This is a genomic window from Thermogemmatispora onikobensis, from assembly GCF_001748285.1.
Taxonomy (GTDB): Bacteria; Chloroflexota; Ktedonobacteria; order Ktedonobacterales; family Ktedonobacteraceae; genus Thermogemmatispora; species Thermogemmatispora onikobensis.
In genome coordinates, this window is the sequence record NZ_BDGT01000023.1 from 1 (window position 1) to 86,905 (window position 86,905).

At 60.9% G+C, this 86,905-nt stretch carries 56 protein-coding genes and 1 CRISPR repeat array; of the genes, 24 read left to right on the forward strand and 32 right to left on the reverse strand.

Going from position 1 to position 86,905, the window contains the following annotated elements; genetic code table 11:
* Positions 1 to 219: 219 nt before the first annotated feature.
* From BGC09_RS22875 to BGC09_RS11445, 3 genes are all read right to left on the reverse strand, one after another.
* The gene (locus BGC09_RS22875; protein ID WP_069804134.1) at positions 220 to 2,856 is read right to left on the reverse strand and encodes a baseplate J/gp47 family protein; all 2,637 of its coding nucleotides are present in this window, start codon (positions 2,854 to 2,856) and stop codon (positions 220 to 222) included.
* A 256-nt stretch (positions 2,857 to 3,112) separates the two neighbouring features.
* Complete coding sequence (locus BGC09_RS11440) at positions 3,113 to 3,718, reverse strand: hypothetical protein (RefSeq protein ID WP_069804135.1); 606 nt, start codon at positions 3,716 to 3,718, stop codon at positions 3,113 to 3,115.
* Positions 3,719 to 4,322: 604 nt separating this feature from the next.
* Positions 4,323 to 5,060, reverse strand: a complete 738-nt coding sequence (locus tag BGC09_RS11445; RefSeq protein ID WP_069804136.1) for a hypothetical protein — start codon at positions 5,058 to 5,060, stop codon at positions 4,323 to 4,325.
* A 145-nt stretch (positions 5,061 to 5,205) separates the two neighbouring features.
* Here BGC09_RS11445 and BGC09_RS11450 point away from each other — a divergent pair, with 145 nt between their 5' ends.
* From BGC09_RS11450 to BGC09_RS11475, 5 genes are all read left to right on the forward strand, one after another.
* Complete coding sequence (locus tag BGC09_RS11450; protein WP_069804137.1) at positions 5,206 to 5,439, forward strand: helix-turn-helix domain-containing protein; 234 nt, start codon at positions 5,206 to 5,208, stop codon at positions 5,437 to 5,439.
* A gap of 31 nt (positions 5,440 to 5,470) precedes the next feature.
* Complete coding sequence (locus BGC09_RS11455; RefSeq protein ID WP_141727751.1) at positions 5,471 to 5,719, forward strand: helix-turn-helix domain-containing protein; 249 nt, start codon at positions 5,471 to 5,473, stop codon at positions 5,717 to 5,719.
* Positions 5,720 to 6,184: 465 nt separating this feature from the next.
* Positions 6,185 to 6,475 carry a helix-turn-helix domain-containing protein gene (locus tag BGC09_RS11465; protein ID WP_052888983.1) on the forward strand — a complete coding sequence of 97 codons (291 nt, stop codon included), beginning with the start codon at positions 6,185 to 6,187 and terminating at the stop codon, positions 6,473 to 6,475.
* Between the two features lie 251 nt (positions 6,476 to 6,726).
* Complete coding sequence (locus tag BGC09_RS23515; protein ID WP_081838668.1) at positions 6,727 to 7,062, forward strand: helix-turn-helix domain-containing protein; 336 nt, start codon at positions 6,727 to 6,729, stop codon at positions 7,060 to 7,062.
* A 179-nt stretch (positions 7,063 to 7,241) separates the two neighbouring features.
* A complete protein-coding gene (locus BGC09_RS11475; protein ID WP_052888981.1) occupies positions 7,242 to 7,778 on the forward strand; it encodes a hypothetical protein in 537 nt (178 codons plus the stop codon).
* A 176-nt stretch (positions 7,779 to 7,954) separates the two neighbouring features.
* On the opposite strand, the gene BGC09_RS11480 is transcribed toward BGC09_RS11475, so the two are convergent.
* Entirely contained in the window at positions 7,955 to 10,618 is a 2,664-nt protein-coding gene (locus BGC09_RS11480; RefSeq protein ID WP_069804139.1) for a protein kinase domain-containing protein, read from the reverse strand.
* Positions 10,619 to 11,030: 412 nt separating this feature from the next.
* Positions 11,031 to 11,888: direct repeats of the CRISPR family, unit length 37 nt; unit sequence CTTTCAGTATCCTCTCCCGGATCGTCCCCTCTGCAAC.
* Between the two features lie 725 nt (positions 11,889 to 12,613).
* Here BGC09_RS11480 and BGC09_RS11485 point away from each other — a divergent pair.
* Both BGC09_RS11485 and BGC09_RS11490 read left to right on the forward strand, forming a co-directional pair.
* Entirely contained in the window at positions 12,614 to 12,925 is a 312-nt protein-coding gene (locus tag BGC09_RS11485; RefSeq protein ID WP_069804140.1) for a bifunctional DNA primase/polymerase, read from the forward strand.
* 466 nt (positions 12,926 to 13,391) lie between these two features.
* A complete protein-coding gene (locus tag BGC09_RS11490) occupies positions 13,392 to 15,332 on the forward strand; it encodes a MutS-related protein (protein ID WP_069804141.1) in 1,941 nt (646 codons plus the stop codon).
* A gap of 48 nt (positions 15,333 to 15,380) precedes the next feature.
* On the opposite strand, the gene BGC09_RS11495 is transcribed toward BGC09_RS11490, so the two are convergent.
* The 11 genes from BGC09_RS11495 to BGC09_RS22880 all read right to left on the reverse strand — a co-directional run bounded on the left by BGC09_RS11495 (position 15,381) and on the right by BGC09_RS22880 (position 33,301).
* Positions 15,381 to 17,834, reverse strand: coding sequence for a tetratricopeptide repeat protein (locus BGC09_RS11495; RefSeq protein WP_069804142.1), 2,454 nt, complete (start codon positions 17,832 to 17,834; stop codon positions 15,381 to 15,383).
* A 125-nt stretch (positions 17,835 to 17,959) separates the two neighbouring features.
* Positions 17,960 to 18,799: an endonuclease III domain-containing protein gene (locus BGC09_RS11500; RefSeq protein WP_069804143.1), complete on the reverse strand. Its 840-nt coding sequence runs from the start codon at positions 18,797 to 18,799 to the stop codon at positions 17,960 to 17,962.
* Between the two features lie 164 nt (positions 18,800 to 18,963).
* Positions 18,964 to 21,105, reverse strand: coding sequence for a UvrD-helicase domain-containing protein (locus BGC09_RS11505; RefSeq protein ID WP_069804144.1), 2,142 nt, complete (start codon positions 21,103 to 21,105; stop codon positions 18,964 to 18,966).
* A gap of 435 nt (positions 21,106 to 21,540) precedes the next feature.
* The gene (locus BGC09_RS11510; protein WP_052888974.1) at positions 21,541 to 22,941 is read right to left on the reverse strand and encodes a GH1 family beta-glucosidase; all 1,401 of its coding nucleotides are present in this window, start codon (positions 22,939 to 22,941) and stop codon (positions 21,541 to 21,543) included.
* A 172-nt stretch (positions 22,942 to 23,113) separates the two neighbouring features.
* A complete protein-coding gene (locus BGC09_RS11520; RefSeq protein ID WP_141727752.1) occupies positions 23,114 to 24,202 on the reverse strand; it encodes an ABC transporter permease in 1,089 nt (362 codons plus the stop codon).
* 143 nt (positions 24,203 to 24,345) lie between these two features.
* Positions 24,346 to 25,317: an ABC transporter permease gene (locus tag BGC09_RS11525; protein ID WP_069804145.1), complete on the reverse strand. Its 972-nt coding sequence runs from the start codon at positions 25,315 to 25,317 to the stop codon at positions 24,346 to 24,348.
* A gap of 487 nt (positions 25,318 to 25,804) precedes the next feature.
* Positions 25,805 to 27,514 carry an ABC transporter substrate-binding protein gene (locus tag BGC09_RS11530; protein WP_084658490.1) on the reverse strand — a complete coding sequence of 570 codons (1,710 nt, stop codon included), beginning with the start codon at positions 27,512 to 27,514 and terminating at the stop codon, positions 25,805 to 25,807.
* Positions 27,515 to 27,834: 320 nt separating this feature from the next.
* A complete protein-coding gene (locus BGC09_RS11535; protein WP_069804146.1) occupies positions 27,835 to 29,448 on the reverse strand; it encodes a glycoside hydrolase family 16 protein in 1,614 nt (537 codons plus the stop codon).
* Positions 29,449 to 29,478: 30 nt separating this feature from the next.
* Positions 29,479 to 29,664 (reverse strand): hypothetical protein, encoded by a 186-nt coding sequence (locus tag BGC09_RS11540; protein ID WP_069804147.1) that lies wholly within the window; start codon positions 29,662 to 29,664, stop codon positions 29,479 to 29,481.
* Between the two features lie 401 nt (positions 29,665 to 30,065).
* Positions 30,066 to 31,250, reverse strand: a complete 1,185-nt coding sequence (locus BGC09_RS11545; protein ID WP_052888968.1) for a LacI family DNA-binding transcriptional regulator — start codon at positions 31,248 to 31,250, stop codon at positions 30,066 to 30,068.
* Positions 31,251 to 31,564: 314 nt separating this feature from the next.
* Positions 31,565 to 33,301 (reverse strand): cellulose binding domain-containing protein, encoded by a 1,737-nt coding sequence (locus BGC09_RS22880; RefSeq protein WP_069804148.1) that lies wholly within the window; start codon positions 33,299 to 33,301, stop codon positions 31,565 to 31,567.
* A gap of 335 nt (positions 33,302 to 33,636) precedes the next feature.
* Between BGC09_RS22880 and BGC09_RS11555 the strand changes: the two genes are divergently transcribed.
* A complete protein-coding gene (locus BGC09_RS11555) occupies positions 33,637 to 35,970 on the forward strand; it encodes a xanthine dehydrogenase family protein molybdopterin-binding subunit (RefSeq protein ID WP_069804149.1) in 2,334 nt (777 codons plus the stop codon).
* Positions 35,971 to 36,101: 131 nt separating this feature from the next.
* Here BGC09_RS11555 and BGC09_RS22885 read toward each other — a convergent pair whose 3' ends face one another.
* From BGC09_RS22885 to BGC09_RS11590, 7 genes are all read right to left on the reverse strand, one after another.
* The gene (locus BGC09_RS22885; RefSeq protein ID WP_069804150.1) at positions 36,102 to 37,073 is read right to left on the reverse strand and encodes a DUF929 family protein; all 972 of its coding nucleotides are present in this window, start codon (positions 37,071 to 37,073) and stop codon (positions 36,102 to 36,104) included.
* A gap of 526 nt (positions 37,074 to 37,599) precedes the next feature.
* A complete protein-coding gene (locus BGC09_RS11565; protein WP_218104026.1) occupies positions 37,600 to 38,661 on the reverse strand; it encodes a tagatose 1,6-diphosphate aldolase in 1,062 nt (353 codons plus the stop codon).
* Positions 38,662 to 38,732: 71 nt separating this feature from the next.
* Positions 38,733 to 39,752: an inositol 2-dehydrogenase gene (gene iolG, locus BGC09_RS11570; protein ID WP_069804151.1), complete on the reverse strand. Its 1,020-nt coding sequence runs from the start codon at positions 39,750 to 39,752 to the stop codon at positions 38,733 to 38,735.
* Positions 39,753 to 39,872: 120 nt separating this feature from the next.
* Positions 39,873 to 40,823 carry a TIM barrel protein gene (locus tag BGC09_RS11575; RefSeq protein ID WP_218104027.1) on the reverse strand — a complete coding sequence of 317 codons (951 nt, stop codon included), beginning with the start codon at positions 40,821 to 40,823 and terminating at the stop codon, positions 39,873 to 39,875.
* Positions 40,824 to 41,049: 226 nt separating this feature from the next.
* Entirely contained in the window at positions 41,050 to 42,936 is a 1,887-nt protein-coding gene (iolD, locus tag BGC09_RS11580; protein ID WP_069804153.1) for a 3D-(3,5/4)-trihydroxycyclohexane-1,2-dione acylhydrolase (decyclizing), read from the reverse strand.
* A gap of 107 nt (positions 42,937 to 43,043) precedes the next feature.
* The gene (gene iolC / locus BGC09_RS11585; RefSeq protein ID WP_069804154.1) at positions 43,044 to 44,093 is read right to left on the reverse strand and encodes a 5-dehydro-2-deoxygluconokinase; all 1,050 of its coding nucleotides are present in this window, start codon (positions 44,091 to 44,093) and stop codon (positions 43,044 to 43,046) included.
* A 339-nt stretch (positions 44,094 to 44,432) separates the two neighbouring features.
* Positions 44,433 to 45,524, reverse strand: coding sequence for a LacI family DNA-binding transcriptional regulator (locus BGC09_RS11590; protein ID WP_069804155.1), 1,092 nt, complete (start codon positions 45,522 to 45,524; stop codon positions 44,433 to 44,435).
* 202 nt (positions 45,525 to 45,726) lie between these two features.
* Here BGC09_RS11590 and BGC09_RS11595 point away from each other — a divergent pair, with 202 nt between their 5' ends.
* The 4 genes from BGC09_RS11595 to BGC09_RS11610 all read left to right on the forward strand — a co-directional run bounded on the left by BGC09_RS11595 (position 45,727) and on the right by BGC09_RS11610 (position 57,683).
* The gene (locus BGC09_RS11595) at positions 45,727 to 46,587 is read left to right on the forward strand and encodes an SPL family radical SAM protein (RefSeq protein ID WP_069804156.1); all 861 of its coding nucleotides are present in this window, start codon (positions 45,727 to 45,729) and stop codon (positions 46,585 to 46,587) included.
* 243 nt (positions 46,588 to 46,830) lie between these two features.
* Complete coding sequence (locus BGC09_RS11600; protein ID WP_069804157.1) at positions 46,831 to 50,808, forward strand: serine/threonine protein kinase; 3,978 nt, start codon at positions 46,831 to 46,833, stop codon at positions 50,806 to 50,808.
* A gap of 21 nt (positions 50,809 to 50,829) precedes the next feature.
* Positions 50,830 to 52,542 (forward strand): methylation-associated defense system protein MAD7, encoded by a 1,713-nt coding sequence (mads7, locus tag BGC09_RS11605; RefSeq protein ID WP_069804158.1) that lies wholly within the window; start codon positions 50,830 to 50,832, stop codon positions 52,540 to 52,542.
* Between the two features lie 29 nt (positions 52,543 to 52,571).
* Positions 52,572 to 57,683, forward strand: a complete 5,112-nt coding sequence (locus tag BGC09_RS11610; protein WP_069804159.1) for an ATP-binding protein — start codon at positions 52,572 to 52,574, stop codon at positions 57,681 to 57,683.
* A gap of 183 nt (positions 57,684 to 57,866) precedes the next feature.
* On the opposite strand, the gene BGC09_RS11615 is transcribed toward BGC09_RS11610, so the two are convergent.
* The 3 genes from BGC09_RS11615 to BGC09_RS11625 form a co-directional block, all read right to left on the reverse strand.
* Positions 57,867 to 59,006 carry a pentapeptide repeat-containing protein gene (locus BGC09_RS11615; protein WP_069804160.1) on the reverse strand — a complete coding sequence of 380 codons (1,140 nt, stop codon included), beginning with the start codon at positions 59,004 to 59,006 and terminating at the stop codon, positions 57,867 to 57,869.
* A 5-nt stretch (positions 59,007 to 59,011) separates the two neighbouring features.
* Positions 59,012 to 59,647 (reverse strand): DUF4388 domain-containing protein, encoded by a 636-nt coding sequence (locus BGC09_RS11620; RefSeq protein WP_069804161.1) that lies wholly within the window; start codon positions 59,645 to 59,647, stop codon positions 59,012 to 59,014.
* Between the two features lie 254 nt (positions 59,648 to 59,901).
* The gene (locus BGC09_RS11625; protein WP_439959665.1) at positions 59,902 to 61,494 is read right to left on the reverse strand and encodes a sodium:solute symporter family protein; all 1,593 of its coding nucleotides are present in this window, start codon (positions 61,492 to 61,494) and stop codon (positions 59,902 to 59,904) included.
* A 397-nt stretch (positions 61,495 to 61,891) separates the two neighbouring features.
* Here BGC09_RS11625 and BGC09_RS11630 point away from each other — a divergent pair, with 397 nt between their 5' ends.
* Positions 61,892 to 62,122, forward strand: a complete 231-nt coding sequence (locus BGC09_RS11630; protein WP_218104029.1) for a DUF3311 domain-containing protein — start codon at positions 61,892 to 61,894, stop codon at positions 62,120 to 62,122.
* A 617-nt stretch (positions 62,123 to 62,739) separates the two neighbouring features.
* Positions 62,740 to 64,935 (forward strand): S9 family peptidase, encoded by a 2,196-nt coding sequence (locus BGC09_RS11640; RefSeq protein ID WP_069804164.1) that lies wholly within the window; start codon positions 62,740 to 62,742, stop codon positions 64,933 to 64,935.
* Between the two features lie 182 nt (positions 64,936 to 65,117).
* Here BGC09_RS11640 and BGC09_RS11645 read toward each other — a convergent pair whose 3' ends face one another.
* The gene (locus BGC09_RS11645; RefSeq protein WP_069804165.1) at positions 65,118 to 65,519 is read right to left on the reverse strand and encodes a hypothetical protein; all 402 of its coding nucleotides are present in this window, start codon (positions 65,517 to 65,519) and stop codon (positions 65,118 to 65,120) included.
* A 406-nt stretch (positions 65,520 to 65,925) separates the two neighbouring features.
* On the opposite strand from BGC09_RS11645, the gene BGC09_RS11650 reads away from it, so the two are divergent.
* Entirely contained in the window at positions 65,926 to 67,434 is a 1,509-nt protein-coding gene (locus tag BGC09_RS11650) for an APC family permease (RefSeq protein ID WP_069804166.1), read from the forward strand.
* Positions 67,435 to 67,576: 142 nt separating this feature from the next.
* Positions 67,577 to 69,142 carry an APC family permease gene (locus BGC09_RS11655; RefSeq protein WP_069804167.1) on the forward strand — a complete coding sequence of 522 codons (1,566 nt, stop codon included), beginning with the start codon at positions 67,577 to 67,579 and terminating at the stop codon, positions 69,140 to 69,142.
* Positions 69,143 to 69,288: 146 nt separating this feature from the next.
* On the opposite strand, the gene BGC09_RS11660 is transcribed toward BGC09_RS11655, so the two are convergent.
* The 3 genes from BGC09_RS11660 to BGC09_RS11670 form a co-directional block, all read right to left on the reverse strand.
* A complete protein-coding gene (locus BGC09_RS11660; protein ID WP_069804168.1) occupies positions 69,289 to 70,323 on the reverse strand; it encodes an NAD(P)-dependent alcohol dehydrogenase in 1,035 nt (344 codons plus the stop codon).
* Positions 70,320 to 71,129, reverse strand: a complete 810-nt coding sequence (locus BGC09_RS11665) for an iron-sulfur cluster assembly protein (protein ID WP_069804169.1) — start codon at positions 71,127 to 71,129, stop codon at positions 70,320 to 70,322. Before BGC09_RS11665 ends, BGC09_RS11660 begins: the two co-directional genes overlap by 4 nt.
* A 180-nt stretch (positions 71,130 to 71,309) precedes the next feature.
* Entirely contained in the window at positions 71,310 to 72,407 is a 1,098-nt protein-coding gene (locus BGC09_RS11670) for an amidohydrolase family protein (protein ID WP_069804170.1), read from the reverse strand.
* Between the two features lie 512 nt (positions 72,408 to 72,919).
* Between BGC09_RS11670 and BGC09_RS11675 the strand changes: the two genes are divergently transcribed.
* The 4 genes from BGC09_RS11675 to BGC09_RS11690 all read left to right on the forward strand — a co-directional run bounded on the left by BGC09_RS11675 (position 72,920) and on the right by BGC09_RS11690 (position 78,026).
* Positions 72,920 to 73,807 carry an IclR family transcriptional regulator gene (locus BGC09_RS11675; protein ID WP_069804171.1) on the forward strand — a complete coding sequence of 296 codons (888 nt, stop codon included), beginning with the start codon at positions 72,920 to 72,922 and terminating at the stop codon, positions 73,805 to 73,807.
* Positions 73,808 to 74,018: 211 nt separating this feature from the next.
* Positions 74,019 to 75,932: a pentapeptide repeat-containing protein gene (locus tag BGC09_RS11680; protein ID WP_069804172.1), complete on the forward strand. Its 1,914-nt coding sequence runs from the start codon at positions 74,019 to 74,021 to the stop codon at positions 75,930 to 75,932.
* Between the two features lie 267 nt (positions 75,933 to 76,199).
* Positions 76,200 to 76,967: a 3-oxoacyl-[acyl-carrier-protein] reductase gene (gene fabG, locus BGC09_RS11685; protein ID WP_069804173.1), complete on the forward strand. Its 768-nt coding sequence runs from the start codon at positions 76,200 to 76,202 to the stop codon at positions 76,965 to 76,967.
* Between the two features lie 198 nt (positions 76,968 to 77,165).
* On the forward strand, positions 77,166 to 78,026 hold the full coding sequence (locus BGC09_RS11690; RefSeq protein WP_069804174.1) for a class I SAM-dependent methyltransferase: 861 nt from the start codon (positions 77,166 to 77,168) through the stop codon (positions 78,024 to 78,026).
* 179 nt (positions 78,027 to 78,205) lie between these two features.
* On the opposite strand, the gene BGC09_RS11695 is transcribed toward BGC09_RS11690, so the two are convergent.
* Entirely contained in the window at positions 78,206 to 78,880 is a 675-nt protein-coding gene (locus BGC09_RS11695; protein WP_069804175.1) for a thiaminase II/PqqC family protein, read from the reverse strand.
* A 176-nt stretch (positions 78,881 to 79,056) separates the two neighbouring features.
* Between BGC09_RS11695 and BGC09_RS11700 the strand changes: the two genes are divergently transcribed.
* Positions 79,057 to 79,347 (forward strand): hypothetical protein, encoded by a 291-nt coding sequence (locus BGC09_RS11700; RefSeq protein WP_069804176.1) that lies wholly within the window; start codon positions 79,057 to 79,059, stop codon positions 79,345 to 79,347.
* A gap of 203 nt (positions 79,348 to 79,550) precedes the next feature.
* On the opposite strand, the gene xylB is transcribed toward BGC09_RS11700, so the two are convergent.
* On the reverse strand, positions 79,551 to 81,098 hold the full coding sequence (gene xylB / locus BGC09_RS11705) for a xylulokinase (protein ID WP_069804177.1): 1,548 nt from the start codon (positions 81,096 to 81,098) through the stop codon (positions 79,551 to 79,553).
* A gap of 187 nt (positions 81,099 to 81,285) precedes the next feature.
* Positions 81,286 to 82,350 (reverse strand): sugar phosphate isomerase/epimerase family protein, encoded by a 1,065-nt coding sequence (locus BGC09_RS11710; protein WP_218104030.1) that lies wholly within the window; start codon positions 82,348 to 82,350, stop codon positions 81,286 to 81,288.
* 569 nt (positions 82,351 to 82,919) lie between these two features.
* Here BGC09_RS11710 and BGC09_RS11720 point away from each other — a divergent pair.
* The 3 genes from BGC09_RS11720 to BGC09_RS23420 all read left to right on the forward strand — a co-directional run.
* Positions 82,920 to 84,245, forward strand: coding sequence for a branched-chain amino acid ABC transporter substrate-binding protein (locus BGC09_RS11720; protein ID WP_069804180.1), 1,326 nt, complete (start codon positions 82,920 to 82,922; stop codon positions 84,243 to 84,245).
* A gap of 369 nt (positions 84,246 to 84,614) precedes the next feature.
* Positions 84,615 to 85,568 carry a branched-chain amino acid ABC transporter permease gene (locus BGC09_RS11725; protein ID WP_069804181.1) on the forward strand — a complete coding sequence of 318 codons (954 nt, stop codon included), beginning with the start codon at positions 84,615 to 84,617 and terminating at the stop codon, positions 85,566 to 85,568.
* Between the two features lie 46 nt (positions 85,569 to 85,614).
* Positions 85,615 to 86,905 (forward strand): ABC transporter permease subunit (locus tag BGC09_RS23420; protein WP_439959664.1); only part of this gene is annotated, 1,291 nt, incomplete at its 3' end.

Sequence of the window (86,905 nt, forward strand, 5' to 3'; positions counted from 1 at the left end):
CGAGGACCGGTGGACCAGGCTCGTGGCGCTCCTCTGGCTTCCTCGGCTCCTTGCTTTGATCCATAGACGAAACCCTCCCCGGTTCGTCTCGCTGCCACGTTTCTTGCTCTCAGGCAATTGGATTGAGAATAGTATGCTTTTCTACTGCGAACTTTTCCTACGATGATGGCCCAGGGCTGACACTGCAGCGGGCTGCCCGAGTCGCCTGGGCCGATTCGATTAGCCTTTGCCAGAGGTTGGGGTGTTGCCGGGACTGGGCGCGGTCGGTGCCGCTGTGGGCGAACTGGTCGGCCCCGGCCCGATGCTGGCGCTGGGGGCCGGTGTCAGCCCGCTCACGCTGTTGATGCTGATGCTGATCTGGCTGGCATCGCTGGGCAGGCGATCGCTGCCGTGGGCGATGGCAATGTCGGCCTCTTTGATGCCGCTCTGCCGCTGGAGGAGCTGCAGGGCTTCACTCCTGGTCTTGCCGGCGATGAGGTGCGCCAGGCTCTCTTTGCGGGCGGCGTCGAACTGGTAGGCCCAGCGCCCTTCGGCGGTGACGGTGATGGAGATGCTGCCTTTGCCGGGTCCGCTGCTGATGGGTGTGGCGCCGCTGATGTTCGTCATGATCTGGCCGACGGGGGCGTAGCCGGCTCCCAGGCTCTTGCTGGCTTCCTGGCTGAGCAGGTTAGCGCCCAGGCGTAAGGCCGCTTGTTTGTCGAAGGCTTCGCCGCTGCAACTGGCCGAGACGGTGACGGTGGCGCTATTGGCGCGGTCGCCGGCCCGGTGATCGCTTTTGACGCTCGTGCTGCAGGTGGGCTGGCTGATGAGCTGCTCGCCCGCGCGAAGCTGGCGCTGAAATTGCTGCTGGGCCTGCTGGGCCAGGCTGGCTTTGAGCGGGTTGGCAACGCTGTCAATGTCGCTCTGCTGGACAAAGGTGTAGCTCTGTGGGTCCTGCCCGCCGGTGAAGGCGCTGCTGGTGGCATAGATGTCGGTAGCGCCGCAGCACGGTTGATTACTGATCACCCCAGCAGGCAGGTTGCCGACGCTTCCGGCTTGGACGATATGGGCCGGTACGGATTTGGAGACAGGCTGGGATGGACTGGGTTGAGGAGGAAGATCAGCGCGGGCGTCGGTGACGATTTTGAGCCCGTTCTGCAATGTAAATGTCGTCCCGCTGACGACGGTCTCCCAGGTACTGCCTGTATGGATGAATGTAATCGTTCCCCTGGCCTGCACGCCGGGCGTTTGACCGTGCCCCGTCGCTGGCACCGTCTTCGTCTGCGCCGCCGGGGCCGCCGTCAGGACGCGCGCCTGAATCTGGCGCTGGGCCGGGTCGGGTGTTCCCGTTACCCCGGTGATCAGGTACTGGTTCTTCAGGTCGACGCTGGCCGGTGTGATCGTCACCGTTGCCCCTGGCGTCCCAAAGGGCATCATGGCCGCCACCGGCCCCAGCAGCTTCGGATTCACCGCTGCCAGCGCTCCACAACCGATCAGTAGCAGTACTAACAGAATCGCCACCAGTGCCAGCCAGAGCACTCCCCGTCGCCGCTGCCTCCTCCGCTGTTGACGTGGCGGTGTCCACGGCGGTGGTACGGTCGACACTCCGCTGGCCGACATCGCTGCTGCTCCTCCGGCGGTGCCGCTGGCGGTTCCTCCTCCTCCTCCTCCTGCTCCGCTGCTGCTCCCTGCCAGGGCCATACCAGCGGCGGCCCCGGCCAGGGCCCCGGCGCCTGCTGCGGCGGCGGCTCCTCGCCCGGACTGCGGCGAGCTACCGCGCCGCGCCGCTTCTGCATCGGGTACATAGGCGTTGCTGGCTGTGGGCAGCTTGGCCGTAATGCGGCGCGAGTGGGGGAATTGGATAATGCCCGGTCCCGCGTTGGCGGCTGGAGTGCGTGGTGGTGCGGCGCTGGCCCTGGCCTCGTCTGGCCCCTGCTTCTGGCGGCCTTCTTCAGCAGCCACTGCCGCCGCTCCCGCGGCCAGACCCGCTGCTCCTGCCGCCGCCGGTGAGATCGGTGAGGAACTCTCTTCCTCAGACGGTGTCGCAGGCGCTGGCTCCTGTCTCGCTCCCGTGTCCGTCCCTGCAGGGGTAGCCGCTGCCGGTGCCGGCGAGAAGCGCGCTCTCTCAACCGGCGGCAGCTCTTCGTCTTCTTCCTCTTCCTGGAAGGGTCCTGCTCCTGCTCCCACTCTGTCAGGACCCTGCTCCTCCGCAGGTTCTTCCGTGGGTTCTGCCATTCCGCCTGCGGTTCCGGCCTTCCGCTCCTGCTCGCGCTGCAGGGCGCTCCAGCTCAGGCCCGCAGCGGCTCCGGCAGCTCCTGCCGCTGCCGCGCCACCCAGTGAGGTCCCACGAAAGGCCGGTCGTGACGGTTCAGGACGAACATCGCTCGCTTGCTGCTCGGCCCCCGTGGCTGCTCGCTCTCCCTCTCCCTCTCCCCCTCCCCCCCCTGCGCTCTCGCGCTCGCGGAGCCGCAGGAGGCGGCGCAGCCGCTGTGACCAGGCAGGCCCCTGACCTTCTTCCGCCTTGCCCTCTTCCCACATGTCTTGCAGTGAGCGCACGTAGTTGTCGAGAGATGAGTAGACCGGAAAGCGCCGCTGGCGCGCGTACTCCGCTGGCTCCGAACGCGGTGGGGCGATGAAGATGAGGCGCGCTTGCGGGTTGCGCCGCATCTTGAGTACCTCGAAATCAACGCGGCGCTGGAAGGCGCGATTCTGCTCCGGCAGGACAATGGCAATCTGCTTGCGTCCAAGCTTCTCCTGGGTCAGAATCGCTGTCAGTACATCTTTTCGCTCGTCCGTAGGCGCAACGTAGATAACGCCGATCTCTTCTGCACGCGGGTCGCCTGCACCGAGCAGCTCTGAGCCATCTGCCTGTCTCATCAGCCTTACCCTCGCATGTCCCAAGAAATGGCCTTTTCGCCTGAACCTGATACATTGTACACTACCTTCGCGGTGCGCGCAATCGCCGACGCCCCCATTTTGGGAAACAGACGTCCGCTTTCCGGTTTCCGGCGGTACGGGCCGGGACGGCACGCTCTGCTCCAGGTTCGCTTGTCTCTCTGTCAGGAGGAAGGAAAGGAGGGAGGGAGCTGGCTCTGCCTGTCTCCCTCTGTCTGTTGCCTGCCGCCTGCCCGTTCTACCCGCCCGCTCGTCTCTCTGTCCCCTGGCCTGGCCAGGTCCCCGGGTGGTCGAGGAGAGCCAGCAGCTCGCTGCGCCATAGCTCCCATTCTAAGAATCCCCCCGCGGCTAGCTCGCCTCCTCGCCCTTTGAGATCATCCTCCGTCGCTTTGCGGTTGAGGACCGCTCTGCCAATGGCGGTCTCGATCAGAATGTAGCGGTGCCTCTCCCATTCCCAGTCAGGGTCAATGATGCGCCCGGCCACGGGATGATGCTGCAGGATGATACGCTCACCCGAGACTCCCCGGGCGTCGCGCGCAATTTGCCGCAGGGCCAGGGCCGCCAGACCCGGCTTGCTCGCTCCCGCTCCTGCGCTCTCCTCCGGGCGGCGATACTTGAGCTGCCGCGGTCGGATGAGGAGGAGCAGGTGGTAGTTCCTCCCTACCTGGAGCTGCACCCCCGGCTTCCCTTGTGATCCGCCCATTCGGGAGGCGCTGCTGAAGACCGGCAGCAGGATGCTGTTGCGCAATAGAAAGGTGAGGTGATAGAAGGAGTCGTAGTCGCATTGCTTCTCGATGAGGAGTCCCTGGACAAAGGTGCCTGCCTGTCGCTCTCGTTCGCTCACTGTCGCTCTCTCCTGTCGTCTCGTCTGTTGGACAACACTCGACTCGCTCGTTGGCTGCTTTGTTTGGGTGGGTAATCTGGTCCCTGCTCTTCCAGGCTGGCTTCGGCGACGACAATTCGGCGACGGCGGCGGCACCAAGACAAGGGTCGTGCGCTTGCTCGGGGAACGTCCCCCTCCCCGCTTCTCACTCAGGTGCTGCGCTCGGGGTGAGAATGCTCCTGGCACGATGCTCGTTTAGAGGTATATATACCCCATCCGGGGCGCCTACGGCAATGGCTGGGTTCGGGATCTGGCAGGAGAGGTAGAAAATGAACTGGCGGACAGCAGCCGAGGAGCTGGTCCAGGTCAGCCCAGGCCACAGGAAGCAATCAAACAAGCAGGCAGCTCTCAGATTTCCTGGTTTTTGATTGGTTGCCCGCTTTTTGCCGCCTGTCCTTACCGTAGATCCTATGGCTATAAGAAGGTCTGCCGGGGCACGCTGACGGACAGCGCTCTCCCCCGGCAGACCGGCGCTCGAAAGAGACAGACAAAGGCAAGCGGACCACTCGGTAGTTAGAAGAGAGAGGTATCTGGCGTTGGTTCAGTCCCCCTAACCCGAATGCGCTCACTCGCGGGCGATGGTCCGCATGGTGAGATAGTCGCCTTCGACGATGCTGCCGTCGGAACGCACGTGGATGCGGCCACGATAGCGCCCATAGGGCACGCCAAAACCGCTCGGCAGCTTGCGCAGCGAGAGGAGACGGCAGCGGCGCCCAGCCTGCTCCATCTTGAGGTCGGCGATGATTTTGGCCTCCTCGTCGCTGATGGCATAGAAGAGATAGAGCAGGTCGGCCTCTTCTTCGCCGTGACGATAGGCCAGCAGCCAGAGGATCTTTTCGATGGGGCGCTCAGGCTCTTCTTCGTCCTCGTCTTCCTCAGCCTGGGCCTCAGCTTTGCCCTCGCCCTGAGAGCGCCAGGCGGAGACCGGCAGCGCCCCTTTGCCATTGACGCCTCCTACCAGCGTCCCCGCCGCGGGCACCTCGACCTCGACCTCGGCCTCGACCTCCACCTCCACCCGCGCCTGCGCCTCCCCACCCTCTTCACCCCCTACGCCAGGAACGACTGGCCGCGTCGCTCGTTCCTGGTCACGGACCTCGTCGATGACTTCGCAGACGATGGCCGCCGCTCGCTCCTGCCCAACCAGCCGGGCCAGCTTGCTCTGGTATTCTTCCATGTTGCGCAGGCGACGCTGAATATACTCGTGCTTGGCCCAGCCACACGCCAGACCGTATAAGGCCCAGCGCCCGGCCAGATATTCGGCCTCTAGCTGACGGCGCAGGCGCGCAATCTCACTTCCACTCATGCAAGTCTCCTCTCTCCTGTGTTTGTTTACCACCTCTAGAATGGTGGTGTATTAGAATCTACCATTACGGTCGCAGTTCTGTCAACCCTGGTACTCTGATACAATCGCCTTACCTACTACGGATCTGGTAAGGCAGGTCAAGCATATGATTCGTCTGCGCGTTAAGGAGGTCGCTCAGGCTAAGGGCGTAAGCATGTCGCGACTCTCCCGCATCTCAGACGTGAACTACAAGACGATCCAGCAGATCTGGCGCGATCCCTTCCGCGAGGTCTCGATCAAGACGATCGAGAAGCTGGCGAAGGCTCTCGAGGTCCCTTCCCATGAGCTGATCGAAGATGTACCCGATGAGGATCAGCCGCCGGCGCCGCCCCAGACGTAGCGCAAGGCTCCTTTGAAGGATAAGAAGCCAGTTGAATGGGTTGTTTATGTGGCCATTGGTGCGGCTCAAAGTGAAAGAGGTTGCCGAAGCCCGCAGCCTTAATATGTCTTCGCTGTCCCGGGCAGCCAATGTCAACTTTCGCACGATTAAAGGCATCTTTCGTAATCCTTACAAAGATGTGAATATCTCTACGCTCGCCAAAATCGCGCGGGCGCTGGGCGTTCCCACCCCCGAGCTGATCGAAGACGTGCCTGACGAGGCGGACCTCCCCAAGTCTTAGCCGGCCAGGTCAAAAGTCTGGGAAAATCACCCAGTCCGTGCTTCAATTTTCTCTTGTATCATCGTCTTTAAAGATAGGAGAGTTGGCTCTCCCAGAATGCGCCAGAGCCGTACAAGCATGCCCTCTGCGTTTGAGACCGGGAGGCCCGACGCAGGGCGCTGGCGCTCTGAGCGCCTCTTGCCGCTGTCAGCGCTGCCTTACACCGTTGACGGCAGTCTGGTTTGAGTGTTGTCCTTTGAAAGGAGCCAGTCGAGGTGCGCGGATGATCGAAGGGAGAAAGGTCCGCTTTTTGATTCTGAAAATCCTCTTTAAGCCTGCCGACGATATTCTTAAAATGGCACAGCTCGACGTGTCGATGGTACGCCCGAGCAAAAGGTGCATCCACGTTGGTCGCCCGCGTACGTGTCCTTATCGGCGCCATCCCGAAGCCAAGGCTCGCCCGCGTTGATCAGGAAGGAGCTGATCGTGTTCAGGCTGCGCATCAAGGAAATTGCCGAGGCGAAGGGCTTTACTCCTTCCGCCCTCTGCAAGGCCGCCAACCTCAACGATCGCACCGTGCGCCGGATCTTCCGCGATCCGTATGCACAGGTGAATTTGCGTACGCTCGTCAAGATCGCGATGGCACTGGGGGTGCAGGCCCATACCCTGATCGAGTTCCTGCCCGATGAGGAGACACCCCCCGGGACTCCTCCTAAGCGCGCCCGCCCCCCTCGCCGCTATCAGCCACGGAGCAGATTCTCTTTCCCATCGTCCTAACTGTTCCTCCCTTACTCCGGAGGGCCTGACCGCCTCTCACTCCCTCGTTTCCCTCCCCCGCGGAGGACGAGGCCGGCGGCAGGCCCTTTTTCTTCCTCCACTTGCCCCTCTTCGGCTCCCTACTGCGGCTTCTCCTCCTTTCCTTTGTACCTATATTTGCCGTTTCAAAGTCGCCATTTTGATGTCGCTTTCAGAATAGTACCATCCTAAGCACTCTACTGTCAAGTCCTCAAATAGGTTATTCTCATGCCATGAAAGTCCGGCTGCGGGTTAAAGAAGTAGCAAAAGCAAAGGGCTTCTCGATGACCAGGCTTCATATTAAGTCCGAGGTAGCCTACAACACCATCCGCCGTATATTTCACGATCCCTATGTCGAGGTTACGACCACTACACTGGCAAAGCTTGCTGAGGCGCTCAATGTTCGTGTCGAGGATTTGATAGAGACCGTAGACGAAGATGAATCAGCGCAACGGCAGGAAAGCAGGGCTTATGTGAAGCCACAGAGGAAAAGGCAGCAGGATCACCGATCATCACACTCAGTTACAAAACAGAGCGAGCAGACCGAAGGGGGATGCGCCGTACCCTAACGGACTTTTGGGTAGGGGCAGTAAAGGGGGTGCTGGTGGAGCGTGGTGAACAGTAGCCGGCGGTGAGGCCAGGTGGCGCGCCGTCCGGCTGGCTGGCTTTCTGATTCTGGTTCTGGCGATGGCGGATTGTCGATTGTGGATTGCAGATTGCAGTGTCAGAAAAAGGAGTGTGTGATTCGATGCGTGGAAGACGTTTCCCCCACACAGCGGCCCTGCTACTGATGGCTGGTGCTCTCTGCCTCTTCCTGCTGGTTGCCTGTGGTAGCAGCAAGCAAGTGGCGACCACGACAACGGCCTGCTCGCTGATTACGACAGACGAGGCGCGGCAGGTATTGGGGGCCGCGGTGCGTTCGCAGCCGCAGGAGGTGGTGAGCAAGCCCAAGAACGCCACGGTGAGCGAGTGCCTCTATACCTCGTCCTCGGACAGCCACGTGGCGCGGGCCTCGTTGGCCCTTTCGATTACCGCCGATGCGGCCAGCGCCCAGCAGCTCTACAATCAGGCCAAGAGCGCGGCCCTCGACCTGAGCCGGCAGACAGCGACGGTCAGCCTGGGCGACGCGGCTTTTCAGACGCAGCGCAGTTCGTCTTTCGGGCAGGAGACACTGCTGACGGTGCTCAAGGATAACACGGTGCTGGTGGTCGAGGCGCTCAGCCCGGGACATCGCCAGCTTGATCTTGAGCAGAGCCTGGCGCAGATCGCCTTGAACCGTCTCTAGAGGAGAGCGGTGCCGGGAGTGGGCCGGCGCTCGCGGAAGAGCATGCCTGAGAGCGGCGTCGGTATGCCTGCCATGAGGCAAGGCATGCCTGGCGCCGTTTGTCTGTTTGGTGGCACGGTGAGGCTGAGGCCGCCCAGGTTGAGCCGGGAGAGCGTACGGACAGACGAGGCGGCTGCTCAGGGGGTAGCTCTGATGGTGATGCGCGCGGGATCGCCGGGCAGGGTCTTCTGCCCGAGGGCCAGGCTGAGGGTGACGTCGGCGACGCCCGGCTGACGGCGCAGGAGGGCGCGAGCCTGCTCGGGATCATGACCGGCAATGAGCTGCTTGAAAGTGGCGAGCTGGGCGGCGCTGAACTGATAGCGCCAGGTGCCGCGCGCCTGGACGGTGAGGACGGCGCTCTGATCGCCGGAGCGGGCGGCGCTGATCTGTGTCTGGATGGGCTGCGTCGGATGGTAGCCGCTGCCGTAGCTGCGGGCGATGTCGGCGTTGAGCAGGGCGGTGACGAGGGTGATGACACTGTTGCGGTCGTAGACGAGGCCGCTGCAGGAGGCGGTGACGGTCACAGCGACGCTACTGGCACGCTCGCCGGCGCGGTGATCGCTATTGACCTGGCTGGTGCATTGGGGGTCACCGACGCTCTCCTCAGCGCTGCTCTTGAGGCTGGCGAAAGCGGTGCGGGCGCTGCCGACCAGGGCCGGCTTGAGGGCCGCCGCAGCGTTATCGATATCGCTCTGCTGGACAAAGGTGTAGCTCTGCGGATCTTGCCCCCCGGTGAAAGGCTGGAGATTCTTCACAGTGATAGTTTCATCAGAAGTGCAGCAGAACTGATTAATCGCAAGAGCCTTGATATTACCAGCAGAACCAGCATTGACTGCGTGTGCGCTAACACTTATCTGTCCGAAATTTGGAGGATTTCCAGCAGGTATCGAAATATCAGCATCGATAGAGACCTTTACTCCATTGGAAGCAGTAACAGTAGTACCCTTGGGGACGGACTGCGGAATAAATTTTCCATTATAGAACGTCAGCACACCCTGGGCGCGGGTACCGGGAGTTGAAGCCTGACCGGAGGCGGTCACCGTCCGCGACTGAGCCTGTGGGGGTGTTGAGAGCAGGCGGGCGGGGACGACCAGGCGGGCGGGATCGGCCTGGGCGCCGACGCGGGCGCTCAGCGTATAGGTGCGTTGCAGCGTATGGGTGGCCGGTACCAGCGTCACGGTGGCCGAGGGATGCAGCAGGCCCAGGCCGAGCGGCAGCAGCGTCAGCGACAGGACTGCCACCAGCAGCAGGGCCAGCGCTGTCAGGCCCAGGCGCGAGAAGGCCCGGGCCGCGAGCCACGGCAGCCAGGTAGCCGATCCCGCCGCAGCGCGAACGGGTGCGGAGGCTGCCGGCGCGGAGGCCGCCAGGGCCGCCGGAGCGCTCCCCGTGCCCGGTCCCGAGCGCGAGATCGAGGGACTGCGTGACGGACGGTTGCGCTGTGCAGGCGCAGCGGACGCCTGGCGCGCACGGCGCGGCAGGGCAATAATAGCGGGGCCGTCAGCCGGAGCGGACGCCGAGGCAAGCGCAGAACCGGTCTGCCGTTCAAATTGGTCGGGTCCTGGAGCCGGGGGAAGCAACATCGCCCCGTAGCCCGGGTCGGGAGGAGTCCAGCGCGGCTCGCCCTCCCACTCGTCCGAGCCGGGGCCAGTAGCAGCAGGGGCGGCCCAGGCCCAATCGGGAGTCAGTGAGCGCGTCGCCAGCTCTCCACTAGCAGCCGCCCACTGGTCTGAAGCAGGCTCGTCCTGCCTGGCAGCCGGCCACAGTGACGCCCGGCGAGTGCCCTCGCGCCAGACCGTCCCCGGCGCATCCTCAGCCGCATCCCACAGCGAGCCATTGCCGCCGGGATCATCCCCCAGGCCCGCGGCGGGATCATCCTCCTCCTCGCCGTCGGCGCCGGTCATCAGCGCGGTTGCTCCGAGATCGGGGCCAGGTCCGCCGAAGGGGCGGAAAGCATGCAAGGCCCGCACAAAGCTCAGCACATCGGGATAGCGCTCGGAGCGCTCCTTAGCCAGGCCGCGCAGAATCGCCGCCTCGATCGGAGCGGGCAGATGCGGATTATAGGCCCGCGGAGGGCGTGGCTCCTCCTGCGTATGGCGATACATCAGCACCAGAGCATCGTGATCCTCAAAGACGCGGTGGCCGGTCGTCAGCTCATAGGTCAGGCAGGCCAGGGCATACTGATCGCTCTGGCGGGAGACCTGGCCGCGGAACTGCTCGGGCGCCATATAGGCGGGGGTGCCGCTCACGCTGGCCTGTTCCAGGCTACGCGAGCCGAGCAAGAAAGCGATGCCGAAATCGGCCAGCAGGGCCTCGCCGTGATCCGTAAAGAGCACATTTTCCGGCTTCAGATCGCGATGGATCACGCCGCGCTCGTGGGCGTAGTGGAGGGCCGAGCCAACCTGAGCGACGATGGCCAGGGCCTCCTCCAGGGGCAGAGGGCGCCCGTTGGCGCGTTGCAAGCGAGCGCGCAGGGAGCCGCCGGCAGCGTAGAGCGTCACCAGATAGGGGAAGCCCTCGTCATCGATGCCGGCATCGATGAGCGGAAGAATATGGGGATGGCGCAGTTGCTCCAGCAAGCGGGCCTCATCGATAAAGAGGGAGCGCGCGCGTGGAGAATCGAGGGGTGTCAGCAAGCGCTTGAGGGCCACGGGGGGGCGCGACTGCAGAATCAGATGGCGAGCCAGATAGACGGTACTGAAGCCGCCGCGTCCGAGGCGGCGCAGCAAGCGATAATTGCCGATGCGGCTGCCTGTTCCCTCCTGTTGCCGCCCATCCTCGCCAGGCCCCTGATCGCGTGTCATAGACGAAAGCCCTCCCCGGCCTCGCATACGAGCACAGCCAGATAGATAGACAGAGATAGATAGAGAGGCAGCTGAGAGGCAGGCGGACAGAGGCGGCTGGCTGGCGCTGCCCGAGGCAGTTAGCCGGCGAACGAGAGGGGCAGAGCCTGGTTCACCATCGTCTCCTCTCCTGGTGGCTGCTGGCTGAGCTGCTCAGCTGTCGTTTCAGTTGCGCGAGCGTGTAGGATGGAGCAGCCTGGAGCCTGGGCTATTGGCCAGAGCAAGGCAGGGCAGCGTAGCGTCGTCTGGCCCAGTCCTGGTTATGGCCACGGGAGCGGCCAGGCGGTCAGGAGCGGACAACGATCCGCGTGTGTGCCAGTCAAATCAGTATTGCCTCTCACTTCTCACTATCTTGTAGTATACCACGTATCGCGTTTCAGTATCCTCCTTCGGATCGTCCCCCCTGCAACTTTAATGCCATCTGAGGAGCAGATTGCAATTTTGGACTTTCAGTATCCTCTCCCGGATCGTCCCCTCTGCAACCCGGAAGATCCGCCACGCCATGTGCGTGGGGTATTGGACCTTTCAGTATCCTCTCCCGGATCGTCCCCCCTGCAACCATACAGATAGTCTCTTCATACATGAAATAGATCAAGCTTTCAGTATCCTCTCCCGGATCGTCCCCTCTGCAACACGAAGATAATGAGTTTGTCGATTCGGAAGAAGAGTTAGCTTTCAGTATCCTCTCCCGGATCGTCCCCTCTGCAACCTACTTATTCTATTGAGGCATGGTACTACTCTAGCCTTTCAGTATCCTCTCCCGGATCGTCCCCTCTGCAACGACGACGGCTTTATTGTCTGGGAGAGAGGTCAGCTAGCTTTCAGTATCCTCTCCCGGATCGTCCCCTCTGCAACGCCGCGCTCACATACCAGTAATGCTCCATCCGTCCATAACTTTCAGTATCCTCTCCCGGATCGTCCCCTCTGCAACTGACCTGGCCCGGCGGGCTAGCCGTAGCCGTCCCAGCTTTCAGTATCCTCTCCCGGATCGTCCCCTCTGCAACGGATGAAGGCTTTGGTACAGGCAGCTTTGCTAGAACCTTTCAGTATCCTCTCCCGGATCGTCCCCTCTGCAACTTTGTGCATGGCATCCAGGAACTCCAGGAAGATGGGGGAAACTTTCAGTATCCTCTCCCGGATCGTCCCCTCTGCAACCCAAGAGAACAGAACCAAAACCAAAGCCAAAACCACAGGCTTTCAGTATCCTCTCCCGGATCGTCCCCTCTGCAACCGGGCGGCGGAAAGAGGTCAGGGATAGTGTTTCACCATCCACGAACGATTGAGGCCCCGTTTTTGGCGTCTGAGAGGCTCGTTTTTCTCTCCCTCCCCCTCTCAAAATATATCGTCCCACGACCTTTCTCGAAACTCGTCTTCTGCAAACCGCAAGGGGCGAGTTTCGAAGAGGCAGCATTGCATTTTCGAGTATACCACAGGCAGAAGTGCCACGTCCAGAGGTCAATGCGGTCAGAATCTGACCGCATTTCCCGGGAGCACTCGCCGGGTTTCGAAGCGGCCCCGCGCAAGGGCCACATGAGCCGAAGATTGCCTCAGTGCACCCTTCCCACAACCAGCGCACCCCAGGTCGTCGGCCAGCGAGCAGCGCTATCAGCAGCGGCTCTATATCGACAAACATATATTTGGAGCATCACGTACAATATAAGTAATCCTTCTGGTTACTGGAAGGCTGCACCCACCGGCCTCTCCGGCGGAGTGGGGGCTCCGCCGGAGAGGCCGGTGTGGGACGGGACGGGGAAGTCCGGGCGGGCGGTCAGCGGGGTAGCGAGCGCCACGCCAGCGGGCGGTCTCTCCTCCCGCAGGAAGAGAGCCTGAGCGAACCGAAAGGAAGGAGCAGAGAAGAGACAGAGTGACCCCCACGTGGGTCTTAATCTAATCATCGTCTCGTATGTTGGTTTGGCAGACTGGCTGATTGCCTCGCCCGAGCAAAGGAGCCAGCCCATGGTGACCTACCTGGAACGACACATCGTCATCGACAGGAGCCGCTTACTGGACTACGCCCTATCCTATGCGCGGCACGGCTGGCGCGTCGTGCCTCTCTACGAGCGCCTTCCCGACGGGCGCTGTACCTGCGAGCGTCCGGGCTGCAGTGCGCCGCACCCGCGGGTCCCCGCACTGGCCTGTGCCACCACCGATGAAGAAGAGATCCGCCGCTGGTGGCGCCTGGCTCCTCGTGCGGGCATTGGCGTCGTCATCATGGGCCGCGATGGCCGCGAGACCCTTCTTCCCATTCCCGGCACCAGCGGGCCATAGTCAGGCCCGCCCTGATCTGATACCCGGCCTTAAGCACAACGGGAGGGCCAGCAACCACAGCTCAGCAGGTTGGGCAGGGACGCCCGCCCCTTGCAGCGCGTTCCTGGCGAACGAACAACCTCCCGGCCTCCTCTCTTCGTTGCTGAGATCCCTGCCCTCGCTCAAGGGCGGGGATCTCTTTCTCTTTCTCTTTCTCTGCCAGCCGCTCCCTCCGGCCAGACCCTCCCCCCTGTTCTCCTCTTGCCAGACGCGCTATCATCTGATCAAACGGGAAGCGTGCCCAGGCAGACCGACATTCACGGCACGCCCTCCCAAGCGCCGCCCGCCTCCGCCCGAGTCCTCGCCAGCCGCCCGACCGTTCGCCCGTCCGCCCGCCGTCCCAGGGGTGCCGCGACCCGGTCCGGCCCGAGTCAGAGCGCGCGGCGGCCTGATCACAAGCCCTGGCACAGACAGAGGAGCATCGCCTATGCATCCCGAAAAAGCCGCCCGACTGCAGGCCCTCCAGCGACACGAGGAGCGCCTGCTGCGGCGCATCGCGCGCCTGGACACGCGCAGCAACCGCTACTCATGGCTGCGCGTCGCCATCTTCGCCGTCGGCCTGGCCAGCGGCCTGATCCTGGGCCTGGCCCTGCACTGGTGGGCGGGCCTGATCAGCTTCGCCCTGGCCATGCTCATCTTCGGCGGTCTCGCCGCCCAGCACCGGCGCATCGAGCGCCACCTGGCCCGCCTGCGCCTGCTCGTCTGGCTGACCCGCGACGAACGCGCGCGCCTGCTCGTCGACTGGCAGACCATCGCCCCCCTGCCCGGCGGGCGCGACCTCTCCGACAGCGACGCCACCCACCCCTTCGACCTCGACCTCGACATCAGCGGGCCGCGCTCCCTGCACCGCCTGCTCAACACGGCCACCACCCGCGAGGGGAGCCTGCTCCTCAAGAGCTGGCTGCTGGCCGAGAGCGTCGAGCCGGCCACCATCCAGCGGCGGCAGGCTCTGGTCGCCGAACTGAAGCCGCTGCGCCTCTTCCGCCACCGCCTGCAGATCGAAGCGCGCCTGGCCGGTGGACAGAGCAGCCTCCTGCGCGGCGCCCAACTGCTTGGGCGTCTGCGGCAAGAAGCGCCCCCGGCTCGCCTCAAGCAGAGCCTGGCCCTCATGGGCAGCCTCAACCTCCTGACCCTGCTTCTCCTGGCCGGGCAGCTCCTCCTGCACCTGCCCCCCTGGTGGCCCATCAGCGCCGCCCTCAGCCTGCTCCTCTTCCTCCTGCGGCGCGGCGACGCCGGCGACCTCTTCGACGAAGCCTTCGCCCTGCAGAGCACCTGCGCCCAGCTCAGCGCCACCTTCGCCTCCCTCGAACAGCGCCGCCATCCCCAGCAGCCCCACCTGCAGCAACTCTGCCAGCCCTTCACCGGCGCCGGCCAGCTCAGTCCCGCCCGCGCCCTGCGCCATCTCTCCCTGCTCCTCAGCCTGGCCTCCTTCGGGCAGAACCTGCTCCTCACCCTCCTGCTACACCTCTTCCTCCCCTGGGAATTCCTCATCGCCCTGCGCCTCAACGCCTGGAAAGCCCGCCTGGCCCAGCAGATGCCGCGCTGGCTGGAGACCTGGTTTGAGCTGGAAGCCCTCTGCTCACTGGCCACCTTCGCCGACCTCAACCCCGACTACCACCTTCCCGAGCTCCTCGTCGGTCCCCAGGCGCCGGCCCTCCTCTACGAAGGCCAGGGTCTGGGCCATCCCCTCCTGCCGCCCAGCAGAAAAATCCTCAACGACTTCGCCCTGCGCCAGCCGGGAGCCATTGCCATCATCAGCGGCTCCAACATGGCCGGCAAGAGCACCTTCCTGCGCACCGTCGGCCTCAACCTGGTCCTGGCCAACGCCGGCGCCCCGGTCAACGCCGTCCGCCTGCGCCTGACCCCCCTGCGCCTCTTCGCCAGCATGCGCATCAACGACGCCCTGACCGAAGACGCCTCCTACTTCTACGCCGAAGTACGACGCCTGCGCGCCCTGCTGGACGCCGTCGAACGCCCCGACAGCGCGCCGCTGCTCTTCCTCATCGACGAAATCTTCCGCGGCACCAACAACCGCGAGCGGCGCATTGGCAGCCGGGCCTACCTGCGCGCCCTCGCCACCACGAGCAAACCCTGCGCCGGCCTGCTGGCCACCCACGACCTCGACCTGACCCGCCTCGCCGAGGAACTCCCGGGGATCAGCAACTACCACTTCCGCGAGGAGATCAGCGACGGAGCAATGGTCTTCGACTACCGCCTGCGGCCCGGCCCCTGCCCAACCACCAACGCCCTCAAGATCATGCGCCTCTTCGGGCTGCCCGTGCCGGAGGTGCCGGAGACAGAGACCAGCGAGAACGACAGCCAGCAGGCTGCCGCCGGACCGCCCGCCGACAAGACAGAAGCCTCATGAGGGACAATCAGCCAAAGAGAGAGGGAACGAGCAGAAGAAGCAGAGCGTTCAGGAGGAGGCGGACGACGGACCAGCGGGCGCCTCCTCCTGGCCTGTCGAGAGCGCCTGCTCCTCCTCCCCTGCCGGGAGCGGCTGCGTAGGAGCCGTCGCCAGGCCCTCACTCGCCGAGGCAGGCACCTCCCCGGCAGGAGCCTCAGCCAGCACCACCGTTGGAGGAGCGCCGGCGAGCGGCTGCGAGGTCAGCAGAGCCGTCCGAGCCACCGCCGCCAGCTCCAGCGTCGCATCGAGAGACAAGGCCCGCTCCAGATCGGCCAGGGCCTCAGCTCGTCGCCCCAGGGCCGCCAGCACCTGACCGCGACAGGCCAAAGCCCAGGCATAGTCTGGGCGCAGGGTCAGGGCCCGCTCAAGGCACGTCAGCGCCTCCTCGTAGCGGCCCAACAAGCGACAGATCTCCCCGCGCTCGCCCCAGGCCCGCGCCTCATGCGGACTGAGCGCTAAGGCCCGCTCCAGATCGGCCAGGGCCTGCTCATAGTTGCCACACAGGCGGCAGGTCTCGGCACGATGCACCAGCGCCCAGACATAGCCCTCATCCAGCGCTAAAGCGCGCTCAAAATCCTGCAGCGCCTCCTCATAGCGCCCCAGGCGCGTATAGACCTGGCCGCGACTGGCCCACGAACGCGCATCGAAAGGATTAAGAGAGAGAACCCGCGCCAGATCCTCCAGGGCCTCGGGATAGCGGCGCAGGCGGCGCAAGATGCGCGACCGCTCCACAAAGGCCCACACATTCGACTCATCCAGCGCTATAGCCCGGCTGTGATCGGCCAGAGCCTCCGGATAGGCCTGGCGGTAACGCTGCACCCGTCCGCGAAAAAAGTAGGCTGCCGCGCGGGCCCGTGGAGACAGGCCCGGATACTGACAGAGCCGATCAAAGAGGCGCAGGCCCGTCGCCCAGTCGCCTTCATCCATCGCCCGCAGCCCGGCCTGCAGCAGCTCCAACAGCTCACGCTGCTCCTGCTCCAGACCGCGCCGCACCTCCTCCAAAGCCGCCATCTCTAGCAGGCGAGTAGCAAAGCGGCGCTCCTGATAGAGGGCCAGCGTAAAGTATTCGAGCAGCTCCCGCCAATACCTGCCGGCATCGGCGATCAACCCATGATAGAGCGCGTTCAGCGTTGCCTCCTGCCAGCGGGTCGCCTGCCAGTACTCCTGCCCCGGCACGTAGAGCGCATCCCGCTGCTGCAGGTAGAAGGTCGCCAGGCAGGCATGCAGCTCGCGATACTCGACGGGACTGCGCCGGCGCAGGTACTCCAGCATCATGCGCCGGACCACCGAATGATAGCGCCAGCCCTCACCGCGCTCACTGACAAAGGGCAAGGCAATCAACCAGCTAAAGACCCGCTCGACATGGGGAGCCTGCTCCCCCAGCGCACAGCGCAGCAGGCAGGCCAGCACATCGCGATTGAGCAGACGCGGCAGCGCCCCCAGCAGCGCCGTCTCGCGCAGCGCCGGATCGCTGACCCAGCGCAGAAAGCGCTCCACCATATCGCTGGCCGGCAGCACTGTATAGGTCGCCCCCGTCTCACGCGGGGCTGCCAGCCAGCTCATCAGCACCGGCAGCCGGCCCGAGACCTCGATAATCTCCTGGCGTCGCAACGGATCGCGCACATGATAGAGATCGAGAAAGGCCTCGGCCTCCTCCTCCGTGAAGACATCCAGGCGAATCAGCCGCGTCACGCCCCGCAAGACGCCCCACTCGTTTTCCAGCGGATCACGACCGGCCACCACCAGGCGGATACGCCCCGAGGGGCGATACTCAGGCAGGCGCAGCAACCACCAGAAGAGGGCCGGGCGCGTCGCCTCGAAATTATCGAGGCAGAGCAGCACCGGCCAGCGCTCAGCCACCCGATTGAGATCGGCGAAAAAGAGCTGGCTCAGAACCTCCTCCGGCTCACGCAGCAGCTCGATCTCCTCGCGATTGCCCAGCTTGCGCAGCAGATAGCGCCCCCACTCACTGGCCAGCTCCTCAACCTCCTCCAGCGAGAGATAGGAGAAAGCCGGCCCAACCACCGGCAGCAACTCGCCGGCCACAAAGGCCAGGCGCAAGAGCGTTCGCACCGACAGGCCCCCCTGACCGCGCGGCGCCTGGGGATCAGACTCAATTTCATGCAGACGCTGGTAGTAGAGGCGATGACGATCCTCAAAGGCTTTGAGGCGCAGCCCACGCTGATCGAACTGGGCCGCCAGATGGCCCAAAACGGCCAGGACATCGCGCTGGCGCTCGTCACACTCAGCCACCAGAAAGCCCAGCTCGCGGGCCAGGGCCTGAAAGCGGCGCAGCAGCGTCGTCTTCCCAACACCAGCCTGGCCAGTCAGATAAAAGATCAGCGTACGCGGCGGCTCGCGGCGAAGCTCCTCCAGAAAGAGCGCCAGCTCCTGCTCGCGCCCCACAAAGCGCTCACCCTCACTCTGGTGAATAATCTGGCTCCAGTCCTGGCCTGACGCCATCAGTATAGTCCTCCCCTGGAATCAGCCATCAGTACATCAGTACAGGGCGGCGCTGAGCACCCTGGCCTCACCGCTCTCCCGAACAGAACAGCCAGGCCGGGCGCGCCGGCAGCCAGCAGCGCCCCCTAGTGCTCCTCTATCGACGAAGGAGCGGCAGCGGCCTGCCCTGCCGACAGCGCCGCCGCCTCCTCCTCAGCCACCAGGCCACCGGCATAGCGGCACTCGCTCAGCAGCGGGCAGGCGGGACAGCGCGGGCGCTGCGCCAGGCAGACGCGCCGTCCGTGACGGATCAGATTAACATGCAGCGCATAAACCCAGGCCGGCGGCGTCATCTGAGCCAGCAGCACATGCGCCTGCTCGGCGCTCACCTTCGGCCCCAGCAGACCCAGGCGGCGCGCCACCCGGTGCACATGCGTATCGACCGGCATCACCGGCCAGCCCAGCGCAAAGAGCAGCACACAGGCCGCCGTCTTCGGGCCCACGCCCGGCAGCTCCTGTAAATACTCCCAGGCTTCCAAAGGCTGGCGGCGGCGCAGCTCGGCGCACAAGAAAGCCTCCAGCGACTCACCGCCAGCCGTCGCCGGAGCGCACTCAGCCTGAGCCTCACGCCGACGCGCCAGCTCAGCCAGCACCTCCTGAATGCGGCGCGCCTTCAGATTGGCCAGACCGCCACAGCGAATCACCGCCGCCAGCCGCTCCGTCGGAGTCGCCAGCAGCTCCTCCCAAGCTGGAAAAGCGGCTCGCAACTGCCCATAAGCCCGCTCCGAATTCATATCCGAGGTATGCTGCGACAGGATCGTCCCAATCAGCTCCCCCAACGGCTCACCGGAAGGCCGCCAGACAGGCTCACCATAGACCTCCAGCAGCCGCTGATACACCCGCGCCAGGTGCACCGGAGGAAGCCCTCCGCCATCGGCAGACTGCGATTCTGGACCAGCCGCATCAGGCTGCACAGGCTGCATCATCGTCAGAGAAACCCACCCTTCAGGAGACTGCTGACAGCCCTTCGTCCACAGAGAGACGAGACCGTCTTTCGCTGTATTGTAGTACACAGCTCGCCATACAGCAACCGCCGTCCCGGGCCGACTCGCCGTCTCCTCACGGGGCCAGGGCCAGCCCCCACTCAGGCTCAGGCCACATTCCAATAGGCGGCATCGAAGCCTTCCAGCAACGGCGACGTAGCCGCCTGCGGGACCACCACCAGCAGGGCGCGCATGGCCCGCGTCATCCCCACGAAGAGCGTCCGCCGATCGATGGCCTGCAGCTCGCTCTGCTCCTCGGCGTTCAAGGCCGACAGCGCGCTGCGCGGCCAGCCTTCCTCAGTAAAGCCAGCCAGGGCCACCACCGGAAACTCCAGGCCCTTGGCCGACTGCAGCGTCAGCACCTTCACCCCCGCCGCCTGCAGATCCAGCTCATGGCCGCGCATAAAGCTGGCCGGCAGTCCCTGAGCCTGCAGCGCTGCCGCCAGCCGCTGGCCAGCCCGCCTCGTCGGCGTCAGCACCGCGCAGGCCCCAATTCCCAGCCGCAGCTCATGGGCCGCCGCCGGCAGAAAGCGGCGCAAGAGATCGACCTCCTCAGCCTGCGAAGCCACGCGCCGCAAAGCCGGCATCGGCCCACTATGCTCATAGCGCCGCTCGCCCGACTCCCCATCCAGCTCGCCAGCCACCTGAGCCTGCAAATACGTCCGCGCCGCCTCGCCGATCTCGCGCGTCGAGCGATAATTGACCGTCAACACCGCGGTCCGCCCGCGAAAGCGCAGCAACTCATGGACCTCCGTCCAGGCAAAACCGCTGCCATAGATCGACTGATTGGCATCCGCTGTAATGAAGAGCAGCCGCGGATCGCGACAGAGCAAGACCAGCAGGCGCAGCGCCGCCGGATCAAGATCCTGAGCCTCATCGATCAGCACCGCATCATAGCAAGGCGCCAGCCGTCCAGCCGCAGCCCAGGCCGCCGCGCGGGCCCGCACCTGCTGCCAGGTCTCCTTACCCCGCAGACGGACCAGGGCCACAAAGCGCTCATAGAGCGCCCACACCGCCCGGCGCTGCAGTGGCGAAAGGGCCACCCGCCGGCCCGGACGCGGCGCCCGCAAATACGCCTCCAGCGAAGGGATCTGACGCGCCAGAATGACCTGAGTCAGCTCGCGCCTCAGATACTCCGCCCCAAGCTGGCCCAGCACCTGACGCTGCGCCCGCTGCTGAGCCGGCGACCCTGTGAAGCGCACCGTCTCCAGGGCCTGTGCAAAGAGCTGCTGCTCCTCCTGCGGCGTCAGCGGCCTGGGCGGCTCCCCCAGATCGCTGAGCAACTGAAAGATCAAACGATCCGCCGTCTGCACCTCCACAAAGCGCAGATCCACCCCCGGCAACTGACGCAGCAACTGCTCACACGAGCGCACCAGCGCATTGGTATAGGTCGTAAAGAGCAGGCGCGCCTCCCGCCGCCCCTGGCGGCGCAGCTCCTCCTGCAAAGCCCGCACCCGATAGAGCGCAATCGTACTCTTCCCCGTTCCCGGACCACCCTTGAGCAGCGTCGGGCCGCCCGAGCGCAGGCCCCGCAGCACAAAGGTCTCCTGCTCCGGCGAGAGATGCAACAGAAAGCCAACCAGCTCCCCCTCGCGATAGCGCAGCAGATCCTCAACATCGCTCAGGAGATAGTCCGGCTGCTGGAGCACCGAGACCAGGGGCCGCTCAAACATATGCTGATCGATCAGCAGCAAATACTCATCGGGCACGCCCGGACAATCCAGCAACTCCTCCTCGGTCGCCAAAGGCAAAAGGCGGGCATGGAACTCCGGCGGCACCCGCAGGCGCGTCAGCAGCTCGGCAGTGATCGGCTCGGGCAGCGGGCGCCTGGGCGCAGGCTGAGGCGCCAGCCAGCGCTCCCAGTAGGCCGGAGCCGGGGCAGACGGCGCCGCCTGCCGGTTCTCCTCAGCGGCGCCTTCGACGGCAGCCACCAGCGCGAGGTCCAGCTCCTCAGCCGGGACAGCGGCATCCAGCTCGCCGTCGTAGGTTGCCTGATCGCGCCGGCGCAGGGCCAGCACATAGATATACGGACGTTTCAGCGCATAGAAAATGCGATAGACCCCGCAGCGCAAGCGATAGACCGGTATCCCCATATGGCGAACCTGACAGCGCGTGTAGCCATCGGGATAAGGGTCCTTCAACAGGAGATTGAGCTTCTCGATAACCAGGCGGATCTCTTTAGGAGAGAGAGCTTGCAGCGCACGGAGAAATTCAGGTTTTTGCAAGAGACACCAATCACCAGCGGCCATCAGCGTACCCTCCAAACAAACGTACCCCGCGGGGCGGCAGACCTGGCAATCAACTGCTTTATATCAAAGTATATTACCACTATTTTCACTAGAAATAAAACGCGCCCAAGCCACAGATTTAGCAGATCGCACCACGGCGACCAATCCCTCAAGAAGAGGCGCCTTCGGCCAGGCCACCACCGAGGGGAGAGAGAGCAGGTCAGCCGGGCAGGAGAGACCAGCCGGCACCAGAGTCAGAAGAAGGGGGTATCAGAGGGAGGCTCAGCCCTGGCCCTCGTCGTGAGAGTCAGGGCTGAGCCTTTGGGGAGGGAAAGCAAGCACAGGGACAGAATGAACAATCTGGCCTGTCCCCGCGGTTTCAGGCGCCGCCTGCGCCGTCGACAGGGCAGGAAGGAGCGGCAGCGGGTTGTCAAGCTCCGTCGGACCCACCCAGGCTTAGCAGCAGCGGGCGCGTGTGCGGAAAGCCTGCAGCAGGGCCGCATACCAGTGGCCACTCTCCTTGATCACCCGTCGCTGCGAGGCATAATCAACATAGACGATGCCAAAGCGCTTACGGTAGCCCTCGGCCCACTCGAAATTATCGAGCAGGGACCAGACAAAATAGCCACAGAGCGGCGCCCCCTGCTCCAGCGCCTCAGCACAGGCACTGATATACGACGCCAGATAGGCCACGCGGCGCGGATCGTGGACCGTCTCGCCTCCATCCCACTCATCGGGGAACGCCGCCCCATTCTCCGTCACATAGAGCCGCTGCACCGGATACTCGCGACTCACATCGAGGAGCAGATCGCGGAGGCCCTGGGGAAAGATCTCCCAGGCCATATCGGTATAACAGGCATTAGGGACTGGCGAGACCGTTCGGCACTGATCGGCCAGTGGCGGCTCCGGTGACCCGCGCACCACCATCCGCGAATAGTTATTGACCCCCAGGAAATCCAGAGGGGCCGCCACCAGTTCCAGATCGCCCTCCTCGATCGGCGGCGGATTGAGGCCCAAAGCGGCAAAGAGGCCCTCGGGATAGCACCCGTGATAGAGCGGGTCAAGGAACCAGCGATTTGAGAACGCATGGGCCAGAGCCATATCGCGCAGCGTTTCCGGGCGCTCATCGGCCCCATAGACCTTCACCAGCACCTGGGCCGTTCCGATCTGGGCCTGCGCTGGCAAGACTGCCCGCAGGCGAGGGACAGCCAGCCCATGAGCCAGCAAGAGATGATGGGCCGCATCGACCGCCGCCTGCCGATCGCACAGGCCCGGGGCGTGCACGCCGATACCGTAGCCCAGATAGGCGCTACACCACGGCTCATTGAGCGTCATCCAATGCAAGACGCGATCGCCGAGCCGACGGGCCACCACCTCCGCATAGTCGGCAAAAGCATAGGCTGTCGAGCGCGCACGCCAGCCGCCCTCACGCTCCAGGGCTGACGGCAGATCCCAATGATACAGCGTCACAAACGGCTGAATGCCCGCATCCAGCAGCGCATCCACCAGGCGATCATAGAAATCCAGACCTGCCGGATTGACCGGGCCACGCCCCTCGGGCAGCACTCGCGGCCAGGCGATAGAAAAACGGTAGGCATTCAAGCCCAGGCGCGCCATCAGAGCCACATCCTCGCGATAGCGACGGTAATGATCTGCAGCCGGCGCCCCGCTCTGGCCATCGGCGACCCGGCCCGGCGTCGCCGAAAAATCATCCCAGATCGAAGGGCCGCGGCCATCCTCAGCGACCGCCCCCTCCACCTGATACGAAGAAGTCGCGGCTCCCCAGAAGAAGCCAGTGGGAAAGCGTGCAGCCAGGTCCTCAACCGCCTGGAACGAGACAGTGGGGATACTCGTCATGCGTTCTCCTGTTCTCTATCCTCTCGGGAATGATGGTCTCTCACTCAAGCAAGAGAGAGCAAGCGGCCAGTCGGCGGAGCCGGGAGAGAGGCCCTGGCCTCTGCCTCTGCCAGGCGGCGAGAGCGAGCCCGCAACGACACAGGCCAGGGCCCAGGCAGTGCGCCCGCCACCGCTAGCCGAGACTACGTGAGGCACCGACAGGAGCCGTCTCGGAGCCAGGGCCTCCCCCGAGGGAGCGGGCCAGCATCTGGCGCAGCAGGCGCTTGCTCGGTCGGGCCTCGCTGCGCAGGCGAGGATTGGCCACCTCATCGATGCCGAAATTGATCAAAGCCAGCCCGGCCCCCAGCAGGGCAATACAGAGGCCCGGGGCAGCGAACCACCACCAGGCCCCCAGCAGCAAAGCATCGTTATTCTGGGCCCAGTAGAACATCGTGCCCCAGTCGACCACCGTCACATCGCCCAGACCCAGGAACTCCAGGCCGGCGGCAGCCAGAATCACATAGATCGCCGTGCCCACAAAACCCGCGGCCACAATGGCGATCTCATTCGGGAAAATCTCAAAGAAGATGATGCGCCAGGTTGACTCACCGCCAGAGCGGGCCGCCTCCACAAAATCGCGCCGGCGCAGCGACAGCGTCTGCGCGCGCAGCACCCGCGCCTGATAGGCCCAGCTTGTCAGGGTGATCACCACCGCCACCGTCAACGGCCCCTTAAAGGGCACGTAAGCGGCCAGCAGCACCGCCAGCGGGAAGCTCGGCAGCACCAGGAAGACATTGATCAGCAGCGAAAGCACCTCATCGACGATCCCCCCCAGGTAGCCGGCGCACAGGCCCACCAGGACCGAAATAGCCGTCACCACCAGGCCCGTGGCCATGCCCCAAAGGATCGAGACCCGCGTGCCCACCACCAACTGACTAAAGATATCCTGACCAGTCTGCGTCGTCCCCAGCCAGTGACTGGACGATGGCGGCACCAGCACATCGTTCGACAAAGCGCTCGGGTCCCTATGGATAAAAAACGGCCCAAAGATCGCCACCAGGAAGAAGAACCCCACAATGCATATCCCCACCATCGCCTTGCGATTGAGCGTAAAGATGCGCCATAGACTCATCCAGGGCCGCTCAGACACCGGAGTCGGAGCCAGTGCCGGGCCAGGCAGAGCAGCCGGTCCCAACCCCGCCGTCGTACCCGCCCCTGCCCCCTGCTGAGGCTGGCTCAGGGGCGCGACCACTGGCTCTGGCGATTGCGGTAGCATAGCCATGATCGATCTCTCCTTCTCTCTCTCCGTCTGCGACTCTCGCAGCACTGCTGCGCTCGCTGCGGACCACGTGGTTGCAGCCAACCGACCGCACCGTCGCCGTCCCCTTGCTGCGCTCACCACTCATCCGCCCCGAACCAGCCAGGCTAGCGCACGCGCGGATCAAGCACCAGATAGGCCAGGTCGGCCAGGAAATTGGCGCCCAGGACCGCCAGGGCAATCAGCAGGAAAATGCCCTGCAACAAGGGATAATCGGAATTCTGCGCAGCCTGCAACAAGGCGAAGCCCACGCCGGGATACGAAAAGACCACTTCTGTCAAGAGCGAGCCAGCCACCACAAAGCCCAGCGAAAGGGCGAAGCCGGTCACATTCGGCAGAATCGCATTGCGGGCCGCATAGGAGAACATCACCCGCCCCTCCTTGAGGCCCTTGGCCTCGGCCAGCAAGACATAGTCCTCGGTCAGGGTCGTAATCATGGCGTTGCGCATCCCGAGCATCCAGCCGGAGATCGAGGCCAGGACGATGGTAAAACCGGGCAGCAGAGCATGATTGAGCGCGCTCAGCAAGAAATCCGGTGTCAGCGCCACCGTCAAGGACGTATCGTAGCCGCCGTTCACCGGGAACCACCTCAAAGTATAGGCCAAGAGATAGAGCGCAATCAGCGCCAGCCAGAAGTAGGGAATGGCCGAGAAGAACGTCAAGAAAGGCGGCAGGACATTATCAAGGAACGAACCTCGTCGCCAGGCGATAAAGACGCCGAGCAGCGACCCCAAGACAAAGCTGATCAGCACAGACGTCCCGACCAGGGCCAGGGTCCAGGGCAGCTCTTGAGCCAGGACCGTAGCCACGGGCGTCGGGAAGTAGGTAAAAGAAGTACCGAGATCGCCGTGGAGCAGATTCCCCAGGTACTGAATATACTGCACCCAGAGCGGATCGTGCGAAATGCCAAACTGCAGTTCCAGAGCATGGATGGCCTGGGGCGTCATGCGCCCCTGGAAACGGGCCATCAGCGCCCCTGCTGGATCGCCCGGGATCAAGCGCGGGATAATAAAATTCAAGGTAATCGAGGCCCACAAGGCCACCAGGTAGAAGCCAAGGCGGCGCAGTACATGCCTCATTCTGGGTCCCCTTTCCTCCCAGCCGAGAGAGGCGGCGCAGCGCACAGCGAGCGACGGTGACCTGAGTGCTCACCAGCTGCTCTGCTGGGCGTGTCGGTGCGCACTGCCAATGCCTGCCGGGTGTTGGCCAAAGTCGCTCCTTTATTATCAGGAAAGCAAACCCGTTTGCCTGTCCGTTGCCATTTCGTTACCATCTCAATTCATGGCCAGTGCCAGTGGCCAGTGCCAGTGGCCAGTGCCAGTGGCCAGTGCCAGCGAACGAGCGAAAGCGAAAAGGAGCGCTATCGGAATAGGTGCCGAGCCGAAGGCTGATGGTCGGTGCCGTGCCTGGCTGCCGCCTGCTGACGAAGCCAGAGCGGCGAGCGGCGGATTGGTCCAGGCGCTCCTCGGGAATGGGAAGCGGAGCGCCGGGCGGAGCGGGCCGTTGCGGAGGGAGGTGAGAGAGCCGCACCCGATCGGCCCGCTCACCTCACCTACGCACGGGGTTTCAGGCAACGGGCTTCAAATTCAAGGCCACCACTTCGGCATCGGGGAAGTCGAAGGGAGCCGGGGAAGCATAGGCATTATTCGCATCCGGCCAGCCGGTGAAATTGCGGCTGCTGTACTCGTACCAGGTTGCCCCATAGACCAGCGGAATGCTCGGCAGCTGCTCCACCATGATCTGCTGCAGACCATAGAGCGCCTGCTGCTGCAGCGTCTGATCAGTGGTTGTCGCGTACTGAGCCAGCAGCTTATCGGTCGTCGAGTCGATCCAGCGCTCCCAGTTGGAAGCCGCCGGCTTCCCGAGGGGAGCACTGTTCGTGCTATTGAGCAGCGAATTATACAAGTAGAAGGGCGTCGGTCCTGGATTCGTCCAGGAGATCGCCATATCGTAGCTGCCCATCTGCAGAGCGCTGAAGTAGGCGTTGAAGGAAATCGAATTCACCTTCGCATCGATGCCGATGGTCTTCAGATTGTTCGCGATGATCTGGACCGCCGTCACCCAGTCAGTCCAGCCGGTCACCACATTGATCTGGAACGACAACTTCTTGCCGCTGCTATCGGCATAGATGCCATCCGACCCCTTATGGAAGCCAACGCTCTCCAGGAGCCGCTGTGACTGATTGGGGTCCTTGGCGAAGGAGACATTGGCGTACTTCGGATTCAGGTAGCTCTGGTTCTCGGGGAGCACCAGGCCAGTCGGGCTGGCCACCGGCTCGTAGCCGCTCTCGGCCACCTTGTAGATCTGCTCGCGATCGATGGCCGCGCTGATGGCCTGACGGACCGCCAGCTGATTGAACGGAGCCTTGGCCGTATTCAAATACAGCATCACAATATTGCGGTTGGGGAACCAGTAATGATTATGCGCAGGGTCCTTCGCCACATAGGTCTGCTGGATATTGGGCGTATAGAGGCCCGTCCAATCGACATCACCGCGGCTGAGCAGCAGCTCGGCGCTGGTATTCGAATCGAAGGCGGGATAGCGGATCTCATCGACAGCCGGCTTACCGGGCTGCCAGTAGTTGGGGTTCTTCTTGAGCGTAATCAGCTGCGGCGAGAAGGACTTCAACATGAAGGGGCCGGTACCGACGGGATTAGCGTCGACGAACTTGGTTGGGTCGCCGGCGCTGGCATACTCATGCTTCGAGACGATCCAGGTCTGACCAGCCAGATACCAGAGGAGCGGCGTATAGGGGGCCTTCAAAGTAACGGTCACCGTCTGGTCATCGGGAGCCTGGACGCTCTGGAGATACTGCCAGAGGCCATTGCCGTCGGCTGTCGGATACTGCTTGAGCATCTGCAGCGTAAAGACCACATCCGCCGACGTGAAAGGCTGGCCATCCGACCACTTTACACCAGGGCGCAGGTGGAAGGTCAGGGTCTTGGCATCGTTGGAGAAATCGTAGCTCTGCGCCAGCCAGGGCGTGATCTGGCTATTCATGCGATTAAAGAAGAGCAGCGTCTCGTAGATCATGCCCTGCGAACCGTAGTTCGCGTTGGCCGAGTAGGGGCTAAAGCCGTTGGTGAAGTCACCTTTCGGGCTGGGCACGACCGTCAGCACGTGCGTCTTACTGGATGAGCTGCTAGTGCTTCCCTGCCCACAGGCAGCCAAGAGGAGCAACATGCTCAGCGCCAGCAGCGAGAGCACAGCGCGCCCCAGGCCAGCCACAGAGCCAGGTCGTGGAGAAGAACGAGTGAGGCCGGTCTTATCGCACATAAGCGCACCTCCTTGGAAAGCGAATCGGACGTCGATTGAGCGAACAAAGCATCGTCTCATCACGGTCAGCATTGGACCAGCCAGCCCTCCTGATCGGACTTCCAGGCCGAGTTCCTCCTGAGCTCAGCGGACCGCATCCGGCATCAGCCCCGAAATCAGCCGGATCTGACACCACCGCCATCCCCACTCGGCGCTGCCCCTCTGTCTGGCCGTCTGGCTCTCTGCAGCGGCAGCCCTGATGATAGCAGCGCCGAGCAAGGGAGAGGTGAGGAATCAACTCACCGCAAGCAAAGACGAAGGTCACGAAAGCGGGACAGCTTTCACGGATGAGTCCAGGTATAGGTGGACGTATCGTACTGCAACCCGTTCCTCTGGTAGGTAAACGAGTACGTGATCGTCTGCCCCGAACTCATCCCACCAGCCGTGTACTGCCACTGGCCGGCGCTGCTGTTGTAGCTCATCTGCACGTTCTGCTGGGCCTGGCCGGGGACCGTATAGTGCACGATCACATAGCCCGCCGTCCAGCCGCTCGGTTGAAACCAGAACTGCGCCTGAGTAGCACTCACGCTGTTCACTCCCTGGCTGAAGCCGCTGCCGCCCGAGGGCGTCGGTGTCGGCGTAGGGGTGGCAGCCGAAGAGCCTACCGTATAGGTATAGGTGGATGTATCGTACTGCAGCCCGCTCTTCTGGTACGTGAAGGAATAAGTGATAGTCTGTCCCGAGCTGACCCCACTGACTGTATACTGCCACTGGCCGGCGCTGCTGTTATAGCTCATCTGCACGTTCTGCTGAGCCTGACCGGGAATCGTGTAGTGCAGGATCACATAGCCCGCCGTCCAGCCACTCGGCTGAAACCAGAACTGCACCTGATTGCTACTGATGGCTTTGACTCCCTGTGTGAAGCCGCTGCCGCTGCCGCCGCTGGCCGTTGGTGTTGGGCTAGGGGTAGGAGTCGCAGTCGGCGTCACTGCCGAGCCATTGGCAGTATAGACGCGCACATAATCGACCAGCATAGGCACGCCGGGCTGAGTAGAAGAGGTCGGGCCGCCGCCGAAGGCAGCGGGGAAGCCACCGCCGATGGCCAGATCGAAGATGATGTAGAAAGCATGATCCACAGCATTGGCCCAGGTCGTGGCATCCACCTGATTGGCACTGACCGTAAAGTAGTTATTGCCATCCAGGTACCAGCGGATCTGCTCAGGCGAGACGCTGCGATCGATGATGACCGTATAGGTATGGAAGCCTGTCTGGCAGCCGGAGCAGGGCTTCTGACCGCTGCCGATACCATTTGGCTCATTGCAGGGGCCGCCGGGATAGGTGCCACAGTGCATCGTCCCGAAGACCGAGCTGAGGCCGTTGATATCCTCCATAATGTCGACCTCGCCATCGTTGGGCCAGTTATGGTCGGAGCGGTAAGGTGTACCGAGCATCCAGAAAGCCGGCCAGTAGCCCAGGGCAGCATTGCCGGAGACATTGGGCTGCTGCAGGGAGGCCGTCACCTCCAGCTCGCCGCCGGGAGGAGCAGCAAAGCTATCGTTAACCGTCTCAATGCGGCCCGAGGTCCAGTTGCCATTGGCATCGCGCAGGGGCGTGATGGCCAGGTGGCCATTGCCATCCAGGGAGACATTGGCCGTGCTATTAGTCGTCGTCTCGATCTCCCCAGTGCCATAGCCGGTGCCGATATCGTAGATCCACTGCGACGTATTCAGCGGAGAGCCTGCCGAGCCGCTAAACTCATCGCCCCAGACCTGAGTCCAGGTAGCAGCATGGGCCTGGGGGACTGTGCGGGCCACGAGGAACAGCCCGGTCGAAAGGCAGACCACCAGGGCACAGACGGCGAAGAGGAGCCACCTGAAGGGCAACCGACGGAAAGCGGAGCCGGAACGAGCAGGCTCATCAACATCCCTGTGAACTCTACGCTGAGATATCCGCATCCAATACTCCTTTCTTCTGCGGAAAAGTCATCAGCTGCACTGCAGCTGAGCTGGCAGCACGCCGTCGGCCAGAGAGAAGAGCCAGCGTCGCCGCGCCTGGCGCTCTGGCGGGCAAGCAGCGAGCGGACGCAGCCAACAGCAGTGCTGCAGTGCCGGCAGCAGCAACTGCGCCGGCAAGAGTGGCCAGCAGCCACAGCGCACTGGCCAGCCATCCACCTCCTTCCACCCCATCCTTCCAGGCGGTACACTGGATGGCCAGACCAGCAGCGTGGTTGAGCCAGATAGCTGGTCTCCCTGTTTGTCCGTCTGTCTGTCTGCCAGCCAGCCAGTCTGTCTGGCTGCCGTCTGGCGGTCAGCAGAGGGCAGGACCCGGCGAGCCGAGCCGGGGCAGGCAAGACAGAGTCCCAGGCCCTGTATGCCTGAGCCGCTGCCAGGCGGCCCGGCTCACCAGCCAGCTTAGAAAGCAGGACAACAGTACGACAAGACATACTGTTCTCCGGCAGAGAGACGCATCCATGCGACTCAGACAAGACATCCTCTGGCAGAGCAAGCAAGCGTTATCTGGATGAAGGGCTCGCCTCGTGCGGTCCAACGCAACGCGGAAGGGCGAGCCGGTGTCAGGCAGGTACACTTGACGCTCGTACCACCAGGCTGGTATCGAGTTGTATATGAATGGCCCCGTCCAGGCGATAGGGAGCAGAGGCTTCGAGTACAGCTCCCGCGCGCGCACCCAGCTGATGGTCGGAGCCAGCGGCGGCAGTGGCCAGAGGCCCACCTGCCGGGGTCATCCCTGCCCCAGCCTGGCTATGCTTCCCGTCCTGGCTGGCCCGCGTGCGCGGGAGCACATGATCGGGATCGACCATCATCAAGAGCAGCTCGATGGCCTTCGCCCCCATCTGAGAGAACGGCTGGCGCACCGTTGTCAGCGGCGGGCGGACATGGGACGAGACCAGGTTATCATCGAAGCCGACCAGAGCGACATCCTGGGGGATCTGGATGCCCTGCTCCTCGGCTACTTCTAGAAAGCCGTAGGCCATCTGATCATTGGCCACAAAGATCGCCTCGGGCCAGCGCGTTCGCTCGCGGGCGAACAACTCGCGGGCACAGCGGCGGCCACTGGCGGGATCAAACTCGCCCTGCAGCAGCAGCTCGGGGTCAGGCGCGAGCCCGGCCTCATGCAGCGCCTGACAATAGCCCTCATAGCGCTCCTGGGCGCAGTAGTAGCGCTTCGGCCCCATCACATGGGCAATGCGCCGATAGCCCAGGTCGAGCAGGTGGCGAGTTGCCTGATAGCCCCCAGTGCGATTATCCACCCCCACCCACGGGCAAGGGAAATGCTCTGGCGGCTCCTGGTCATTGATCATGACCATCGGCAGCCCGCGCTCAAAATGCCTGAGCAAATGGGGGGTCAGATCGCAGGGCAGGATGGCCAGCAGGCCCGAGACCATACGCAGAGAGAGAATGCGATCGACGACGTCCGTGTGGGTAGGATTCTCAAAATTGATGCTGTAGAGGACCATCTCATAGGAGGTACGCTCGATATACTCCGCCACCCCACGCAGTATCTCCGGAATCGCTGGCCAGGTCAGCGGCGGGGTCAATACCCCAACCAGGCGCGTCTTGCCGCCGGCCAATCCTCGGGCCGTCACATTCGGCACAAAGTTGTATTCGCGCACCACCCGCATCACGCGCTCGCGCAGCTCCTGGCTGATGGCAGGATAATTATTCAGGACGCGCGAGACGCTCGACTTCGAGACCCCGGCCAGGCGGGCGATATCCTGGATGGTGAGCTTCTCATCCATTGTCCGTCTCTCCAACGTCTAAGGCTTTGGTTGTGCACCTGGTTCCTGCGCGGGTGGTGCCAGCTTCTGGAACCGGTTTCTGGCGAAACTATAACATTGAAACCGGTTTCCGTCAAGACTTCCGGGACTTTTTTTTCGCAACATTTTCGAGATTCGAAAGAGGAGGGAAAGAGGAGGATGAGGCCAGGGAAGCAGGCTCACTCTGAGCGGAGGCCGAAAGGGCCTGCTCCCTACATCCGCAGGCAGGTTGAGGGAGGGAGATGGGCCAGACTCCTGCCTGGTGACCGGTGGTGGCAGGGCTGGCCCAGAGGGTATTACTGGGTGCTGCAGGTTACTCCGTTCAGTGTGAAGCTCGTCGGGGGTGAGTTTGTGCCGTTCCAGGTACCGTTAAAGCCGGGGGCACTCCCCAGCGTCGCTCCCGCCGGGATGGTGGCGTTATAGGACAAATTGGTAATGGTGACGGTGCTGCCTTGCTGACTGAAGCTGCCATTCCAGCCCTGGGTGACCGTCTGCCCGTTCGGGAAGGTGAACTTGAGCGTCCAGCCATTGATGGCCGTACTGCCCGTATTAGTGATGGAGATGCTGGCCCCAAAGCCACCAGGCCACTGGGCGGTAATGGCGTAGTGCACCCGGCAGCTCAGCCCGCTGGAAGGTGTCGGTGTTAGGGTCGGCGTCGGCGTGACAGCCGGAGTTGGTGACGGGGTCGGCGTCGGTGTCACTGTCGGCCTGGGAGTCGGCGTCGGGCTGGCCGCAGCGGTTGCTGTAGCGGTCGGCGTGACACCCGGCGTCGGCGTCGTGCCCGTGCCTGGGCTACCACCGGACTTCTGTTGCTGGTGCTGCGAGTGCTGCAGGAAGATGGCCAGCTCGGGGGCTCCGTGCGTTACACCGTAGATGCTGTCAGGATTACGCGCAACGTACATCCAGAAGTTGTCTCCGTCGGCATCGTCCTGCTCCAGTGTGTTGTAAAACATGGTCCACCAGCCTGTCCGGTTGCCAACATCCGAGCGGCTGTTGAACTCTCCAAGGATAAACGGCTTGCCGACGACGTTGTGGGAATCGCTGACCCACTTGTTGATGACCTGCTGGGCCTGGCTCATGCTCAGGTTCGCCCAGCTCTCGGTCGGGTAGAAGTGGGCGGAAGTGAAATCAATATATGGAGATTGATGGATGTAGACAAAAGGATTGCCGGAGTTGCCGCCGTAGCCGTAAGCTGTTCCCTGGCCTTCGAGGCCCGTCCCCAGCATATGGTTCGGGTCGATGCTCTTGATGAAAGCGCCCATCGTGTCGACCCAGGCCCGCAGGGTGGTGCCGGTTGTGCTCTCATCAGGGGTGGCGTTCTCGTAGCGTGGCTCGTTCATCAGCTCCCAGGCGAAGATGGTCGGCTCATCTTTGTAGGCAATGCCTGAGTAGTGATTGACGTGGTTGAGGGCGTATGAAACGTAGTTCTTGTACTGGGTGAAGCAGCCTGGACACTGCTGCTGATTGAAGAAGCGCCAGCGGTTGGACTGGCCAGTGGGCAGTCCTTCCCATTGCAGGCGGGTATCGATCCCACCGTACGCCTCCCAGTAATTTTCAAAGACCGGGATGAGGCGGATGTTGTGCGCCTTGGCCGATTGAATGATGTAATCAAATTCATCGAACTCAGCGACGTTGTAGACGCCCTTCGAAGGCTCGAAGCCGTGCCAGGTCTCGTGGTCAAACATCCAGGTACGCACAACCGTAATGCCATCGCTCTGGGCGTTGCTAAAGTAGGCATCGATGGCAGCCTTGTCCATGTATTTGTTCTCGATATCATCCTGGGTGCTGCTGCTGCTGCCATCGCCAAAGGTAAAGATATCGTAGCTATTGGCTCCGGCGTAGTAGAACAGCTGGCCGTTGAGGCAGAAGTGAATGCCACAGCGGGTGACAAAGCCGGAGGCTGCTTGCGCGGCATGGCGCGGGCTACCGATGAGCAGAAGACTGCTGATGGCGGCGATCAGAGTGATGGTCGCGCAACCAAGCAGCGAGGAGAGGTAGCGGTAGGCTGGCATCTTGCTGCTGTTGCTGAACATACTGCGTCCTTTCTGGGCGGGGAGGTCCCCCTTGGCATTCCTTGCTAAGGGAGAGCATAGGGCTGCTTGCGCCGTAAGGCCAGAGCAGGTAGCGGACATCTGGCAGTCACTGTTTTGACAGCCAGGGCGGGACGACCGGCCATGCTGGCCATCCTGCCCGGCCTCGCTGCCCTGGCAGCGTTGGAGGTGGGGACTTGACGGGAGCAGTGCCGCTGGCATTCAATGAAAAGCGGTGCCGCTCTGCCTGGTCTATCGACGGGCGAGCTGGCGCCCGGCTGTAGTGAGAGAAGCCTGGTTCTCCTCTTTCTGCAGGAGGCGAAAGGAGGTCTGTATCGATGTTGCATGAAGCACAGAGGCAGGCGTCATCTGTCTTGATTGGCACGGCGCTCCCTCGCCAGGACGGCGAGGCTAAAGTCAGCGGGCGTGCTCGCTATGCGGGCGATCGTTGGCCGGAGGGGCTGTTGCATGCTCGTCTGGTTACCAGTCCCTACGCCCATGCCTTCATCCGGCGTATCGACTCCGCGGCGGCTCTGGCTTTGCCGGGGGTGGTTGCCGTCTTCACTGCGGCCAATCTGGGCCTGCGGCCCGCGGACGGCGGAGTTCGCTCACTGGAGCCGCTGGCCAGTACCGAGGTCTGCTGGTGCGGCCACCCTGTGGCGCTGGTCGTTGCGGAGACGGAGGCACTGGCTGAGGATGGAGCTGCTGCCGTCGAGGTCGATTATGAGCCGTTGCCGGCTGTGCTTGATCCCGAGGCCGCCTGTCAGCCGGACGCTCCGCGAACCTGTTTGCAGCGCGATTTTCGTGAGACGCTGCGGCAGAGCCACGCGCTCTTTCTGCCGCCTGGTACTTCCCTGGAGGAGGAAGGTCTTTCGCCCAATGCCGCCGCACTTCCGCCGCTGCTCATGGGGGACATCGAGGAGGGATGGCGAGAGGCGGAGGTCATTGTGGAGGAGCACTACAAGACTGCGCCCGTGCATCAATCCTATGTGGAACCGCAGACAGCCCTGGTCGTCCCTGATCCACGCACCCGGCAGCTGACGATCTATTCCAGCACGCAGGGGCTGCTCAATGCTCGTCGGGCAGTGGCTCTGGCGTTGGGCCTGTCAGAGCGGCAGATCCATGTGGAGCCGGTGCCAGTCGGTGGCGGTTTTGGAGGGAAGGAAGTGCTGCTAGAGCCACTGGTGGCGGCGGCGGCGCAGCAGCTGGGTCGACCGGTGCGCCTGGTCTACACGCGCCAGGAGGAGCTGCTGGCCGGCAATCCGGCGCCGCAGACCGCGATTACGGTGAGGCTGGGAGCGCGCCGGGACGGCACGCTGACGGCCATCCAGGTGCGGATGATCCTTGATTCGGGGGCCTATCCCTATCCTCTGGCTGGACTGAGCAGCTTCCATTTCAGCAATCTCTATCGCTGTCCTCACCTTGCTATCCATTGCTATTTGGTACAGACCAATAAGCCGGGCAGCGCCGCGTACCGGGCGCCGACCGGTCCACAGGCCTATTTTGCCCTGGAGTCGACGGTCGATGAGCTATGTCGCCGTCTTGGGCTTGATCCCTTAGAATTCCGTCTGCGCCATGCCCTGCGTGAGGGCGACCCGCGCGCGCCTGGGGGTCGCTGGCCCCGCATCGGTCTGGTGGAGTGCCTGGAAGCGATCGGGAGCCATCCGCTCTGGAGCGAGCGCGAGCGCGCTCGAAGCGAGCTTCCAACGGAGTTAAGCGGCTGGCGTGTCGGGATCGGCCTGGCAGCGAGTGGCTGGCCGGGAGCGACGGAGCCGGCGGCGGCTCTCTGTCGTCTGGAGGGAGACGGCAGTGTGACGGTGATCGTTGGCAGCGTGGATATCTCAGGTTCCGACAGCTCCCTGGCCCTGATTGCGGCGGAGATCCTGGGTCTGCCGGCGCGCTCGATCACGGTGGCTCATGAGGGCACTGACACGATGCCCTACAGTGGCTTGACGGCTGGCAGTAAGACCACCTACGCCCTTGGCTCTGCTGTCCTGGCGGCGGCTCAGGACGCCCGCGAACAGATTTTGACCATTGCTTCGGAGCTGTTGGAGGCGGCGCGCGAGGATCTTGATCTGCGCGATGGGCGGGTCACTGTGCGTGGTGTTCCCGATAAGTATGTGACGCTTCAGCAGGTGGCGGCCAGTTCGACCAATTTCGGCGCTCGTTATGCCCCCGTCTTTGGCCGTGGTCGCTCAGCAAACGCTACCTCTGGTCCGATGTTTGCTGTGCACCTGGCGAAGGTGGCCGTTGATCCTGAAACAGGAGAGGTACGGGTACTGGACTATGTTGCAGCTCAGGATGTGGGGCGGGCTTTGAACCGTGGAGAGGTGGAGGGCCAAATCTACGGAGGCGTGGCGCAGGGTATTGGTTGGGCCTTATTGGAGCGGCTGGCCTATGGCGAGGAGGGCCAATTGCTCACGGGGACCCTGATGGACTACGCCCTGCCTCATAGCCAGGATGTCCCTCCGATTACGCCGCTGATCATCGAGGTGCCGTGCGAGCTTGGTCCCTTCGGGGCCCGGGGAGCGGGCGAGCCCCCGGTCGTCCCGGTGGCCGCTGCCATTGGCAACGCGCTGCGCGACGCCCTTGGACTACGCTTGACGGAGCTGCCGATGACCTCGGAGCGCATCGTACGAGCCTGGCAAGAGGCCCGTCAGCGCGCCTCGTAAGCTGGCTGCTTGCCAGACAGTGAGAGCAGCAGCAGGATGAAAAGACGGCCAGCCGTGGAGGAGGGTGCTCTTCCCTCGCGGCCCACGGCTGGTTTTGCCTTCGCTTCGAATGCCTCTTTGCTTGCTCCTTTTTACCCTTCGCCCCAACCTCGGCGGTCTCTCTCCTCTCGCCGGGGCCAGCGGACGACGGGTAGCAGCGCGCTCAGCCCCAGGGCCGTTGTCGGCAGGTCTGACGGCAGACTGGCAGATGGTGAGGGGGTAGGAGCATAGGGTGAGCGTGGCAGTTGCTTTTCAATAAATTGGATATAGGAAGCTTTGCAGACACTTGCCGGCTGGTCCCCTGTGGCCACACAGATCGCAGCGGTCAAGTAGTTGGCGACGCCCAGGATACTCTTAGCCACGGGAGTACCGGGATCAGTGAGCTGTAGGGCAATGTCGCGCTGGGACAGCCCTGCGAGGATGCCCGGATCAAAGCTCTGGCCGCGTACCAGGTAAAGGTTGGCAATGTCCAGGAATGGGATGCTGCCGTCAGGATTGAGCGAGCCAATGATCTGCTGCTGCGCTGCTGTCGGCCCTTCGAGAGGGTGGCCTTCGCGGTCCTCTAGCTCAACTGGGGCAAAATCAAGGTAGTTGCTCTGGTAGGAGCTGCCATGAAAGGTAAACGTTGCGGTATTTGGGTAAGCATCTGTATCAGAGGAGATTGTCTCTGGCAGCCGGCTGAAGGTGCCAAAGCGACTGAGAGCCACAACGACTGGCCAGCGCTCCGCGGCACAGTACGGGCAGAACTCGGCGCCCCAATAGAAGAACTCCGGCTTGCCGCCAGGTCCGCGCAGCATTGGGCGATCAGCGATGACGCGCAGAGGACTCGACAGGTCACCGGTGCCTACTTTAGAGAATTGGCTATCGTTGATGAGAGCCAGATTGTTCATGACCTGTGGGTCTGTCGCAGAGCGGCTAGTGTTCGTGAGCGTGGTTGTGTTCTGATGGCCGAGGAAGAAGAAGAGGCCGACGATGGCGCCGATCAAGATCAAAGTGACGCCTACCAGCCACCAACGGTAGGCGCGCCAGACTGAGACGCCCCGTCGTCGGCCTGCCCGCTGCATCTGTCTGGGGGGCATCCCTTTGGGCCTGGCTTCCATTTGCACGTGTTTGCTGACGGAACTGGTGGAGGCTTGAGACGTGCGCCCCAGCGAGCGCGTTGGCGAGGTGGGAGGATTTGCTCGCTTTCTGGATGTGGATGAAGACATAGTTCTCTCTTCCCTGAATGCAGATGGTAGACTGTCCTTCCTTGAACAACGCTCGCTTTTGCCTGAGCAGGTGGCGCCAGCGAGATGATAGGCGATATCCACATTATAGCATGTAGACTCAGCGTGGTGATGCTTCTGGCAGCCAGCTGCCTCTGCCTGCACTGGCGACGGCAACTTCTTTCCCCGCCCCGGCCTGGCTGCCCGGCTTCGTTCCTGCCTGATTGCAGGCGGGTTTTCACCTGTGGGCCAGGTCTTCGCTTCGGGCCTTCGCTGCAGCCGGGGCCGGGGACACGCCAGAACAAGGCAGGGCAGACATAGCCGCCTATGGCAGCCGCGATCTTTCGCTGCTTTCCGCTCCGCAGTGCTGGTTTGCTTAAGCTGATCACTCTGTGGGATTGGACCAGCCGGAGGGCAGCAGCTTCCACCAGGGAGTGGCACAGCGGTGCAAGACACGAGCGATTGTCTGCAGGGTGGCCACCCCCTCCTCTTCCAGCCAGTGCTCCAGGGCGGCACTTCCCTCCCTGGCATAGAGAGAGATTCCTTCCTGCCAGAGGGCGCGGCCACAGACCATGCCGCAGAAGGGAACGCCGGCCTCGGCGGCCAGCTCCAGGAGCTCACAGACAGTAGCGGCGCTGTAGCCTGCGCTCGCATAGACAAGGGGCAGCGAAGTTGCCATTCCCACGGCCCGTAGCTGATCAATGGCCTCCTCACGCGAGTAGACCGGCGTGGGTGCCTCGCAGCTCTGCAGCCCGGCGGTGTAGGTCGGTACGATGGGCCAGTCTACTTTCAGAACATCGACGCCGTAGCGCGGCAGTCCAAACTCGGCCACGGTGAGAACGACGTAGATCGGCTTGACCCGGGCAAAGTTCAGCTCAGCGTTCTCCTCAGCTATCTCTTTGCCAGGATAGACGAGCGGCTCCAGGAAGAAAGGCACTTCCAGGGCCTGGCACTCGGCCCCTATGCGCTCGACATAGGCTTGCTTGACACGGTTGATCTCTGGGCTATCGAAGGGATTGTAGTACAGCAAGACTTTGATAGCCTGGGCTCCGGCCCCCACCAGGCGTTGTACGCTATACTCGGGGATCACCTCGGGAGCTTTATCGCGACCATTGGCACTATAGCCAGAGCGCTCGTAAGCGAGTATCAGGCCTGTTCGGGGATGGCATGCCCCCAGGGCCTCCAGACCATACTCGGGATCAAGCAGGACCGCGCTCACATAGGGGGAGAGAATGCGTGTGACCAGCAGCTTAAAGGTGTACAGGTCAGAGGCACTGGCCTCCCCGTATGAGCCACGGGCCTTCGCTAAAGCCCGAGCCAGGTTCGCGCGGTGGTCAATGGCCAGGGCTGTAATGATGCCGTGCCCATCGGCACAGGACTGCAATCCCTTCAGCTTATTCTGCAGTTTTTTACTTCCTATACAGCTCAGATATTCTCCTCTATACACAGTATCCTCTCCTCTGTTTACTGCAATCCGCTCCACCTTAGTCTTACTTCATGTTGCCAAACCTCTGCTTCTCAGGTTATCTCACGCAGGAAGACAGGGCGATGCTCCTCCAAAGAGCGTTGAGCTGCCAGGGCAATCGCCACCGGGACGCGGCCATCGTAGCCGCTGACAGGCACGGGGCGGTCATCCAGCACAGCATCGACAAAGGCTTGCAGCTCGGCGGCAAAGCTTTCGGCATAGCGTTCCATGAAGAAATGCGCAGGAAGATCGCGTCGCACGCCATGACGGTCGCTGATTACTGCCGTATTGGGATAGACATTGTCGATGGCGATGCTACCTTCACTGCCGAACAGCTCAATGCGTTGATCATAGCCATAGCGAGCGCGGCGGCTATTGCTGATCGTGGCGATGGCCCCATTGGCGAAACGCAGCATGACGGCAGCGTGGGCCACGTCCCCCGCCAGGGTGATTTCTGGTTCACCCTGGCTATGGGCCAGAGCAAAGACCTCTTCGACTTCACTGCCCAGCAGGAAGCGGGCCATATCGAAATCATGGATTGTCATATCGAGGAACAATCCGCCTGAGATTCGGAGATAAGCAGCCGATGGAGGAGCGGGATCACGGCTTGTAATGTGGAGCATCAACGGAGCGCCAATCTCCCCTTGCTCAACAGCCCATCTGACACGGCGGAAGTTCGCGTCAAAGCGGCGATTAAAGCCCGTCTGTAGTTTGACTCCCGCTTGCTCGACGGCAGCCAGTGCGCGATCGATCGTCTCCAGGTCCAATGCTAGCGGCTTCTCGCAGAAGATATGCTTCCCGGAGCGAGCGGCTTCCTGGATCAGCTGGGCGTGGGTAGCTGTTGGTGAGCAGATCAGGACGGCCTTGATCTGTGGATCTGCCAGAATCTCTTGATAGTTTGAGCAGAAGCGAGGTATGCCGCACTCGCGAGCGCAGGACTCAGCGGCCTCAGCGCAGGCATCGGCCACGGCCAGCAGCCGAACATGTGAAAGACGTCTCATCAAATGATGAGCATGGAGGCGTCCGATCCGTCCCGCGCCAATTAAACCAACGGTCAGCAGTTTCACAGTCATCCCGTCATCCTTTCCTGTGGTTTACCTGCTCTCGTTGCTGGTTCTGGTAGCAAGCTGGCAGGTTGCCAGTATCTTGCGCTCCTGCTGTCTGTCCCTCTTCTCGGCAGAGAGTCAGCGGGTCTAGAGGCCAAGCCCATGCAAGTACTGGCGATTGCGCAGGGCACTGAGATAGGGGCTGCCCATACCGGGCAGCACATCCTGCTCGACGACGATCCAGCCCTGATAGCTGCGCTGCCGGAGCCAGTCCACCACTGCAGGGAATGGAACCGTCCCCTGCCCTAGCTCGCAGAAAACACCGTGGCGTAGCGCTGTAAAGTAGTCCCAGCCCTGGGTACGGGCTTCTTGGGCTACTCTTGGTGAGCAGTCTTTAAAATGGACATGCCAGATCCGTGAATCAAAGCGACGCAGAGCTTCCTCGACCAGCTCTGGCTCACTGCTGCCGCTGCCGTAGAGGTAGTGGCCGGTATCGAAAGTCAGGCCAATGAGGCTCGGATCTGTCAGCTCCAGAAAGCGAGCAATCTCCTCGGGTGTTTCCACGTAACCAGCACAATGATGATGGAAGGCTGTGCGTAGTCCCGTGGACTCGTAGATGACGCGAGCAACGATCTCGCTGTTGCGTGCGAAGATGCGCCACTCATGAGGGGTCAGTCCCTGAGCAGGGGAGATGCGTCCAGCGCAGGATGTCCGGAGAGGATCACGGCCATTCTCGTCGGCCAGGAGCAACAGCGGTTGCCAGGCGGCCCCCGTGGCCTGAGAGACCGCTGCGAGCAAGCTGGCGATGCGCAGGGCCTGCTCCAGACCTGTCCGCAGCGTGCTCGGCTCCCTGAGCATCACGGGAACAAAGCCAGCCACGAGTGTCAACCCGCGTCTATACAGCTCTGCAGCCAGGTGATCCGTTGCCGTAGGCAGATAGCCCCAGTCCCCTAATTCTGTCCCTTCATAGCCAGCGGCTTGCAGCTCGTCCAACATCTGCCCCCAGGGGATGGCCGGCTTCTGTGGCTGGGTCTCATCGAACTCCAGCGTTCCCCAGGAGCAGGGCGCGTTTGCTATGTGAATCTTCTCCATTGCCATTTCTTCCCACCTTGCAGCGCAGCAAAAGCGTGACCGGCGATGGTCATCTGCTTTACACCCCGCGCTTCCAGACCACATTGCTCTCGTTCTCCTGCTGCCACGCGCTGGTGGCATCTTCTTCATCGTCTCATCATCGGCTACCAGTTGTCTTCTGTCCATCGCCTTTACCGCTCCCGCCACGGCGAGAGCGCGGCCAACCAGCCGCTCTGTCCCCTGCACCCTTTGACTATAGGAAGTATCGTTCTTGAGTGCGCATCGCTTCCCATTCATGGCGAGCGGCCTGGACCTGGGGGCTAGAGCTTACCTCTGCCACGGTTACATCCCACCAGCTTTCATAAGAGGGCACACTCTCATAGCGGTCGCATGGCACATAAATCACCGTTGTGCGATCCATTGCATGAGCGGTTTCCAGGGCGGCCACCACGTCGGCGGTCTCGCGGCAACGGATCACATAAGCGCCCAGACTGCGAGCGTTCTCTGCCAGATCAACGGGTAGCGGCACCACCTCGGAGCCGGCCTCATCGCCTGGCAAGCGACCATTGCGGGGGTAGACATAGCGTGTCCCGAAGCCACTCTGACCGAGCGAGCGGCTCAGTGAGCCGATACTCTTGAAGCCCTGGTTATCGAAGAGCACGATAACCAGCTTATAGCCCTCCTGAATGGAGGTCACAATTTCTCCATTCATCATCAGATAGGAGCCATCACCGACCAGGACGTAGACCTCCCGTTCGGGAGCAGCCATTTTCGCCCCCAGGCCCCCGGCGATCTCGTAGCCCATGCAGCTATAGCCGTACTCCAGATGAAACTGCTTCGGATGACGTGTACGCCAGAGCTTATGCAAATCGCCCGGCAAGCTCCCGGCGGCACAGACTACGATCCCATCGGGGGAACCATATTCATTAACAGCCCCAATCAGCTCGCCCTGTGAGGGAAGTGGCCCATGACGCAGGCCGTAGATATGTGAGACCTCAGCCTCCCATTCGCAGTGCAGGGCCTCGGCACATTGTCGGTACTCAGGCGACACCTGATAGCCTGCCAGCAGCGGCAACAGCTCATCGAGCGTCGCGCGGGCATCGCCTATCAGCGAGAGAGCCGAGTGCTTTGCCGCATCGAACTCCGACACATTGATATTGACGAACCGCACCGCTGGATGACGGAAGGCGGTCTTCGAGGCTGTCGTAAAGTCGCTATAGCGTGTTCCAATGCCGATAATCAGATCGGCCTCGCGCGCCAGGCGATTCGCCGCGAACGTACCAGTGGCGCCGATCGCTCCGAGATTGAGGGGGTGATCAAAGCGCAGACTGCCCTTCCCGGCCATCGTCTCGGCTACTGGAATCCCCGTCTCGGTCACCAGGCGTTCCAGCAGAGTCCAGGCTTCAGCATAGATCACGCCGCCACCCGCGATAATCAGTGGGCGCTGGCTGGCTCGTATCCAGGCGGCGGCCTCTTCTAGCAGTCGCCGGTCTGGTCGCGGACGGGGAATATGCCAGATCCGTTTACGGAAAAAAGCCTCTGGGTACGTATAGGCCTCTGTCTGCACATCCTGGGGCAAAGCCAGGGTCACCGCTCCCGTCTCCGCTGGACTCGTCAGCACACGCATTGCTTCAGGCAGGGCGGTCAGCAGCTGTTCCGGGCGCGTGATACGATCCCAGTAGCGGCTCACTGGCTTAAAGCAATCATTGACCGAGATATCCTGAGTATGCTCTGACTCCAACTGCTGCAACACTGGAGCCACATTGCGCCGAGCAAAGAAATCTCCGGGCAGCAAGAGCACAGGGAGTCGGTTAATGGTAGCTGTGGCGGCGCCGGTGACCATATTTGTAGCCCCCGGTCCAATCGAGGAGGTACAGGCAAAGGTCTGCAGGCGATTCTTGACTTTTGCATAGGCGATGGCCGTATGGACCATTGCTTGCTCGTTGCGAGCCTGGTAATAACGGAAATCGGGCAGCTCCTGGAGGGCCTGGCCAATGCCCGCTACATTGCCATGACCGAAGATTCCAAAGCAGCCAGCGAAAAAAGGCAGCTCTACGCCGTCGCGTTCTATATATTGATTGCGTAGGAAAGCAATCAGCGCTTGTGCCATTGTCATGCGTCGGCCAATGTGCTCACTCATCGTTCTCCCTCCTCCGGGTAGTCGGCTCGCTCACAGTCAACGCGCTCGCTGGAGGGCAAGCAGAGCAACATGGGTAGTCGGCCCCCCGCGTCTCGCAGCAGCCCCTCCTAGAGGCCACCGTGTTCCTCGACGAAGGCCCGCACTTCCGCGTAGGTCGGCATAAAATCGGCGCAGCCATGCCGCGTCACCAGGATGGCCCCGCAGGCGTTTCCCAGACGGGCAGCTCGATACCAATCCCAGCCCTGCAGCAAGCCGTAGAGCAGGCCGGCAGCGAAGGCGTCCCCAGCGCCCAGAATATTTTGAACGGCTACAGGAAACCCTGGTGCCTCCAGGCAGGACGGCGAACTGTGCCGGTTCTCAGATGACGCCAGGTGAACCCGCGAGCCGCGAGCGCCTCGCTTCTCCACCAGCGCTCGCGGTCCGCGACGCAGCATCTCCTGGATAGCCTTCTCGACATCGCCGCTCACCCGGGCATCGGAGATCTGCGAGTGTGCCACCTGCACCTGTCCAGGATCGCGCAGCAGGGCCGCTTTGATCTCATCCTCAGTACCGATCACCAGATCGACCAGCGGCAGCGTCGAGCGGATCGCGACCCCGAAAGCGCGCTGGTCATGCCACTGGTCAGGGCGATAATCGATATCCAGGACTACCATCACACCCTGCTCGTGTGCCAGCTCGGCAGCAAAGAGTGTGGCGCTGCGACTCGGCTCCTTGCTCAGTCCGGTACCAGTGATGAGCAAGACGCGGCACTCACTGAGCGGCGTCGCCAGCACATCGTCGATCGTCAGCTCAATGTCAGCGCAGTGATCGCGATAGTAGGTAAGCGGGAAGCGGTCTGGCGGCTGGATTCCCAGCACCACAGCGCTACTCCGATACCCTGGCTTGCGCACTATGTAGCGTGTCTCTACGCCCTCACAAGCCAGAAAACGGAGGATAAAATTGCCCACCTGATCATCGCCAACGGCAGTCAACAGCGCCGAGCGTAATCCCAGTCGCCGGGCCCCCACACAGATGTTCGTAGGGCAACCACCAACATAGGCCGCAAAACTTTTAATTTCCTCAAATGGCGCCCCGATGTCGTTGGAGTACAGGTCGAGAGAGGAGCGCCCTATAGCAACAAGATCATAAGCACGCTGCCGCTGCTGCTCTGGCTCCATCGACAAGCCTCCCTCGTAATCTGATCACCTCTGGCCGAATGGACACGCTCACACTTACCGCTCTGGTTTATCCAAATCAGGAGAGCCTGACTCAACCCTGCAGCGCACCCTTGGGGCCTGACTATCAGCCCCATCCACTGCGTCAGCCCGCCTGGCCCTCTCCTGCCGCCATCGTGCGTCTCAGCACGCTTGCTTGATCTGTCCTGCGGACAAGCGCTTGTACGACCGAGCCAGGCGAGCAAGGGTAATAGCTCTTGCGCTCTTACCTGCCCACAGTGCTCTGGCCGGATGTGAGCCGGCCCAACGGTCGCCTGGCCTTCCTCTGCTCTCTCCTTCTGTTCACCTTCCCGTCGCAGGGCGAGAGGTCGGTGGCGGAGCGGTGCTTTCACGCACCACCAGCATCGGGGAAAGGACATGATTGCAGCCCTCTTGATCATGGAGCAGATCAAGCAGTACCTGCATCGCCAGACGCCCAAGCTCGATACGAGGTTGACGCACCGTGGTTAAGGGGGGGCTAATATAGCTGGCCATCTCGATATCGTCGAAGCCGACGACACTCAGCTCAGCAGGGACCGCCAGGCCACGACGGTAGCAGGCCATTAGGATTCCGATGGCCATCATATCATTCTGGCAGAAGACGGCAGTCACTCCCGCATCGAGCAGGCGCTGAAGCGCGCGGCGTCCACAAAGAAGATCTTCCTGGGGGGAAGCTTCTTCTGCCGCTATGATCGTCACCCACTCCTCACGTGGCACCAGACCAGCGCTAGCCAGAGCGGCCTGATAACCTTCCAGCCGTTGGCGGCAGGAACGCGGGCGGCTATGTGTGCCTAGATAGCCAATGGCGCGATGGCCGAGAGCCAGCAGGTGCGCAACCGCCAGCTGCGCCCCTGCAAAATCATCGACCGCCACCCAGTGGAGCAGCTCATACTGCGACTCAGCCTGGCTGTTGATCAACACCGTCGGTACGCGAATCTGATCAAGTCGCTGCTTATACTCCCCTGTAATACGCGAAGAAGCCACCAGGATGCCGTCAACACGCCGGCGATGGAACGTCTCGATCACCTCAATCTCCCGCTCGGGATCGTTATGCGTGGCGCTCAAGAAGACGCTTAGGCCAGCCGAGCGTGCGACCTCTTCGACCCCGCGCACAACCTCACTCAGGAAGGGATCGGCAATTGAGGTTACCGCCAGGCCAATCGTGCTGGTGCGCCGTGTTTGCAAGCTTTGGGCGATCGCATTGGGTGTGTAGCCCATCTCCAGCGCCAATTGTTGGATACGCTTCCGCGTCTCTTCGCTGATCAAGGGGCTATCGCGCAAGGCGCGCGAGACGGTGGTATGGGAGACGCCGGCCACTCGCGCAATATCGGCAATGGAGATTTCACGCGAGCGTTTCGCTCCAGCAACTCGACTTGTGGCAGATGAGCTGCTCACTCTGCTCCTGTTCCTCCTGCTTCCCGATGCCAGCCGCTCTGGCTTTGGTTTTGCACACGTGTGCATTAGCAGTATAGTGGATGGCCTGGGTTCCTGTCAAGGGGGGGTTGCCGCTTTTTTTTGCCGGCAACAGAAGTTTTTGTCTGAGAGTGTGCTATCCTGAATGAATGGGCGAGTTTGTGCTTACAATCAGGGGGAAACTATGCATGTCTCTAGTGTGGAGGCCAGCGGCATCCTTACACCGCAGCGTGGGGGTTTTTTGGCTGCACCTCCCTATCCGTTTACGCATGCCTTGTCCGCTTATACAGGCTGCGCCTATGGCCAGACAGCGTGTGGTCAGTATTGTTATGCGCGCTTCTTGCCAAACTGGAAGACTGCTGGCCTGGGTGTTCCCTGGGGTCTGGCTGTGCAGGTGAAAATTAATGCCCCGCTGCTACTGGAGCAGACACTGGGTCGTATGTCCCCCGAGCGACGGCGCGGTCTGCGCATTTTTATGAGTACCACCACCGATCCATACCAGCCGCTTGAGCGGCGCTATCAGGTGACACGCCGCTGTCTGGAGGTCTTTGCTTCTTACCCTGACCTTGATTTGTTGGTGGTGCAGACGCGCTCACCACTGGCCGAGCGCGACCTCGATCTACTGCACCAGATTCCTTATGCCTGGCTTTCGGTGACGATCGAGACGGATGATATGGCCTATCTGCGCCAGTTGGGCGGTGGGCCTGCGCTGGAACGCCGCTGGCAGCTGATACGCCAGGCCAGTCGCCTGGGGGTAAAGACGCAGATTACAATTAGCCCTTGTCTGCGTTTTACTGATGTCGAGACCTTTGGAGGTCGGCTCCTTGAGAGCGGTGCACGTCGTTTGCTGGTGGATACGGTTGAGGGCGACGGCGCAGGCGGTGAGCGCACGGCACGCACTCCTTTTGCACACCTGGAACCGGCTTGGCAGAACACGCAACCCGCACATGCTCTTTACGCCTACCTGCGTCTGCATGGGCCTGGTCGCGGCCTGGCTGTCGGTTGGGGCGCAAGCGGCTTCTGCGGTATCGCTCCCCGCTCCTAGCCTCCTTCTTTTCACTGCCGTTGCATACCAGCTGGCAAGGGCCTCGGCTCTTTGAGGCGTGCCTGCGCTGATGGTGTGGAAAATGGATGCTTGTTCGCCAGGAGAAAAACATGTTATAATTCGACATCCCTTTTGCAGCTATATGATGGTAATATCTCACTGTAATGAGGGCTATTTCGCAAGGGATGCTATGCGTCGTTACTGTCCCAATCTCTCTTTGATAAGGAGTAAGGAGGCGCACCTGTGGCTGAGTTGATCAGTACGAGCGACTTCGCAAGCGAGGGAGAGCAGCGGGCAGCTGCGGCCTTGCGCCAGGGGTTGCCCGCCTCGTGGCTGGTGATCTGTAATAAGGTCTTTCCAGCGAAGAATGGGAAATCCTTCGAGATTGATTTTCTAGCAATAGGCCAGCGCTGGATCTTTGTGATCGATGAGAAGTCCTGGCAGGGTCCCTGGCGGGGCAACGAGGAGTTCTGGACTCGGGCCGATGGGACATCAGAGCGGAGTCCGCTGGCAAAGGTCGATTACGTGGCTAAGGTGGTGGCCGGCTCCCTGCGAGAAAAAATCCCTTCTCTGAGGGGGAACGAGCACTTTGTGCAGGGCGTTGTCCTCCTCTCTTCGCCAACTGCTCAGCCGGTGATTCACGATGTGCGGGCTTCGACGGCCCTTTTTAGGCTGGACGAGGTGTGCGAGCGCCTGCAGGAGTTAGATGAACACCAGGGCAATCCTTTGGTCGGTCAGTTGCATTCGCTGCTGAGAACTACGCTGACGGGCCTGCCCGCGCGCCCCAAGCTTCCACGTCAGATCGGCACTGGGTTTCAGATTGAGGAGGCAGAACAGGTACGTCCGAAGCTCTACCGCTGCCGCGCGCTCGAGAAGGTTTCTGGGACCAATCGACCTCGCATTGTTATGCTCTATGAGCTTGATCTCGATCCACTAGAACGTCAGGAGGCGCAGGAATTCTATACGCGCACGTATAAGGCGCTGGAGCAATTACAGCCAACAGGCCTGGTGCCGCGAGCCGAGACCCCTTTCCCTTGGTCAGATAGGTTTATGGTGGTAGCTATTGTTCCACCCGAGGGTGAGGGCCGTGCGTTGAGCGCTCTGCCGCTGCCGGAGACGCGCGAGGAGTTTCTGAAAGACCTGCAAATGGCGGCTATAGCCTTTAAAGGGTTGGCCCAGATCCATGATCAGGGCGTCCTTCATCGCGCGTTAACTCCCGCTGCGCTCATGGTGCAGTTTCCAAAGGGTCAGCCGCCCCGTGTGCTCTTCACCGACTTTTATGCAGCGCGCGTCAGTGGTATGTCCATTGCAGCGAGGCTCGATAAGACCGCAGTCGACGATCCCTACGCTGCCGAGGATGTGCTCATCAGCTACGAGTTCGCGACACGGCAGACGGATACCTTTAGCCTGGCGCTGGTGATGCTTGAGCGCCTCTCCGGTACTCCTATTTCCCTGCTGCGCCCGACAGTCAATGAACCACCATGTCTGCCTGATGACCCCCGCTGGCGGTCTTTCCTTCCTCCTGAGCCATCGGCAGCCTTGTCAGAGCTTTTCCGCTCAGTCCTGCTGCCTTCGCGGGAGGAGCAGCCCCCCAGCGCTGAGGAGCTGGCTCACCGCCTGGAAGAGATCCTACGCCAGGCCCAACAGCCCCAGGTCAGTGAGCTTCCTCAGACCCTGGTGAACGGCAAGTTCGTCGTCCACCGCTTGCTCGGCCAGGGAGCAATGGCCCGTACGTATCTGGTGAGCGAGAAAGACCAGCCAGGACGGGGACAATTGGTGCTGAAACAGTTCTCGCAGCCAACTGAGGCCCATGATCATGCAATTCAAGAATACAAAGCTTTAAAAAATATAAAGAGCAAGTATTTTCCGGCCATCCAGGAGCCAGGGGAAGACCCTCATATTGCGATGGAGTATATCCCTGGCCCGACGCTGCAGCAGCTCGAAGGAGAATTTCCCTGGCCTCTAGAGCGCTGGTGGCCCTTCGCCCAGGACCTGCTGAAGGCCCTGGCGACGCTAGAGGAATATGGCATTCTTCACCGCGACATCAAACCTGCCAATATTATTCTGCACGAGGTCGATAATCATCCAGTCCTGATCGATTTCGGCTTTGCCATCCGGCGAGGCGAAGAGCGTAGCCTGGCTGGTACGCCGCTCTATCTGCCGCCCGAGGCGCTGACTGCTGCCAGTCCGCCCGCCGATTGCGATCGCTATGCGGCTGCTGTCGTGCTTTTTAAGATGTTGACAGGCCAGTTGCCTTTTACCTACAGCACGGAGGGGCAACGTATTCTGCGTCCTGTAGAGGACTTGCCAGGTGCTGATGAGCATGTGCAGCGCCTGGCTGCCGTGCTCTTGCGCGCGCTTGATCCCGAGCCCCAGCGGCGACCTGTCAGCGCTCGTCAGTTTCTGGCAGAGTTGGAACAGGCCGAGCTGGCGGCAGTAGTGGCGGCAGAGGAGACAACGCCGGTCCTTGAAACTGGTCAGGAACGGGAGGCGCGAGTCAATCCCTGGGTGGAGCAGGTGCGCGGTCTCTATCGCAAGAGTGCCAGCGGGAACGCCGACAATCGCGGCCTGGACAGCGACTTTGTGCGTCAGACCTACGTAGAGACGGACCTCGATCGGAAGCTGCTGCCGCTTGTGCTGGCCCGGCGCCCGCTCGCGCTTTTCCTCTCGGGCAATCCTGGCGACGGCAAGACGGCTTTCTTGGAGCAGGTGCGCCAGAAGCTGGTTGAGCTAGGCGCCAATCCCGTAGCAGAGCGCTCCGATCAAAGCGGCTGGGAGCTGGTCTATCAGGATCATGTCTTCCGTAGTTGCTACGATGCTTCTGAGGCCCACGGCGGGTTGAGCGCCGATGAGCAGCTTACGCGCCGGCTCCAGGAGTTGGAAGGCTCCGAGCGTCCAGCGGCAGCGCTGACAGTGCTGGTGGCTATCAATGATGGTCGCCTGGCCGATTATTTTGAGCGCTACGGTGAGCGCTTTAGCTGGTTGAAGAGGCAGCTGAGTCGCTCCCGCCGCAGTGAATCGCTGCGAGAGCAAGAGGTCTGGCTGGTCGATTTGAAGCGACGCGCTTTTGTGGCCTTGCCCGGCGAGCAGGCGCGGGAGCGCTCACTCTTCCACCGCGTGCTGAATAGCCTGGTGGCAAAGGAGCACTGGACGATCTGCCAGTCTTGCACTGCCGAGGCCATCTGTCCGATTTATCAGAATGCACAGATGCTGCATCAGAACCGCACCAAGCGGCGGTTGGAATTCCTCTTGTTGCTGCATCATCTGCGCCACCAGCGTCATATGACGATGCGTGACCTGCGTTCGGCTCTGGCCTTTCTGATCACAGGCAATCTGAGCTGCAGCGAGGTGCATGCTGCTCGCCAGGGCGAAGATGGGGGAGCGGCTTTGCTAGAGCGCGCGTGCTGGCAGAGCGCTTTTGCTCCCGCCGAGGTTGACGATGAGCTGCTGCGCGATCTGCGGGCGTTTGATCCTGCACGCTTTCCTCAGCCTCATCTGGATCGCTTCCTGCATTTCCATCAAGGGTCATCAGATGCCCTGCTGCGCGTTGAGTTGATGGCTGACGGAAAAGATTTGCCGCGCCAGCGTTTCCGCGAAGAGCGCGATTGGCTGGCTGCCTGGAAGCGCCGCCTCTATTTCTATGGTCCACGTCTGGATGATGAGGATCTGCGTCCAGAACTGCCTTCCGTGCGCTGGCCCGATCTTCTGCCTTACCGCTATGCTCTGCTCTACCTGCAGTTGCTGAAAGGTGAACAGGAAGAGTTGGAGGAGACACGCCGCAAGCTGGCTCTTGGCATTTTGCGGTCGGATGGGATCAACGCCGATTTGCCAGATGGCCATTTGAGTGTGGTGGTGCGCGCTTCGGAGGAGCAGCAACTGATTATTCTGAAGCAGCTCCCGCTGGAGCAGTTCATTCTGGAGTCAGTCGGCACTAGCGATAATGAGGTCGTTGAGACCTTACCCGAGTTCCTGGTACTGCGTCATCGCTCGGGAACGCCTCGTCTGGAGATCTCTCTCGATCTGTTTGAGCTGCTGCTGCGCCTGGCGGATGGTTTGCAGCCAGAGGCTCTAGAGCTGCAGCCGCTGCTGGAGGATCTGCGCCATTTCAAGCATGCGGTGCTGCTGATGGAAACAAAGGATCTTGTGTTGATCGAGAAAGGTCAGCATCTGCACCACTTGACGCAGCGCGACGGTAAGGTGGTCAGAACAGCCATTGCTTGATCTGCTGGAAGGAGGGCCATCGTGAAGGTTAAGTTGCCGAAGGAATTGCGCGGAGTCCGCTTTTCTCTGGTACTGCCCATTGAGTTGAATGATTTCGATATCGAGCTGTTGCTGCCTATCCTCTTCTTTACTATTCTGGCCGAGGGTCGGGGACGCGCTCGTATACCAAATGACCCTCGGACCATCGATGTCTATATTAATAAGCTTAGCCAGCATCCTGCGCTTGAGGGTTTCACCACTCCTCGCGAACGACGTCTGCTGGAACGTCTGGTACGCACTGCCCTGATCACAACCGGGCATACCGGTCGAAAGCGTGAAGCTGAGCAGATTACCTCTATTGTGACTTACAGCATACTTTCTTACAAGCCTGGCTTCCCCAAGGAAGCCAGTCGCCTGCGGAGCGCGGACCTTTTTCTCTACCAGGCGATGCACAGGTACCTGAAAGGCGATCAGGCCCTGCGCCAGCTTCTCAAAGAGATTTTCGGTCGCGGCGTTAAACTCGGCAAGGCGGGCGACCTGGGTGGGGAATACGATGGCACTACTGAGGTAGATACGTTGACGCGCCTCTCGCTGGCCTTTCTCGATGGCTTTGAGAGTGCCCGGCCAGGCTTGAGTCGTGAAAAAGATGCCCATTCCGGAGCCTGTCCCGGACTGACCTACGAGCTAGCGGCTGACCTTGTGCAATATATGTCGGCTTACCACAGGGCGATGCCCATGCCGGCTTTTATTCATCATCTCTTGACCTTGATCAATTTCGAGCTGTTTATCTACACTCTGAAGGTTGTCTACGCGGTGAATGCATTGGTCGCGCAGCCAGAGAGCTTGCCTCCCGCGATGGGCGAGCCTCCGGCCCCATCACCCCCAACCCTCTATGTGGACTTCACCGGCCAGCCTGGCCCCAGCCAGGAGATGGCCCATGCCTGTGTACGCCGCGATATCGAAGCCTACCAGAGCTTTCTCTCGGCGAATCTGCTGCTGCGCCAGCTGCAAAGCTATGTGGAGCAGCTCAGACGAAACAGTCGCCGTCGAGCTCTCATAGATGGCCTCCTTGGAGACGCAACCGCAGGCCCACTTTACCTGCAACGTTTACTGATGCTACGCGACCAACCCAGTATCTATGCTGATATTGAGGCTCACGCCAGTCATGATATTAACAGAATCTTTGAAGAGAATAAAGATCCAGAAGAGCCAGAAAGCACACTAGCAACAAAATACCTGGATGAGCTGCTCGCCAGCGCTGAGAGCGATTTAGATGGCCTGGTCATCCTGCTGAAAGAAGGCCAGCGCGATGCTACCCAGAATTTCGTGCGCTGGTACTGGAGCACTGGAGGATTGACGCGCACTGAGGGGCTGCTTCGAGGGCAGCTCAAATATCGCCCATCCTGGCAATATGCTCCGACCAACGATCTGTTGGCGGTTCTGGTGCAGCTTGCCGCTGCCCGTCTGAATGGCAGCGAGAACGGCCTGAATGGAGACCAGAGCAATCATGGTCCCACGCCCATCCGCCTGCAGGACTTCCTGCGCTTCCTCGACGAGCGCTTTGGGCTGCTGGTTGACCGTCCGCCCGCTCCTTTTGTGGGCGCCGAGTATACTGCCGCGGCCCAGGAGAATCTACGGGCGATGCTGCGCCGCCTGCGCCAGATGGGTATCTTCCGCGACCTCTCCGACGACTTCACGGTCCAGCGTCTGCACCCACCGTATGCGGCCACATCCGCGCTAACCAGCTACTACTAAGAAGCATTGAGCCTGGAAAGGGTCTACCTATGGTAATCTCTTCTCCACAGAGCGAGCTGAAGATCGAGCTACTGGCCGAGGCGCTGCTAAAAGAAATCAGGGGGACAAGCGCCGGCCATTGTGCTCGTATTGACTTCCTGGAACTGGACGATGCGCTGCCCCTCTGCCAACGGCTACGCACAAGTGAGCAGGCAAAGCAGGGAACCATGTTCCATATCCTGGCTACTGAACGCCAGCCTGGACCCGATGACTTGCTCTTTATCACACCTGACCGCGCGATTGAGCTACGCAACCGCAAGATTGGACGCTTCTGCCTCTTCATTCCTGCTGGCAGTGTAGACGCTACTGCCAGCTCGCTGGCCAATGCCTTCGCTCCCATCGATGGACGGGCGCTTTATGAGGCCGCCCTCCAGCAGCTACGGCGCCGACTCCAGGAGCGCTCTCCCGAGGCCGCCGCCCAGGTTCAGGCAGTTTTTAGCCACCTGCGCCGCTGGCCTGGCTTAAGCTATGAGCGACGCCTGGACTTCGTTATCGCCGTCTACGCCCATGTACAGGATGGCACGGCGGAGACGATTGGCCTGGAGCTCTGGCGGGTCGGCCTCATCAGCGATGCACGCCCCGATTTCGTCAATTTTCTGGAAGCCAATCGGCGCCTGACGACGCTGTTAGCTCGTCCCAAGAAGTTCGATGCCACCCTGGTCGAGCGTGTGCAAGAGCTGAAGGTGGAGAGCACAACCGCCACAGAGCTGCTGCGCTTCCTCCAGGGCAAAGCCCTCAGCGATGTGCATAACTGGTCACGCGCTCTGGTAGAGAAAGAGCTGACGCTCGATCGTTGGGAATTCGTCCAGCATGAAAAGAGCGACCTGCATAAATTTGAGGTCGAATCTTTCGTCAATGCCAAAGGAGCAGTTGAACACTTCTGTCACCTGGCTCAGCCAGACGGCGTTGGTGGTGCCCTGTACGCTTACTACGGAAGCAACGGTGATGTGGTGGTACGCTGGAAGTGCAAGCCAGATAAGCCGCGCAACCTCGGCGGCTGGCGCGTGGCCATCGTGCCCCAGGACAGCGAGCCAGGTTTCCGCGAAAGCCTGTGGGAGCAGGACTTCACCCCTGGGCGACGCAAGGTCACGATCAAGCTAGAGAAGCTGGGACTCGATAGCGAGGAGCTGCCCGATTATCTGGTCTGCGTGCGCATCGCCCCCTTGGGGCCTGACGGCAATGAGATGGTGAAGGACAACGATGGGGAGAAGCAGCTCTATTACGAAGATAGTCTCGCGTTCTACTTGACCCTTGATCCAGCTCACCTTCCTCCCGAGCAGACTCCCCGCGAAAAGCGCCAGACTGTCCCTACCCTTTCCTGGGGACGGCTCAAAGTCGGTAGCGAGGTCCGCGAGACAATCCTGGAGGAAAGCCTGCCCCAATGGCAGAAGGAGCGCGCCTATTTCAGCCTGCTGCTCAATGGCAAGCACCGACTGACGCTGACGCTGAGCGAGACGCTGCAGCAGCTGGAGCAGCGCGTTCTGAAGGAACCGGCTCAGGGTGGCTGTTTTCTTCTGGAAGTTGATGATCTGCAGCCCGTCGATGGGGAAGCTATTCAAGCGTTTCAGCTTGCCCCTGGCGAAAGCGAGAGCTGGCAACATTTCTGGCGCCAGCGCGAGCTGTTCTTCCGACGCCTGCGCCAGTCCGAGGGACGCGACCTCATCGAGGTGGCCGATTGGAGCAACAGCCCTGAGCTGGCCGACGCCGCTGTCCGCTACGCTCAGGCTTACCATGACCTGCTCCAGGACCTGCGAGCACGCGCAGCTGATGAGAGCGAAATCAAACAGGCTCTCTCGATTGACAGCCTGCTCATCCGCTTTCTACATCAGCGGCAGGCCGAAGAGGCCCTGGTCATCCTGCCAACCCACCCGCTGCGTGCCGCCTGGTTTGCCGGCTACACCCGGCTGCTTTCCTCCTGGGAGGAGGAGCTGCTGGAACAACAGGAGAGTCAGCGTAAACAGAAAGTCGATCTGGAAGCACTGCGCCTGCTCGTCCCGGCCAACGTCCCTCCCTTTGCCTACCACGCCGCCACACCGACGGTCTTCATTTTCTTCCAGAATCTGCTTTTCTTCCACGGAGTGGCGCTTCCCGCCGATGCCCCTGATCCGCATCGGCGTTATACCGACGTCGCTACTGTGCTCAAGGCCAGCCCGGACCAGGCCGTCCCGGGCGATATCCGTCCTGAGCGGCTTGGCGAGCATCTCAAGCTCTTTCAGGCCCTCCATCCCTACGCCAATCCGCTGGTCTTGACGCTGGTGAACCCGGATCGTGGCGCGCTGCTGGGCGAGGCCCTGAAGGGTCTGGCCCCCTCGCAAAATGAAGCGGAGGAGACAGAGCTACCAGTCGGCACCCTGCCCCTGCTCCAGATCACTTCATACAGCGAAAGCTGGCAGAGCGGCACCTTGCAGACTCTGGCCCAAACGCTGCAACAGCATGGCAACTGGCTCTTCCGAAACGCAGGCTACCAGACAGACCATTTCCTGCCGGCCCTCTCAACCACCGCCCGCCCGCTGCGCCTGTTGCAGGAAGGAAAGCAAGAGCCACCCGAGGCTCACCTGGCCATCGTCAGCGACCTGATGCGTCCTCGCGTCGTTGCGACGTCGACGCCGGGCGCGTCCTCGCCGAGCAGCACAGTTAGCAGCTTCTCCCTCTATGGTCTGCTCGCACGCTTTATCTCTCAGTTCAGTCAGGAGAACGGTACCTTGCTCTGGCGCTACCAGATCAACACCTTCGGCGGTAAGCCCCTTCCTCATCCCGAGGGACCACGCTATAGCGAGACACTAGTCAATCTGCACACAGCGCTTCTGAAAGCCGGTGGCTACTTACTCAGCGGTAGAGCGGAAACTCAGCCCACTCTGGAGGTCGCGCTCACGGACAAGCGCCGCGCTCTGCTGGAGAAGCTGCATCAAAGGACGAACTGGGTCATTACTCTGGACCGCTTCTTTACGCTGGACTACTACGACTCGCCCCACTTGCCCGGACTGGAGGACATAGCCCGTAAGTATGTGCTGGACTATTCGCCTGAGTTCACCGAAGGGCTGGGCCATCGCATGATGGTGACCACCTCCTGGCACCAGGAAATCAGCTCGATGCTCGCCCAGGCTATGGACGAGTTGGGCTTCTCGCAAATCGAGGAGAGTGTCAGCCACCTGCTGCACTACTTGAAAATCATCTCGGGACGTCTGGCATTGGAAGCACTGGAGTCCCCAGCCAGCACCGCCGCCGCCGTGGGCCTGGGCGTGGTCACAGCCTGGCTCCAACGCCAGGGCCGCCTCAAGCAGGCCGTCCTGCTACCCGTCGACCTCTACCCGCGTATCTTCTCACCGAACAGCACAGGGCAACCCGTCCAGAGCGAGCGCCGCTGCGACCTGGCACTCATCACCCTGAAGCGGAACATTGTCGAGACGACTTTTATCGAGGTCAAGTGGCGTCGTGGCACCGCCCCACTTGAGCGCCTGGCCGCCGATATGGCCTTGCAGATGGAAACGACCGCTGAGACGATGCGTCAGCGCTTCTTCGATCGTCAGCAGCTCGATGGCGCCCTGCAACGCGCCTATCTGGCCAATGTCCTGCGCTTCTACTTCGAGCGCGCCCGTCGCTACCAGCTTTTCAATCCCGAGGCCGAAGGCACTTTCCTGGAAAACCTGGCCCGCTTCGAAAAAGAAGAGCTGGACTTCCGTCCCAGCTATGAGGGCTATATCGTCAGTCTTGAGAGCGAGCCTCGGAAGCAGCCGCTGATCATCGGAGACGCCCGCATCCGCCTGCTGACTGCCAGCGACTTCCAGAACCTGCCCGAACTTTTACAGGAGCCAGCCCTCAATCTCGAGGAAGAGGCCCTGGTCTCCGAGGAGTGGGCAGAATGGGAGCAACAGATAGGAGAAGGAGACGCATTCACCGCAGAACCAGCGGGCCAGCCAGCCGCTGAGCCTGGTCTTCCATCCAGACTTGAGCGGCAGTTAGAGAAACTCGGCAGGACAGAAGCAGAGAACACGTTGCTCATTCGCACCGGCCAGAAAGAGAGCCAGATGGCAGCCGGGCCTGTCTCTATGTCCACACGCATTCAGCTGGGGCAGGCCGCCAGTGGCCCAGTTTACTGGAAGCCGGGCATCCAGGGTAGCCCGCATCTCTTCATCCTGGGTATCCCCGGACAGGGGAAATCGTGGACAATTGAGCATCTACTGAGTGCCCTAAGCCAGCAAGGCGTCCCGGCCCTGGTGCTGGACTTCCACGGCCAGTTCGCCGATCCCCAGGGGCGCTACTTCCAAAGCGTTCATCCGCAGGTTCTCGATGCAACGAAGGGTCTGCCTTTCAGCCCCTTTGAATGCAGCGTCTCCGGTCCAGCCTGGCGATCCAACGCCCTGGCAATTTCCGAGATCTTCGCTCAGGTCGCCGGGCTTGGAGAGATGCAACGCGATGTCATCTACACGGCTATCCGTGACGCCTACCGGGTCCACGGCTTTGAGGATGAACTGAGTGCCCAGGAACGCAGCGCGTTGACTTATCCTTCCCTCTACGAGGTCTTCCATCGTATTGAGCGACTGGAGCAGCAGCGCCGGGTGGGTCACGTGACCGCACGCTGCCGGCCATTGCTGGAAATGGACCTCTTCCAACCCGCAGAGTCCCCTGCCAATCTCTCCTCGCTGATCGGGCATGGACTGGTCATCGACCTGCATCAGCTCTACGCGGAGCTGCTGCAGCTCAGCGCCGGCGCCTTCCTCCTGCACAAGATCTATAAAGACATGTTCCACTGGGGCCCTGCCGAGCGGCTGCGGCTGGCCATCGTCCTGGACGAGGCCCATCGCCTGGCCAAGGACAAGACCCTGCCCAAGCTCATGAAAGAGGGACGCAAGTTCGGCATCTCAGTGATCGTCGCCAGCCAGAGCCTGGGCGATTTTCATCCCGAGATTCTCAACAACGCCGGCACACGCATCATCTTTCGCCTGAACCATCCCGAATCGCGCAAAGCCGCGGGCTTCATCCGCGCTGGCCAGGCCAAGCAGGTCGCGGAGCGGATCGAGCAACTGAGCGTCGGCTCTGCCTACGTTCAGACCCCCGAAATGCGGCAGGCCCTGATTGTGCGTATGGGAGCTGGCTCCTCATAAACAAGCTCCCGCGTCAAGGGCGGGAGGAATAACAGACAGACGGGTCCTGTGGCAGCAGGAAAGCAGGCTTACAAGGCTGCTCATCAGCTACCAGCAGGACCCGTCTGCAGTCTGCTCCCTCCCCAGCAGCCGCGGAGCATATCCTTCCGATCGCGTTCCCGACAGACCCCTCAAGGTCTCCATTCACAGAGGTCGACGCACCACGTTGGAGCCGATCCCCAGACGCCAGCCGGTATAGGGATCGATCACAATCTCCTCCAGCGCGCTGCGATCAAGGCCGTTGAACTGCTCGGGCTCCGCCTGGATCTGTTGTAAATCGGCTCGCACAAAGAGACTATTGGTCAGCACCGCCGCAGTCAGACGCGCCTGCTGCAAATTGGCGCCGCGACAATCGGTAGCGTACAGATAGGCCTCGGAGAGGTCGGCGCCTTTAAGCAGCGCCTCTACCAATGAGGCTCGGCTGAGATCACAGCCACTCAGATCAGCACGCGAGAGATTGGCCCTGGCGCAGTCGACCTTGCTCAGATCGGCCCTCCTGAGCACCGCCTGGAACAGATACGCGCGATTCAGGCTGGCCCCTCGGAGATTGGCCTCATGGAGGGCCGCATCAACCAGATTGGCGCCATAGAGCGAGGCCCCACAGGCATAGACCCCGTTCAGATTGGCCTTACTCAGGACGGCCAGATTGAGACGCGCCCCACTGAGATTAGCCCCACTCAGGTTAGCCTCGCGCAGATGAGCGCCGACCAGATTGGCCCCACTCAGATCGGCGCGACTCAGATCGGCCTCGTCCAGAATTGCGCCGCTCAGATCGGCCCCACTCAGATCAGCCCCAGAGAGATTGGCACGGCTCAGATTGGCCAGACTCAGGCGAGCCTGGCTTAAATCACAGCGCCGCAGATCGACCCCAATGAGACCAGCCTCAACCAGCACCGCCCCGTGGAGATCGGCACCCCGTAGATCCACTCCTCCCAGATCCGTCGAGCGCAGGTCAGCCTCACGTAGCGAGGCCCCCAGGAGATTCGCCCCGATCAGATTGACCCCGATCAGGAAGGCTTTACTCAGGTTGGCCCGGCTGAGATTGGCATGACTGAGATCAGCCTTACGTAGATAGGCTCCACAGAGATAGGACCCGCTTAAATTGGCCTCCGAGAGATTGGCCCCGCGCAGATTGCCACCACTGAGATCTACCTTCTGCAAATCAAGCCGACTCAGATCGGCCCCATCAAGCATAGGAACGCGCTCCTGCCGGTAGGCCTGGACGATCTCCACCAGGGCCTCCTCGCGTCCGAGTCCTCCTAACTGCGGCTCAACCTCAAGCATACAACTTACAATCCTTTCCTCTGAATGATGCCACGCTGCTCCAGATCGCTCAGCAGCTGGCTCACTACCTGCGGCTCCTTGCCCATCAGCTGAGCCAGATCGAGCAGCCGGCGCCGGCCATCAATCAGCAAAAAGAGCTGACGATGGGCGCGCGAGAGACGATACTGCTCGATCAGAAGCAGAGCTTGCTGGAAGGGCAGTACAGGATAAGGCACCGCGTGGTAGGAAGCATCAGAAGAACGAGCACCCTGCTGCCCCGGCTCGCTCGCAGCCACCCCCGGCTGAGAGCCACGAGCCGCGACAGATGGCGGCCCTGACGAGGACGCTGGCGTCGCTGGACGCGGCGGCTGTGTAATGCCAGCAGCCAGCCAGGCCAGTAACTGTTTCGTTGCCTCATCAAGTACCACGGGAGTAAAACTATAGCGACACCTCCCCCAGGTACTCAGCCAATTGAGCGCGGCATGATCTTTGCGGCGACCAGCGCTGGCCTGGGTGACCTGACCTTTCACAAAGGTGATCACTCCTTCCTCGAAGAGGTCGCCAGTTCCTCGCCAGGCCGTGAGTGTGCCGCTGCCACGCGCGAGCTGGATCAGCTGAATAATCGTGACCAGGTGATCCGTCACGCCTTCCTGCTCTGACATAAGCCTGCTCCCCAGAGAAACCAGCCATAACCGTCACACCCCAGATCAAGACATCCTTGCCAAAGGACGTACGAGCCTGGATAGCGCCCTCGTAGCAGAACCAGACCATCCGGAAGAGAAGAAAAGGAAAGCAATGCCTTTGCTCAAGCAATTCCATTCTGTCGACGCAAATGCCCCTTTCATGATCTGGGGTCTGTTATCTCTGCGTCGCTCTCTCGCTGGCCCTTGGGCTAGCCAGCCAGTCACACCGGGTCCTAGCGATTCGCTACATGCTCGTCCTGTAAAGGAAACGCTCCGGCAGGAGTGGTTTGACGGAGCTGACGCGCCTGCTGCAGGAGTCGTTCCTCTGAGAAACCGGTTACTGGGCGGATTGCATAGTCAGTCGGACTGGTGTTATCCTGCCCACGCGGCAGGCCGAGCAGGTCAAAGAGGGGCGTCAGAGCACAACACAGGACCAGATTGAGCACCAACCCGGCGAAGGCAGCGTAGACATGGAACGAGAGGCCCCCCAGGGTCAGGGAGTAGACCGTTCCAAAGTTCTGGGTAAGGACCATCCAGGTGCCAAGGACCATACCTCCAGCCCAGCCGCAGATCAGGGCCAGGTGGTGGAACCAGCGCGTATAGAGGCCCAGGAGCACCGCAGGCAGGATCTGAATGATCCAGACATTGGCAAACAGCTGCAGATTAATGGCGAAATCCGTCGGGAAGAAGAGAATGAAGAGCAAAGCTCCAAACTTAATGACAAGGGAGGCCGTCCTGGCTACCGCCGATTCCTCACGCTCTGTACAGTTGGGATGGAAATATTCACGATAAATGTTGCGAGTAAAGAGGTTAGCCGCTGCAATCGACATGACACCAGCGGGAACCAGGGCGCCAATGGAGATGGCAGCAAAGGCGAAACCGGCCAGCCACGGCGGCAGCATGCTGGCGAAAAGCGCTGGTAGAGCAATATTGGTCTTGTAGAGAGGAGATGGCTTAATACCAGCAGCAATAGCCATAAAGCCAAATAAGCCGATGAGCGACTGCAGGAAGGTATAGGCCAGCAGGAATGGCAGCGTACGCTTCAGCGTACGACGGCTATTAGCGCTCAGCATCGCGGTAAAGGCGTGCGGATAAAGGAAGAGCGCCATCGCAGAACCAAGAATGAGGGTTGAAAAGGTGCTGTACTGCGCAGGAGAGAGCGTGAGCTTATCAGCAGGAACAGCAGCAAAGATACGCGGCAACCCTCCGAGGCGGAGAGAGATGATGACAAAACTCACAATGGCTACCAGCCAGATAGAGAAGTCCTTAAAGATAGCGATGAGGGCTGGCCCACGCAAGCCGCTGACATAGGTGTAGAGAGCCAGGATCAGGAAAGCGATGAAGAGAGCCAACTCGACATTGATCCCCATCTGGGCAATACAGACCTGGATACCGTAGATCTGGATGGCGATGTAAGGCATGGTGGCCATGATGCCGGTGACCGCCACTACCAGCGCCAGGGCACTACTACCGAAACGGTCACGCACAAAATCGGCTTGAGTAACATAGCCACGATGGCGAGCAATGACCCAAAAACGAGGCATCATGATCAGGGCAAAGACAAAGGCCAGGGTCAGATAGGGTGAAGCAAAAAAGCCCTGTGCCCCTTGGGCATAGACCAGAGCCGGCACCGCCATGAACGTGTAAGCAGTGTAGAGGTCACCGCCAATGAGGAACCAGGACACCACTGGTCCAAAGCGCCTTCCCGCCAGGGCCCACTCCTGAAGCCGGCTCAGATCGCCAGGCCGCCAGCGCGCGGCCAATAGGCCCATGATAGTCATTACTATGAAAACGCCTACAAAGACCGCCAGCATTCCCCATTGAATCATATGTCTCTTCTCCTATGGCACGAGTCTTTCAGGAAAACGCCACATCACAACACTGTGTCCGCCAAATGTGCCTGACCCGCTCCTACTGTTCTCCTGCGTGAAGAGCTACTCAAGTGTAGTGCTTCGTTTCCTTAACTGTATCTTGTGTATAATGTATCCAGGTAATTCCGTCTGTTCCATCCTCTCTCTGCCTGGTTCGTTTTTATCATGTTGTATGCCCTTCGATAAGTGTCAGTATAGCACTACATCAAAGTACGACGGGGGATCATAGCCTTTTTTTCCTAATTCTGTCAAAGTAAGCTGCTTGGGCCTCTCTCGTGAGCCTATACTACACTTGAGTGGTCCAGCCTTGGGGAAAGAGATAATCTTCATTCCTGCACAAGGCAGGGCGATTATGACCGGGGAGAGTGTGACGACGATGCTACCTGAAGAATCGCTCCAAAGGCGGGGGCGTCTCTGGCCTTTCGCGCTCTTGCTCATTCCCTTTCTCACCGCCGTCTGTCCGGCCCTCTACAACCAGGTGGAGCCAACGCTGTTCGGCGTACCTTTCTTCTATTGGTTCCAAATGCTCTGGATCGTTGTCACTGCTGTAGTCGTGGGTCTGGTGGCTTTGTTGACCGAGTAACCTGCCGGCAAGAGACCTTTGGACAGTGGGAAGGAAGGCGTTGGCCTTCCGGCGGCTTGTTTGAGTGGGAACTTCATTGCGCCTGGCTCTTGAGTAGACAGCTCCTCTCTTGTTCGAGGTCCGACTATGCTCTCTTCTTCATCCTATTCCAGCCTGCTTACCTCCAAAGGTCTCTGGTCTGGGGAGCCATCTCCGGGGAGGTCCTCTCTGCTCTGAGCGACCTCTTGTGCAGGCTGCTGATCTTGCTCTCTATCGACAGCTTCTCCCTGGCCGCCGGCAGCCATGCTTGCGTGGCAGTTCTCGATGTGGTATCACATCCCTATGATAGGGCTTACCAGTCTGCCGACAACGAGCTTTGATCATCATCAACGACCGCAGGCACACCGTTCTTCGACTACTTTCGGATTGGGTCATCGCCGCTTTTCCTCCTCTGCATGCTGGCCTTTGCCAGGACTCGTTCTCTCCACGAGATTGTCTCTCCTCTACGCTGATCACAGGCGCCATCGCCCTCACGCTGGTAGGATCACTTTCTCGCCTCCCTCTCCCTGGTCATCTTCTTGCTACGGTTTATTCGTATGAATGATGATGTTTGCCTTGAATAAGTATTGGAGCGAGCGATGTTCGAAGAGCAAGATGAGAACAAAACGGTGCCGCGCCCGGTGTCAGCACAGGCGACCACCTCCTCCGACGCTTCCAATCAGGCGGAGTTAGATGAGGGCGAAGCCAGCGGCAAGATCATGCAGCAGGAGGTCTCAGGTCCGGCCTCCATCCAGGGCGGAGACGCCGCTGCTGCTGGAGCGTCGGTCTCGACCACAGTTGCGGCAGCCATAGGGCTGGCCCCTGTGACAGTAGAGGAACTGCTGGATCTGCAGATTGCCTGGGACCCGCAGCTTTCGCCCGATCACTCCCTGATTGCCTTCACGCTGCAAAGGAACGATCGAAGCACTCAGAGCAGTAAAAGTGCTATCTGGCTGGCCCCGAGTCGCAAAGAGGCTGTTAGTGGGGCGCGACAGCTCACCGCTGGCGAGCATCAGGACTTTCTGCCTCGCTGGTCGCCACGAGGTGATGACCTGGCCTTTCTGAGCACGCGCCACGGTGGTCAGCCTCAGCTCTTTCTGCTCTCGCTTCATGGCGGGGAGGCACGCCAGTTGACTCACCTGCCCAATGGAGTCAGTGATTATAGTTGGCGTCCCGATGGTCAGGCTCTGCTGGTGCATAGTCCTTGGAAACCAGCCGATGACCAGGAAGTCGGTCCGAAGGAGGAGGAGACCGCCCTTGTCTATACGCGGCTTGACGAGCAGTGGGATGGCGTAGGGCATTGGCACGGACGCCGGATGCAGCTCTGGCTCGTTCCTCTGAAGGGAGAAGCTGTACGCCTGACCGCCGAGCCGGTACATCTGGTTCAATCATGCTGGTCGCCCGACGGCAGCGAGGTCGCTTTCTGCGCTAATCGCCGCCCACAGCCCGACCTCAGTACCAGCATGGCCCTCTGGGTTCTGACACTGGCCACAGGACAGCTCCGTCGTCTGACCCCCGAGGAAGGGCTGGCTCAGATGCCTTCGTGGTCGCCAGATGGCCGCTACCTCGCTTACTATTATGCTCCTGATCAGACCGAGACCTGCAATATCACCCCGTGGGTTGTGGCCGCCGACGGCAGCGAGGCGCCGCGTCCAGCCTTTCCTGAGCAGGCCGACTACACCTGTCAGGTCACCATTACCGATGAGCTGCGTCCCCTCAGCGAGTGGCTTGTCCGCCCGCAGTGGTATCCCGATAGCCGCCATCTCCTGGTAACGATCCATGAGCGTGGCCAGGCCCATCTCTACCGCATCGATCATGAGAGGCAGCAGATGACGGCTTTGACCAGTGGTCCGGGGCGCTACCTGAGTCCTCATCTCGCCAGTGATGGCTCGCTGATCGCTGTTGTGCGGGCTGACTGGTTTACGCCAGGCGATATCTGGTCCCTACAGGGCGATGGGTCGCACCTTCAGCGCCTGACAGGTGTCAATGAACGCTTTCTGCGCAGCCATCAGCTGATTCGCCCACGGCGCCTGAGCTGGCAGGCCCCCGATGGCCTGACAATCGAGGGCTGGCTCTATCTGCCGCCGCTGGCCGCTGGTCAGCAGGCCCCACTGATTCTCGCTGTTCACAGCGGCCCAAGCTGCGCTTGGGGCGAAGCCTATGTCCATGAGTTCCAGGTATTGGCTGGCCAGGGCTTTGCCGTTCTGGCAGCCAACCCACGCGGCAGCGATGGCTACGGCGAGGCTTTTCGCCGTCATATTCTCAATGATTGGGGCGGTAAGGACCTGGGCGATCTGCTGGCGGGCCTGGATTATGTGATCAGTACCGCTCCTATCGACGAGAGGCGCCTGGGCATTACTGGTCTGAGCTACGGCGGCTACATGACTGCCTGGGCGATTACCCAGACGACGCGCTTCAAAGCCGCGGTCTGCCGCAACCCGGTGACCTACCTCCCACTCTGTCGCTTGCTCTCGGATCAGGCCCTCTGGTTTGATCTGGCTATGGGCGGCGCCGGTGAGGAGCGCTTTGCTGAACGCTCGCCGCTGGCTTTGGTGGAGCAGATCACGACGCCTCTCTTGCTTCTGCACGCCAGTGATGACCTGCGCTGCCCATTCAGCGAGTCATTGCAGCTGTTTACCGCTTTGCGCAAACGTCGCCAGCTTGTTGAGCTGGTGCGCTATCCCGGTAGTAGCCACGAGATGGATTGGCCAACGGTTGGCACTCCCGCCCAGCGCTGTGATCGCCTGCGCCGTACGCTGGAATGGTTTCAGCGCTTCCTTCTGCAGGAAGCATAGCGCTGCAGGCTGCCGACGCGGGCTTGACAGACAGAGGTCCGGCCTCACCCTGAAGGAGGCTGGCAGCTGCGAGAGGGGAAGCAAAGCTTCCCCTCCTTTCTCGTCTTGTCTTGTTTTGCTCGCTCAGGACGTGTTCAGCAGCCGCTGCCTGAGCGAACGCCCCTCAAGAGTCTCAAACCAGCTTAGCGACCCGGCAAGAAGATGAGAACGATGCAGACAAGAGCCGCTATCGCCAGGAGCAGGCAATAGAGACCACCCAGCAGGCGCGAGAGGGTCTGCACGTTTGGACTCCAGACCAGGCTCCGCCAGGCAGTGGCGCCCGTCACCAGAACAATGCCCAATAGGAGAAGCAAGGCCAGAACGTGACCTTCGATCACCTCAACAGTGCTGCCGACCAGTAGAACCAACGGGGTCGCCACCGCCGAGAAGAGGAGAATACCCGCCAGGATATCCAGGGCCGCCATTCCTAGAAAGCCAGCTTCATCGAAGTGATAGTAGCGCAATCGCGCTGTGGCCCTAACCAGGACGACCAGGGCTGCGATATACACAAGCAGGCTGAGCAGAATAAACAGAAAAATAGGCATATCTCTCGCTAGAAATGAATCTTCCTCGTGGAGTGTTCTTCGTTACCAGCGCTTTCTTGCCCTATGAAGCTGAAACTGAGTTCACTAGAGTAGACGCGCGAGCGACGCCCCGGGTTTCTGCAGCCCCTCTTTTCCCCTAGATACTCGCTGGCTATGGCCCGTGAGGCCCTTCCGATCTCTGGCGCTAGAGCTGCTCACAGGAACGGAATTGCCCTCTGGGAAGCCTGAAGGCCCCTGGCATCCTGTAGTTCTCAACTTTACCCTCTCTAGACACCCCATCTCGAGCAAATGGGATAAGATACCCTAAAGCATTGACATTTCGGAATATAACGGTAGACTTCTATTAAAAGCTCTGCTTTAGGTTCTCCCCGCCAGAAGGCAACGATAAAGGAAAGGAAGGGACCTTATGGAAGAGGAAAGTCCTGCTGCTCAGCTAGCAACACACCCACCATCAGGCCGCGCATTACCTTCCGAGCACTACGTGGAGCGGGTGATGCCTCCTGTCCTTGGGACGGTGGACCTGACAGCGATTTTCTTCGCAGCGATCTTCTACCTAACAAACAGTGCCACAGCTGCTACAGCAGGTGTGGTGTCCTTTCTCTATTGGCTGATCTGCGGAGTAGCCTTTTTTCTCCCCTGTGTCTTGAGCACAGCTCAGTTGGGCCTATTGTTTCCCTACGAGGGCGCTCTCTACAACTGGACCTACCGTACTCTGGGAACATTCTGGGGCTTCTTTGCTGCTTTCTGTGCCTGGCTCCCGGGTATTCTGGCCTTCGTCAGCGGCTTCGGTACCGCTATCACCTATCTTCAAGGTTTGCACCAGGGCTGGCTGACCGCCCCCTGGCAACAGGGAGCAGTGTTGGCCTTTCTGATCGTCATCGGCACCGCTCTGACCGTGCAGCCTCTGCGGGTACTGCAACGGGTGCTGAATGTCACCGTAGGTCTGCTGCTGCTGGCGGTGCTCCTGATTACTGTGGCCGCCTTTGTCTGGTTGTTGACGGGCCATACTTCTGCCACTACCTTTGGCCATCTGGCTGATTGGCAACCAGGGCCAGACAACTTCGTGCTCTTTGGTTTTCTCATTCAATCGTACCTGGGCACCGAGGTTCCTCTGGCGCTGGCGGGTGAAGTTCGCCTTGAGCAACGCCGGCAGGCCATTCGCTCACATTTGCGTTGGGGCAGCCTGCTCGTTGTTGCCAGCTACCTCTTTACTACCCTGGCTGTGCTCGTGGTTCGCGGCCCGCAGGGAGCTTCTGATCCTGTCGCCTTCATTAGCCTGGTCGATCAGGCTTTGGGAAGAATTGCCGGTAACGCGACAGCAGTCTGCCTGCTCTGTTTTTTTATGATTGCTCCGCTGATTTATAATTACACCTTCGCACGCTTGTTGCTGGTCGCAGCTATCGATGGCCATTTGCCGACAGGCCTGGCCAGGTTAAATCGGGCACGCGCGCCAGCCAATGCCATTTATTTTCAGTCGGCAGTGGCGCTGGTGTTCACAGCGCTCAGCTATTTCGTCCTTCCCTACCTTTTCCCGATTGGTCAGCCAGCCGACTTGTCGACGATTATTTTCACGGTCTCCCTGGCTGCGCTTACCCTTGTCTGGCTGATCTCAATCCCGTTCCTTTTCATCGACGTGCTCGTGGCCGCACGGCGCCAGCCAGCGCTCTTCCAGGAGCATCGTATTCTTCCTTATCCACTCTTCTGGCTCCTTGCCCTGTTGGGTACCCTCTCCTGCCTCCTGGCTATCGTGGATACCCTGCTCAATTCCTGGATTCCCGATCTGTTGACCCCTACCGCCTGGTGGCTGGCAGTCGGCGGTACAACGCTCGCCTGTCTTACGCTAGGATTGCTAGGCAGCATGGTGGCGCGCGGAGAGGCAAGCTGGGAGCGCTGGCGAGGGCAGGCTGGTTTGTGACCTTTGCAGGCCAGCCGCTCACCCCACCCCAGGGAAGCAGGCGCCCATGAGCAGCCCACAGCTTGTCTCGCCTGCTTCCCTTGACGATGCATCCAGGTTCAGCTGATGATACTGGACAAGATCAATCTGAAGGAGGCTTGCTATGTTAGAGCCGCAACCACTGGTGTTGAGTGAGGCAGCCCAGAAAGAAAAGCGCAAGCTGCGCAAGGAGCTCTCGCTCTTCTTTATGGTCTGCTTCACATTGACAGCAATGATCAACATCGATACTCTGGGAGCCGTCTCTTCCCAGGGAGGCCAGGTCTTCCCCTGGCTGTTGATCACGGCACTGACCTTTCTGATCCCGTATGGCCTGTTAACGGCAGAGCTGGGCAGCACTTTTCCGGAGGAGGGCGGCATTTATGTCTGGTGCAAGCTGGCAGGTGGGCGCTTCTTTGCAGCCATCGCTTCGATCTTCTATTGGGTCTCTAATCCACTCTGGGTCGGCGGTACTCTGGCAGTGACCACGATCGCTGCTTTGAAGACCTTCTGGTTCGGGAACAGCGATTTGCTCTTCGGCGGAAATAGAGTGAGCGACGCGATCGTTGAGATCGTGATCGCTTTGGTCTTTATCTGGTTCACAACCTGGAGCGCGATTGTTTCTTTGCGCATCGGGAAGTGGTTCTCGACGATCGGGATTATTTTGAAGCTCTCCCTGCTGGGGCTGTTTGTGATTCTGGCTTTGGCTTTCTTCTTCGGGGGTAAGGCAAGCGGCGCTCACTTGAGCTGGGGGGATCTGCTGCCGACAACGAATCTGGGGCTCATTTTCAGCAGCATTATCCCGGTGCTGGTCTTCAACTGGGCCGGTTTCGAGCTGCAGAATGGGGCCGGCGAGGAGATGTTTGAGCCGCAGCGGGATGTGCCCCGCTCGTTGCTGCGCGCCGGCCTGATTGGCGTGCTGGCCTATGCAATCCCAATTCTGGTGATTCTGCTTGCGCTACCGAAAGACCAGCTCTCTAATGTCGGTGGCTTCCTCGATGCCTATCAGGCAGTGGCCAGCATCTTGCCCGCGCCAGTGGCGACGGCCCTCGGCTGGTTGATCGCTCTGGCTCTGATTCTGACTCTGGCCAGCGCCGGCGGCACCTGGCTGATGGGGGCCGACCGTACTTACGCAGTGACGGCTCTCGACGGGGCCGCTCCCCTGATTCTGGGACGCTTCAGCGCTCGCTTTGGTACGCCGCTGGCGACAAATCTGCTTTCGGGTATGGTGGCAACGCTGGCAATGGTGGCGGCAATTCTGGTGACGGCCTTCGGCTCCGGCGAGCTGTCAACGCTGTTCTCGCTGGTGCTGGGCTTCACGATTTCGACGACCGCTCTCTCCTATGCGTTTATCTTCATCTCCTATATTATTTTGCGCTATAAGTACCCGGATGTGGAACGTCCATATCGGGTACCCGGGGGAATGGTCGGCCCCTGGCTGGTGACGTTGCTGGCCCTGGCTTCGGTGCTGGTGACAGCTTATTTCACGCTGGTTCCAACGGACGAAACCGTGAGTGGCTACCAGATCAGCCGCGTGACCTATGAGCTGACTCAGCTGCTGCCGATCGCCATTGTTCTGGTAGTGGCCGTGCTCTTCTATCTGTGGGGACGCTTTGAGCAGCAGCACCTGAGCGCTGGGCAGGTCCCCGGCGAACTGGTCACCGATGAGGCCGCTCCCAGCACCAACCAGTAGCCAGCCTCTCTGAGGGAGGCACTCGACCCTGTTGAGGAGAAAGGACCGGTCACCAGTTACCAGTACCCACTCCTTTGCCGGTGGGCCTGAGTCTGACCGGTCCTTTCCCCGCTCTGCACAAGAAAGTCGCTCGCGCTTTTCTCTGCTCAGGCGCCTTCGGGCACCAGAATGCCGCGCCCGTGCAGGCGCCCGCTCTCCAGATCGTGAATGGCATCCAGGGCCGCCTCTAGCGGGTAGACTACGGTGTGCAGCCGGACCTTCCCCTGCGCAGTCAGGGCCATCAGCTCGACCAGGTCGTTATAGGTCCCGACCAGATTGCCGATAAAGTTGATCTCGGTTGAGATAATATCAATGGTCGGCACGACCAGACGACCGCCGTAGCCGATGACATAGTAGTAGCCGGCCCGACGCAGCATGGCAATCCCACTTTCCAGCGCTCCGCCCTCGCCTACGAAATCCAGGATCACCTCGGCACCCTGGCCTTCGGTAATTTCTCGCACGCGAGCCACCTCGCTGCCATCAGCGCGCACCGTGTGATCCGCTCCCCACCCTCGTGCCAGCTCCAGGGCTTCCGCCGACTTGTCAACAACAATCACCTCAGCTGGGGTCAGGGCCTTGAGACACTGCACGCCGATATGGCCCAACCCACCGGCTCCGATCACCACTGCTTTGGTGCCAGGGTAGAGCAGAGGGATAGCTTTCTTGACAGCATGGTAGGCGGTCAGGCCAGCATCGGCCAGGGCCGCGATGTCCTTGGGAGCCAGCGAGGAATCAAGCTTGACTACCGCGCGCGCGGTGGTCTTTAGAAAAGTGGCCATGCCACCATCGATGGAAATGCCCGGGAAGGCTGAGCTGGTACAGTGCATGTCATTCCCAGCCCGGCAGGCCCGGCAGAAACCACAGGTGATGAGCGGATGTACAATGACCGTGTCGCCAACGGCGACGGTGCTGACCGCCGAGCCAACGGCATGCACCCAGCCGGCATTTTCGTGCCCCAACGTATAAGGCAGCGTTACGCCCGATTTCTCGACCCACTGTCCTTCAATAATGTGCAGATCTGTGCGGCAGAGGCCGGCCCCCCCAATGCGCACAATGACGTCGAAGGGGCCACTGATGGTCGGCTCAGCAACCTCTTCAACCACCGGCGATTGATTGTAGGCATGGAGACGAACGGCTTTCATAGGGGATTCTCTCCTTCCTCGTTGTGCGCTGTCTCTGCGCTCGCGTGCTGGTAACGGGTGCGAAAGAGGGCACTGCACATGGCGGTATTGAAGAGCAGACTCAGGCGCACAGAGCGCAGGCGACGCAGAAAGCTCTGGAGATCACCGGCAGGGATAGGCTCCCCTTGCTCGTCAACAAAAAGGGGACCTCCTGCCCGCAATAACCCTAAAGCCTTCCCACGCTCGACATAGGCCCGGGCAGATTTGCCCAGTGCCGCTAGCTGCAGGGTAGCTCCGGGCAGACAGAGGCAGGCCCTTTCAGTTGCTTCATCCCACGAGAGATCTTCCAAAGTCCGCGTCCTCAACACCTCCCCACTCAGGCCAGCCTGCAGCAAACGACGCAGCAAGAGATCCTGGCGCCTGAGAAAGCCTTTCTTCAGAAAGGTGTGGCGCAGTTCCTGCAGATCGCTGTCCGTTGTGACCTCATCGGGGAAAGCAGCAGCAAAGCTGAGACCATTATTGACCGCTGCCGAGATGGCCTCTCCGGCACAGTGGTCGAGCAGCTGCACCTGGACACTGCTTACCCCTGGCACGGTCCTCGCTCTCTCAGCCAGGTCCGCCGCCATCAGATAGGCAAAGTTGGGCGCACACCAGAAGGTCGGTAGCTTCAAAAAGATGCCGACCTCCGTCCCGCTGATCTCAATTCGGTCGACGAAGCCTAGACGTACCAGCGGCGTATCTAGCTCGGGATCAAGGACATCGGCAATGGCCGCCCAGATCTGCTCTGGCCTGACGAGGGGAGTGTCTACGACTTCTTGGGACGACATAGCTGTTCTCTCTCCTCTTGTCTCGTCTCGCCATCACTATGGGCCTCATGTTCGGGGGAAGCGAGGCGGCGGCCAGGACAGCCACCACGGCGGTACCGCTAGCGCTTGCTCCCGGCAAGCAGGCCGGGCCTCAGCCACCGTCTGCACCCTGCGTGCGCACTGGCCACCGCTACGCATCGCTCAGGCCCCTGTCTCAGCCCTGGCAGAGCTACTGGCCTCGTCCGTCTGGGATCGACTCATCCCTTCCGCACCGGTGCTGGCCAGCTGCTGGACCAGCTCGTCGTTGCGCAGCTTCTGCAGTTGTTGTTCGGGATCAATACCATAGAGGCGCGCCGCATTCAACCCCATAATCTTGCGCTTCACATCGAGCGTCAAATCGACCTTGAACTCGTCCTTGAGGTCTTGGGGCAGCTCGAAGGTCATGAAGCGCTCAACCAGCCAGCGGGGTTCCCAGATGGCGTAGTCGCTGCCGAAGAGGATCTTGTCGGGTCCTACCCAGAAGAGCAGATTGGCCATGATCTCAGCAAAGTAGCGCGGACGCGGATAAATGAACGGCAGAGCCACCGCCAGGCCGGCATAGACGTTTTTCTCCTGGACAGCGATCCAGCAGAAGTCTTCTAGACGGGGCAGGCCAACATGCTCGACGATGAAATTCAGCTCGGGGAAACGGGAGGCCGCGTCATCAACATCAGCCACATCGAAGGCATCGCGGTTGAGCGGGTAAATGGTTGGGCCTTTATGCACATGAATATTGGTGATCCCCAGCCTGGCGCATTCCTCCAGGTAACGATAGGCTTCGGGACTAGAGAGCTTGTAGCCCTTGGAGGAGCCGCGCCACTCCGCCGTGTAGAGCTTGACTCCCTTGATATCCCATTCGCCCTTTTGACGCCGTAGATACTCCAGACCAGCTTCGCCATCACGCGCATCCCAGGCGCCATTGAGGATAAAGCGCTCAGGATAGCGCTGCTTCATGACGCTGTTTTGCTCGATGGTGTTGAAGCCATTGATGAAGAAATCGGTGAGATAGGTGGGCTGAAGGATGGCCATATCAACATAGCCCCTGACAAATTCATCCTGGGCCATACGCTCCGGGCTATAACACTCGAATTCGCTGAGCGGCCAGACATACTCAGCCGGGGAAAGGTTGCGATGATAATCATAGAAGCAGTCGATCCAGCCGCGCCCGTACTGATTGCGCTGATTGGCGGGACTGGCATCCCAGAGGTGCGTGTGGGCGTCAATGATGAAGATCTCTTCGCCCGTCGAGGTGCGAAACATCAGCTGGCCTCCTTTGTGTCCAGCAGGTCAACAGTGACCCACCCTGTCAGGACCCCCATCGTCCGCTTCGCTGACACCAGCCTCAGAGCCAGGTTCGGCCTCCTGTGAATCAGGAGCAAACAAGGGGGGTAAAACGCATTACGCTCCCTATTTCTTCAGAACAGGCGAATCCGTTGACTTGTACGCTTGTCATGCTGTGCTATGGCGCGAGACCTTGCCTGCGCAGACTGATCCGATCGATCCGGCAATCGGGCGAGCAGGAACTGGTCCGGCTGAGCACAGACCGCTTCTCATCCCTTTGCCTACGTTGCCAGCATAGCATAAAACGATATCAGTGTGTAGGTTGCAATTTCATTATTTGAAATATTGTCTCAACCTGCTTGACACTAAGACGCAGCCCAGTATAATCCCAGGTAAGGAAGGCCCTGCTTTAGAAGGAAGGATCGTAGCCACTCCAGGTCAGGAGCCAGGCGTGGCCCGAATCCTCAGCCGTGCAAAGGAGCAACAGAGTCATGGCCAAGCGCTCTCACGCCCACCCTCAACCCCCGGCCCTGCCGCTTTCCGAGTCCAAGCGCGATATCCTGCGCTCGGCGCAGCGCGTGCTTGCCATCCTTGACCTGATCGCCCGTACTCCTGGTGGACTTACTGTTCGTGCAGTGAGTAGACTGCTTCAGCTCAATATCAGCACCTGCTATCACAGTCTGAATACACTGCTGGCCGCCGGCTATGTCGAACGCCTCCCCAGCGGCCACTACGTGCTCGGGCCACAGATCCCGTATTTGAATGATGCCTACCTGCGCACACTCAGCCACGATTGGCCTGCCCCGGAGCTGCAGGAAGACTGGACAGCCGTCGCTCTAGCGCCAGTCCAGCAGCCCTCTCTTCCACAGCGGCTACGCCCCATTCTTCACAATTTGAGCGAGCGCAGCCAGGAGCCGGCTTATCTGGCAAGCTGGCGCTACGGTGAGGTGGAGCTACAGGCCATCGTTGAGCCAGCCCACGCTGAGCGTATTCCAGGCGTCTACATCGGCTATCGCGGCCAGGCTCACGCTCATGCCCTGGGGAAGATTCTCCTGGCTTATAGCTCACCAGCTTTTGTCGAGGACTACCTGGCTCGCCACACCCTGATCCGCCTGACGCAGCGGACCATTGTGGAACGCAGCCGTCTCTGCGAGGAGCTGCACACCATTGCTCATCAGGGCTACAGTATTGATCACGAGGAGCTTCACCCTGATACAGCCTGTTTGGCCGCGCCTGTTAGAGATGCTCAGGGTCGTGTGGCAGCGGCTATTGCTATTTCGTTTCGCAGCAATTTGCTCTCGCGTCGCGGGGAATGGCTCAGCGCCCAGGTCCTACGTGCCGCGCGCCAGGCCAGCGCCGAGCTGCGCCTCGCCAGGTAGCGCAAGCGGTGCCAGCCGGCTTAATGGCCGGCACGCTGGAGCAAATCCCGCCGCCTTCGACTGGCCGCCGGGTCTCTCCTCCCTCGCAAAAGTCCTGTTCAGCAGACAAAAATAGACCGGGACGTACGTAGTTGTTTATAATAGGGGACACAGGAGCTGCTACCATTCACAATAGTGCGGAGAAGAGAGATCAAGCCAGGAGTCTAGTGCTATGGTCGAAACGTTGATTATCGGGGGCGTTATTGCCTTCTTGCTGGCAGGTGGGCTGGGAATCTTCCTCGGCTTGCGTGTTCAGCGCCTGTTCATCGAAAGCGTCCGCAAGCAACAAGCAGCCTGGGAGCGGGCAGAGGAGGCTCGACGCCAGGTCTGGGAGCAGAAGCAGCAGCGTGAGATGGCCGCCCAGAAGCAGAGTCTGGCTAACCAGGTTGAGCAGCTGCGCAAGGCTTACGAGGAGCGCCTCAATCAGGCGATCAGCCAGTTTGGGGTAGAGCTAGAGCTGGCACGCCTGCCCCGGGTGGATGAGACTCCCATTCTCTCGAAAGCTGCCGAGGAGGGGGGGACTATGCCCGCCCATTGGCGGCCTGCTAACTTATATAAGGCCGATCTTTCGCAGCGCGACCTTTCCCATCGTTATCTGGGCCGTGCCGACCTCCGTGGGGCACGTCTGGTTGGCACTAATCTTTCGATGGCCGATCTCTCGCGCGCCTGCCTGGCTGGCGCCGATCTGACAAGGGCGAATTTGACCGGAGCCAATCTTTCGTACGCCGACCTGCGCGACGCCAACCTGAGCGAGGCCACCCTGCTGGTCGCAGATCTCCACCAGACCAATCTGACTGGGGCTCGCCTGGATAATATCTATAGCCTGACAGAGGAGCAGCTACGCTCGGCCATCCGCGGTCCGCAGACCCACAGCGAGGTCGAAGTAGAAGAAACCTCGCCCCGGATGCCGGCAGTCCGTCCAACGCGCATTATCCCCGAGCGTCCAGCCCCAACTACGAGCACAAACGCCTCCCGCTCACGGGGCCAGGACAGTTCTGCCCCAGCGGCAGAAACCACCCCTCCCATGAGCGCAACTGGTATCAGCAGTTCGCGCTCCGGCTCTGCTAGCGCCTCCCCAAGTGTAGAAGAGGCCGCCTCTTCGTTTGCAAGCGCCCTCCAGCCCCCCACAACTGGCTTTCCTGTGAATGTGGAATCGACGTCGACATCGTCGACCTCTTCGCCGCCGTTCACAGCCAGTACGGCGCCTGAACCAGCTTCGGCAGCCACTGCCTCCCCGAGCGCGAGCGCGAGCGCTGAGGAGCAGGAGCAGGGCGAGCCACCGATGCCGGTTGGCTCGCCAGCCCAGGAAGTCAGCGAAGAGACAGGCCAGGAGATGGAGAGCAGCGAGGACTATTTTTCGCCGGAGAGCCTGGCCTATATGATGGAAGAGCGACCAGCCAGCCAGCAGCCGGAGATCCCTGCCTGGCTGAAAGCGCTTGAAACCTCGGCAAATGGCGCACCGCTCAATTTCACTACAGGCGCTGAGACCGAGACCGAAGTCCAGAGCTTCGCCTCGCCAGGCCTTGCCGACGAAGAGCAGCCGATGACAGGGGGAGAGATGCCCCCCGCCTCCCTCTACTCTTCCGAGAGCCTTGACCAGCAAGAGGAGTTTCCTCCCTCTACCACTCTCCCCTGGACGGCCTCTAGCTGGGAACGAGCCTGGAAGGAGGCCGTTGAACGCCTCGGTTCCTTCTCGCCGCAAGAGACAGACGCGACTAACAAGGAAAGCAATCAGGATGTTGAGGAATTGAGAGCCAACCCGACCCCGTTCGCCTTCCGTGTGCCGGATACAGCCTACAAGAGCCAGGCCACCAGCGGCAGCGAGGCCCAGGAGCAGGGGGAAGCCTCCGAGTCTGAGTCCGACTCCCCCTCAGACTTCCCGCAGGTCCCGGAAACACCTTTCTCTGTTCCTACGCTCGATACCCTACCTTTTATCGAGCGTCTGGTTGATCCTCTGCCTCAGTCGGAGCGCACCAGCACCGAAAGCCTGCTCGATCCCCAGGTGGCCGATCATATTGTTGACACGCAGGAGCTGCGCGCAATCAAGCAAAAGTCACCAGCCCCTGGAGAGCAAGCTTCCTCGTAAAGCGAGGCCATGCTTTCTCTTGCTGTCTCTGGCACTTCCCCCAGGCTCCCTTCGCTCTGCAGCGCTACCAGGCTCTGCAGGGAAAGCGCGCCGTCGCGCCGCTTTCCCTCGAGGGCGAGCCGAGTACTCTTGTCTTCTGGCCGACTTGGCCTGGCTCGGCTCGGCTCGGCTCCGCTATTCCAGCCCTTCACAGGCAGCGCAAATATGCTATACTAGAGCGGCAAACGGGCGGGGACGCCAAGGTATTTGACAAGGAGTAGACGTTTTATGGCCAGAGAACAGCATCTGCCACTGGAAGGCAAGATCGCACTTGTGACTGGAAGTAGCCAGGGTATCGGGCGGGCAGTGGCTCTGCGTCTGGCTCAGGCGGGAGCTGATGTCGCTGTGAACTATTATCGCCACGCAGAAGCAGCCGAGGAGGTACGGGGCCAGATCGAAGCCCTCGGCAGGCGGGCTATCGCGGTCCAGGCCGATGTCAGCCAGGAGGAAGAAGTCAGCCGGCTCTTCGAGCAGATCAATCGAGAGCTGGGGCCGGTCACCGTCCTGGTGAATAATGCAGGAACCACGCGCGATAAGCTGATTCTGCAGATGTCGCTCGCTGATTTCGAAGACATCTTGAATACCAATCTTCGTTCAGCTTTTCTCTGCACTCGCGCCGCTCTCCGTTCGATGATGAAGGCACGTTGGGGCCGGATCGTCAACGTGACCTCGGTTGCCGGCCTCCTCGGCAACGCCGGCCAGGCTAACTATAGCGCTTCAAAGGCCGCGCTCATCGCACTGACGTTGAGCACCGCGCGCGAGATGGCGAGCCGCAATATTACCGCCAATGCCGTGGCGCCCGGTTTTGTCCCGACGGAGCTGACCGCCAGACTGACAGAGCAGCAGCGCAAGCAGATGCTCGACCTGACTCCTCTCGGGCGCTTTGGAACCCCCGAGGAGATCGCTGCCGCTATCTGCTTCCTCTGCTCGCCCGAGGCCGGCTATATCACCGGCCAGGTCATCTGCGTCGACGGAGGCATGGCCATGCATATCTGATCAGCCGGCCCTCCTCTCTCCATCGGCTCCTCGGTTTCGATCAATCCCTCCGTTGCTGGCCTCTTTCCTGCCGCCTTGCTCGACTCTCCCTCACCTTCACCGGAGGATTTTCGGCGCAGGGCACCTGATCTTGAAACAATTTTGGGGCGAACTTGCTCTAATTCGATAACACCGACACCAGCTCAGGAGGCTTAACTGATGGGCTTGATTGAAACCGAGGAAACCAACCAGTTCACGTTTGAACCGTTCGCCGCACACCACTTTTATACCGAGATTAATCGCGCGCTCGTGCAGCAGGCCCTGGCTCACCTGGAAGACCAACCTCACGAGCAGCCCCTGACCATCGTCGATATGGCCTGCGGCACCGGCGCGGTCACCCGCCTGATCGCCGAGGAGCTGACTCGCCGGGGACGACAGGCGCGCCTGATCGGCGTCGATCCTTCGGCGGAAGCCTTGCGTCGCGCGCACAAAAGCATGGAGGCCCTGGGCATGCAGGCCGAGTTTATCCAGGGCGAAAGCGAGGACCTGCCCCGTATTGTGCAGAACGTTGACATGGCCTTCTTCTGCAACGCCATCCATCTGGTCGCCGATAAGCTGACCGCTTTCCGCCAGATCGCAGCTATTCTGCGCCCAGGCGGGATCTTCGCTTGCAACAGCGCCTTCTATGAAGGCACGTATGTCGCAGGAACCGAGCGCTTCTATCGGATGTGGACCCGCCGCGCCGTAGGCTGGCTACGCAAGGCCCACCCGGATGTCCGTCCCTCGCGCGAGACCAAAGCTCAGGCAATGCAGTGGCTTTCTCCCGAGGAATACGCCGCGCTTTTCCGCGACGGGGGGTTCAGCCGTGTGGAGATGACGCAGAGACAGGTGTCGATCTCACTCGATGCCTGGAAGGACTTGGGCCAGTATTGGCTCTTTATCGAGGGAGCCCTGCCCGGTGTGCCGCTGCCCATCGGCGCCCAGGCGCTGGCTGTGGCAGTCTATGAGGCTGGCCAGGAGCTTGGAGTACAGGAAGTTCCTCGCATGTGGCTCCAGATGGTGGCTATCAAGGACGTCTGACAAGACAACCGGCAAGCCGACGACAGCCTGCGTGCGCTCCTTATCTTCAATCAATTGCCGCTCAGAGAGGCTCTTCTGAGTCAGCGCTCCGGCTCCGGCTCACCCCTCCCCCGCCGTGGCTTGAGAAGCCGCCCCAGGCGTCGAAATGCCTGCTCTGCTGCCTGCTGATTTGGCAGGCATCAGGAGGAGGCGAGCGGCGCCTGGAGTACGGCATCGTAAAACTGTAGCTCGTATTGATAGCTGAGACGCATCACACGGACCAGGCGCTGACGCTCTGCCAACTCAGGGTCTTGCCTGTTGAGCCAGCGCTCCAGAGGAGTGAGCTGTTCGAGCTGCTCGCTGATGGCCAGATGGGCACTGAAAAAGGCTACCTGCGAAGCCTCCAGGTTGTAATGTCGCATGAGCGCCGGGTAGACACGAAGACAAAGCCGGGCAAAGACTTCTTCGCTGGCCCCTACTGCTGCCAGCCATTCTAGAGGGGTGCCCGTTCCGAGAATCCAGTAGAAGAAATTGAGCAGCGCCTGACAGGCGGCCAACGGCTCGACCTGGGCAAAGGCTGTCCGCGGTACGCCAACCCCAGTGCCGAAGCGCAGAAGCAGCTCAGGACCCCCTTTCTTCGCTGCCAGTTTCTCGATGAGTATCTCCTGGAGTTCTAAATGGGGAGCGGCCCGCGCAATAGCCAGACCATCAAGACGATAGGCATCGCGGACAATGAGCCAGTCCTGTAAGGCAAAGAGGCCCAGCCTCTCCCTGGCAAGCGTGCCCGCTTCAATCCCGCTCCAGAAAGGATGATGAAGTATGCGCTCGCGTAGCCCCCGTAGCTCTGGTGTGAGCAATTGATCAAACCATACCATTCCTTACCCTCTGTCTGCGACTCTCCTTTTTTCTCTAGCGACAACCTGGCCCAGACAGCTCCGGGCTTGCGTCGCTTCATTGTTGTCAGACAGGCCCCCGATCAGCTACACTGTAAATGCAGTCGCCGTATGATGCCTGCGCTTGAACAGGATCGGGAGGAGGTGGGAACAGAAGCATGCTGGATACCCTGACGCTTATCCCACTGTTTGCCTTTACCCTGGCCGCGCTGATGTTCATAGGACTGGCGATCGATAGCTTTGTTGAGCACGGTCTCTCTTTGTCTAGCCTGGCCCGCTTCTGCCTGGAACTGGCCTTGAGTAGTGTGCTGCTGCTACCCGTGGCCTATGTTCTGCTGGACGCCAGCGGCGAGTGGTATATCTTCATCACGATCACAGCCTTGTTGCTGATGGCAGCACTCTGTGCTCTCCTTGGACAGCTGGCCCGCCTGATGAGCCCCAGGCGTTGAGCAGAGCGCACAAAACACAGGGGAGCACGCCGGCGCATGCTGGTCAAACCCACCAGCGCAGCCGGAGGGCAGTACCAGGCAGGACTGGGAACCGGACCGCGACCGGCGCGCTCCTTCCTGTAGCTCCTTGGCGTTTCTGCCTTTCGGCAGCCAGCCAGGCTGAGAATGACCATCTCAGCCTGTTGTGTGAGAACCAGGAGGACCTAACTCAGGCCAGCCAGGGCCTGGAAGACGGTCCTGAGTGCAGGATAGAGAGCGCGATATTGCTCATAGAAGCGAGCGTAGAGCGTGACCAGCTCAGACTGGGGCGCCGTGCTTTCGGTCACTCTGACCGTGGCCTCACAGGCAGCCTCGACCGAGGGATAGATACCTGCCGCCACACCCGCCAGCAATGCCGCTCCGAAGGCTGGTCCCTCGCTGGCATTGGTTACAGCCAGCTCCACGCCCAAGACATCGGCAATAATTTGCCGCCAGAGAGGACTCCTGGCGCCACCTCCTGTGGCCCGCACCTGCTCTAGCCGCAAACCTTGAGCAGTAATAATGGTGAAGCAGTCCTTGAGACTAAAGGCCACTCCCTCCAGTACGGACCGAATGAGATGGCGGCGATCATGGGCAGCAGTCAGGCCGATCCAACCACCACGGGCGTAGGCATCCAGATGTGGCGTGCGTTCCCCTTGTAGATAGGGCAGGAAAAGTAGTCCCTCGCAGCCCGGTGGCGCACCCTCCGCTTCACGCGCGAGCAGCTCATAGGCATCCAAACCGGTCCAACGTTCCAGGGCGCGCTCAGGCAGCCCCAGATAGTCGCGTACCCAGCGCAACGAGAGGCCCGCCCCCTGGGTGACCCCCATTAGATACCAGGCTCGCGGCACGGCATGATTAAAAGTGTGAATGCGAGGTATCGGACCCGAGCGATCGACATGCGGAGCCTCAGCATGAGCCAGCACAACCCCACTGGTGCCGATCGAAACCAGGGCCAGGCCAGAGCGCACCACGCCGTTACCGACCGCTCCACAGGCGTTATCAGCTCCCCCACCGGCAACTGGCGTACCAGCGGGCAGCCCCGTGAGAGCAGCCACTTCCTCTGTGATCGTACCAGCGACGCCATCCGCTGGCACTACCGGCGGTAGCAGAGCAGGGTCTAGCCCAAGAGCCTCCAATACTTCACGAGACCAGTCTCCCTCAGCCACATTCAGCAAACAGGTCCCAGCAGCATCGGAGATCTCCATCGCCATCACCCCAGTCAGGCGATAACGGATATAGTCCTTGGGTAACAGGACAGCACGGACGCGCGCAAACAGCTCTGGCTCCTGCTCACGCACCCAGAGAAGCTTGGGCGCCGAGAAGCCCGGCAGGGCCGGATTGGAGACCAGCTCGATCAGTCGCGTCTCCCCTACACGCTCGGTCATCCAGCGACATTGCGGCTCGCTGCGCTGATCCGCCCAGATGATGCAAGGGCGAATCACCTGGGCTGCCTCATCCAGGAGTACGATGCCGTGCATCTGGCCCGAGAGACCAACGCCTCGTACCTCTGCAGGCTGCACCCCAGCCTTGGCCCCTTGCTCCAGACAGAGGCGAATCGCCTTCAGCGTCGCTTGCCACCAGTCAGCCGGATTCTGCTCGGCCCAGCCAGGACGTGGATGAAAGAGCGGATAGTCCACAAAAGCCGAGGCCAGAGGACGGCCATCGGCCGCCGCAAAGATGGCCGCTTTCACGCCAGTGGTCCCTAGATCAATACCAAGTAGCGCTTCCATTGCCATGCATCCTGGGAAAAAAGATCAGCAGAGCGGGGCCTTGCGCCTGCTGGCCACACCAGGATCAGCCTCCTCTCCTGCGCCAGGCGGTCAGAGGAAAAAATGCCTGCACCCGGCTGCCGGCCTGGTACGGTCAACCACACAAAGACCCTCCTCTGCCGTCACAGTTCAGCCCGTTTCGCGCTCCTTAGCGTCTCTTACGCTGCTGAATGATGCGATCGACATAGGTCTGGTCAAGACCCAGCGTCTCGTAGACGATGCGATAGCCCTCAACAGCGTCGGCCCGCGCCCGCGCCTCGGCGAGAGCCTGACGATCGATTTTGCGCGCCAGGTCATCGATAAAGGCCCAGTGCAGGACCGAGCGACGCACCGCCGCAATCTGGTCTTCGGTATAGGGATAGAGATCGTAGCCGATGCGCTCGCCATGCTGGCCATAGCCCACATCCTGCAGGGTCATAGCGAGTTCCAGAGTCTGCATAAAGAAGGAAGCGCCGACCATGTTATCGTCGTCAAAGGTGCCCCAGCCAGAGTTGGCATGCTGATGACCCAGGCGCCCCTCAGCATGTAAGAGGGCAGCGTACTCCGCGAGGTTTTCCCCATTCATGATCAGGTGCTGCCAATCCATATTGACCAGCAACCGCGAAGTATCGACGCCCAAACGCCCGATGCGCTCGATAGTATAGAGGCAGGCAGCGATATTGCGCATCAGGATATTCATAGCTGGTTCACTATTCTTATGCTCCAAGAAGACTTTGACGCCCTTGGAAGCGGCATGAGCGACAACCTCGCCAACGCCTTCGATAAAGAGGTCCCAGGTGCGGGCGTAGTCGCGCTGGAAGTTATAGTTATAGCCCTCGGCCCCTGGCCAGATAATGAAATTGGCCCCCAGAGCGGCGGCCAGATCGACACCACGCTTGAGGGTCTCGATACCACGACGACGTAGAGCGGGATCAGGGTTAATGAAGGCACCGAGCTTATAGGTGGGGTCGGTGTGAAGGCCGGCGGCAATGCAATAGATATCCATTGGGCCTAAAGCGGCCTTAATGGCCTCGACGGTATCCTCGTTGATCTCGCCTGGATAATGGTACTCGAGGCCATCAACCAGATCGGCCAGTCCATCAACCACGCGCTTCGTGCGCGTGACCATGTCCTCATGAGCCACCTCGGGGTGGTAGCCAGGGGGGACAAAGCGTGTGACGTTGGGGCCAAAGGCCCAAATCCCAACGCTGTTTTTGACGGCTTGTTGTTCCACTGCTCCCTCCATAGAATGAGATTCCGGTGGACTGTCTCCCGGTACGGTTCTGTCTGTCTGGCCCCCGTTGCCCAGGAAGCAATCGCCGATCCACCTTTAAGTATACACCCCGCGGGCCAGAAAAGGCGATGGGAAGGCTCGCTCAAGGTAGACCCTCGGGCTGGCTCCGGGACGCGAGCCAGCGAAGAGCAGCAGGCTGAGAGGGGCAGCAGACCAGCCGGATCGGGTGAAGCGTGGTGGGAAAGGATAAAGCAGAGTGAAACAGAAGTTCCAGAAGGGAAGCATAAAGAAGATATTGACAGAGAAAACCGGGGTTCTTTATAATCAGCCCATCTACCAGCCTGGTTGATCTTGCAAGCCACATATCCTGCTGGAGGCAAATCCAGGTCAGGTCAGCAGAAGGGTGGTGGGACGGTGAAAGCAAGGCCGTGTGAGGTTTTACCAGGACCATAGCGTAATGTCTCGTAGGGGGTGAATTTGTGCGCTCCCCAAAAAGTTGCGCTCACCGCCCTGCTGTCACCCGCTTTGCGCGGTGCAGACCTGGTATTTGCGAAGGAGGCTGTTCTTCCATGAAGAGAAACTGGCTACGCTTCATGGCTCTGACGATGGGCATACCCTTGCTTGTAGCAATGCTGGTAGCCTGCGGAGCCGGCACAACGACAACAGGCACGGGCACCAGCACGTCGCAGGGGTCCACCATCATCAAGGTGGCCACTGATTTTCCGGTCAGCGGCTCGGATGCTGGCATTGGCAAATCGACCGAGAACGGAGCGCACCTGGCCGTTGATGAGGCCAATGCTAACCATGTGATCCCCGGCTATACACTGCAGTTCGATCCCCAGGATGATGTTGGTGCCTCGGGCGTCCACGATCCGACGAAAGGAGCCAATAACATGAAGGCTCTGGTCGGCGATGCCCTGGTGGCGGGCGTGGTCGGCCCACTCAACAGTAACGTGGCGCAGGCGGAGATGCCGATCGCTAATCAGGGTCCGCTGGCAATGATCAGCCCGGCGAATACCAACCCCTGTCTGACCAAGGAAGGGGCCGATGTGGGCTGCACCGGAGCGAATGATCTGGTTCCCAAGCTGCGCCCCACAGGCAAGGTGACTTACTTCCGCGTCGCAGCCACCGACGACCATCAGGGACCCGCTATGGCGGACTACCTGTATAATACGCTGCATCTGCGCACGGCCTACGTCATCGATGATACCGAGACCTACGGCGCCGGCCTCGCCAAATACTTTGTCCAGGAGTGGACTAAGCTGGGTGGCACGGTGGTCGATGGCAAGAGCCACAGCGTCAAGAGCACTACTTCTTATTTGAACCTGCTGACGGCAGCAGCAGCCTCCAAGCCCGATGTGATCTACTTCGGCGGCAACTACTCCACCGGAGGGCAGTTGATCCAGCAGCAGATGATGACTATCCCCACGCTGAAGGACTCAGTCTTCGCGGGCGGCGATGGTCTGACTGGCAGCTCGGATTTCTATAAGCAGATCGTCACTTCGGGTGGCAAGGCCTATATGACGGTGGCTGCGCCAGATGTCTCGAAGATCCCTGCTGCGCAGACCTTCATTAAGAACTATACGGCGAAGTACGGCGATGTGGGACCCTATAGCGCCGCCGCTTACGATTCCATGAATATCCTGATTCAGGCTATCAAGGTGGCTCTGACGAAGACCCATACGCCGAAAGACTCAAGCGATGCAGCTCAGGCTCAGGTCTTCCGCCAGGCGGTCATCGACGCGCTGAAGACGATCACCTATAACGGTGTCACCGGCAAGATTTCCTTCGACCAGAACGGCGATACGACCAACAAGATCTTCACTGTCTATCAGGTCGCCAATGTGAATGGCAAGCCAGACCTGGAGGCGAAGGAAGTCGTTACCGTCCAGTAATACAGCGCAAGAGCAGGCAGGTCAGTCGGGCTTTGGTACCGCTCAGTCGGCCCAGATCACCACTGACCTGCCTTTCAGACTCCTACTTGCTGTAGCTGTTGCAGTCCTCGGTTGGCTGAAGTTTCTCCCCAGGCTGGTGTTTTTGTGGCTCCTGTTGCTCTTGCAACGTTTGTTGCTGTCCCTGTAGTCCTCATTGCCCACTTCAGTCGACCTTGTTGGATAAGGCAGGAGAGAGCCAGTCAGTCAGTCAGGTAGTTCGCTCGCCCATCAGCCAATCAGCCCCAAGCATTGACCGCTGCTTTCTCTTGCCTTGCCCCTACCCGTCAGATGCTAGTATCATAAACTGGCAAAAGGTGAGGTGCAGGTTCTATGACCCTGTTTTTACAGCTGCTCGTCGAAGGGCTTGTCATCGGGTCGATCTATTCGCTGGTCGCCCTGGGCTATACGATGGTCTACGGGATCATCGAATTGATCAACTTCGCTCATGGCGATATTTTCATGATGGGCACACTGGTCAGCCTGTTCATGGTGATAAATGTCTTTCACCTGTCCGATGTCTCCAAGATGCCTCTGGGCAGCATGCTGCTCATGCTGGTCGTAACGTGCCTGGTTTCGATCGCAATCTGCGCTCTGCTCGGTGTGCTCATTGAGCGTGTCGCCTACCGTCCGTTGCGCAACGCTCCCCGCCTGGCACCGCTGATCTCAGCCATCGGCGTCTCGCTGGCACTGGAAGACATTGCGAAGGCCATCATTGGACCGAATCCGATTGGGGTGCCATACCTGGTCCCTCTGGTCCACTATAGCATCGGCTCGGTCGACATCACCAACACAGATCTCATTGTGCTGATCGTGGCCCTGATCCTGATGGTCGGCCTGCAGTGGCTGGTCACCAGTACCCGCATCGGGCGCGCTATGCGCGCTGTGGCTCAAGACCGCGAGGCCGCGGCTTTGATGGGAGTCAATGTGGACCGCGTGATCGCGATCACGTTCTTTATCGGCGCTGGTATCGCAGGGGCAGGGGGCTTTGTGTACCTGCTCTCGACTAACAATACAGTCTTCAACATTGGTTTCGAGCTGGGGCTCTTCGCCTTTACTGCCGCTGTGCTGGGAGGCATCGGGAATCTGGTTGGTGCTATGCTCGGCGGTCTCGTGATTGGCTTGATCCGCGCCCTGGTGACCTACATTCCCGATCGCGATCTTCCCTTCGGTCTACCGCACGGCGGCGTTGCCTGGCAGGATGCCGTAGTCTTCGCTATCCTGATCTTGATCCTGGTCTTCCGTCCCACAGGCCTCCTCGGGCAGCAATTGGCAGAGAAGGTCTAGCTGCGGAGCGTGAACAGGCGCACGTTGTTGTAAGAGGTATAACACGATGGCTATGTTGGTCCCTTCCCAGATCCTGCCACAGACAGGCGAGACTCGCCGGCTGCTTGTGAAATGGGTCGTTGCTCTTTTGGTGCCGGTGCTCGTCTTTACGCTCGTCTGGAGCGGCGAGGCAATTCTGAATGCTGCCTTGGTGACGATCTTCTTCGCCGGCAACACCCCGGGGGACGTTTCCTCGACAGCAGCAATTGCCGCTGGCCTCTTTATGCTGCTCTTTTACGGCATCATCACGGGGCTGACAGGCTACCTGGTAGCCGCCGATAGTGGCCGCCAGAGCTTGCTGGATCTGTGGATCTCGATGTTCTTCTTCACAGTGGTGCCGATCCTCTTGATCTACATCACCGCCAATCTCTTTGTGGGCCTGGCCGCCTCTGTTGTGGTCTGGGTCCTCTACTATTATGGGCGCCGTCTCGTCCAGCGTCTCCGCCCCCCTGCTCCGCTTCCCCCTCTCCCGAGCCTGAAAGTGCTCGATGCCGAGATGCGCGAGACGCTGCTGACGCGGGCCCGCCTTGGGGGTTTCTGGTTCGCCTTCTCCTTCTCCCTGATCTGGTTACTGGTTGACCTGCTCTTCTACTTCACGGGCCAGTACGGTCAGGCTTCGATGGTGCTCCTGATCTGGATTTTGTTACGCTCTGTCTTGCTGCCCCTGGCAGGCTGGCTGCTTGGCAGCCTGGGCGGATGGGTGGCGATCCATCATGCTGTGCAGGCCAATGGCAATGGTAGCAATGGAGATCGCTCCGGCACGTCGGTCAGTACACGCCGACTGCGCCTGCTCTCAGCTACCCGCGCTCGCGAGGAGGCACGCGATCTGGTCCCCAATGATCTCCCCTTGCGCAGCACAGGCGCGCGCAACTTCTACCTCCTGTTGCTTCTCGCCTTGCTCTTGTTCTACCCCATGATCGATCCCTTCCTCTTTGGCCCGGGCACGGATTCGCGCCTGGACAACTACGGGAACGCCGGCTACTATGTGATTCTGGCATTGGGCTTGAATATCGTCGTGGGCTTCGCCGGCTTGCTGGACCTGGGCTATGTAGCCTTCTTCGTGATCGGTGCCTACACTTGGGCCATGATTGGCTCACCTCAGTTAACGGTCTTGACAGGCATTCACATTAGCCCCGATATCTGGCCCTGGCTCTTCTGGCCAATGCTGATTGTGGCCGCCCTGATCGCCGCTCTTTGGGGTGTCTTGCTGGGCGCTCCCACCTTACGCCTCCGCGGTGACTATCTGGCCATCGTGACGCTCGGCTTCGGTGAGATCATTCCCATCGTGGTCCAGAACT

Coding starts and splice junctions, on each gene's coding strand:
- BGC09_RS11700 (WP_069804176.1), top strand. CDS start 79,057: ATGCTGGATACCCTGACGCTTATCCCACTGTTTGCCTTTACCCTGGCC.
- BGC09_RS11490 (WP_069804141.1), top strand. CDS start 13,392: ATGCATCCCGAAAAAGCCGCCCGACTGCAGGCCCTCCAGCGACACGAG.
- iolD (WP_069804153.1), bottom strand. CDS start 42,936: ATGAGTGAGCACATTGGCCGACGCATGACAATGGCACAAGCGCTGATT.
- BGC09_RS11655 (WP_069804167.1), top strand. CDS start 67,577: ATGTTAGAGCCGCAACCACTGGTGTTGAGTGAGGCAGCCCAGAAAGAA.
- BGC09_RS22885 (WP_069804150.1), bottom strand. CDS start 37,073: ATGCAGCGGGCAGGCCGACGACGGGGCGTCTCAGTCTGGCGCGCCTAC.
- BGC09_RS11725 (WP_069804181.1), top strand. CDS start 84,615: ATGACCCTGTTTTTACAGCTGCTCGTCGAAGGGCTTGTCATCGGGTCG.
- BGC09_RS11450 (WP_069804137.1), top strand. CDS start 5,206: ATGATTCGTCTGCGCGTTAAGGAGGTCGCTCAGGCTAAGGGCGTAAGC.
- BGC09_RS11445 (WP_069804136.1), bottom strand. CDS start 5,060: ATGAGTGGAAGTGAGATTGCGCGCCTGCGCCGTCAGCTAGAGGCCGAA.
- BGC09_RS11660 (WP_069804168.1), bottom strand. CDS start 70,323: ATGAAAGCCGTTCGTCTCCATGCCTACAATCAATCGCCGGTGGTTGAA.
- BGC09_RS11555 (WP_069804149.1), top strand. CDS start 33,637: ATGTTGCATGAAGCACAGAGGCAGGCGTCATCTGTCTTGATTGGCACG.
- iolC (WP_069804154.1), bottom strand. CDS start 44,093: ATGGAGCCAGAGCAGCAGCGGCAGCGTGCTTATGATCTTGTTGCTATA.
- BGC09_RS11620 (WP_069804161.1), bottom strand. CDS start 59,647: ATGTCAGAGCAGGAAGGCGTGACGGATCACCTGGTCACGATTATTCAG.
- BGC09_RS11500 (WP_069804143.1), bottom strand. CDS start 18,799: ATGATGCAGCCTGTGCAGCCTGATGCGGCTGGTCCAGAATCGCAGTCT.
- BGC09_RS11695 (WP_069804175.1), bottom strand. CDS start 78,880: ATGGTATGGTTTGATCAATTGCTCACACCAGAGCTACGGGGGCTACGC.
- BGC09_RS11520 (WP_141727752.1), bottom strand. CDS start 24,202: ATGGCTATGCTACCGCAATCGCCAGAGCCAGTGGTCGCGCCCCTGAGC.
- BGC09_RS11690 (WP_069804174.1), top strand. CDS start 77,166: ATGGGCTTGATTGAAACCGAGGAAACCAACCAGTTCACGTTTGAACCG.
- BGC09_RS11640 (WP_069804164.1), top strand. CDS start 62,740: ATGTTCGAAGAGCAAGATGAGAACAAAACGGTGCCGCGCCCGGTGTCA.
- BGC09_RS11505 (WP_069804144.1), bottom strand. CDS start 21,105: ATGGCCGCTGGTGATTGGTGTCTCTTGCAAAAACCTGAATTTCTCCGT.
- BGC09_RS11680 (WP_069804172.1), top strand. CDS start 74,019: ATGGTCGAAACGTTGATTATCGGGGGCGTTATTGCCTTCTTGCTGGCA.
- xylB (WP_069804177.1), bottom strand. CDS start 81,098: ATGGAAGCGCTACTTGGTATTGATCTAGGGACCACTGGCGTGAAAGCG.
- BGC09_RS11575 (WP_218104027.1), bottom strand. CDS start 40,823: ATGGCAATGGAGAAGATTCACATAGCAAACGCGCCCTGCTCCTGGGGA.
- BGC09_RS11610 (WP_069804159.1), top strand. CDS start 52,572: ATGGTAATCTCTTCTCCACAGAGCGAGCTGAAGATCGAGCTACTGGCC.
- iolG (WP_069804151.1), bottom strand. CDS start 39,752: ATGACTGTGAAACTGCTGACCGTTGGTTTAATTGGCGCGGGACGGATC.
- BGC09_RS11530 (WP_084658490.1), bottom strand. CDS start 27,514: ATGTGCGATAAGACCGGCCTCACTCGTTCTTCTCCACGACCTGGCTCT.
- BGC09_RS22880 (WP_069804148.1), bottom strand. CDS start 33,301: ATGTTCAGCAACAGCAGCAAGATGCCAGCCTACCGCTACCTCTCCTCG.
- BGC09_RS11615 (WP_069804160.1), bottom strand. CDS start 59,006: ATGCTTGAGGTTGAGCCGCAGTTAGGAGGACTCGGACGCGAGGAGGCC.
- BGC09_RS11535 (WP_069804146.1), bottom strand. CDS start 29,448: ATGCGGATATCTCAGCGTAGAGTTCACAGGGATGTTGATGAGCCTGCT.
- BGC09_RS22875 (WP_069804134.1), bottom strand. CDS start 2,856: ATGAGACAGGCAGATGGCTCAGAGCTGCTCGGTGCAGGCGACCCGCGT.
- BGC09_RS11645 (WP_069804165.1), bottom strand. CDS start 65,519: ATGCCTATTTTTCTGTTTATTCTGCTCAGCCTGCTTGTGTATATCGCA.
- BGC09_RS11480 (WP_069804139.1), bottom strand. CDS start 10,618: ATGACACGCGATCAGGGGCCTGGCGAGGATGGGCGGCAACAGGAGGGA.
- BGC09_RS11545 (WP_052888968.1), bottom strand. CDS start 31,250: ATGGATGAGAAGCTCACCATCCAGGATATCGCCCGCCTGGCCGGGGTC.
- BGC09_RS11630 (WP_218104029.1), top strand. CDS start 61,892: ATGACCGGGGAGAGTGTGACGACGATGCTACCTGAAGAATCGCTCCAA.
- BGC09_RS11670 (WP_069804170.1), bottom strand. CDS start 72,407: ATGTTTCGCACCTCGACGGGCGAAGAGATCTTCATCATTGACGCCCAC.
- fabG (WP_069804173.1), top strand. CDS start 76,200: ATGGCCAGAGAACAGCATCTGCCACTGGAAGGCAAGATCGCACTTGTG.
- BGC09_RS11485 (WP_069804140.1), top strand. CDS start 12,614: ATGGTGACCTACCTGGAACGACACATCGTCATCGACAGGAGCCGCTTA.
- BGC09_RS23515 (WP_081838668.1), top strand. CDS start 6,727: ATGAAAGTCCGGCTGCGGGTTAAAGAAGTAGCAAAAGCAAAGGGCTTC.
- BGC09_RS11665 (WP_069804169.1), bottom strand. CDS start 71,129: ATGTCGTCCCAAGAAGTCGTAGACACTCCCCTCGTCAGGCCAGAGCAG.
- BGC09_RS11650 (WP_069804166.1), top strand. CDS start 65,926: ATGGAAGAGGAAAGTCCTGCTGCTCAGCTAGCAACACACCCACCATCA.
- BGC09_RS11525 (WP_069804145.1), bottom strand. CDS start 25,317: ATGAGGCATGTACTGCGCCGCCTTGGCTTCTACCTGGTGGCCTTGTGG.
- BGC09_RS11495 (WP_069804142.1), bottom strand. CDS start 17,834: ATGGCGTCAGGCCAGGACTGGAGCCAGATTATTCACCAGAGTGAGGGT.
- BGC09_RS11475 (WP_052888981.1), top strand. CDS start 7,242: ATGCGTGGAAGACGTTTCCCCCACACAGCGGCCCTGCTACTGATGGCT.
- BGC09_RS11675 (WP_069804171.1), top strand. CDS start 72,920: ATGGCCAAGCGCTCTCACGCCCACCCTCAACCCCCGGCCCTGCCGCTT.
- BGC09_RS11595 (WP_069804156.1), top strand. CDS start 45,727: ATGCATGTCTCTAGTGTGGAGGCCAGCGGCATCCTTACACCGCAGCGT.
- BGC09_RS11510 (WP_052888974.1), bottom strand. CDS start 22,941: ATGACGAGTATCCCCACTGTCTCGTTCCAGGCGGTTGAGGACCTGGCT.
- BGC09_RS11720 (WP_069804180.1), top strand. CDS start 82,920: ATGAAGAGAAACTGGCTACGCTTCATGGCTCTGACGATGGGCATACCC.